Raw genomic sequence first — 115,343 nt, 5'->3', positions numbered from 1 at the left:
CCTGCATTTACAATCCATTGGGCTTTTGAGGCCAAAAAAGCAGAATGGAAGTGAGCGCGCCGATCAGTGCGAAGGCTGCTGCAAAACTTCCCATTACCCAATGCCCGCTTCTGAAAAGACCAAATGCGATAAAAGATGTTAAAATGGTGAAAATTGCGATGACGGCAGCAAGACAGCCGACACCGGCAGCTTTGGCGCTTTCGGGTGCAGTTTCGCCTTTTGTTGAAGATACGGTTTTGATCTTTTCAAGCCAGTCAGCCATGGGCATTGCTCCTTTTATCCCGAAAAAATCCGGTTGGATCAACTGACATTCAGTGGGGATGAAGTGAGCCCCCCTGAATGAGGTTTCTCTTTATAAAAATATCGTACCACGACAATCAGCTGAAAAAAATAGAAAGAGGGATGTCAATTGGCAAAGGATCCGAAACTGACAGAAATGGAACGGTTGCTGGAAGAAATGAAAGGCAAAGAAGGAACCGAGGAATCGGGGTTTTGGAAATCGATGAAAGTGATGATGGGCGTTTTCCGCAATTCATTTCTTTTATTGATCGCCGCAGGGTTGCTGTTGTTGATCGCCTTGCCGCTCGGAACCTGGTGGATGATCCAAGGGGGCAGCACAGCGACCGAGAGCAAAAGCGCTTTCCTTGAGAGGATGCAGGATCTCAACGAATTATCGACGGCAGAAGCCTATTCGAAAGTTATCATCAAACAGGAAGACAATAAAGTCTTCGGCAAGAGTATCGGATTGGATCTGCCGGGCACGAAGCGGGAACTGCTGGTCGTGATTCCCGGGTCCGTTCGGGCAGGGATCGACTTCTCGCAAATCACGGAAGATGATATTGAAGTGGATGATGAAGCGAAAACGGCGACTCTCACATTGCCGCACGCCGATTTCCTGGGCGGTCCTGAATTATTCATGGATAAAGTGGAGATTTATTCAAATGAAGGTCTGTTAAGCGGGGGAAGAGAATTTCCCGAAGCCTATGAATTGGCGGAGGAAGCGAAGCAGATGATGCTGGAGGAAACCCGCGGACAGGGCGTGCTTGACCTGGCGGAAAAAAACGCTGCACGTTCGGTTGAAGAAATGTTCCAATTGGTGGACTATGATGTAACGGTAAAGTTTAAAGACTGAGGAGTGAAGGCTGTGAACAAGAAGATTTTGCCCAACGATTGGCAGGAAGTGGTTGGTGAAGAATTCGACAAACCCTATTACTTGAAACTTCGTGAGTTTTTAAAGGAGCAATACGAAACGGCAACGGTCTATCCACCGAAAGACGAAATCTGGTCGGCTTTTGAACATACGGCTTACAAGGACGTTAAAGTCGTCATCCTGGGGCAGGATCCATATCATGGGCCGGGCCAGGCACACGGCTTGAGTTTTTCCGTCAAACCCGGCGTTAAAATTCCGCCGAGCCTGCGCAATATCTTCAAGGAGTTGAACGATGATATCGGCTGCGAACAACCTTCAGACGGCACTTTGACCAAATGGGCGGACCAGGGCGTCATGATGCTCAACACCGTATTGACCGTTCGGCAGGGTGAAGCCCATTCCCATCGCGGGAAAGGCTGGGAAACGTTTACCGACGAAGTGATCCGTACATTATCTGATCGGGAGGAACCGGTGATCTTCGTGTTATGGGGCAAACCGGCGCAAACCAAAAAAGGGTTGATTGATCTGGCGCGCCATGACGTCATTGAAGCGCCGCATCCGAGCCCGTTCAGTGCAAGGCGCGGTTTTTTCGGCAGCAGGCCTTTCTCAAAAGTGAACAGCCTGTTACAGCAGCGCGGAGAACCGCCGATAGATTTCTGTTTGGACTGACGACTGGATTGAAGGCGTGTTAATATAAAGGATGATATATAAAAAGGGGGGTTACTATGGCCGTCGGACATGAACGCGTAATTACAGAAATAGAAAAACATGCACGCCAGGCGCGTGGCGGAGATGCTGCGAAAATGCGGGAATCCCTTGCAGCAATCCGCGCACTTTGCGACCTGTTGCTTGAGGGCGAGGAGCAGCATGCTCCACCAGCGCCAGCGCCTCGCGCGACTCCGCTGTCAGCGCCCCCCGTGCAGCAGCCTGTCCTGTCCCAAAAGAAACTGGTGGAAGAAGGGGCAAATGGCGATTCGCTGTTCGAATTTTAATGGGAATGAGGAATAAAGAATGAAATTTTTCTTGATTGCCGGAGCTGTCAATGCTTTACTGAGCGTGGCATTCGGCGCATTCGGCGCGCACATGCTGGAAGGCCGCGTCGCTGATAAATATTTGGACACATGGCAAACTGCCGTTCAATACCAGATGTTCCATTCAATCGGGCTGATGGTCGTCGCGATATTGATGAGTTCGTCGCTTCTTGGCCCATTGGGGTCCTTGAGCTGGGCAGGTTATCTGATGCTTGCCGGCATCGTCATTTTCTCCGGCAGCCTGTATGTCTTGAGCCTGACCGGCATCAGCATATTAGGCGCAATTACGCCAATCGGCGGCCTGGCATTCATCGCCGGCTGGATCTTGCTGATCATCGCTGCAACCAAAGCGCTATAAAGAAGGAGGAAAAGCTGTCCGCGAGTGAGATGCGGGCAGTTTTTTTGATGTGCCGGGGAATGGCTCGTATTTCGTTCAGTTCAGATGGGAATATGCTGCGGATAGTAAATAGGAGATTCCGGACAGTATTTTTGATTTGCGGACAGTATTTCATCGGTTCCGGACAGTATTTCATTCTCTCCGGACAGTATATCCAGAAAAATGGAAATAGAGGGGATGTGAAAACGTCGGTTGAGTGAAAAATGGCTTCAAAAAGTATAAATTGAGGAGATAAATTAGCCAATAAAATCCAATATATTTTATTGCATAAATCGAGGTGCGGAAATATGCTCCTGAGGTGCGGAAATGGGGTGGAAGGTGCGGAAATCCATCGGCGAGGTGCGGTCACGAAATATCTGTTTAATTTCTCCAAAAAAGTCGCCTCTACCGTCCCCATAAATAAATCCCCATGAAAAAAAACCGCCCAAAAGGCGGCTTTCAATCAATCCATCAACTTAAACTTCCAAAAACTTCACGATTTTTTCTGCATCAAGGCGAGTGCCGACGTAGAACGAACCGAATTCAGCATAACGAGCGCTGACTTCGTCAAAACGCATTTCGTAGATCAGCTTTTTAAACTGGAGAACGTCATCTGCGAACAGCGTTACGCCCCATTCGTAATCGTCAAAGCCGACTGAGCCGGAAATGATTTGTTTCACTTTGCCCGCATAGCTGCGGCCGATTTTTCCGTGGGACAGCATCAAATCTTTGCGCTCGTCCATTGGCAGCATGTACCAGTTGTCGTCGCCGTCGCGGCGCTTGTCCATCGGGTAGAAGCAGATGTACTGCGAACGCTGAAGTTCCGGATACAGACGCGAACGGACATGCGGGTTCTGATATGGATCTTCTTCTGATTTCCCTGCAAGGTAGTTGGAAAGTTCGACTACGGACACGTACGAATACGTCGGAACCGTGTAAGCGACCAAAGTCAGCTTGTTGTATTCCGTTTCAAGTTCCTGTAATTCGTCCATCGTTTCGCGCAATAGCATCAGCATCAAATCTGCCTTTTGGCCAACGATTGAATACAGTGCGTGTGCGCCGGTTTTATTTTCATCGGCTATGTTTACCTTGTCCATAAATGCCTGGTATTCGTTGATCGCGAATTGGCGTTCTTCGTCCTCAAGCATTTTCCATGATACCCAGTCCATCGAACGGAAATCGTGGAGGACGTACCAGCCGTCTAATGTGATTGCTGCTTCATTCATCTGTTAAACACTCCTTATAATGAAAATCTCTCAAAAACAGTTTATCATACCCACGCATCGAGTTGCTTCGAAAGAAGTGCCTGTCACCAATTTGACATGACCATCGTTCCTTTTCACGGAACGCCCCGTAAGGTAAAATAAAACCAAGCGACAGCTTTGAAGAGGAGAAACAATAATGCCGTTATTTACTGAAGAAACTGAATGGCGTTTCTGGGATCAGTCCCTGAGCGCAAAAAATAGATCCGCGCTCGAATCTTTTGCAGCGGACGATTTGCTTTGCGAACTGGTCGGATCCGGCGTGAGCGCACCGACCATCCGGACATGGGTGCACGATGACACCGTGGTGCTCGGAATCCAGGACCACCGCCTGCCGCATATCGATGAGGGACTCAAAGTATTGAAGGAAAATGGCTTCACCCCGATTGTCCGCAATTCGGGCGGCCTGGCCGTCGTCCTGGACGCAGGCGTGCTGAACATTTCAATCGTGTTGTCCGAAGAGGAAAGTGCCATCGATATTCCGGAAGGCTACGACATGATGCTGGAACTGGTTCGCATGCTGTTTCCGGAAGCGGAGATCGAAGCCTATGAAATCGTCGGCTCGTATTGCCCCGGCTCCTACGACCTCAGCATCGGCGGCCGCAAATTTGCCGGTGTCTCGCAGCGCCGCATCCGCAAAGGGATTGCGGTACAGGTTTATCTGTGCATCGAGGGCAGCGGCGCCGAGCGCGCAGAATTGATCCGCGACTTTTATGAAGCGGGATTAAAGGGAGAAGAAACGAAATTCGCTTACCCTTCCATCCAACCTGAAACGATGGCTTCCTTGAGTGAATTGCTCGGCCGTGACATTACGGTGGCGGAAGTGGTGGTCGATTTGTACAATCTTCTCGAAGAGCCAGTGCTGAAACCATTGCAGCCGGAAGAAACCGAGCGCTACGGCTATTACCTGACTCGGGTAGTGGAGCGCAATGCGAAAATGCTGAGCTCATCTTGAACAGGTTGAATGCACTGGTGTAAACTGGTAGGAAACAGAAAAACCTGGAGGTGCGCGTGTGGATTATGCAAATCAGAAGTTAGCAGAAGAAAAAGTATTCAAAGATCCGGTTCACCGGTATATCCACGTACGCGACCAAGTCATCTGGGATTTGATCAATGCCCGCGAATTCCAGCGGCTGCGGCGCATCAAGCAGCTTGGCACGTCCTATCTCGTATTTCATGGTGCGGAGCACAGCCGTTTCAGCCATTCCCTTGGTGTTTATGAGATTGTCAGAAGAATAAACGATGATATCTTCCACGAGCGTCCGGAATGGGATGAAAGCGAACGCCTCGTCGTCCTGTGCGCCGCTCTTTTGCATGATTTGGGCCACGGCCCGTTTTCGCATTCATTTGAAAAAGTTTTCAATGTCGATCACGAGGATTTCACCCGTGAAATTCTGCAGGGCGATACGGAAGTGAACAGCATCCTGAAGAAAGTCTCAGCAGAATTCCCGAAGAAAGTAGCGGAAGTCATCGGCAAAACCTATGCCAATAAACAAGTGGTTTCGCTCATTTCAAGCCAGATTGATGCGGACCGCATGGATTACCTGCAGCGCGATGCCTATTACACCGGCGTTTCCTACGGCCATTTTGATATGGAGCGGATTCTCCGGGTCATGCGCCCGTTCGAGGACCAGGTCGTCATCAAATCCAGCGGGATGCACGCGGTGGAAGATTACATCATGAGCCGCTACCAGATGTATTGGCAGGTGTATTTCCATCCGGTGGCACGCAGTGCGGAAGTTATACTCCGCAAGATTCTTCAGCGCGCCAAATATTTGAGCGGGCACGGCTATAAATTCGAGCAGCCACCGACCCATTTCCTGGCCTTTTTCGATAATTCATTTACCTTAAAGGATTACCTGGCACTGGATGAAGGCGTCCTGATGACTTATTTTCAGTTGTGGCTCACCGAACGCGACCCGATACTTTCGGATCTTTGTGACCGGTTCGTCAACCGGCGCCTGTTCCAATATGTCGATTTCGATCCGGGCAAGGATTACAAAAAGCTTGGGGAACTGACTCAATTATTCGAGAGGGCCGGCATCGATCCGGAATATTACCTGATAGACGATTCAACTTCCGACCTGCCGTACGATTTTTACCGGCCGGGAGAGGAAGAAGAGCGGCTGCCGATCCATCTCCTGATGCCGAATGGCGATATCAAGGAGTTGTCGCGCCTGTCCCAGATTGTCGATGGCATTTCCGGCAAACGCCGGACGGACTATAAACTGTATTTCCCTGCGGAATTATTAATAGATGGACAGAAAAAGGAAATCAAACAGCAAATACTTGAACTGTTAAGAGAAGGAGGGGTTTGATTGCTTCAGGAACACGCAAAAATAGTGGACTTCATTTCCACAGCGGAAGGTGTAACCGGACGCAAAAAATTGCAGAAGATGATATACATACTGAAGAAAATCGGCATGCCGTTCCAGGAAAAATATGAATTTCATATTTACGGCCCGTATTCGGAGGAATTGACTGCCCGCGTGGAGGAACTGTGCGACATGGGCTTTATTCATGAACAGAAAGAGGACAAAAGTTCGTACGTCCAATACCGCTACACGGTAACGGATGAAGGGCTCGAATTCCGCAATGCACTGGGGAAACCGGAGCTTGCCGATGCTGCGCACGCGGTGAAATTGAACGGCAAAAGTGCCAGATTTTTGGAATTGACGGCCACCCTGCTGTTTTTCGATGACCTGGAACAGAGTGAGCAGATTGCAAAACTGCACAGCGTAAAAGGAAAGTTGAATTTTACGCAGGCAGAAATTGCGGAAGCCTTTGCTTTCATAGGAGAATTAAGGCAGTGATTTCAGCAAAATAAAACGGCTTCCGCAATGGAAGCCGCAAAATGTGCCTATGTTATTGTCCAGACTCCTGCGGCCAAGCTCTTGGGGTCATAAGTCAATCTGGCTGTGCGGCTGCTCCTGCATCGCTACGCTGCTTCGTCGCAAAGAGATGGACCCCAAAAAAGTTTGGGCCCATCTCTCGCAATCGCTTTTCTTTATTGATCTGAATAAAGTTTACCGTTAGTGCCGTAACTGTTTTTCTGGATGTCTTCGATGAAAACGACGACTTTCTCGGCTGAGGCACCGGTTGTTTCAGTAACAGCTTCAGTGACTTTTTCGATAAGCGCGCGTTTCTGTTCTTCCGTCCGTCCTTCGAGCATTTTAACCGTAACGTATGGCATAATGGACACAGCTCCTTTTCTTTGGGTTCAACCTTATCATAGCAGAATGGAGGGAATGTACACATGTCCAACAATGAAAAACCAAAACAAAAAGTAGGATTCACCATCATAAAAGATGATCCGACTGGCGGCCACAAAGGCTACGGCATTGGCTCGCTTTCCCTTGAAAATGTTTCGCCCCTGTTCATCGATGTCGAAGAACAGGAAGCCTTCATCGACGTTGGGGCGATGCATGCACGCAGCCAAGTGGAGAAAGGCATCAAATTCACCGTTAACCGCGAAGATTCGGCAGGCGGCAAGGATTATTGGCTGATCTGGATCACCATCGATTTTAATCCTGAAGGGCCTTACTATGCGGGAGTGACCGCCTGCGAAATGGTCGTTAACCGTGAAAAACGTAGGGGCTACAAGATTCTGGCTGACCACGTCAACCGCATGGATAAGTCGATGAAACGCAAAATCATGGTTGATAATATGGACGCACCGTCAAAACGTGTACTCGCCGAATACCTGCGAAGCCACAACCCTGAAATGTGGCAGCGCAGCGAGGAACAGCTCCACCAGGAATTGGACGTATAAGTTTATGGAAGGAAGAGCTTCGGCCGAAATGGCCGAGGTTCTTATTTTTGTCCACTTTTCCAGCTGAGTATAAGATATTTATTTGCTGTGTCCGATATTTTTCTGCCTTTTTTGACCGAAAAATGACATTTCAAAATGGGTATAAGAGGCAGTTGAAGTTACGGAGAAAACGAAGTACACTAGGGATACAGCTTTTTAAAATAGAAAGCTAGGACACCTGTCGGCAAGCAAGTGCCGTGAGCGATTGTGAGTAAACCCAAGCCCAATGCCTCATGTCACTTTCTTCGCTTAACAGGATTAAAAAGGCTTTCTGTGGAGGGAAAATATTCTCTGTACAGAAAGCCTTTTTAACTGGAGAATGAGCACAGCTTTATTAATGTGAAGGTTCTTATAAACCAGTATTGCGATGTCCAGACTTCAGCGCCCATCTACATGGCCGCTTCCGCTTTTCTTATTTTCCTGAATAATATTGCACCAGTCGGGTAAAGAGGACTGTATGAAAAATTGTATTGCACTTTCGCCCAAAACACTTATACTTTTTTAAGTGATTAATATAATGGAAAAAGGAGTTTGATTATAGATGGCAGGATTCTGGTACACAGAAAAGCAGACCGAGAATTTCGGAATTACGATGAAGATCAACAAGACGCTTCATACGGAGCAGACGGATTTTCAATATTTGGAGATGGCTGAAACGGCGGAATGGGGCAATATGCTGTTCCTTGACGGCATGGTCATGACGTCGGAAAAAGACGAGTTCGTCTACCATGAAATGGTTGCACACGTGCCCCTTTTCACTCATCCGAACCCGGAAAATGTGCTTGTTGTCGGCGGCGGTGACGGCGGCGTGATCCGCGAAATCCTGAAGCACCCTTCTGTGAAGAAAGCGACGCTGGTCGATATCGACGGCAAAGTGATCGAGTACTCGAAGAAATTTCTGCCATCGATTGCATCCGGCCTTGAAGATGCGCGCGTGGAAGTGATTGTGGGGGACGGCTTCATGCACATCGCGGAATCGGACAACGAATACGACGTCATCATGGTTGATTCGACTGAACCGGTCGGCCCGGCTGTGAATTTATTCTCCAAAGGATTTTATGCCGGCATTTCGAAAGCGTTGAAAGAAGACGGTATTTTCGTGGCGCAATCGGACAACCCTTGGTTCAAAGGTGATTTGATCAAGCAGGTCCAAAGTGACGTGCGGGAAATTTTCCCGATTACGAAATTGTACCTGGCCAACATTCCAACTTATCCAAGCGGGCTGTGGGCATTCACGATCGGTTCGAAAAAGTACGATCCGTTGAATGTGCCGGCTGAACGTTTCCATGATATCGAAACAAAATACTACACGAAGGAGCTGCACACCGCGGCGTTTGCGCTCCCTAAATTCGTGAAAGATATGGCAGGCGAATAAAATATGAGATTCGACGAAACTTACTCAGGCAAAGTATACATCAAAAGCCATCCGAATTACGATGAGTCAAAAGCGGTATTGTACGGCATGCCCATGGACTGGACAGTCAGCTACCGTCCCGGTTCCCGTTTCGGTCCGAACAAAATCCGTGAAGTGTCAATCGGACTGGAAGAATACAGTCCGTACCTGGACCGCGAACTCGAGGACGTTAAGTTCTTTGATGCGGGCGATATTCCGTTGCCATTCGGCAATCCGGAAAAATCATTGCTTGAAATCGAGACTTACGTTCATACCTTATTGAAAGACGACAAAATTCCGATGGGCATGGGCGGCGAACATTTGGTTTCTCTGCCGGTCATGCGGGCTGTCGCCAGCAAGTACGACGATTTGGCGATCATCCACTTCGACGCGCACACCGACCTGCGTGAAAACTACGAAGGCGAAGAATATTCACATTCGACGCCGATCCGCAAAATCGCGGACCATATCGGACCGCAAAATGTCTATTCATTCGGCATCCGCTCAGGGATGAAAGAAGAATTCGAATGGGCAAAAGAACAAGGCATGCACATCTCGAAGTTCGAAGTTCTTGAGCCGCTGAAAGAAATCCTGCCGACGCTCGACGGACGCAATGTCTACGTGACGATCGACATGGACGTCTTGGATCCGGCGCACGCACCGGGCACAGGAACCGTCGACGCAGGTGGCATCACATCCCGCGAACTGCTGGCATCCATCCACGCCATCGCTGCATCCGGCGTCAACGTTGTTGGATTCGACCTGGTGGAATTGGCACCCGTTTACGACCATTCCGACCAGACAGCGAATACCGCAAGCAAGCTGATGCGTGAAATGATATTGGGTTGGGTTAAATAAAATCGTATGAATGAAGCCGGCCAATAATTTGGTCGGCTTTTTGCGGATTTTATTGGGAATCGACGATAAACGACTTGAAATCGACGATAAACCGGAAAAAACCGACGATAAAAGGGTAGGAATCGACGATAAACCGGAAAAAATCGACGATAAACTGAAAAACCGCTGATAAACAACGGAAAATCGCTGATAAACCCGAAAAAACCGCTGATAAACCGCCGATAAACCGCCGAAAATCGCTGATAAACAATTAATTGATAAACGCGCTTCTCTCGCGCTATAATATAAAGGTTATCAACAAACGGGGAGGCGGCAGAAATGGAAAAATCAGTGGACATCAGACTGACAACGACCATCCGCCAGCCGGATATGGACGATCAAGTGATGACACTGCAGGCGCATGGGACGTTGACGGAAAAAAACAACCGCCAATACCTTCAATACCGTGAGCAGCAGGATGAGCTTGAAATCCGCACCATTGTGAAATTCACTGAAGAAGAAGCGGTGATCATGAGAAGCGGCGGCCTGCAGATGAGGCTACCGTTTTTATTGCATAAAGAGCAGACCGGAAACCTGACGAACGAGCAGGGTTCGTTCATGCTGACGACGACCGCACATGAATTATCGGTGGGCGACAGTCATTTTAAAGTCCGTTATGATCTGGCGCTCGGTGCAGATTTTGCCGGCGAGTATGAAATGGAAATTCAATTTATGGAGGCTACAAAATGAATGCAGTTGAAAAAGTTCAGCAGGCCATTAAATCGGCAATCGCGGAAGCCGTGCAAAAAGCGGAATTGACAACGGATCCGGTGGATGTCCATCTGGAATCGCCGAAAGACAAATCGAACGGGGATTATGCGACCAACATTGCGATGCAATTGACGCGCGTGGCAAGAAAAGCGCCAAAAGTCATTGCAGAAGCGATTGTGGCAAACATCGATAAAGAATCGGCGAACATCGAGAACATTGAAATTGCCGGTCCCGGTTTCATTAACATCACCATCAAAAAAGATTATCTGCTGGATGTTGTGAAAACCGTGCTGGAACAAAAGGAAAATTACGGCCGCTCAGATTCAGGTGCAGGCGAAAAGGTCCAGGTCGAGTTCGTCTCGGCCAACCCGACAGGCGATCTCCACCTTGGCCACGCGCGCGGCTCATCAGTCGGCGATTCGCTGTGCAACGTGCTGGATCTTGCGGGTTATAACGTATCCCGTGAATATTACATCAATGACGCGGGTAACCAGATCAACAACCTGGCGCTTTCCATTGAAGGGCGCTATTTCGAGGAGCTTGGGCGGACAGAAAGCATGCCGGAAGACGGCTACCGCGGACAAGACATTATCGACATCGCAAAAGCACTTGTCGCTGAACACGGTGATAAATTCCTGCACATGAGCCACGAAGAGCGCTATGCGGAATTCCGCAGGCACGGGCTTGAAGTGGAACTCGCGAAACTGCAGAAGGATCTGGCGGATTTCCGCGTCGAATTCGATGTCTGGTTTTCTGAAACCTCATTGTACGAAAAAGGCGAAATTGACGTGGCGTTGCAGAAATTGCGTGATAATGGCCATATCTATGAAGAAGGCGGTGCAACCTGGTTCCGCTCGACAACATTCGGCGATGACAAAGACCGCGTCCTGATTAAAAATGATGGAACTTATACGTACCTGATGCCTGATATCGCTTACCACGAAGACAAACTTGCACGTGGCTTCGATAAGTTGATCAATATTTGGGGAGCGGACCATCACGGCTATATCTCGCGCATGAAAGCTGCAATCGAGGCGCTCGGCTACGACCGCGACACACTCGAAGTGAGCATCATCCAAATGGTGCAATTGTACAAAGACGGCGAAAAGATGAAAATGAGCAAACGTACCGGCAAAGCCGTGACGATGCGCGAACTGGTCGAGCTGGTTGGCCTGGACGCTGTCCGTTATTTCTTCGCTATGCGCTCAGGCGATTCGCATATGGATTTCGATTTGGATCTTGCAGTGTCGCAATCCAATGAAAACCCGGTTTATTATTCGCAATATGCACACGCACGCATTTGTTCGATTTTGCGCCAGGCAGAAGAACAGGGCTTTACTGCTTCGACCGAACACCTGGATCTATTGACGGATGAAAAAGAAATCGATGTCCTGAAAAAAATCGGCGACTTCCCGCAGGTCATTGCGGATGCCGCGAAACAGCGCGCGCCGCATCGTGTGACGGCTTACATCCATGAACTGGCATCCCATTTCCACAGCTTCTATAATGCCAATAAGGTTCTGGATCCTTCGAATGGCGATATGACCCGTGCCCGTTTGGCATTGATCACGTCCGTCAAAACGACACTTGCCAATGCATTAAAAACGGTCGGAGTCGAAGCACCCGATAAAATGTAAGAGACATTCCTGAAAAATTCTGTATAATAAACTATATAAGTTGAACTAAAGATTTATCTTAGATACAACGCTTCGGCGCTCAGGACAAGGCTCCCGCAATAAGCCGAAAAAACCACTCGTCTTATTGCTTCGCCCAGTCCGGAAACGCGCCAGCGCTGAGAGCAGTCTCTAACGAAATGGAGCAAAACAGCGAAGACTCCATGGGGACCAGGCGAAGTGCTGAAATCCACTCGGGCGAATAGCCCGAGTTAGTTCAGCGCGAGCCCCCAGGAACGCGGAGCTGTTTTGCGGAATATCGGTTATTGTATCTGTTTATTTCATCTTAAATAATAAAAACTTCATACCAATCATAAAGGTGCTTATGTCTAAGAACATGAGTTAAAAGGGAAGCCGGTTCGATTCCGGCGCGGTCCCGCCACTGTAAGTGTGAGCTGTCTGCAAATGCCACTGGAACAAAGTTCCGGGAAGGTGCAGTGTGCGATGATCACAAGCCAGGAGACCTGCCTTTATGAATCACCCATTAGCTTGCGAGGACAGGCTGGATGCACATGTCTTTTTATGGCGTCCTTTCAATTCCTCGCATAGCTGCGGGGGATTTTATTTTGGTTCAGCCACGAATCAGCGGCCCCCCTCCGCTGATTCGGTGCTGAACCGCAAAAAAACACATAGGAGGAAACCAATATGAAGAAATTTTGGAAGTTTGGTATGAGCGCAGGATTGGCAGCAGTACTGCTGGCAGGATGCGGCGGAGAAGACGGAACAATTGAAGAACAGGAAATTGAAGAACAGGAAATTGATAGAGATGAGGAAATCGAAGAATCTGAAATCGAAACACCGGCAGAGCCGCCGGAAGAAGTTGCGGAAGTGGAATTTCCTGTGACCCTCGTTGATGCACTCGGTGACGAAGTCGTGATAGAAGAAGAACCGCAGGCAATTGTGTCGATGGTTCCTTCGACAACGGAAATTGCCTATGAATTGGGTCTTGCTGACAAAATGGTCGGCGTGTCCGACTATGATAACTACCCGGAAGAAACGGCAGATGTAGAAAAAATCGGCGGGCAGGAATTCAATGTCGAGAAAGTCATCAGCCTTGAGCCGGATCTAGTCATTTCACACGAATCCGGCATCAGCACATGGGAGACCGGCCTGCAGCAATTGCGCGATGCCGGAATCACGGTGTATGTCGTCAATAACGAAACAAGTTTCGAAGAAGTGTATGATTCCATCACTGTAATCGGACAGGCCACAGGTGCCACCGATGAAGCGAATGCGCTCGTCACGGAAATGCAGGTTCAGGTGGATAGTATTACCGAACAGGCGGAAGCGGTTGAAGATCCGAAAACAGTCTTTGTGGAAGTTGGAAGCGAGCCGGATATCTATACAACAGGCAGCGGAACGTTCATCGATGAAATGCTGTCGATGATCAACGCAGAAAATATGGCGGGCGACCAGGAAGGATGGGTGAGCATGGATCCGGAAGCGATTGTCAGCGGAAATCCGGATGTCATTGTTACCACGGAAGGCGGTTACAATCCGGAAGCAGTTGAACAAATCAAACAACGCGGCGGCTTCTCGGAAATCACTGCGGTGAAGGAAGATGCAGTGTATAATATCGACTCGGATGCGGTCACCCGTTCCGGCCCCCGCTTGACGGTAGGTTTGCTGGAATTGGCAGAGGCAGTCTACCCTGAGGTGTTCAGTGAGTAAAAGCTGGCTGGCCTATGCTGTTTCTTTCCTGTTACTGGGGGGAGCAATACTGCTGGGGCTGACAGTTGGCACGGTGTCTATATCACCGGCGGTTTTATGGAATCCTTCATTGGATGAAACAGCCGCCAATATCTTATGGAATATCCGTATGCCGCGAGTCGTACTTGCGGGTCTTGTGGGAGCGGCGCTGGCGATTGCCGGTGCCGCCTTTCAGGGTCTTTTGAGAAACCCATTGGCAGACCCTTATACACTGGGTGTTTCTTCCGGTGCTTCGGTGGGGGCGGTCATGACTTTGTTTTTCGGAATTTCCATCCCGTTTCTTGGGAGTTTCACGCTGCCGGTCATGAGCATGCTCGGTGCGCTTCTGACGATGCTTGCGGTCATTGGATTTGCAAAGATGGTGGACCGTTCGATGAAGATGGAAACAGTCATTCTGACGGGAATCATCTTCAGTTCGTTTTTGGGTTCAATCATCTCCCTGATGATCGCGTTGACTGGAGAAGAACTTCGCCAAATCATCGGCTGGCTGCTCGGCAGTGTGTCGATGCGCGGTTGGCCCTACGTGCAGATGGCCCTGCCATTTATTGTGATCGGTTCTTTCCTGCTATGGCTGAACCGCCGCGAACTGAACGCCATGCTGTTCGGTGAAGACCGGGCAAGGCATCTGGGTGTCGACGTGAGAAGACGCAAGATGGTCATCCTGATCGGCGGCTCTGTTTTGACTGGGGCCGCAGTGGCGGTATCCGGAACTATCGGCTTTGTCGGTTTGGTGGTCCCGCACATCACCCGGCTGCTGTGGGGATCAGACCACCGCCATCTTCTGCCGCTGTCATTCATTAACGGCGCTGCATTATTGATCGTCTGCGACTTGGTGTCACGGACGATCATTTCTCCGACGGAATTGCCGATCGGGGTCATCACCGCGTTTATCGGGGCCCCCGTATTTGCATTCGTCTTTTTCCGCCAGCGAAAAGGGGTGGCTTAATATGTTGAAAGTGGACCACCTGAGTGGCGGCTATGGTGAAAAGAATATTGTGAACAACGCCACATTCACGGTCAATAAAGGAAAAATGCTCGGAATTTTGGGTCCGAATGGCAGCGGCAAATCGACGCTGATGAAATTGATGAGCGGCATTCTGCAGCCGGCTTCCGGAACGGTGGAGATAGACGGCAAGGAATTATGGCAGTACGCAACAAAAGAGCTAGCAAAAAAAATGGCTGTGCTGCCGCAGCTTCACGCCCACGCTTTCTCCCATACCGTCCGGGAAACCGTCTCCCTCGGCAGGTATCCGCATCAGCGCGGCTGGTTTTCTTCCTGGTCAACAGAAGATGAAGCGGCCGTGGTGGAAGCGATGGAAATGATGGATATCAGCCGCTATGAACATACGGCGATTGACCATATGTCCGGCGGGGAACAGCAGCGCGTTTTCGTTGCCCAGGCACTTGCGCAGAATGCTTCGATCCTGTTGCTCGATGAACCGACGAATCATTTGGATATCAATCATCAAAAGGAACTGCTTGACACCATCAAACGGCAGGCAATCGAAAGGGATCTGACCATCGTATCGATTTTTCATGACATCAACCTGGCATCGATGTATTGCGATCACCTGCTGCTGCTCGACCAGGGCGGAATCGCCGCCATCGGTGAGCCGCATGAAGTGGTGAAGGAAAAAGAAATCAGAGAAGTTTACGGAACAAGAGTCGCGACCCATCCGCATCCGGAACTGCCCAAGCCGCAGATTACATTGATGCCGGGTGTCGACCGGCAGGCAGTCGAGCAGAAGATTACAAAAGAAGATTTTTCCGTTTCTTCGGAAATGGTGCTTTACCGAAGCGCCGCGCCACTGAAAACCGTTTCTTCGGCAGTCATAAATGCCGGATCGGGCTGGTTTACCACGTTCATGAACCGCCGTGTTGATGAAAACTACCGAGTCAGTGATACGGTGGAAGAATTGACTTTCTACATTGAAGGAAAAGGGTTTAAATCCACCGATACCGTTGCGATGATGACGGCTGTGGATGTCGGGCAAGTCGTCCTTGAAAACTGTGAATTCGAAGGCGGTTCAATTGTTGTCGCTGTAACAGCAGGCGCCGGCAATGGGACCGACGTTTCGATGACCCATTTAAAAGAGCGCAGGAAAAAGGTCGGCACCGTCAATACCTGGATATTCGTCAACGGAACACTGGCGGAAGAAGCCTTCCTTCAGGCTATGATGACGGCGACCGAAGCGAAGACGAAAGCTTTTCAGGAAGAGAAAGTGATCGACCCGTTCACCGGCACCATTGCGACCGGTACGCCGACGGACAGTCTGCTCGTTGCTGCAACCCAGCAGGGCGGCAATTTTCAATACGCCGGCCCCATCTCGGAACTCGGCCGCCATATCGGCAAAACCGTTTTCAAAGCAACCACTGAAGCGATTCGAAGATATCGGAACCCGGCACCGCATTGAGCGGTGCTTTTTTTTATGGAAAATAAACTCAGGGGATAACTCCCCCAAAAAAGGGCGATTTTATTCCATGTAAGATTTTTGATCCAAACGCTCGACCTTGGATACTCAATAAGCTGAACTTGCGAGGGAGAACAATCCGAAAACCGTCACAATATCCGAAATATATGTAAACCCTTTCAATAGAACTATTGACTGAATGCTCATTCATATTTTAATATAGAACTAAGCATCGACAATCGATGGGAGTTCACGTAAACTTTGTATAAGGATTTTATGGAATATATTTTAAGGGGGAGTCTCAATGGAGCCATTGCTCATCGCAAACTGGATCTTGTTCCTGGCTGTGACAATATACGCGGTTTATCTATTCGTTTACTTGTTGAAGTCGCGCTATGATTACATTCAGCTTGGCAAGAAAGTGGAATTCGAGGACAATTTCAACGAACGTGTCCGCAAAGTTATGGTCAACGTATTTGGACAGAAAAAATTATTGAAGGATAAGAAAAGTGGTGCAATCCACGTCATGTTCTTCTATGGTTTCCTGTTGGTGCAGGCCAGTGCAATCGATTTTATCATCAAAGGCTTGTCACCAGGATCGCATTTGCCACTGGGGCCGCTCTATCCGGCATTCACGTTTTTCCAGGAAATTGTGACGCTGACAATTCTGGTTGCCGTTGTTTGGGCATTCTATAGAAGATATATTGAAAAACTGGTCCGTTTGAAGCGAGGATGGAAAGCCGGTCTCGTGCTGATCTTTATCGGCGGATTGATGGTTACAGTTCTTGTCGGAAACGGAGCAGGAATGATTTGGCAGGACCACCCGACAGCTTGGACAGAGCCGGTTGCATCTGTATTTGCCATGCTCTTTGCAGGCTTGTCTGCAACTGCTGCTGCAACGATCTTCTATATTATGTGGTGGGCACATTTGTTGTTCCTGTTGACATTCCTTGTCTACGTACCGCAATCGAAGCACGCTCACTTGATCTTCGGACCGGTCAATACCTGGTTCCACCGTACCGATCACGTCGGCCGTTTGAAGCCGATCAATTTTGAAGACATGGAAGAGGACGACGAAGATCCGGACGCTATGCCTTCATTCGGCGTCGGAAAAATCACCGACTTTAACCAGGGGCAGATGATCGATTTCTACGCTTGTGTGGAATGTGGACGATGCACGAATATGTGTCCTGCGACCGGCACAGGCAAAATGCTGTCGCCAATGGACCTGATTACAAAACTTCGTGATAATTTGACGAACACGGGTGCAGTGATGACCCAGAAAAAACCATGGGTGCCGGCAATGGCATTCGGCAACACGCAAGGAAACCAGCTGGCAGTGGCTGCCGGCGCTGAAGGCATCTCAATCGATGACCTATACAGCCCGAGCCTGATCGGCGACGTTATTACTGAAGAAGAAATCTGGGCATGCACGACTTGCCGTAACTGTGAAGACCAATGTCCGGTAATGAACGAGCACGTTGATAAAATTATCGACCTTCGCCGTTACCTGGTTATGACTGAAGGGAAAATGGACAAAGATGCTCAGCGCGCGATGACTAACATCGAGAAGCAGGGTAACCCTTGGGGCCTTAACCGCAAAGATAAAGAAAATTGGAGAGATGCGCGTGAAGACGTTCATATCCCGACTGTCAAAGAAATGAACAAAGCCGGAGAAGAATTTGAATTCCTGTTCTGGGTCGGATCAATGGGCTCATTCGACAGCCGCTCTCAAAAAATTGCGTTGTCATTCGCTCGTCTGATGAACGAAGCGGGAGTGAAATTCGCGATTCTGGGCAATAAAGAAAAGAACTCCGGAGATACACCGCGTCGTCTTGGGAACGAATTCCTGTTCCAGGAGCTTGCGACAGCGAATATCAAAGAGTTCGAAAAAGCGGACATCAAGAAAATCGTTACGATTGATCCGCACGCATACAACATCTTCAAAAACGAATACCCGGATTTCGGCTTCCAGGCTGAAGTTTATCACCATACCGAAATGCTGTTTGAACTCCTGCAGCAAGGCAAGCTGAAACCGCAATACGCAGTCAATGAGATGATTACGTTCCATGATTCCTGTTACCTTGGCCGCTACAACGATGTCTATGACGCACCGCGTGAGATCCTGAAATCGATCGAAGGCGTCGAGCTGGTTGAAATGGTCCGGAACCGCCAGGACGGAATGTGCTGTGGAGCCGGTGGCGGATTGATGTGGATGGAAGAAGATGCCGGACACCGCGTCAATGTTGCGCGTACCGAGCAGGCACTCGAAGTCAGCCCGACAATGATCTCTTCCGGATGCCCGTACTGCCTGACAATGCTGTCAGACGGAACAAAAGCGAAGGAAGTGGAAGAAACGGTTGGCACTTACGATGTTGCCGAACTTCTTGAAATGTCGATCTTCGGCAACGAAACACCAATGCCGGAAGAAACCATCGTCCAATAAAGGGAAACTCCATTCACTGGGAGTCTTACTGACCTTTAAAACGGGATAAGTATTGCTAAAATCACGAAAATTCTATAAGATGAAAGATAAGAGAGGGAGTTTAAAAGCTCCCTTTTTTCATGACTACTTGTCGAGCGAGCGTTCGGTCAACGATATAGGCGAACGTCATTCGCCTATATCGTTTGCCTCGAAGCTAGTGAGGCGTAGCCGAACGATGCAGAGGCAACGTTTACAGTGGAACCATTTATAGAAGATTAGTGATTTATTTGCGACGAAGCTAGCGAGGCGAAGCTGAGCGATGCAACGCACTTTCATGTCTCGAAGCTAGCGCAGCGATGCAGAGACAGGAGCAAAGTTATAAACCGGCACTATTTAATGAAAGTCAATTGAAGTATAATTTAAATTTTTTTCATTCCACTTGAAAACGTTTACAAAACGGGAGGAGAATTTATTATGGCAAAAACAGTTATCATTGATGGTGCACGTACAGCATTCGGAAAATTCGGAGGCAGCCTGAGTTCATTGACAGCCAGTGACCTGGGCGCGGCAGCGATCAAAGAAGCGATGAACCGTGCAAAAGTCCAACCGGAAGATATACAGGAAGTTATCATGGGGAACGTTTTACAGGCGGGCCAGGGCCAGATTCCTTCAAGGCAGGCTGCCTACAAAGCCGGCATTCCATATAATGTTAAATCGGAAACTATCAATAAAGTCTGTGCATCCGGCCTGCGTGCTGTGACCATGGCTGATCAGATCATCCGACTGGGCGACGAAGATTTAATTGTTGCCGGCGGAATGGAGTCCATGTCGAATGCACCTTATTACCTGCCGAAAGCCCGTTGGGGACTTCGCATGGGCGATGCGCAGATGATCGACGGAATGGTCCATGACGGGTTGTCATGTTCGTTCCACCCGGACAAAGTCCATATGGGCACATACGGAAACTCAACAGCAGAAGAACACGGCCTGACACGTGAAAAGCAGGATGAATGGTCTGCCCGTTCCCATGAGCGCGCGATTGGAGCAAGAGGCCATTTTGCTGAAGAAATCACACCGATTGAAGTGAAACAGCGCAAAGGTGACCCGATTCAGGTTGATCAGGACGAAGCACCACGCGAAGGCACCAGGGCAGACGCCCTTGCAAAATTAAAACCGGCCTTCGGCAAAGACGGCACGATTACAGCAGGAAACGCACCCGGCATCAATGACGGTGCAGCTGCGCTTGTATTGATGAGCGAAGAGCGTGCGCAACGGGACGGAAAAACACCTTTGGCTTATGTCCTTTCTCATACGGAAGTAGCAGTGGAACCCCATCGCTTCCCGGAAACGCCGGGTCTCGTCATCAATGAATTGTTGAAAAAGACCGGCAAATCTTTGGATGAAATCGATTTATTCGAAATCAATGAGGCATTTGCAGCAGTCGCGCTCGCGAGCTCGAAAATTGCCGGTTTGGATGCGGAAAAAGTGAACGTCAACGGCGGATCCGTCGCACTCGGCCACCCGATCGGCGCAAGCGGAGCGCGTATCATCCTGACGCTGGCATATGAATTGAAACGCCGTGGCGGCGGAATCGGCATTGCCGCAATCTGCTCAGGCGGTGGACAGGGCGACGCTGTCATGATCGAAGTTCCTAAGGGGGAAAAATAAGAATGGCAATTCAAAACGTAATGGTGATCGGAGCCGGTCAAATGGGCTCCGGCATCGCGCAAGTTTGCGCACAGGCAGGATTTAATGTGAAATTGAACGACATGAAACAGGAAGCGTTTGAGCGTGGAATCGCCACTATAACCAAAAATTTTTCCCGCAACGTGGAAAAAGGCCGTATGACGGAAGAAGAAAAGTCAGCGGCTCTGGGGCGCATCACAGCTTCTTTGGATTTGAAAGATGCACACGACTCCGACCTCGTCATCGAAGCGGCTGTCGAAAATATGGAAATCAAACACACAATCTTTAAGACACTTGATGAAGTGGCGCCCAAACACGCCATTTTGGCGACGAACACGTCTTCACTGCCAATCACGGAAATTGCGGCTGCAACGAACCGTCCTGAGCAAGTGATCGGCATGCACTTCATGAACCCGGTGCCGGTCATGAAGCTCGTCGAAATCATCCGTGGCCTGGCGACAACGGACGAAGTGTATAAAGAAATAGAAGAAATGACGCTGGAATTATCGAAGACTCCGGTGGAATGCAATGACTTTCCCGGCTTCGTTTCCAACCGTATTCTTATGCCGATGATCAATGAAGCGGTATTTACGCTTCAGGACGGCGTCGCGACGAAAGAAGCGATCGACAGCATCATGAAGATGGGCATGAACCATCCGATGGGCCCGCTTGAGCTGGCTGATTTTATTGGACTGGATACCTGCCTGTATATAATGGAAGTTCTGCATGAAGGATTTGGCGACAGCAAATATCGCCCGAGCCCATTATTGCGCCAGTACGTGAAAGCCGGTTGGCTTGGCAAGAAAACAGGACGCGGATTCTACGAATACACTTAATCGAGGAGGAACCCGCTATGGATTTGCATTTTACAGATGAACAAAAAATGATGCGCAATATGGTGCGTGATTTTGCAAAAGAAGAAATTGCACCTTTCATTGATAAGATGGAAGCCGGTGAGTTTCCACACGAAATATTAAAGAAAATGGCCGGTTTGGGCCTGATGGGCATCACAGCGCCGGAGAAATACGGCGGCTCGGAAATGGATTTCACCTGCTATATCACAGCCATCCATGAGTTGTCGAAAGTGAGCGGCGTCATCGGTGTCATCCTTTCGGTCCACACTTCAGTCGGGACAAATCCGATTTTGAATTTTGGCACGGAAGAACAGATTACAAAATACGTCCCGAAACTTGCCAGCGGTGAATACCTGGGTGCGTTCTGCTTGACGGAACCCGCTGCCGGCTCAGACGCCGGAAGCTTGAAAACACGAGCAGTCCGTGACGGTGATGATTTTGTATTGAACGGTTCAAAAGTGTTTATCACAAACGGCGGTGAAGCAGACACGTATATCGTCTTTGCTTCGACCAAACCGGAATCCGGTTCACGCGGCATTTCGGCATTTATTGTCGAAAAGGATTATCCCGGCCTTATCATCGGCAAGGATGAGAAGAAAATGGGGATGCACGGTTCCCGCACGGTGCAGTTGACATTCGACAATATGCGCGTGCCGGCTGGCAATATGCTGGGCCAGGAAAACAAAGGCTTCAGTATCGCCATGGCAAACCTGAACGTCGGCCGTATCGGCATCGCGGCTCAGGCGCTCGGCATCGCCGAAGCTGCCTACGAGTATTCGGTGGCATACGCCAAAGAGCGCGAACAATTCGGCAAGCCGATTGCGCAGCAGCAGGGCATCGCCTTTAAGCTGGCGGATATGGCGACAAAGGTTGAAGCTGCCAAATTATTGGTTTATAACGCGGCCAATCTTTACTCCGAGGGCAAAGACTGCAACAAAGAAGCGTCGATGGCGAAACTTTTCGCTTCGAAAGCTGCGATGGACATCGCGATTGAAGCAATACAGGTTTATGGCGGCTACGGCTATACCGAAGATTATCCGGTGGAGCGATTATTCCGCGACGCGAAAGTGACGGAAATCTATGAAGGCACAAGCGAAATTCAACGAATCGTGATCAGCAAGCAATTACTAAAATAGCAGGGGGAAAATCAAAATGAATTTTAAATTAAGTGAAGAACATGAAATGATCCGTAAAATGGTGCGCGATTTTGCAAACAAAGAAGTGGCACCGACAGCAGAAGAACGCGATGAAGAAGAACGGTTTGACCGCGATATTTTCGATAAGATGGCGGAGCTTGGCCTGACAGGGATTCCTTGGCCGGAAGAATACGGCGGAATCGGTTCCGATTACCTGGCTTACTGCATCGCAGTCGAAGAATTGTCCCGCGTTTGTGCGTCTACAGGCGTAACGCTTTCAGCGCATACTTCACTTGCGGGATGGCCGGTATACACATTCGGAACAGAAGAACAGAAACAGAAATTCCTTCGTCCGATGGCGGAAGGTTCGAAAATCGGTGCTTATGGCCTGACTGAACCTGCTTCCGGTTCTGATGCTGGCGGCATGAAAACGAATGCCAAAGAAGACGGCGACCACTGGATCCTGAACGGTTCGAAAATCTTCATCACAAACGGCGGCATTGCAGACATCTACATCGTCTTTGCAGTCACTGATCCAACTTCTAAACACAAAGGAACAACAGCGTTTATCGTAGAAAGTGACTTCCCTGGCTTTTCTGTCGGCAAAAAAGAGAAGAAACTCGGCATCCGTTCAAGCCCGACTACGGAAATCATTTTCGACAACTGCCGCGTACCGAAAGAAAACATGCTGGGCGAACTTGGCCAGGGCTTTAAAATTGCGATGCAGACGCTTGACGGCGGCCGCAACGGAATCGCTGCACAGGCAGTCGGAATTGCACAAGGCGCAATGGACGCTGCGATTGGTTACGCGAAAGAACGCGAACAATTCGGCAAGCCGATTGCTGCAAACCAGGGCATTTCATTCAAATTGGCGGACATGGCGACTTCGATCGAAGCTTCACGTCTGTTGACTTATCAGGCTGCATGGCTCGAGTCGAATAAATACTCGTACAGCAAAGAATCCGCAATGGCGAAACTGATGGCCGGCGATACAGCGATGAACGTCACTGTTGAAGCGGTTCAGGTATTCGGCGGCTACGGCTATACAAAAGATTATCCGGTCGAACGCTTTATGCGCGATGCGAAAATCACGCAAATCTATGAAGGCACACAGGAAATCCAGCGTCTGGTCATTTCCCGTATGGTCACAAAATAATCGGAGGCAGGCCTATGAATGAAAAGCGTGCAATACAGTCTTCCGTTAAAGATGAAAGCCTGATCGAAAAGCGCCGAGCGCAAATGATCCGCGGCGCTGTCACGCTTTTTAAAGAAAAGGGCTTTCACCGGACTACGACAAGGGAAATCGCCAAAGCGGCCGGATTCAGCATCGGCACCTTGTATGAATACATCCGCACAAAAGAAGACGTCCTCTATTTGGTCTGTGATTCGATCTATGATGAAGTCCATTCCCGCCTTGCCACGATCGATATGGAAAACGGCTCATGGGAAGTGCTGGTGACGGCACTTGAACATTATTACGGCCTGATCGACGACATGCAGGATGAATTTGTGGTGATGTATCAGGAGTCGAAATCGTTGCCGAAGGACGCACTGGGATATGTACTGGAAAAGGAAACAGAAATGGTTGGGCTGTTCGCGCGCCTGTTGACTGAATGCGCGGAGCGGGGACAAGTGGATCTGACACCGAAGGAAATTGTACTGGCGTCCCATCATTTATTCGTCCAGGGCCAGATGTGGGCATTCCGCCGCTGGGCTCTGAACGATTTCACCATAGAAGAATTTATCAAAATGCAAACGAAATTCCTTTTGCAGGGGATGGCAGGGGAAAAAATCTCGATACCAGGGGGCTACTCATAAATGGCTACAATCCAGGAAACAAAAACGTATCAGCCGAAAAATCATATCCGCTTTGTTACGGCATCCGCGCTGTTTGACGGCCACGATGCATCCATCAACATCATGCGCCGCATTCTTCAGGCAAGCGGGGTGGAAGTCATCCATCTTGGACACAATCGCTCAGTTGAAGAAGTGGTCAATGCAGCTATCCAGGAAGATGTCCAGGGCATCGCAATCTCCTCTTACCAGGGCGGCCATGTGGAATACTTCAAGTATATGCATGATTTGCTGCAGGAAAGAGGCGCTCCCCATATCCGCATCTATGGCGGAGGCGGCGGAGTCATTTTGCCGCGCGAAATCAAGGAACTTCAAGAATACGGCATTGCCCGTATCTTTTCACCGGAAGACGGCCGCAAAAAAGGCCTGCAGGGAATGATTACGGAAATCGTGGAAGAATGTGATTTCTCCACGGTCAAAGACAATCTTTCACTGGAAAATCTGTCTCCAGAAAACCCAGTTACAGTGGCAAACCTGATCACTGCCGCAGAAGAAGCCCATACACGCGGCGGCGATACAGCCCAATTGATGGAAACGGTCAGAAAATCGTCAAAAAATACACCGGTCCTTGGTATTACAGGCACAGGCGGAGCGGGGAAAAGCTCCCTGACGGATGAATTGATCCGCCGCTTCCTCACTGAACTGCCCGGCAAGAATATTGCGGTTCTGTCAATTGACCCGACTAAACAAAAAACAGGCGGAGCGCTGCTTGGCGACCGGATCCGCATGAATGCCATTTTCAACAAACGTGTTTTCATGAGAAGTCTTGCAACCCGCGGCTCCCGCACTGAACTGTCCGCAGCTCTCGGTGATGTGACCGATGTAGTCAAAGCTGCCGGCTTCGACCTGATTGTCGTGGAAACAAGCGGAATCGGACAGGGCGATGCTGAAATCGCCAACTTCTCCGATGTCTCGATGTACGTGATGACAAGTGAGTTCGGCGCACCGTCGCAACTCGAAAAAATCGATATGATCGATTACGCGGATTTGATTGTCATCAATAAATTCGAGCGCAAAGGTTCAGAAGATGCACTGCGCCAGGTCCAAAAGCAATTCCAGCGCAGCCATATGCGTTTTGAAGACGATTTGGACAAAATGCCGGTTTATGGCACAATTGCCAGCCAGTTCAACGATAAAGGGACAAACTCATTGTTCGCGGCACTGGTTTCAACCGTCAATGAAAAATGTGGCACCGATTGGGAGACGGATTATGAAAAATTCGCAAAAACCCAAAAAGAGAACTTGATCATTCCGAATGACCGCCGCTATTATTTACGGGAACTCGCGGAATCGGTTCGCGGCCACCACGCAAAAACCAAAGAACAGTCTGCCTTCGCCCGCCGCCTCTTCCAATTGGAAGGCGCAATCGAAGCAGTCAAAGAAAAAGCGCCGGATGATGCATTGGTGAAATCCCTCGAATCGCTGGCTGACGGTGTACGGGAAGAGCTGACGGCTGAGTCGAAACGAATTCTGGATAATTGGGATGCGTTGAAAGAAGCTTATGCAGGAGACGAGTTCGTCACGACGATGCGCGACAAAGAAATTCGCACAATTTTGCGTACCGAAAGCCTGTCTGGCATTAAAGTGCCGCGTGTGGTCCTGCCGAAATTCGTTGATTACGGCGAAATTTTAAGCTGGGTTTATCTGGAAAACGTACCGGGTTCATTCCCTTATACTGCCGGCGTGTTTCCGTTCAAACGCGCAGGAGAAGATCCAAAACGGCAATTTGCGGGTGAAGGAACGCCGGAACGCACAAATCGCCGTTTCCATTACCTGTCCAAAGATGATGATGCGAAACGCTTGTCCACTGCATTCGATTCGGTAACTTTGTACGGAGAAGATCCGGATCACCGTCCGGATATCTACGGAAAAGTCGGAGAATCGGGCGTCTCAATCTGTACACTGGACGACATGAAAACCCTCTATTCCGGATTTGATCTATGCGCGCCATCGACTTCCGTTTCGATGACGATCAACGGACCGGCTCCGATCATCCTTGCGATGTTCATGAACACGGCGATCGATCAGCAAGTCAAAAAACGCGAAGAAGAGCTTGGCCGCACGCTGACAGTGGAGGAATTCACGGAAGTCCGTGAAGCGACGCTGCAAGTGGTACGCGGTACAGTTCAGGCGGATATCCTGAAAGAAGACCAGGGTCAGAATACGTGTATTTTCTCAACGGAATTTGCGCTTCGCATGATGGGCGATATCCAGCAATACTTTATCGACCACAAAGTGCGCAATTACTATTCGGTGTCGATTTCGGGCTACCACATTGCGGAAGCAGGAGCGAATCCGATTTCACAGCTGGCGTTCACGCTATCAAACGGCTTCACATACGTTGAGTATTATTTGAGCCGCGGCATGAACATCGACGACTTTGCACCGAACCTGTCGTTCTTCTTCTCGAACGGACTGGATCCGGAATATACGGTAATCGGCCGTGTGGCCAGACGCATATGGGCAGTTGCCATGCGCGACAAATACGGCGCCAATGAACGCAGCCAGAAACTGAAATATCACGTCCAGACTTCCGGGCGCAGCCTTCACGCGCAGGAAATCGACTTCAACGACATCCGTACTACGCTGCAGGCATTGATGGCGTTGCAGGACAACTGCAACTCGCTGCACACGAATGCGTATGATGAAGCGATCACAACGCCGACGGAAGAATCAGTCCGCCGCGCGATGGCGATCCAGATGATCATCACAAAAGAGCACGGTTTGTCGAAGAACGAAAACCCGCTGCAGGGCGCGTTCATCATCGAAGAAATGACACAGTTGGTGGAAGAAGCGGTTCTCTTGGAGTTTGATCGCATCGACGACCGCGGTGGCGTTCTGGGTGCAATGGAAACGCAGTATCAGCGCGGCAAGATTCAGGAAGAATCGATGTTCTACGAAATGAAGAAACACACAGGCGAATTGCCGATCATCGGAGTCAATACGTATTTGAACCCGAATCCGCAGTCGGACGACGACATCAACGCGATGGAAATTGCCCGTGCCACAAAAGAGGAAAAAGAAGCACAGATCGATAAACTGCGTGCCTTCCAGGGACGCAACAACTCGGACGAAGCGCTTGAGCGCCTGAAACAGGTCGCCAAAACAGGCGGCAACATCTTTGAAGAATTGATGGAAACTGTTAAAGTGGCAAGCCTCGGCCAGATCACGACTGCATTATACGAAGTCGGCGGCCAATATCGCCGCAATATGTAGGCTTTTATTGGGAAACCCGTTTGCAGAACGTGCAAGCGGGTTTTTCCTATGGGAATATGGTGCTTTGAGTGGATTTGAGCAACTTGCGTGCGATTATTTTGGTTTGCGAGCGTTTAAATAAAAATGCGGGCGATTAAAAAAATTTGCGGGCGACTAAAATAAAATACGGGCGATTAAAAAAAAATGCGGGCGATTAAAAAAATGCGGACGTTCCACAACTCGCCCTGATTAATTGAATAATTCTTCGCCTTACGTTTTATAGCCATTCGATATATTCAGCAAATTCGGTTATAATAGAAGGAAATTGCAAGCGGGCCCCAAAGGATGATTAATTATGCCGAAGTACGTCAATTACCTTATAATCATTGTCTGTATCATATTGATCGTTTTCCTGTACAATAGAGCTTTGGGTTCGATTCCGTTAATCATCCTGTCCTTATACCTGTTCTATTATGGGTGGAAGGAACTTGGGAAAAGAAAAAACAAGTCACGGTAGCGGACTGCAGACAGTTTGTATATAATGAATGGAGTTAAGAGAGAAGAAGGGACGTGGGCTAATTGAAATTACGTGAATTATCCAGAGAAGAACTGATTGAAGAGTCGTTTGTAGACTTAACATATGCATTATTGGCAGAAACCCATGAAACAAAAACGTATCCTGAAATCGTCGAGGAAATTGAAAAATTGCTCGATCTTTCAAAAGCTGACATGAAATCGCGCCTTGTGCAATTTTATACGGATATGAATATTGACGGACGCTTTTTGATCCTTGGGGAAAACCGTTGGGGTCTTCGTGAATGGTACCCGGTTGAACAAATCGAGGAAGAATCCGCGCCGACTGTCAAAGCCCGCAAAAAGAAAGCCAAAGTTGCGGACGATGAAGAATTCGAAGGTATGGATCTTGAAATGGAAGACGAACTTGACTTCGATGACTTCGATGAAGAAGATGACGAAGATGTTACACCGAAACTCGGCGAAGAAGTAGGCGTCATCGACTTTGATTCTGAAAAGGACGAAGATGAGGATGAAGAAGACGTGGACGTCCTGGTTGAAGACATTGATGGAAACATCATTGATGAAGAAGACGACGAAGATGAAGAAGACGACGAAGAGTCGAAGTAATCAGAACATTTTTTTACCTTGACTTTAATCGCTGTACTGGATAAGATTTTATTGGGCTCCTTAAAACAGGAGAAATGATTCGTACAGTTAATGCGCTCCCTCTGCACGCAGCAGGCGGGGCGCTTTTTATTTTTTCCCAGGCTATAAAAGTTCAACTAATAATCTATTGCAGCCGATATTCCGCAAAACAGCCCACAGGATGTGGGTCGTGCAGTCGGCGGGACAGGACGTCGCGACGCTGACTGCCGGAGGATTTAAAAACTATGCTCCTGCATCGCTGCGCTGCTTCGTCGCAAAGAGTTGCCCATGCAGGCTTCGGTCAACTCTTCGCTGTTTTGCTCCATATCTAGAAGTGGAGCCTAGCGAAGGAGCGCCGCCGGACGTAGCGGAGCAATAAGACGAGTGTTCTTCTCGGCTTATTGCGGGAGCAAAGGAGAGCCATACGAAGATGGCTCTCCTTTGCGACGAGCAGTGCGCAGGAGCATAATCTTTGCTCTGTCCAAAGCGACGAAGCGACTAACAAATTATTAGAACTTAGATAACTTAATTTAAAATTCGCTTCTAAAAATCAAGGAGGAAAACAGGCATGACAAAGTATATTTTTGTTACCGGCGGGGTAGTATCATCGCTCGGAAAAGGAATTGTAGCCGCTTCACTGGGGCGTTTATTGAAAAACAGAGGATTGAACGTCACAATCCAGAAATTCGATCCATACATCAATATCGATCCGGGCACGATGAGCCCTTATCAGCACGGAGAAGTATACGTAACCGATGACGGTGCGGAAGCGGATTTGGATCTTGGCCATTACGAGCGTTTCATCGACATCAACTTGAATAAATACTCGAATGTGACGACGGGGAAAGTCTATTCGACAGTTATCCAAAAAGAGCGCCGCGGCGATTACCTTGGCGGAACCGTTCAGGTAATCCCGCATATCACCAATGAAATCAAAGACCGCCTGCTGCGTGCCGCGAAAACGGCAAAAGCGGATGTGGTCATCACAGAAATCGGCGGAACTGTAGGGGATATCGAATCCCTGCCCTTCCTGGAAGCAATTCGCCAGATGAAATCAGATCTTGGCCGTGAGGAAGTCATGTACGTCCACTGTACACTGATCCCTTACCTCGGTGCCGCAAAGGAAATGAAGACAAAACCGACGCAACACAGTGTCAAAGAATTGCGCAGCCTCGGTATTCAGCCGAACCTGATTGTCGTGCGTACGGAACATCCGGTGCCGCAGGACATGAAAGATAAGATTGCTTTGTTCTGCGACATCAAAGCGGAAGAAGTCATCGAATCACGCGATGTCGATGTGATTTATGAAATCCCTCTTCGTTTGAAGGAGCAGAATATGGACCAGATCGTTTTGGACCACTTCGGCATCGAAGCGCCCGAAGCGGACATGACCGAATGGACAGCGCTAGTGGAAGGAGTGAAATCACTTAAGAAAACAGTCCGCATCGGACTCGTCGGTAAATATGTCGAGTTGCAGGATGCCTATATTTCCGTTGTTGAATCGATGAAACATGCCGGTTTCGCCTTCGATTCCGATATTGAAGTGGAATGGATCAATGCCGAACACATCAACGCAGAGAATGCAGAAGAGAAATTGAAGAATTGTGACGGCATCCTTGTACCAGGCGGATTCGGAGACCGTGGCGTGGAAGGCAAAATCGTCGCAACCCAATATGCCCGTGAAAACAATGTTCCGTTCTTCGGTATTTGTCTCGGCATGCAGCTGGCGTCCGTTGAATTCGCCCGCAGCCTGATGGGAATGGAAGATGCCCATTCTTCGGAATTGAATCCGAAGACGTCTTATCCGGTCATCGATTTATTGCCGGAACAAAAAGATATCGAAGACCTCGGCGGCACATTGCGCCTTGGCCTTTATCCTGCGAAGTTGCAGGAGGGATCGAAAGCGCATGAAGCATACGGCGAGTCGTTGGTCTACGAACGCCACCGCCACCGCTATGAGTTCAATAACGAATACCGGGAACAATTCGAAGCGGCCGGCTTTATCTTCTCGGGCACAAGCCCGGACGGCCGCCTGGTAGAAATCATTGAACTTGCAGACCATCCCTGGTTCGTGGCATGCCAATTCCATCCGGAATTCATATCACGTCCGAACCGGCCACAGCCGCTCTTCCGTGAATTCATTCGTGCTTCATTAGCAAATAAATAAGAAAAACGAAAGCCTTTCCGACAGAACTTGCCGGAAAGGCTTTCTCGTTTAATACGATTCTTCACGCAACATTGCATCCATCTTTGCCCTGATGCTGTGGTAGACATACAGTGCCGCCATTGCGTGCGGAACGACCGTGACGCCGCTTTGAGCGGGGAAGATGCCTTTATCAATGCCGAGTGACAGCATGACTTCCGGCAGGTCGCATTGCCAGGATTCCGCAGAGAGCATGGCGAAAGGAATGGCGGCATCGGATAATCTGCCCGCGAGTTCCTCTCCTTCGTCTTTTTTTGCTAAAATGAAGACACGGTCTGCGCTTGTCAGATGGCTTTCGGGTTTCCACTCGCGCGCAGATGGCAGCGGTTCGGTTCCTTCAAGTGCGGCTATGGCCACAGCTTTCATTTCACCGAAGGCGGCAATAAAGATTGTGCCTTCCCCAACGGCAGCCTGGGCCAGGAGGCGGGCGATATCTTCAATCGCTTCTTCCTGCTGCGCGATGCGCTGGAACAGACCGTTCAATTGCTCGGACAGTATTTTCAAATCTCTCACCTCAAAAAAAGTATAGCAGAAGCACATGAAACAGGATGGAAAATCAGGAGGGATACAACTTGAAGTCGATTTTGATTGTGGACGACCAGCCGGGAATCCGGATGCTGCTGGAGGAAGTTTTTTCAAAGGAAGGTTTTCAAACACTGACAGCCGGAAGCGGGCGTGAAGCTTTGAAGGTCTTTGATGTGGAGCGTCCGGATCTGGTCCTGTTGGATATGAAGATTCCGGGGATGGATGGCATCGAAATACTGAAGCGGATGAAACAGGAACGTGTTGAGATTCAGGTAGTGATGATGACCGCCTATGGTGAACTCAATCTAATTGAAGAGGCAAAAACCTGGGGAGCGGTCCGCCATTTCACCAAACCATTCGATGTATTCGAATTGCGCGAGACTGTAAAGAAATTGTTAGACGGCTGATACACTAGGAAGTGGCGGATGGAACACCTTTTTGTTATGATAGGGAAGGTATTTGCTTTATTTAGTCGCTGAGGAGGAAGTTTGGCATGGCATTGGTTTCAATGAAAGAAATGATGATAAAAGGTAAAGAAGAAGGATACGCGATCGGCCAGTTCAATCTGAACAACCTGGAGTTTACACAGGCAATCCTGCAGGCTGCACAAGAGGAAAATTCTCCTGTGATTTGTGGAGTGTCTGAAGGAGCAGCCCGTTATATGGGCGGTTTTACCACTGTTGTAAACATGGTGAAAGGCCTTATGCATGATTATAAAATTACGGTGCCCGTGGCAATCCATTTGGACCATGGCTCAAGTTTTGAAAAATGCAAAGAAGCGATCGATGCTGGATTCACCTCAGTAATGATTGACGCATCCCACCATCCATTTGAAGAGAATATTGAAATTACCAAGCAAGTAGTGGAATATGCACACAAACATAATGTTTCTGTGGAAGCGGAACTTGGCACTGTCGGCGGGCAGGAAGATGACATCATCGCTGACGGCGTTATTTATGCCGATCCCCAGGAATGCAAAAAATTGGTCGAAGGGACAGGAATTGATTGCCTGGCTCCGGCACTTGGTTCGGTTCACGGCCCTTATAAAGGCGAACCGAATCTTGGGTTCAAGGAAATGGAAGAAATTTCACAGCTGTGTGACGTGCCGCTTGTTCTTCACGGCGGTACAGGAATTCCGATCAAAGATATTCAGCGTTCGCTTGGACTTGGAACAGCGAAGATCAATGTGAATACGGAAAGCCAAATCGCTTCTGCAAAAGCGGTCCGCGAAGTCTTGGCCAACGACAAAATTGTCTACGACCCGCGTAAATATATGGGACCTGCACGTGAAGCGATCAAGAATACCGTAATCGGCAAAATGCGCGAGTTCGGAAGTTCGGGCAAAGCGTAATCAGGACAGTTTGAAAATAGATGGAAGAGAGAAGAAGCGGAAAAAAGCGCCTTCTCTTTTTTCCGTACTACAGGAGGAAAATATAAATGAAATTTTTTATCGATACAGCAAATTTTGACGAAATCAAAGAAGCACATTCGTGGGGCATCCTATCGGGCGTCACAACAAATCCATCATTGGTGGCAAAAGAGAAAAACGTCTCTTTCCATGACCGCCTGAAAGAAATCGCAGCATTGGTCGACGGTTCGATCAGCGGCGAAGTTATCGCATTGGACGCAGAAAACATGATCAAGGAAGGCCGTGAACTGGCTGACCTGGCACCGAACATCACCGTGAAGCTGCCAATGACGCCAGACGGCCTGAAAGCTTGTGCAGTTCTTGCCGGAGAAGGCAAAAAAGTCAACGTAACGTTGATCTTCAGCGCCAACCAGGCGTTGCTTGCAGCACGCGCTGGCGCGGCTTATGTATCACCGTTCCTTGGCCGTCTTGATGACATCGGCCATAACGGCATGGATCTGATCGCAACGATTGCAGAAATTTTCGCAATCCACGACATCGATTCGGAAATTATTGCAGCTTCGATCCGCCACCCGCAACACGTGACGGAAGCAGCTTTGAATGGCGCGCATATCGGCACAATGCCGATCAAGGTAATGGAGCAAATGTTTAAGCACCCGTTGACGGACAAGGGAATCGAAGCATTTTTGGCTGACTGGGAAAAACGGACAGAAAAATAATGGGAAACTTCATCCAGTTGGGCGAGTTCCCTGCTGAATGTCAGTTGATCCAATCAGGTTTTTAGGACAAGTTGATCTTCCGCTCGGCGAAGCGGGAGTCCTGCTGACCGTTAATACGGGATAAAATACAATGTGGAAACCGGGTCCGGAATGCATGAGTCAAACTGGACCAACCGGATTTCTCCGATTGGAGGGGAACGGCAACTGCCGTTTCCGCCGAACGGGGAAGTAGGATAAAGGAGAATTATGATGGACGTTTATAAAATTACAGGCGGTAAGCGCTTGTCTGGGACGATAAAAGTCAATGGAGCAAAAAATAGCGCGGTGGCATTGATTCCCGCATCGATTTTGGCGAATTCACCTGTTCAGATTGAAGGGTTACCAGGCATTTCGGATGTATGGACATTAAAAAATATTCTTGAAGAAATCGGTGGCGAAGTCAGTTTCGAAGACGGTACAATGAGCATCGATCCGACGAATATGATTGATATGCCTTTGCCGAATGGCAATGTTAAAAAACTGCGTGCTTCCTATTACATGATGGGCGCAATGCTCGGCCGCTTCAAACATGCGGCCATCGGCTTGCCGGGTGGCTGTTTCCTTGGACCTCGTCCAATCGATCAGCATATCAAAGGTTTTGAGGCCCTCGGAGCGAAAGTAACGAACGAACATGGCGCCATTTACCTGCGTGCGGATGAACTTCGCGGGGCAAAAATCTATTTGGACGTCGTTTCAGTGGGTGCCACCATCAATATTATGCTGGCGGCTGTGCTGGCAAAAGGCCAGACAACGATTGAGAATGCGGCAAAAGAGCCTGAAATTATTGATGTCGCGACTTTGTTGACCAATATGGGCGCGAAAATCAAAGGTGCGGGAACCAATATCATCCGGATCGATGGTGTTGAAGAATTGCATGGCACCAACCATACGATCATCCCTGACCGGATTGAAGCCGGAACATTCATGATTCTGGCTGCAGCAGCAGGCGACGGCATCACAATTGATAACGTCATTCCGTTCCACATGGAAGCCTTGACTGCCAAATTGCGGGAAATGGGTGTAGATGTACAGGAAAGCGACGAATCGATCCATATACCGAAACCTGAAAACCTGCAGGCGATAGATGTGAAAACATTGGTGTATCCAGGGTTTGCCACAGATCTCCAGCAACCATTTTCGGTGCTGATGACACAGGCAGAAGGTTCTTCAATGATTACGGACACCATTTACTCGGCACGATTCAAGCACATCGATGAATTGCGCCGGATGAATGCAAGCGGGCGTGTTGAAGGAAGAGCGGCAATCATTACCGGCCCTACGCCACTCACTTCAGCCACAGTCGTTGCATCCGATCTTCGGGCAGGAGCCGCATTGGTGATTGCCGGCCTGTTGGCTGACGGAGAAACAGAAATCCGTGAGATTTATCATATCGAACGCGGATATTCAGAGATCGTCGAAAAACTGCGCGGTTTGGGTGCGGAGATTCGCAGAGAGACAATCGACCCGGTGACCAGTACGAAATCAGACCTTAGTTCAGACGCCAATTAACGCGGATTTGGCTTAACAATATATGTTATAATGATGGGAACATATATATATATAGCTGAACAGGAGGAAAAAATAGTATGGAACGTAGTTTATCGATGGAACTAGTGCGTGTTACAGAAGCAGCGGCAATCGCGTCCGCCAGATGGATGGGCCGCGGCCTGAAAATTGAAGCGGATGATGCAGCGACGACTGCCATGAGAATAGTATTCGATACAATTCCGATGAAAGGTGTCGTCGTCATCGGTGAAGGCGAAATGGACGAAGCACCGATGCTTTATATCGGGGAAGAGCTTGGTACAGGCATTGGACCGGAAGTCGATGTAGCGGTGGATCCGCTCGAAGGAACGAATATTGTTGCAGCCGGGGGGTGGAACGCGCTTGCAGTATTGGCGATTGCCGACCGTGGGAATCTGCTGAATGCACCCGATATGTACATGGATAAAATTGCAGTCGGCCCGGAATCAGTGGGGAAAATTGATATCAATGCACCAGTCATCGACAATCTGCGCGCCGTGGCGAAAGCCAAAAACAAGGATATCGAAGATGTGGTGGCTACGCTTCTGAACCGTGAACGCCATGCAGGACTCATCCAGCAGATCCGTGATGCCGGTGCACGCATCAAACTCATCAACGATGGGGATGTTGCAGGCGCCATTAACACGGCATTTGATGAAACAGGCGTGGACATTCTTTTCGGTATTGGTGGAGCGCCTGAGGGAGTTATTGCGGCCGTGGGATTGAAATGTCTCGGCGGTGAGCTTCAAGGAAAGCTTATGCCACAGAATGAAGAAGAAAAGCAGCGCTGCATCGACATGGGCCTCGACGTCGATAAGGTCCTGAAGATGGATGATTTAGTAAAAGGTGACGATGCAATCTTCGCAGCAACCGGTGTCACAGACGGAGAATTGCTGCGCGGCGTCCAGCTCAAGGGCGGCTTTGCGGAAAGCCATACGCTGGTCATGCGTGCCAAATCAGGTACTGTCCGCTTTGTGGAAGGGCGCCACAGCTTGAAGAAAAAACCGAATCTCGTGATGAATGATTAATGAACGAACTTCAAATTGAGTCCGGCATAAAAGCCGGGCTCCTTCTTTACTATCTTCTGAATTTCTATCTATATAAGTTGAATAATAGAGTAGTATCTGTAATCGCTTCATCGCTTTGGACAGGGCAAAGATTATGCTCCTGCGCACTGCTCGTCGCAAAGGTGCGCCATCTTCGTTTGGCGACCTTCGCTCCCGCAATAAGCCGAGAAGAACACTCGTCTTTGCTCCGTCGGCATTCGCCTGCTCCTGAGCCGCTCCGGCGCTTGGGAGGTGGCTTTGACAGAGAAAGTTTCATAGATATGGAGCAAAAGAGCGAAGACGCCCAGGGGAGCAGAAACGCAGTTGGCTTTCCAACTGTGTTTCGAGCGAAGTGAAACGAGACCGAGTTAGCTCAGCGCGAGCCCCCAGGCAAGCAAGCTGTTTTGCGGAATATCGTCTTCTATGGATTCTTAATTCAACTTATATAACCCCGAATTTCATTTCCAAAAAATATAAATAAGAGTGGTGTCCTGAGATATGTCGACGATTACAATTTCCGCTTTGGAGAATATGACCCTGAAAGAACTTTACAATTTGGCAAAAGAATACAAACTGATAAATTACAGCAAGCTGACCAAAAAGGAACTTATTTTCGCGATTCTAAAAACCCGTGCCGAACAGGAAGGTTTCTTCTTTATGGAAGGTGTACTGGAGATCATCCAGTCCGAAGGCTTCGGTTTCCTGCGGCCGATCAATTATTCTCCGAGTTCACAGGACATCTACATTTCTGCTTCCCAGATCCGCCGTTTCGACTTGCGGAATGGCGATAAGGTATCCGGGAAAGTGCGTCCGCCCAAAGAGAACGAACGTTACTTCGGCTTGCTGCAAGTTGAAGCAGTAAACGGAGAAGATCCTGAAGTAGCCAAAGAGCGGGTCCATTTTCCGGGATTGACGCCTTTGTATCCGGATCGTCATATACGCCTGGAAACTTCGTCTGACCACTTATCCACCCGCATCATGGATTTGGTGTCGCCGGTCGGTTTCGGACAGCGTGGTTTAATCGTGGCACCGCCAAAAGCAGGAAAAACAATGTTATTGAAAGAAATTGCCAACTCCATTACCACCAACCATCCTGAAGCGGAATTGATTGTTCTGCTGATTGATGAGCGCCCGGAGGAAGTGACGGATATCGAACGTTCAGTGGATGCAGATGTAGTTTCCTCCACATTCGATGAAATTCCCGAAAACCATGTAAAAGTTGCGGAGCTGGTGTTGGAGCGCGCAATGCGCCTTGTAGAACATAAACGCGATGTCGTTATTCTGATGGATTCAATCACGCGGCTGGCCCGCGCATACAATCTAGTGATTCCGCCAAGCGGGCGCACGCTATCAGGAGGGATTGACCCTGCAGCGTTCCACCGGCCGAAAAGATTTTTCGGTGCTGCCCGCAACATTGAAGAAGGCGGCAGCCTGACCATTCTGGCCACTGCCCTCGTGGAAACGGGGTCACGCATGGACGAAGTGATCTACGAGGAATTCAAAGGAACCGGTAATATGGAGCTTCATCTCGACAGAAGCCTGGCCGAACGCCGCATTTTCCCGGCTTTGGACATTCGCCGTTCAGGGACGCGCAAAGAGGAATTGCTCATCGGCAAGCAGCAACTGGACAAGCTGTGGGCCATCCGCAAAACCTTCTCGGATTCGTATGACTTTTCGGAACGTTTCCTGAAAAAATTAAATCAGACTGAAACGAACGATGAATTTTTTGAGCAGCTGACTTCTGAAATGAAAGCCCATCGTTCATCGAAAAAGATGATTTAATTTCTTGCAATAAGGATCGAATCTTGTTAAGATAGTATCAGTGAGTCAAAGCAAAGCTATTGCATATACGGTCTCAAGAACCGTGTAAGGCAATAGTAAAATAGATTAAACTCTGTTCCGGATGGTTCAGGGCGAGAGGAGAAAAACACATGAAAACAGGAATTCACCCAGAATACAAACAAGCAACAGTAACTTGTTCTTGCGGGAACACTTTTACAACAGGTTCTGTAAAAGAAAACATCCAAGTAGAACTTTGCTCGGAGTGCCACCCGTTCTACACTGGCCGCCAGAAATTCGCAGCTGCTGATGGACGAGTTGACCGTTTCAACAAAAAATACGGTCTTAAAGAAGAAATCAACAACGAAGAAGAGTAAAGTAGAAAAGCGACAGTGCCCGTTAAGCTCTGACAGGCATAAGACGATTTGGCGAAGCGGCGTCTTTTCAGCCGCATAGCCAAAGTGGCTTATGACCCGAAGAGCTGGGTCACTGGAGTCTGGACACAAAAATACCTGCCTTGCGCGAAATCGCCGGGCAGGATTTTTTTTGCCATTTTATCGGCAAACCATGTACATAAATGAAATAAATGCAGTAATCGATGCCGAAATTAGGTATTATTAATACTATATATAAGACGGAATAATAATCTATAGTGACCGATATTCCGCAAAACAGCTTCGAAGACAATGGCCGAAGCGCTATATGAATGTTAATTCTTTTATTCAACTCACAATAGATAGTATTAGACCAAACCATGCGTTTGAAAGGGGTCCCTACAATGTACGTAATGAAACAGACAGGCTGGGTGGAATTGATTTGCGGCAGCATGTTTTCCGGTAAGTCGGAAGAACTGATCCGCCGCGTTCGCCGTTCGCAATTCGCCAAACAGAAAATCGCGGTTTTCAAACCGAAAATCGATAATCGTTTCAGTGAAGAAGCGGTTGTCTCGCATAACGGAACAACAGTCATCGCGCTTCCGATTTCACATTCCGAAGAAATGTGGGAATATATCACGGATGAATTTGATGTCATTGCCATCGATGAAGCTCAATTTTTCGATGATGGCCTTATTGAAAACGTCCAGAAACTGGCCAATCACGGCTTCCGGGTCATCGTGGCCGGTTTGGACCAGGATTTCAGAGGGTTGCCATTCGGTCCGATGCCGTCTCTGCTCGCAATCGCCGAGCAGGTAACGAAGCTTCAGGCTGTCTGCACAGTATGCGGATCTCCCGCAAGCCGCACCCAGCGCCTGATTGACGGAAAACCTGCCGGCTCGGACGACCCGACCATTCTGGTAGGCGCATCGGAAGCCTACGAGCCAAGATGCCGCCATCACCACGAAGTACCAACAGGCGTTACCGTTTCCGAATAAATACGGTAGAGTATATAATAGAAGAAAGTTAAAAAAAGAGTCTATAGAATCCGATATTCCGCAAAACAGCTTCGAAGACATTAGCCGACGCTTGCGAGGCTAAGTCTTTGCGACGAAGCAGCGTAGCGATGCAGGAGCACCTGAAGAATTCGCACTTCGTCGAAACGAAGTTGGAAAGCCAACTCCGTTTCTGTCTCTGCATCGCTTCGCTAGCTTCGAGACATGAAAGAGCGTTGCTCCCCATGGCGTCTTCGCTGTTTTGCTCCATATCTCTAGAGATTTCTCTAGCGCTGGCGCGGCTCCGGAGCAGGCGAATGCCGACGGAGCAATAAGACGAGTGCTCTTCTCGGCTTATTGCGGGAGGCAAGGTGCGCCAAACGAAGATGGCGCCTCCTTTGCGACGAGCAGGGCGCAGGAGCATAATCTTTGCACTGTCCAAAGCGCCGAAGCGGTGTAAACAAACTAATTATTTATTTTAGTTAAATATATATCTAGAAGAAACACAAAATAGTAAAAGGAAATTGAGGTGACGGCGATGTTTGATCGCTTGCAAGCTGTTGAAGATCGATACGACCGTTTGAATGAATTATTAAGTGATCCTGAAATTGTCCAGGACACCAACAAACTGCGTGACTATTCCAAAGAACAATCCGACCTTCAGGAAACGGTTGAAGCTTACCGCGAATACAAAGACCTGACAGCACAATTGGCTGAAGCAAAGGCAATGTTCGATGATAAAATGGACGCGGACATGCGCGAGATGGTCAAAGAGGAAGTCAACGAACTGGAAGGAAAAGTGGAAGCAATTGAAGAACGCCTCCATGTTTTATTGATCCCGAAAGATCCGAACGACGATAAGAACGTCATCATGGAAGTACGGGGGGCAGCAGGTGGAGACGAAGCGGCATTGTTTGCCGGAGATCTTTACCGCATGTATACCCGTTTCGCAGAATCGAAGGGCTGGAAAGTGACCGTTATGGATTCATCTGCTACGGGCCTTGGCGGCTTCAAGGAAATTGTTTTCATGATTTCCGGAAAAGGTGCATACTCCAAGATGAAATTCGAAAATGGCGCGCACCGCGTACAGCGTGTTCCGGAGACGGAATCCGGCGGACGCATCCATACTTCGACTGCAACAGTGGCTTGTTTGCCGGAAGTCGAAGAAGTGGAAGTTGAAATCCATGATAACGATATCCGTGTGGACACGTATGCTTCGTCCGGTGCAGGTGGACAGTCGGTCAATACGACGATGTCAGCTGTCCGGTTGACGCATATTCCGACAAATACTGTCGTGACCTGCCAGGACGAAAAGTCACAGATCAAGAACAAAGCGAGTGCCATGAAAGTTCTCCGTGCCCGCGTCTACGATAAATTCCAGCAGGAAGCCCAGGCGGAATACGATGCTGTCCGAAAATCGGCAGTTGGGACAGGGGACCGTTCAGAACGAATCCGGACGTATAATTATCCGCAGAACCGGGTTACAGATCACCGCATCGGTTTAACGATCCAGAAACTGGACCAGATTCTTCAAGGCAAGATGGATGAATTGATCGACGCGCTGACTGTGGAAGAACAATCAGCCAGAATGGAAAGCTTAAACAATGCGTAGTACAGAGAAAATTTTTGAGGCCCTTAACCGGGCTTCTTCTTATTTACGGGACAATGGCCGCGAGGAAGCAGCCGCTGGCATTCTGCTTCGGCATGTGCTGGGGCTCAGTCAGGCCAGCCTTCTGGCATCAATGCGCGATGAAATGGCGGAAAGTGACAAAGTTGAGTTTTGGAAGCTGATCGAACAGCACGCCAAAGGCACGCCTGTACAGCATCTGACGGGCTTTGAAGAATTTTACGGACGACGTTTCTCGGTAAACCCGGATGTGCTCATACCACGGCCGGAAACGGAAGAGCTGATTGAAGAGGCAGTGAATCTGATCCGCCAGCACATACCGAACGGGTCACCGAGCATCGCGGACATTGGGACTGGGAGCGGAATCATTGCTGTAACCTTGAAAAGTGAAATTCCTTCCGCTAAAATCACCGCGACCGACATTTCGCAGGCGGCACTGGCTACAGCGGAAAAGAATGCGCAAGAGCTCGGAGCTGAAATCGATTTTAAGCTTGGCGACCTGCTGGAGCCTTTGCAGGGGGAGAAATGGGATGTTATCCTGTCAAACCCGCCTTACATCGCCCATTCCGAAGCTGTATCCATGTGTGACAGTGTAAAAGATTTTGAACCGCATTCGGCTCTATTCGCCAATCAGGAGGGACTCGCTCTATATACTGAAATGATGGCAGACCTTCCCGGTTTGCTCAATAAACCCGGAATCGTCGGCTTTGAAATTGGCTATCGACAGGGAGAAGCTGTGGAAAAGATGCTGAAAAACACTTTTCCCCATGCCAAAACCTATGTTAAAAAAGATATCAACAAAAATGACCGGATGGTTTTCAGTATTATCACCTGACTTGTGCACAATATGGGTATAATAACTGTAATGTTATACACAAATGTGGACAATATTTCAGAAACCTGAGGAAATGGGAGTTGCTGATATGAATACCGAAGTAATATTTGTGGACAAAAATGTGAATAAAGAAGAAACTTATACACAGGCTGTGGATATCATTCGAAAAGGCGGCATAATCGCTTTTCCAACCGAAACGGTTTACGGGTTGGGCGCGGATGCCACAAATGCCGAAGCAGTTGAGAAGATATTCGAAGCAAAAGGCCGGCCGGCAGATAACCCTTTGATCGTGCATGTGGACTCAAAGGGAGCGGCGTTGGGCTGTGTGGAAGAGGTTTCGGAAAATGCCGAAAAGCTGATGGATGCGTTTTGGCCGGGCGCTTTGACCTTGATCATGAAGTCAAAGCCGCATCTTTTTGCGCAAAATGTGACAGCAAACCTTAAAACGGTCGGTATCCGTGTTCCGAATCATCCGGTCGCGCTCAATTTGCTGAAGCGCGTCAAAATGCCGATTGCAGCTCCGAGTGCCAATACGAGCGGCAAGCCGAGTCCAACTCTGGCGGAGCATGTTTATCATGATATGGAGGACAAGGTTCCGTTGATTCTGGACGGCGGGCCGACGAAAATCGGCATCGAATCCACAGTGCTCGACATGACAAGCGAACCGCCGGTGATTCTGCGGCCGGGTAATGTGACGAAAGAGCAGATTGAAAATGTAATCGGGACAGTCCGATTGTCGGCGGAGGTTTTGGGGAATGGACCGAAATCGCCCGGCATGAAATACACTCATTATGCGCCGGAGGCACCGGTTTATTTGATAGAGGATGACAGCAAGCTTATCAAAAAAGCAATTGAATACATTCAGGGGAAAGGCAAGAAGATTGCCGTATTGAGCAGTGCCGAATACCCGGAAGCGGATTATCATTTTCCGTTGAGTCCGGAAACCTTATATACCAGCCTGCGCAAATGCGACATGACAGATGCCGATCTTATATTGGCGGCCGTACCCGTCCATCGGGATGACAATGATTTCATGATGAACCGGTTGGAAAAAGCTGCTGACCATAAATGGTTCAGCTGACAAATTTGGAAAGCGGGTGAGGTGATGAGAATTGTTTTTGTGTGCACAGGAAATACCTGCCGGAGCCCAATGGCGGAAGCGATTCTGGCCTCGAAAAAGTTGCCGGGCATTGAAGTCCGGTCAGCCGGAGTTTTTGCCGGCAGTGCACCGATTTCTAAAAATGCCGGTGCCGTCCTGGAAGAGGAAGGAATCCCGTTCGATCATATTTCCAAGCAGCTTTTGCAGGAAGATCTTGAATGGGCAGATATCATTTTAACGATGACCGTCTCCCATAAGCAGCTTGTCCGCCAACAGCATCCGCATGTTTCGGAAAGACTGTTTACGTTGAAGGAATACGTAGCGGGCCATGCGGCCGACGTCAGCGATCCTTACGGCGGTCCCTATTCGGTCTATCAGGAGACTTTCCTGGAATTGCGTGAACTGATTGACAGGCTTGAAGAAAAATTGAACCAGCAAAAGTGAAACATTTGGCCATTCGTTGACAGACGGATGGTTTTTCATATGAAGAAAATCTTATATGAGAGCAAATGGAATTTATCCGAAAGACACACTTCTTTGTATAAAGAAGTAACTTGAACTAAAAATGCAAAATTCTGCTACTAACCTCGAAAAGACCCCAGTTTTTATTGCATTCTCGCCGTTTATAGGATTTTTCACATAAAGATGTTAAAATGGTACCAAAGTGAAAAAGCGGAAGACGGCTTTTTGCACTAACTGAAAAGAAAAGAGGGCTTTTAATGAAAATCGCTATTTCTTCAGATCACGGCGGCAACACTCTCCGCAAGGAAATCGTCAACCTTTTAAACGAAATGGGTATGGAATATAAAGATTACGGCCCGCATACAGACGACTCTGTGGATTATCCGGATTATGCGACTCCGGTAGCCGAAGCAGTGATAAAAGCGGAAGCGGATCGCGGAATATTGATTTGTGGAACAGGTATCGGCATGTCAATCGCAGCCAATAAGATAAAAGGGATCCGCTGTGCACTGGTGCATGACGTATTCAGTGCCAAAGCGACAAGAGGCCACAACGATTCCAATATCCTCGCGATGGGTGAACGTGTAGTGGGGCCGGGATTGGCGCGTGAAATCGCCAGAACCTGGCTGACTGAGGAATTTGAAGGCGGACGCCACGATAAACGGATTCAAAAAATCACAAACTTAGAAAAATAAGGAGTGGTCGGCATGCAAACTTTATGGCAACTGCAGCTTGAGGAAACTTTGGGTGAACTGGAACAGGCAATCGAGTTCAGGAAAGGCCAGGTTTTTGTGGTCGGCTGTTCCACTTCGGAAGTGGTCGGACAGCATATTGGCACAGGCGGCGGCTTGGATATTGCCGAAAGCTTGTATGAACCGTTGCAGAAATTTGCTGAACGCCATAAGATTTTTCTGGCCTTCCAGGGCTGTGAACATATCAACCGCGCTTTGACAGTCGAACGCCATGCAGCTGAAAAATATGGATGGGAGCCGGTGGCAGTCATCCCGGTCCCGAAAGCCGGTGGATCGATGAGCGCTTATGCTTTCAGCAATATGAACGATCCGGTGGTTGTTGAAGAGGTCCGGGCACATGCCGGGATCGATATCGGCCAGACAATGATCGGTATGCACTTAAAAAGAGTCGCCGTTCCGGTGCGGACATCTGTTAAACTAATAGGAGATGCGATTGTTTCTGCGGCTACAACCCGGCCCAAATTGATCGGCGGGTCCCGTGCAAGTTATGATCGTGACATTGTTCAATTACAGGAGGGAAATCAGGATGGAATTGATTAAAGCGCAGGACCAGGCAGTATACGAAGCGATGAACGCGGAAAAAGAACGCCAGGAAGCGAATATTGAACTGATTGCATCAGAAAACTTTGTCTCTCAGGCCGTTATGGACGCGCAGGGCTCTGTGTTGACGAATAAATACGCTGAAGGCTACCCGGGAAAACGCTATTACGGGGGTTGTGAATTCGTAGATGTGGTGGAAAATATTGCCAGAGATCGCCTGAAAGAGATTTTCGGCGCAGACCATGCCAATGTTCAGCCGCATTCCGGTTCACAGGCGAACATGGCGGTTTATACAGCTTTTCTTGAAAAAGGCGATACGGTTCTTGGGATGAACCTGAACCATGGCGGCCATTTGACACACGGCAGCAAAGTGAATTTCAGCGGAATGCAATATGATTTCCAGGAATATGGTGTGGATGAAGAAACCCAATTGGTCGATTACGATAAAGTGCGTGAAGCCGCTTTGGAACATAAACCGAAAATGATCGTAGCGGGTGCAAGCGCTTATTCACGTACGCTTGATTTTGCGAAATTCCGTGAAATCGCTGACGAAGTTGGAGCTTATCTGATGGTGGACATGGCGCATATCGCGGGCCTTGTCGCAACAGGCGCCCACCCGAGCCCAGTACCCCATGCGCATTTTGTGACTTCGACAACGCACAAGACGCTCCGTGGACCGCGCGGCGGACTGATTCTTTGCAAAGAAGAGTTTGCGAAAAAAATTGACAAGACGATTTTCCCGGGCATCCAGGGCGGTCCGCTTATGCATGTAATCGCTTCAAAAGCGGTGGCATTCGGTGAAGCACAGCAGCCGGCATACAAAGAATACATCGACCAGGTCGTCAAAAATGCAAAAGCATTGGCAGCTGCATTGATGGACGAAGGCGTCGACATCGTTTCAAAAGGCACGGACAATCACCTCATGCTGATTGATCTCCGCTCATTGAACCTGACGGGCAAAGTGGCTGAAAAAGTCCTTGATGAAGTCGGGATCACGACCAACAAAAACACTATACCTTTTGATCCGGAAAGCCCGTTTGTGACTTCAGGCATCCGCCTGGGAACTCCAGCGGTCACTTCGCGCGGTTTCAAAGAAGCGGAAATGAAGGAAATCGCTTCGATTATTGCGATGCTCCTGAAAGCTCCGGAAGATGAAACAGTGAAGAAAGAAGCGGCCCTTCGCACAGCGAAATTAACAGCCGGCTTCCCGTTATATAAATAATGGAATGCAGCTGCTGTCAAGAAAAGGCGGAGCTGCATTTTTCTCCCCATAGAATATAGAAAGAAGGGGTGCTGGATGCAGAACAGTAAAATGGAAAAAGAAAAATACATAATCATTGACTGGCTCAGCCGTCTTGGCATGGAATTCCAGACCGGCTTCGTCGTCATAAATTCTCAGTTGGATGACCAGCCGATTCTTTACGCCAATCAGGCATTTTTTGATATGACAGGTTTTTCCGAAAACGATGTTATTGGGAGGAATGGCCGATTTTTGCATGGAACAAAAACAAACTGGACAGTAAGTCAGAAAATCCGCGAATGCGCAAAATCGGATCAGGCCGAGACATTTGAAATCGTTAATTATCATAAGAATGCTAACCCTTTCTGGAATGAGATAACCGTCCAGCCGATCAGTGTAGATGACGGGAAACACAAATTTACGCTGATGCTGATGAAAAACATTACGGACCGTAAAAGGGAAGAAGCGCTGATTCAGCTTCAGCAGGAGGCATATACTGGAATCGAAAAAGGCTATATGCTCAGCTCGTTGCTGGAAAATGTCTGCCAGATCATCGAATCGTTTTTCAAGGATGGAACCACCTGTACGATACTGTTTATAGATCAACACAACAAGTTTCGTGATATAGCAGGCAAGTCCATGCCAAAAAATTTCAGGGAATTTATCGATGGCAAGGCCGCAGAGCCGGGAACAGGTTCATGCGGTGCAGCTTATCACAGCGGCCGGACTGTCATTGTGGAAGATATTCTGCAGGATGAATTGTGGAAGGATTATCGGGACATGGCTAAGGAATACGGATTCAGATCCAGCTGGTCCGTGCCTTTTCTTGATAAAGACGGCAATACGATCGGCACATTGGGAATATATTTTCCTTCGGTAAGTGTGCCGGAAGTCCAGGACTATAATTTCCTGGAAAGAATCGCGCCTACAATTTCATTGACAGTGAAATATTCGCGGCAGCAGGAAGAAATGCTGAAACTTGCTTATACGGACCGGACAACCGGCCTGCGCAACCGGAACTATTTCATGATTGAACTGGAATCGTTGCTTGAAGAGAACAAGGAAGGGCTGGTCGCTTTTTTCTCAGTTGACGAATATGTCAAAGTTGTTGATCAATACGGACATCGTGCCGGAGATCAGCTGATTCAGGAAATCGGGAAACGATTCAGCCTGGCCAATTCATCGGGGAAAGCACTTATTGCACGTTTTTCCGATTCAACTTTGGCCCTTGTCCGCCTAATGCCGTTGGATGGCATTCCGGAATATCTTGAAGAGCTGGCAAAATTGCTTGCTGAACCGATTACCGTCCGGGATCTGGAAATTTTCCTGTCACTGAAAACCGGTGTTTCCATTATTACGGCAATGCAGGAAGATGTGGAGGAGCTTATACGCTACGCCGACAGTGCATTGTCGAAAGCGAAGCTGCGGGCCGGCGAATCCATCTGCTATTATGAAAATGAGCATGACGAGATCATGATGCGGAATCTGCGTATAGCCAACGAATTGGCTGCGGCGCTGCGCCGTGAGGAGATTAAAATTCATCTGCAGCCGAAAGTGGACATGCGGTCCGGCAAAGTGCTGAGCTTTGAAGCGTTGGCCCGTTGGAATTCTCCGGAACTCGGCAATATTGCCCCGGATGTTTTTATACCTGCAGCGGAAAAGAACGGCAAAATCAGAGTCCTTGAACAGAATGTATTGAAGCAAGTGATGGAATGGCTGCAAATGCGCCAGGAACAGGGACTGGAGCTGTACCAGGTTGCCGTCAATGTTTCAGCGGATCATTTCTTCCATCATTCATTCGTGCCGAACCTGGCCGATATGACAGCGGAATACAAGCTCGACAGCAAACTGATTCAGCTCGAAATTACAGAACGCATCGGCTTTGTCGATATCGAAGCCGCCCGAAAAATTTTCAAACAGTTGACCAAATACGGCTTTACCAGTTCCGTCGACGATTTCGGTACCGGTTATTCCTCCTTGAGCTACCTGCAGAAGCTGCCGGTCAGTGAAATCAAAATCGACCGCTCGTTCATCTCCAAGATGCACGAACCGGATACGCTGGCGATTGTCCGCACAATTATCCAATTGGCGGAAAACCTGGACCTGCTTGCTGTGGCAGAAGGCGTGGAAACGGAAGAACAGAAACAGCAGCTGCTGGCTCTTGGGTGCCATGTCGGCCAGGGGTATTATTTTTACCGGCCTATGCCGCTTGAAGATGCGAATCTTTTGTGAACCGGAGCAGCTGCTCCGGTTTTTTATTTGGATGAATTTCGTTGGGAGTCCTTTATTGCTGGGCGAAGAGGTGCGGGAAAAAGAAGAAATCGATTCCGTCGCTTAACTTTCTGAAAAGTCGCAATGCTTATGGAGAAGCTCCGAGGCCTTTAATTTCTGTTATACTATTGAAGATAATGTGGAAAAAGGAGAGATACGCCGTGGGAAAAGTATATGTTTTTGATCACCCGCTTATTCAGCATAAACTGACGTACATTCGTGATAAATCGACCGGAACGAAAGAGTTCCGCGAATTGGTAGATGAAATAGCTACATTGATGGCTTTTGAAATAACACGGGACCTTCCTTTGCAGGAAATTGATGTGGAAACACCGGTCCAGGTTGCGAAAGCAAATGTGCTGGCCGGGAAAAAAATGGCTATTGTGCCGATTCTGCGCGCAGGAATTGGAATGGTCGATGGAATTTTGAAATTGATTCCGGCAGCGAAAGTCGGCCATATCGGCCTTTACCGTGATCCCGAAACGCTGATGCCGGTTGAGTATTATTTCAAAATGCCGTCTGATGTCCAGGAACGCGAATTGATTGTTGTCGATCCGATGCTTGCTACCGGCGGTTCAGCAATCGAAGCTGTAAATTCACTGAAGAAACGCGGAGCGGTGAAAATCCGTTTCATGTGTATCATCGCAGCACCGGAAGGCGTGGAAGCGTTGCAGGAAGCGCATCCGGACGTGGATATCTACATCGCGGCGCTTGATGAAAAACTAAACGACCACGGCTACATCGTTCCAGGTCTTGGAGACGCTGGCGACCGTTTGTTCGGAACAAAATAAAGAAAAGCGAAGGCAAGAGATGGCCCAGGGTTTATGGGCCCATCTCTTTGCGACGAAGCAGCGCAGCGATGCAACGGTTTTTCATGTCTCGAAGCTAGCACAGCGATGCAGAGACAGGAGCAGCCTTTAGCCCTGCAGCAGCTTATGACCCGAGGAGCTGGGCCGCTGGAGTCTGGACAATAGAAAAGCGAAGGCGCCCGTTAAGCTCCGAAAGGCATAAGATGAACTTCCGAAGCGGCGCCTTTTGCCGCACAGGAAGGGCAGCTTATGACCCGAGGAGCTGGGCCGCTGGAGTCTGGACACCGCAACACTTTTTATAAAAATTATATTTTCCTATCCATAAATAAAGCGAGGCTGATCCTGTTGACGAAGAAATTGAAAGTGATGACTATTTTCGGTACACGGCCTGAAGCGATTAAAATGGCGCCGCTCGTATTGGAGCTTCAAAAACATCCGGAAACGATTGAACCGCTTGTAACCGTGACAGCCCAGCATCGTGAAATGCTGGACCAGGTTCTTGAAACGTTCAAAATCACGCCGGATTTCGATCTGAATATCATGAAATCGCGTCAAACGCTTGAAGAAGTTACTACACGCGCTTTGGAAGGTCTCGGCAGAGTGATGAAAGAAGCGAAACCGGATATCGTGCTTGTACACGGCGATACGACAACGACTTTCGTCGCGAGTCTGGCCGCATTCTACAACCAGATTGCTGTCGGCCATGTGGAAGCCGGACTTCGCACACACAATAAATTCTCGCCATATCCGGAAGAGATGAACCGCCAATTGACAGGTGTCATTGCAGACCTTCATTTTGCGCCGACAGAAAAATCAGCGCAGAATCTGCTGGCCGAGAACAAAAAGGAAGAAACAGTCTATATCACAGGCAATACCGCGATAGACGCCTTGCAGACAACGGTGAAAGAGACGTATACACACCCGATTCTCGAAAAGATCGGCAGTGACCGCATGATCCTGTTGACTGCCCATCGCCGCGAAAATCTCGGCCAGCCGATGCGCAACATGTTCCGCGCCATCAAACGCCTGATCGAAGAGCACGACGACATCCAGGTGGTTTATCCGGTTCACATGAATCCGGCTGTACGGGAAGTCGCGGATGAAGTGCTTGGCCGCGACCCGCGCATCCACTTGATCGAACCGCTTGAAGTTTTGGATTTCCACAACTTTGCTGCACGTTCTTTCATTATATTGACGGATTCAGGAGGCATTCAGGAAGAAGCGCCGTCGCTCGGCAAACCCGTTCTCGTGCTTCGCGATACGACGGAACGTCCGGAAGGCATCGATGCCGGCACCTTGAAGCTTGCCGGAACTGATGAAGAAACAATTTATGGACTGGCGAAAGAGTTGTTGACAGACGAGACAGCTTACAAAGCGATGTCCCGTGCTTCGAACCCTTATGGTGACGGCAAGGCCTCGGCTCGTATTGTGGAAGCATTGCTTCATCATTACAGTACGAAATAAATTATATTAGTAGTACTAATAATCTGAAGTAACCGATATTCCGCAAAACAGCAAAGAGTTGCTCTCGCAAGCTTCGATCAACTCTTCGCTGTTTTGCTCCATATCTGGAAATGGACCCCAGCGAAGGAGCGCGGCCGGACGGAGCGGAGCAATAAGACGAGTGTTCTTCTCGGCTTATTGCGGGAGCCTAGTCCAAAGCGACGAAGCGGCATATTTATGTGGATTTTTTAAACTCGATTCATTTAGTTCTGAATTTTTGTCCACAATATGTCGGGCCAATTTTGCTTGTGATGTTTTTCACTTCTAGCAATTGACATGATTTTACCCCTATTGTATGCTTACAAAGGGTATGCATGAGAAGGTTTTTTTACATAATTTTTTATGGTAAAAGCCTGATGCGACTGCTCTTTTTTAGGGGTAAAATGTCAAATCAACGAATTTCGAGGGGATTATCATGCACCCGAAAAAAAGTCCCTTGCAAGCGATGGCAATTTACAGCGCCATCCTTTCACAACTTGTCGGGTCCGTACTCATCGGTGCGTTCACAGGTATGTGGCTCGACGAAGAGTTCGGAACCGCCCCGCTTTTTCTGATCATCTGCCTTTTCGCAGGCATCAGTGCTGGCGTCTGGGCAATGCTTCAGACCGTCCGAAAATTCGAATCAGGAGACAGATAAAAAATGGATGGACTCAGGGAGATTTTCACAAGACTGAAAAGGATAATCATTTTTATCCTCGCAATATTCGTGCTGGGCTGGGGTTTCACTCCGTACCAGGATATCTTTGCGGGTCTGATCATCGGAACTTTGTTCGGCATTTATAATATGTGGATACTGGTTCGGCGAATGGACAAATTTGACCGGGCGGTGGCTGAAGGCTCGAAATTTCGTTCCCTTGGAACGGCATTACGGTTTGCATCAGGTGTTGCAGCTGTAGCGTTAGCGATTTTATTCGCAGAGCACATTCACTTGGTCAGTACGGTAATAGGATTGATGATTCCGTATATCCTCCTTTTGACGGAACGGATCATCTATCACGTGAAACACCATTAAGAACATGGAAAGAGAGGTGAAACTATCGTGGATCATGGAGCTCCAATGTGGCAAGATCCGCTGTTCGGTCTATGGTTTAACTTATCCAACGTCATGATGCTTCTTGTAGCCGCTCTTGTCGTGTTCCTTATCGCATTCATTTCGACACGGAACCTGAATTTAAAACCGACCGGAATGCAAAACTTCATGGAATGGATCATGGACTTCGTGAAGGGTATCATTAAAAGCAATATGGACTGGAAAGATGGCGGTCGATTCCATGTTCTTGGAATTACGCTGATCATGTTCATTTTCGTTTCGAACATGCTGGGTCTTCCGTTTGCAATTGTTGTCCAGGGAGATCTTTGGTGGAAGTCACCAACGGCAGATGCAACAGTAACCATGACGCTAGCGGCAACGGTTATAATATTAAGCCATTATTACGGGCTGAAGCTTAAGGGAGTTAAAGGATATACACGTGGCTATTTGCAACCGATGCCATTTTTAGCCCCGCTTAAAGTGATTGAAGAATTCGCAAATACGTTGACACTCGGTCTGCGTCTTTACGGAAATATCTATGCGGGTGAAATCCTGATCGCACTCTTGGCAGGGGCCGCAACAGCCGGTTTCTTGGGATATGTCGCAGCATTCTTGCCATTTATGGCATGGCTCGGTTTCTCAATCTTCATCGGAACAATTCAAGCGTTTATCTTTGTTATGTTAACGATGGTTTATCTATCGCATAAAGTCAGCGACGACCATTGAGTATAAAAACGCCCATATCGGGCAAAGAAAATAAAAAAACAATCATCCTGAGGAGGACAATTTAAAATGGGTTTATTAGCAGCAGCAATAGCAGTAGGATTAGCAGCACTAGGTGCAGGTATCGGTAACGGACTTATCGTTTCAAAAACAGTTGAAGGTATCGCCCGCCAGCCAGAAGCACGCGGCGTTCTTCAAACAACAATGTTCATCGGTGTAGCTTTGGTCGAGGCAGTTCCGATCATCGCCGTAGTTATCGCGTTCATCGTTATGAACCAGTAGTATTTAGAAAAGCGAAGGCGCCCGCTAAGCTCTGAAAGGCATAAGACATACCAGCGAAGCGGCGAAAGCCGCGCAGCTGGGCTGGCTTATGACCCGAGGAGTTGGCCGTTGGAGTCTGGACAGCAACATAACTCAGACATTAAAGCTAAATGGCGAGAATGCTCCGGCATGTTTTTCGCCATTTACGCTTGTATGAATCATTTTTTGACGACTGAAAAATCATCTTAATGCAAGTAAAGATCTTACTATAGAAGAAATGTATTTTAGGCTCTTGAAGGGAGTGAAACAATCGTGTTTTTTGATCACCTCGCACTCGGCGCAACCGGGGAATTTTTAAATATAGGGGATATTTTAGTAACATTATCGACTTTCCTTGTACTTATGTTCTTGCTGAAGAAATTCGCATGGGGACCTTTGATGGGCGTAATGCAGCAGCGTGAAGACTTGATCGCAAGTGAAATCGAAACTGCAGAAAACAGCCGTCTGGAATCCAAAAAAATGCTTGATGAACAGCGCAGCCTTCTGAAAGACGCGCGTACACAGGCACAGGAAATCGTTGAAAATGCCAAAAAGCAAGGCGAAGTTTCTCGTGAGGAAATTATCACGACGGCACGCGCTGAATCTGGACGCATGAAAGAAGCGGCAGTTCTTGAAATTGCCAACGAAAGAGACAAAGCTATTTCGGCAGTTCGTCAAGAAGTTGTGGCATTGTCATTGCTTGCAGCTACGAAAGTGCTTGAAAAAGAAATCTCTGAGGAAGACAACCGCCAGTTGATTAACGAAACGATTGCGAAGGCAGGCGAAGTGCAATGAGTCAAGCTGCAGAACGCTATGCCTTAGCATTGTTCCAAACGGCGCAAAAACATCAGGTAACTGCTGAAGTCGAAGAGGATCTGCGCGAAGTGAAAAAAGTTTTCGCCATGACCCCTGAACTTTATCAGCTGATGATTTCTCCGAAACTATCATCTGAAAAACGAATCAATCTTATCAACGAATTGTTTAAACAAGGCAATCAATATGTAATCAACACGATTCAATTGATTGCTGAACGTAAACGTTTGGATGAAATAGGGGAATTGGTGGATGCTTACATCGCCCTTTCCAATGAGGCACAAGGAATCCAGGATGCGAAAGTTTACTCGACCCGTCCGTTGACGGAAGAGGAACGCGCTTCGATTTCAACTGTGTTTTCACAAAAAGTAGGAAAACAGGCATTGCGAATTGAAAACATCATCGATCCATCGTTACTCGGCGGATTGCGTCTTCAAATCGGAAACCGCATCTACGACAGCAGCGTCAGCACGAAACTGGCTCGCCTGCAGCGTCAATTGATCGGTTAATAAATGAAATTATGAGAGGGTGACATACATGAGCATCAAAGCTGAAGAAATCAGCGGTCTGATTAAAGCGCAGATTGAAAATTACCAATCAGAGATGAAAGTTGACGACGTCGGTACCGTAATCACAGTTGGTGATGGTATCGCTCGCGCTCATGGCCTCGACAACGTCATGGCTGGAGAACTTGTTGAGTTCTCTACTGGTGTATTGGGTATGGCACAAAACTTGGAAGCCAATAATGTTGGTATCATCATCCTTGGGCCATTCACTGACATCAAAGAAGGCGATGAAGTGCGTCGTACGGGCCGCATTATGGAAGTACCGGTAGGACATGAACTTATCGGACGTGTAGTAAATCCGCTTGGACAGCCTGTTGACGGCTTAGGCCCGATCAACACAACGAAATCCCGTCCAATCGAAAGCCCTGCACAAGGGGTTATGGCACGTAAATCAGTTCACGAACCTCTTCAAACTGGTATCAAAGCGATTGACGCCTTAGTGCCAATCGGCCGCGGACAGCGCGAATTGATCATCGGTGACCGCCAGACTGGTAAAACAGCTGTCGCGATCGATACAATTTTGAACCAGGCTGACCAGGATATGATCTGTATCTATGTTGCAATCGGACAAAAAGAATCGACTGTACGTAACGTAGTTGAAACTTTCCGTAAAAATGGCGCTTTGGACTACACAATCGTCGTGACGGCATCAGCTTCACAGCCATCACCATTATTGTACCTTGCTCCTTACGCTGGTATCACAATGGCCGAAGAATTCATGTTCGAAGGCAAACACGTTCTTATCGTCTATGATGATTTGACTAAACAGGCATCAGCATATCGCGAACTTTCACTATTGCTTCGTCGTCCACCAGGCCGTGAAGCTTATCCGGGTGACGTTTTCTACTTGCACTCACGCCTTCTTGAGCGTGCTGCGAAATTGAACGATTCACTTGGCGGAGGTTCAATCACAGCGTTGCCGTTCGTTGAAACGCAAGCTGGCGATATTTCTTCATATATTCCAACAAACGTAATCTCGATCACTGATGGACAGATTTTCCTTCAGTCAGATCTATTCTTCGCGGGTGTACGCCCAGCGATCAACGCCGGTCTTTCTGTATCACGTGTTGGTGGTTCAGCTCAGATCAAAGCGATGAAAAAAGTTGCGGGTACATTGCGCCTTGACTTGGCTGCGTTCCGTGAATTGGAGTCATTCTCTCAATTCGGTTCTGACCTTGACGCTGCGACAGCCGCTAAGCTTGAGCGCGGTAAGCGCACAGTCGAAGTTCTGAAACAGGACTTGAACAGCCCGATCAAAGTTGAGAAACAGGTTGTAATCTTCTACGCATTGACTAAAGGATTCCTTGATGACATTGCGCTTCAGGATATTTCCCGTTTCGAAGCTGAATTGACCAGCTGGTTGGATTCGAACCACACAGAAATTTTGGAAACTATCCGCACTACGAAAGGTTTGCCTTCTGACGAAGCATTTGGCGCGGCAATCAACGATTTCAAACGCACATTCGCAAAATCAGAGTAAACGTTTCAGCTGGATCAGAAGAAAAAATATTAAGGTGGTGAAATACCAGTGGCATCTTTACGCGATATAAAAAACCGAATTACGTCAACAAAGAAAACAAGCCAGATTACAAGAGCCATGCAGATGGTTTCCGCTTCCAAATTGAACCGTGCCGAGGTGAACGCGCGAGCGTTCGTACCGTACATGGAGAAAATTCAGGACGTTGTAGCTTCCATAGCTGCCGGATCGAATGACGCAACCCATCCGATGATGACAACTCGCCCTGTGAAGAAAACCGCATACCTTGTAATCACATCTGACCGTGGGTTGGTTGGCGGATACAACAGTAACATCTTGCGTACTGTGAGCAATAAAATCCGTGAACGCCATACATCAAATGATGAATTTGTTATCCTGAGCATTGGCCGTAAAGGTCGGGATTTCTTTGCCAAACAGGGAATGACCATTCTGGAGAGCACGATCGCTCTTCCGGATCATCCAACATTCGCTGATATCAAAGAAATTACGCGCAAAGCTGTTGGTATGTTCTCAGAAGGTGCATATGACGAAGTTTATATGTACTATAATCACTTTGTCTCAGCTATTCAGCAGGAAGTCACTGAAACGAAGGTTCTGCCATTGACGGATATCAAGCCGACCGGAGCGACTTCGTCTTACGAATTCGATCCATCTGCTGAAGCCATCCTGGAAGTTCTTCTTCCACAATACGCAGAAAGCCTGATTTTCGGTGCTGTTCTTGACGGCAAAGCAAGTGAACATGCGGCTTCAATGACAGCAATGAAGAGCGCGACCGACAATGCGTCTGATTTGATCGACGGATTGACACTTTCATACAACCGTGCCCGCCAGGCAGCAATCACTCAGGAAATCTCTGAAATCGTCGGCGGAGCAGCGGCTCAAGAATAGAAAAGCGACAGCGCCCGTTAAGCTCTGAAAGGCATAAGGCGAATCAGCGAAGTGGCGTTCTGTGCCACGCAGCTGAGTTGACTTATGACCCGAAGAGCTGGGCCGCTGGAGTCTGGACATCGAATAGAAAAGTTAATATATCGCTTCGGCGCTTTGGACAAGGCTCCCGCAATAAGCCGAGAAAACCACTCGTCTTATTGCTTCGCCCAGTCCGGAGGCGCGCCGGCGCTAAGAAATAGCTTAGATATGTAGCAAAACAGCGAAGACGCCCAGGGGAGCAGAAACGCAGTTGGCTTTCCAACTGTGTTTCGAGCGAAGTGTTGAGATCCACTCGGGCGAAGTGTAACGAGCACGAGTTAGCTCAGCACGAGGCCCCAGGCAAGCGAAGCTGTTTTGCGGAATATCGGATTATGAAGAAATTTTCTTAATTAGTATAGAAGATAAATCTTCAATAAAAGTAAGACAGGAGGGAATAGCATGAACACAGGACACGTTCTTCAAGTTATGGGTCCGGTTGTAGACATCAAGTTTTCCGATGGCAATCTTCCAGAAATCTACAACGCCCTAACTGTAAATATTGATCGTCCCGGTCAGGCACAAGTTACTTTGACTTTGGAAGTAGCATTGCACCTTGGCGACGATACTGTTCGTACGATCGCAATGGAATCCACTGATGGATTGCAGCGTGGATCGGTTGTAACCAATTTGGGCAGCGCTATTACTGTTCCAGTTGGAGAAGTAACACTGGGCCGCGTATTTAACGTGCTCGGTGAAGTAATCGACTTGGGTGAAGAAATTCCGGCTGCACAGGCCCGTAACCCGATTCACCGTGAAGCCCCTACATTTGAACATCTTTCAACAGAAGTTCAAATTCTTGAAACGGGTATCAAAGTTGTTGACCTGCTTGCCCCTTACATTAAAGGTGGTAAAATCGGTCTCTTCGGTGGTGCCGGTGTAGGTAAAACAGTTCTTATCCAGGAATTGATCAACAACATCGCTCAAGAGCACGGTGGTCTTTCTGTATTCGCCGGTGTTGGTGAGCGTACACGTGAAGGAAACGACTTATTCCACGAGATGAGCGAATCCGGTGTTATCAAGAAAACTGCAATGGTCTTCGGCCAGATGAACGAGCCGCCTGGTGCACGTATGCGTGTTGCTTTGTCCGCTTTGACAATGGCTGAATATTTCCGTGACGAACAAGGCGCGGATGTACTTCTGTTCATCGATAATATCTATCGTTACACGCAAGCAGGTTCTGAGGTATCAGCACTTCTGGGCCGCATGCCATCTGCCGTTGGTTACCAGCCGACACTTGCTACAGAAATGGGCCAATTGCAGGAACGTATTACGACGACAAGCACAGGTTCTGTTACTTCAATTCAAGCGATTTACGTTCCAGCCGATGACTATACGGATCCGGCTCCGGCAACAACTTTCGCCCACTTGGATGCAACAACCAACCTTGAGCGTAAGCTTTCTGAAATGGGTATCTACCCAGCGGTGGATCCGCTTGCTTCAACTTCACGCGCATTGTCACCTGAAATCGTGGGAGAAGAGCATTACGGAGTTTCCCGTCAGGTTCAGGAAACGCTTCAGCGCTACCGCGAACTTCAGGATATCATTGCAATCCTTGGTATGGATGAATTGAGTGACGAGGACAAGCTTACGGTTAACCGTGCGCGCCGCATTCAGAACTTCCTATCCCAGAACTTCCACGTGGCAGAGCAGTTCACAGGACAAAAAGGTTCTTACGTGCCGGTTCAAGAAACGATCAAAGGATTCCAGCAAATCCTTGCCGGTAAATATGATCACTTGCCTGAGGATGCTTTCCGTTTGGTTGGTCGCATTGAAGATGTAATCGCCAAAGCCAAAGGCATGGGCGTAGAAGTCTAAAATCAGGGACCAGGAGGGAAAAAAATGAAGACCATTACAGTCAATATTGTCACTCCCGACGGCCCGGTATACGATTCAGAAGTCTCTATGGTAATAGCGGTTACAGCATCCGGTGAAATGGGCGTCCTGCCCGGCCACATCCCGACAGTAGCACCTCTTGGAATCGGCGCAGTCCGATTAAAGACAGAAAACTCGACGGAATTGGTTGCTGTAAGCGGCGGATTCCTTGAAATTCGTCCTGAAAAAGTAACGATTCTTGCTCAATCTGCAGAACGTGCGACTGATATCGATGTCGCTCGTGCTCAAGAATCAGCTAAACGTGCAGAAGCGTTACTACAGGCGAAAAAAGATGAAGTCGACTTCAAGCGGGCTGAGCTTGCTTTGAAGCGTGCGATGAATCGTATCAACGTTTATGAGGGTAACGTATAAAAGCGACAGCACCCGTTAAGCTCTGACAGGCATAAGACGCTTTGGCGAAGCGGCATCTTTTCAGCCGCACAGCCGAAGTGGCTTGTGACCCGAAGAGCTGGGTCGCTGGAGTCTGGACATAGGTTAGCGACAGAACAGTGGAAAGCGGACAAAAGTTATCCTAACTTTTGTTCGCTTTTTCTTTAATTTATATATAATTCACTAGAAAGGAAGGTTTATATGGAAATGATGATCGGTCAACAGGCATTAATCTCCATCTTTAGCCACATATTTTTTACGGGTGTAGCTTTTTATGCGCTGCGGGCGATGACTTTTGAAAATTGGATCAGAAAAAACCATGTCCTGCAGGCACAAATTCTGTATATATTTCTCAGCATTGCTTTAGGGACGAGCGTTTCAACCTTTTTCCTGAACATATCTTCCTGGTCCCGCCAATTGCCCTATCTCTTTTGAGGTTTGGCAATTCACCGTGTTTCCACTGGGTGGAATCAGGGCGAATTGCCAAACCTTAGCTATTTCCCGGGAAATAAATTTCAAAACCATGTTTATTTTCCTATATACGGGGAAAATATTCACTGTAATCAAATTGTAATATTAAGTCTGAGTCGACGGACACAAAGCAGGAAGATATTACGAATAATATAAACGAACAATTTATTTTTTATAAAAATAAGCTTCCAGATGCTTGTTATTATAATAAATAACGGGTATTATAGGTAAGGTTTTGTTTCTAAACTATGACATTGGACTTTTATCGTTTTATATACAGTTTGCATTTATTTACATATCATTTTATACATGGAGGGCATATCAGTGGAACAGATCATTGTAAGAGGCGGTAACAAACTAAACGGAAAAGTAAGAGTGGAAGGTGCCAAGAACGCAGTACTTCCTGTCCTGGCCGGAGCATTGCTTGCTGGTTCAGGAAAAAGCATCATCAGGGAAGTTCCGCATTTGGCAGATGTTTATACAATTCAGGAGGTTCTTAAGAGCCTGAACGTAAACATTGAATACTTTCCCGAAAAGAACGAAATGCATATCGATTCATCGGCAACTTTGTCAAGCGAAGCTCAGTTTGAATACGTGAGAAAAATGAGAGCTTCCATTTTGGTTATGGGACCGCTTCTTGCACGCAATGGCTTTGCACGGGTGGCTCTTCCAGGCGGCTGCGCAATCGGTTCACGTCCAATCGAACTTCACCTCAAAGGATTCGAAGCGATGGGCGCAAAAATCACGTTCGGCAATGGATTTGTTGAAGCGAATGTTAACGGAAGATTGCGTGGAGCAAAAATTTACCTGGATTTCCCGAGTGTGGGAGCGACAGAAAACATCATGACAGCTGCTGCACTGGCAGATGGTGTGACAACCATCGAAAATGCTGCAAAAGAACCTGAAATCGTCGATTTGGCTACTTACATCAACGAAATGGGCGGCAAAGTGATCGGTGCCGGTACGGATACGATACGCATCGAGGGCGTCGAAGAAATGAATGGCGCTGTTCACTACATCATTCCGGATCGGGTTGAAGCCGGTACCTTTATGGTCGCCGCTGCTATTACGGAAGGTGACATCACGATTGAAAATGCTGTACCTGAACACATGGCAGCACTGATCTCCAAACTTGGAGAAATGGGCGTGAGAATCGAGGAGACGGCTGAAGGACTTCGCATTCAGGCAAGCCGGCCGCTTCGCTCAATTGATATCAAAACAATGCCGCACCCAGGGTTCCCTACAGATATGCAATCACAGATGATGTCATTGATGCTGACGGCTAAAGGCAATGGGATTTTGACTGAAACGGTTTTCGAAAATCGCTTTATGCACGTGGAAGAGTTCCGCCGCATGAATGCTTCAGTTAAAATCGAAGGGCGTTCCGTTATCATGGAAGGCTCATCCAAATTGCAGGGCGCAGAAGTAGCAGCTACGGATTTACGTGCTGCAGCTGCATTGATTCTTGCAGGACTGGCTGCTGAAGGAATTACCCGCGTTAATGAGCTGTATCACCTGGATCGTGGATACGTTGACTTTCATAAGAAATTGGCATCGCTTGGCGCAGATATCGAACGCGTCATGACAGAAGAATCACCGGTCATGGAAGAACAGACGGTCTAATTATATATTCATCTATTATTTAAGCCCGGAAGCAAATATGCTTCCGGGCTTTTTAAGTTAGCGGACTGTCCAATATTTCCCGGGAAATCAGAGTGCAGCGGTTGTAGGAATAGTTGCAGGTAATATAGTAATATCGAATATTTAAATTTTTTCAACATAACATATATTCTTTCTAAATATTTGTGTAGGAGTCCGAATCTTTGTGTTAAAATATTCAGTTAGGAGCGTCTTTACAGAATAATACATAATAGAGGGACCATTACCGGAAGGGGTAGCAGGAATGTTGTTTTCAAGAGATATAGGCATTGACCTAGGAACAGCAAATGTTCTTATATACGTAAAAGGCAAAGGGGTAATTTTGAATGAACCATCGGTCGTTGCAATGGACCGCAGAACGAGTCAGGTAATTGCTGTGGGGGAAGATGCGAGAAATATGATTGGACGTACGCCGGAAAATATTATTGCTGTAAGACCCTTGAAAGAAGGGGTCATTGCCGATTTTGATGTCACAGAAATTATGTTGAAGTATTTTATTGAAAGAATAAAAGTAAAAGGATTCATGAACAAACCGCGAATCCTTATATGCTGTCCGACAAATGTAACAAGTGTGGAACAGAAAGCGATCCGGGAAGCTGCTGAAAAATCAGGGGGCAAAAAGGTCTACCTTGAAGAAGAACCGAAAGTTGCCGCCATTGGAACCGGAATGGATATTTACCAGCCGACAGGCAATATGGTTATTGATATTGGTGGGGGAACTACTGACGTTGCGGTCCTTTCGATGGGCGATATCGTTACGAGTGAAACGATCAAAGTAGCCGGAGATGTATTTGACGATAATATTCTCCAGTATGTAAAAAAACATTATAAGATGCTGATTGGTGAACGGACGGCTGAAAACATAAAAATGGAAATCGGCACTGTCTACAAAGGCGGTCGTAAAGATGAAATGGATATCCGCGGCCGCGATATGGTATCCGGACTACCACGGGTCATTTCCATTCATTCGGATGAAATCGAATTGGCAATGCGGGAATCTGTCCATATGATTGTGACTTCGGCCAAGCGTGTGCTGGAGAAGACACCGCCGGAACTGTCGGCGGATATCATCGACAGAGGAATCATCCTGACAGGGGGAGGCGCTTTGCTGCATGGCATTGAAAAGTTGCTTGCAGAAGAGCTGAAGGTACCTGTGTTCATTGCAGAAGATCCAATGAACAGTGTGGCGAACGGCACTGGGATCATGTTGGAGAGCCTTTCAAGAAGAGCCCGGTAAAATCTCGGGCCAAATTCTATTTGTGTGTGCAGCATCCGCAGTTTTTTAGTATAATGGCAACATACGTGACTGCGTTGTTACGCAGCTGCGACAGAACTGTGGATGTGCAATGTTCTGCCAGCAATGGACAGAAGTATGCGGCATTGGAAAGGTTGACGACGTAAATGGCTGAGCCGACTAAAAAAGTTTCTAAACGAAAAGAACATAAAAACGAAGAAACGACCGGGGATAAGCAAGAGAAAAAAACCTGGTGGGTCCAGATCCGAATGTTTCCAATCTGGCTTCGAATCATCCTTGTCATCGCACTGATCGTCCTGGCAGCAGCCTTAGGAGCGATGGTGGGTTATGGGGTAATCGGTGACGGTGAACCGAAAGATGCGCTGAAATGGGAAACCTGGCAGCATATCATTGATATAATGAGCGGCAAGAAATAGAGATTGCCGCATGCTTTAACTTATTTGGAAAAAGGAGTTGGACTCATGTTGACGACTGAACAGATCAAAGCGATCTTACCACACCGCTATCCATTTTTAATGGTGGATCGGATTTTGGAAATAGAAGCCGGCAAAAGGGCTGTTGGCCTGAAAAATGTCTCTGCCAATGAAGAGTTTTTCAACGGCCATTTTCCGGAATATCCAGTAATGCCCGGAGTCCTCATCGTTGAAGCGTTGGCTCAGGTCGGAGCAACAGCAGTATTGCAGGTGGAAGGCAATGAAGGGCGGCTTGCATTCTTCGCAGGCATCGACAATTGCCGCTTTAAGCGCCAGGTCGTCCCGGGTGACCAACTGCGTCTCGAAGTGGAACTGACGAAGCTGAGAGGGGCCATGGGCAAAGGTCACGGCATCGCAACAGTCGACGGCGAAGTGGCATGCGAATGTGATATTCTTTTCGCCCTCGGACCAGTTGCATCACCTGAAACAGAATAATGAGTTTATTATTAAATTTATATAAAGTATATTCTAAAAAAATGAAGTGTAAAATTAATTTACTAGTATTCTTTCTGAATATGGAGGGATTTAATGTATAATACATTGCCAACGTCAGTCAAAAGTAATATTACCCGTTCGGTTACGAAAGTATTTGAAAGATATATGGCAGGAATCGAATGGAAAGAAGAATTATATAATATTGATGAATTCTTGAAAATATGGAGAAAATATATTACACAAGATTCAAAATGGTATAAAGAACTTTCAGATGAAGTGAAAACCAGCAATGAGTTTCATGAAGAATTGGCCCAAAAAATGAATCAGATAATCACCAAGATACTTCACGAACCCCCAACAAATGAACAAAAAGAAAGAATTATGGTATTGCAGAAAAGCAAAGATGTAAATATCGACTATTCTTGCAAGGCTGAGGCTGCATTTGTAGAAAGTAAATTGAAGCAGTTGAATTAAAAAAGACTTGATGAAGGAAATTACCCTCATCAAGTCTTTTTTTAATTTGCTGCTTCGTCGATTCGCAGTACAGGACGTGAGCGCATGTCACTCTCAAAGCGCTTCAGCAATTGTTCACCTTCCAGGCCGTCTTCAAGAAGTTCAGCCAGCAGTGTTTCGGCGTATTTGCGGCGGGCACGTTTCAAAGTGCCTTTCATCAGGATGGAAACATGGTCGCCAATCTTTTTGACCCCGTAAATGCCGACTTCAAAGGTCGCCGGTTCATTCTCCGGATAGGAGATGACCACTTTGACGTCATAGATATTTTTGGAATCCATCATCTCTTTGAATTTTTCCTCATGTGACAAATCCATCAGCATTTCAATTACCCAGGAACGGTGGCTGTTCTCCTGATTGATGATGATGCCGTCTTCGAGAGGGAAATTGATGATGTCATCCCCTTCAACAAGTCCCATCGAAAGCATTTTAAAAGTCTTCATGTATATCCCTCCAAAATCGATCTTTTTTCCAGTATAGCATAGACGTGAACTTTCAGGTCTATGATGAAAAGGACATGCAAAGCTGCAAAAATTCATTTTTGCCAAACACTTTGTGTATCCGAAAAAGCCAGTATCCATAAGGAGCAGGAAAGAGAAAAAAATTTTCCTGCTGATTGAAAAATGAAATATGACCTGCAGAAAAACCGCCAAATTCTGTTTTTCCCCTTTTGCATAAAATTCAGTTTATTTAGTAAGCTGATTTTAACGGAAGGAGGTGAAAGAATATGAATCAGGTCGGACTGGTCGGAAGGCTGACAAAAGATCCAACATCAAGAACGTTAAGCGAGGGACGTGTACATACAACGTTCGTCGTTGCCGTTTCCAGAAGTTATAAAAACCAGAGGGGGGAAATCGAAACTGATTTCGTGCTTTGTTCCACTTGGGGAAGGCCGGCAGTGAATGTCGCGAAATTCTGTGTCAAAGGCTCACTTGTAGCGGTATCGGGCAGGTTGCAGTCCCGGCATTACGACAAGGAAAATGGCGGCAGGGTGTATGTTACGGAAATTCTTGCGGACCAGATACGTTTCCTGGACAGAAGAAAAGCGCAAGAAGAAACCGCCCCGTCGCAAAAGGAACCAGAATCTGAAGCAGATTTTGATTTCCCCGTGCCGGAAGCGGAACCAATTAACACATAATAATACAGGAAGATGGGAGGCACTTAGCCATGCCGAAGGACGTACAACAGCAACTGGAAGTGCATATGGAGCAGCTGATCCGCCTGACAGCGCTGCTCCATACAAGATTGGCAGAGGCGGAACGGGAGCTAAGTGAACTGAAAGAGCATTTCCGTTCCGCAGCAAAGGTTTAACACTGTTTCACTCATCAGATCAGGGAGAGCATGGAGGGGTGGGGACCCGGCCATGCTCATTTTTGGATTTATAAGCTGTATAAGTTGAGTTAATGAATAAGCTTTTATAGCCCGCTTAGGCGCTATGGACAGTGCAAAGATTATGCTCCTGCGCAAGCTCGTCGCAAAGGAGGTGCCATCTTCGTATGGCACACCTTGGCTCCCACAATAAGCCGAGAAAACCACTCGTCTTATTGCTCCGTCGGCATTCGCCTGCTCCTAAGCCGCGCCGACGCTGGCGAAATCTCTCAAGATATGGAGCAAAACAGCGCAGACGCCCAGGGGAGCAGAAATGGAGTTGGCAAGCCAACTCCGTTTCGACGAAGTGCGTACTCTGCTAGTATTTAAATCCGTGCTCCTGCATCGCTTCGCTGCTTCGTCGCAAAGACTTAGCCTCGCAAGCGTCGGCTAATGTCTTCGAAGCTGTTTTGCGGAATATCGGCTACTATAGATTATTAGTTTAACTTATATGATAGTACTTATATAAAGAAAGTATTTTCAAATGAGTGTTCGCTTTTCTTATAACGAATAAGTGAATAGCTCCTTCAGATCATTATCGGACAGCTCGGTCATCCACTGGCTCGATTGGATAAACTGCTCGGACATTGCCTGTTTTTGTGTTAACAGGGAATCGATTTTCTCTTCAATGGTGCCAATGGTCACGAATTTGTGGACATGGACAAATTGCGTCTGCCCGATGCGGTAGGCACGGTCTGTCGCCTGATTTTCGACGGCCGGATTCCACCATCTGTCAGCGTGCAATACATGCGTGGCGGCAGTCAGGTTCAACCCTGTGCCTCCCGCTTTTAGAGAAAGGATGAAAATCGGGAATTTGCCCTGCTGGAATGCATTCACGAGTGAATCCCGCTGATTTTTTGGCATGCTGCCGGTCAAAAACGGCACTTCGTGGCCATAAAGTTCATTGATAGCCTGCTGCAGGAGATGCCCCATGCCGATGTACTGCGTGAAAATGAGGCATTGTTCACCGCGTTCGGCGATTTCACCGGCCAGTGTAACTATCCGCTCAAGTTTCTGCGATCTCGGCAAAATTTCTTCCGCTGTAGTATAAGGCTCTTTCAGATACAAAGCCGGATGGTTGCATAACTGCTTCAGTTTGCTGAGCATTTTCAGGACAAGCCCTTTTTTCTCGAAACCGGTCAACGTTTCCATCTTTTGGACGGTATCCTGTACGAGACCTTCGTAAAGAGCGGCCTGTTCAGGTGTCAGTGGACAATATTCAAGCTGCTCCTGTTTTTCCGGGAGATTCAGCTGAAGATCCGGATCTTTCTTGGTGCGTCGCAGCAGGAATGGCTGAATGCGCTGACGCAATTTTTCCTTCGCTTCTTCCGATTCATCGCGCTCGATCGGAATCATGAACGTTTCCTGGAATTGCTTGATGCGGTACAGATATCCTTTATTGATAAAATCAAATATCGACCATAGCTCGGACAGCCGGTTTTCAATCGGCGTACCCGTCAAGGCGATATGGTGCTGGCCTTTGAAACGGCGGATGGTGCGTGATTGCTTCGTATACATGTTCTTGATGTTCTGTGCCTCATCCAGGGTAATGCTGGTCCAGGGCAGCTCCTGCATTTCTTCGGCGTCGGATGATGCGATGCCGTAAGTGGAAAGGACGACGTCCGGCTGTTCTTCTTCAAGGAAGCGTGTGAAATCCTCGGCTTTGGGACGGACCGGGCCGTAATGCATATAGATTTTCAAATCAGGTGCAAACCGTTCCAGTTCCTTCTGCCAGTTGCCGAGAACGGAGGTCGGGCATATGATCAGCGAAGGGTGCGCCTGTTTTTCTTTATGGACATGGAGCAGGTAGGCGATCAGCTGCACCGTCTTGCCAAGGCCCATGTCATCTGCAAGACAAAGGCCGAAACCTTCTTCCCGCATAAATACGAGGTAGTCAAAGCCTGTCTTCTGATAGGGGCGAAGTTCTGTGTTCAGGTTTTCGGGAATCGCTGTTGGCGGAAGATCCCGTTTATCGAGCAACTTGTCCAACAGGACTTTCAACGATTTATTCAAATTGAATTCGACGAGCGGATCGTCTTCTTCAGCCGCTTCCTCGAGCATGATTTCCGGTACGTTCTGGAACAGCATGTCCTTGATCGTCCAGTCGGCATCATCTGCCTCTTCGATCATTTTCCGGAGCTGCATCAGCAGATTTGAGTCGACACGCACCCATTCGTTGCCGATGCGGATAAATTCCTTGTTGTCGGTCACGAGCCTTTCGAAATCCTGCATGCTGAGTTCGTGGCCGTTCAGCGAAAACTGCCAGTCAAAACGGATAATCTGATCAAGCCCCACGACCGATGCTTTTTTGGCCGGGGAATGGACATTGGCTTTTACGCGCACCTTCGATTCCTGTACGGCCTGCAGCCAGGAAGGGATGGAGACTTCGATGCCGAAAGCCTGCAGAATTTCCGTATCGTTGCGCAGAAATTCGAGGACTTGTGCATCTGTCCATTCCGCATGGTGGAGGCGGCTTTCATCAAAGCTTTCAATCGAAGGGCAAAGGCTCAGGACCAGTGCCTGCTTTTCGGCTATTTCCGCGTGGCGGCTGCGCCATTTCTCAGGCAACACCTTTTCCAGCGGCTCATCCATGCGGCGTTTGGACGGCGTCCAGTAAACACTGCCGCGCTTCGAACGCAGCACGACCTTGAAAGACCATTCCGGCGTTTCGTCCGGTTCGCTCAATTGCACAGCGATTACATAATCGTCCGCAGGTTCCAACCCGTCCCATCCGGCGTGCTGGATAAAGTGCCGGATATACGGCAGCTGGGCAGTTGTCAGCCCTTTTTGTCGAAGCTGCTGGCTGATGGTGTCTCTCAGAAACGCCTGGATATCCATATCGCCATATTTGCTGTCGATGACAATATCTTCGCCCTCAACACTGACGTGCTCCCAGAGGCGCGGATCGTTCAGCGAATCCGAGACTTTTCCGGCAAGTTCAAGCCATGCAATATCATCATCGGTCTGTCCTTTGAATGCGACATAATGATGGACTTCACCATTAAAAAGCCGGACAAAGTCAGCGGGCGACAATACGAGGTCCAGTCCGTCCATTTCCGACTTCAGCCCGAAAAAGCTGGCCTTGTCCATAAAGTACAAATAGGGCGTCCAGATTTCAGGAGGAATGCGGTTTCCGGTTTCATTGATTGCCTGAACACGGAAGCTGTCCCCTTTGGTGATTTTCAAATAATAGATGCGGCTTCCTTCTGTTTGGAATTGAGTCATACCAGATTTCCTTTCTCAATCTCTTCCTGCAATGCACGGAGTCGTTTATTCTGTGTCCGGATTTCTTTCATATATGAATTCCAAAATTCCACTTGGTCGCTCTTTTTGCAGGCGGCTTTCATCTTTTTCCAGATGCGCACGGCCTGTTTGTAACTGGCCCGGCTGCGTTCGTCCAAATGGGACATCGCATAGCGGTGGTAAAGCGGCAGCACAAAATCAGGCGCTGCTTCCTGGACTTCCTTCAATCCACATTCCTCGGCGAAATAGAGCGGGGAATTATGCAGGTGGTGAAGTTCCGCCCATTGCTTGAATAACCCTTTTTCGATCAGGTAAGTCGAATAGGCAGGCAATCCGTAGTGCCCAAATTGCCGGAAAAGGTCTTCCCAATCCGTTTCGCTCAGATCGATCAGGAAGAACAGGCGGCTCAGCGTCCGGACATATTGATGGCGGTATTGCGTATACAAACCTTCAAAAAGGAAAGTTTTCACATGCGGTTTGACAGCGATTAAAATCGTTTTGAGAGCTTCACTGTTATGTTCCTGTTCTGCCAGAATCGCCAGCTGGATCCAATCATGTGCATCATTAGGGGCAATTTTTTTCAGGTCCACTGTTTGATTCAGCAGAATCGCAAAAAACGCGAGAATGCGTTCATCGGGACGCGGGAATAATGTAAGTTCCTTTTTCCGCAAATTGTCGCCGGTAAAAAGGTGGGTCCAGAAAGTTTGGTAGACAGTAAAGCGCTGGGATGAAGAACCGTCCTTGGTTGCGGCAAAAGCTCGGACCATGTCGCGGAGGTGGTCGAAGAAAGCATCGGATTCGAATGTCCGGTGCTGGCCATGTAATTGGTCGAGCAGATCACGCAGTTCGTGAAGCTCATCTTCGAACCAGGTCTTGAAAAACGAATGATGGACATCATTCGTGCCGGATATATAGGTAGGCCAAACTTCGGCCAATGAAATGAAATGGGCATAGGCGCGGAACAGGACTTTCCATTCCCGTTCAAGCGGCACAAAGGACAGCGCATTTTTCAGGCGGCCTTCATACATCTGTTCAAAATAGAAATAATTTCTTGTCGTGTAATCGGGAATCGGATCCCGCCAGACGCTGCGTATCACTTTTGTCCACTGCTCAGGTGAGCGTTTATTGCCAACCGTTGAAAGCTGTTCAAGTTCACGTGCCCGCCAGTCAGCCACCCAGCCGGACAGTGAACCGACCTTCTGGTATAAAGCGAAGATCACAGCGAGCCGGTGCCTGCACATTTCTTCCTGCGGGCAGGCGCAGACCGTTGTCTGCTTATCGAAATTCATCACGACTTTCACCGAATGGGCGTCTTTGACAATCGCCTCGAGCAACAGCCGCTCTTCATTGAATGACTGGATCTGCACTCCGTCGTGGCGCACCAAAAAGACTGCTTTTCGAACCATTTCCTCATCCAACGCCCGACCGGGATGGAGGGATTCCTCGACAGCAGCCATATAATTGTGAATCGTCTCTTCGTATTGTTGTGCCAGGGATTGAACCGTAGCCATTTGCATCGCCCCAAAAATAAACTTTCCTTCTATTATACTTGTTTCCGGCAGCCCCGTAAATGGATAGGAGAATTCAGTGCTGCTGCAGCATGTGAAAAAATTTTTAAAGAACATGTTTTTTTAAGAATTAATACATTATACTGGATAAAGAGTGTGATTAAATACCTATAAAATTAGAATAGGAGCATGACCTTGGAAAATGTTTATGTATTGAGAATCCCTGACCTTCAGCAAGTATTGAAGCAGGAAGATATTGCAGTATGGGAACTTTTTTTATTGACTGATGAAAAGCGCTACGAGAAGATCCGGTTCCAGGTATCCAGGGAAGGCGGATGCTTCACATTCACGAACATTCAAGCCTGCAATGGAATGCTTGCGACCATCCAAATCGATTTTGACCACCAAACCATTGTGTTCAATTATGGCGGAAATGACACAAATGAATTCGTACATTTCCTGTTCTCCGCACTGTCGCAGCTCTTTGTAAAGGTTGATACGGAGCGGATTCAGTTCATGGCAACTGCACAGAAACCACGGATAAGACGACCCGGCACAAGAAGATAATTCTTGTGCTTTTTTAGTTACGAAACAGGAAAAGTGTGGTATTATTAACTAAACAGAATATTCTAAATTCAGAGAGGGGGGGAACCATCATGTTGCATGTCAAAATGATGAAACCATTCTATACGAAGAAAGAAGACCATCTTGTGAAGTTCGTCTTTGCCTACCAGTACCTCTCAATTATGAAAGATGATGAATTGTTTTATTTCATCCCGGTTGAAGGGAAAGAAATTGTAGTAAATACGAATACTTTCCAAGTAGAGAACTTATCCGAAGTATTCGTATTCCAAAAAGGAAATCGCTTTATCCGTCTGCCGCTGTACCAGCTGTTATTGGTCTCCGATATCCATATGCATCTCCAGTCGATCCTGCAGGGAGAAACCGGGGGCGTCATAGAGATCCCGGACCAGGCCAAATCCGAAGCGATGGAAGCGATCGAGTTTCTGGAACAGGAAAATTTTGAACGTATGATCGACTATGCACTTGAATCACGGGATGAAGTGATGTTCCATGAACTCATTGCACAACAACAGCAACAACAGCAGCTTAATGGAGGTTTGCCAAGTGAAGCTTGATACCCGTCACGTGAACCCTGCATCCGATTAATAAGCGCCTGCCCGGCTTGAAGGGGGAAGGCGTTTTTTGTTTGCTTAAAACCCTGCAGAACACAGCAAAAATCCCTTTTCCTTGGAATCCGGAAAAGGGATTTTACGGTTTGAAAGTATACATGAGTCACCTCTACATCATTGTGAAAAAGTTGACGAAAAGCATGACGGCTGTCGAGCCAACAATTCCCAGTGCAAGATCTTCCCATCCCAATTCAAGTGCTTTTTCGAAATTCATAACAATCCGCTCCCTTTGTCTTTTCTGGTTTGTTCAGAAGATCTTGCTTATAAGCGATAAATCCTTGGGTGATTTATAACCTGTTCCCATTCTATTGAAAAATCAAAATGTTGTCATGATACTATATAACTAAAAATTCTAAATAATTTAAAAATAACAAACTACAATGAAAATACTTAATATCATATATTTCGCCAGCTTGAAGAAAGACTGGCGCATTGCTATATTGGAAGGAAGCACAGCCGAGAGATTTTTTCGGAGCTGATCGATAGTTGCATATAAAAGGAGTGGATGATTTTGCGGACATTGCCAAAACGGTTGCAGCGCGGAGATACGGTTGGCGTAATTGCGCCTTCAAGCCCGCCGGACCTTGAGAATTTGAAAAGAGCATTGCCATTTTTGGAAGAACTGGGCCTGAAAGTGAAAATGGGTAACGCGGTGGAAGCGAAATACGGCTACCTCGCGGGCACGGAGGAAGAGCGACTGGCGGATCTGCATGCCATGTTCGAAGACCCTGAAGTTGCAGGGATTTTTTGTGCGGGCGGAGGATACGGAGCCGCACGGATGACGGATCGAATCGATTTCGCGATGATCAAGGAGAATCCGAAAGTATTTTGGGGCTATTCGGATATCACATTTTTGCATACGGCAATCGGCCAATACGCGGATCTGGTGACTTTCCACGGGCCGATGCTGGCTTCCGATGTCGGCAAAGATGAATTCCATGAACGGAGCGGCCGCATGTTCGGCCAATTATTCGCACCGTTCGAATTGCATTATGACGAAGGAATTTCCACATTGACGCCCGTCAGCAGAGGCGTGGCCCAAGGGGAATTGGTGGGCGGCAACCTGGGGCTTTTGCGGAGCAGCATTGGAACGAAGTTTGAAATCGATACCAAAGACCGGATTTTATTGATTGAAGATGTAGAAAAACAGCCACACGAAGTGGATGCCATGTTGAATCAGTTGCGGATGGCCCGAAAATTTGAGGATTTGGCCGGCGTGGTGATCGGGGATTTCAAAAATTCCGATCCGAAGAAACCCGAAGAGTCGTTGAGTCTTGACCAGGTATTCGATCATTACTTCAAAGATTTGGGCATACCAGTTGTCAAAGGCTTCAAAATTGGCCATTGCGAGCCGAACTTTTCTGTGCCCCTTGGTGTCGTGGCAAAACTCGATGCCACTGAAATGACGCTGACAATCCTGCCGGGCGTCGAGTGACAATCCGCTGCTTTTCCCGGCAAAACAGCAACCAGGAAACCGTAAAGCCGTTTTCCGGAGGAAATAAAGGAGTCATATGATGATAATTCCACGTTTTTATGATATAATAAACTGATATTGTTTCTAAAAGAAAGGCGTGGATAACAATGGCATTCCAACCACATGAAAAAGAAGTATCAGAATTTGTAGCGGCCCGCTTCATCGGAGAATGGATTTCCTTTACCCGCAATGATGTCGAGGTCAACGGAACCATTTTTAAAATCATGGATAACTCGGTAATTGTTGAAATTTCACCTGAAGATGCAAAAGAAATTGGTGCACCATCCAACATGACCGTGATTTCACATAAGAAATACACGATTGTAGAAACACAGGAAACTCAGGAAAAACAAGAGAAAAAATAATAATTACAACATTTAAAAATAGTTTGATTCCAACCTCCCGCCGTGTGCGGGAGGTTTTTTCTTTGGAATTGTTTGGGTGATTGTCGGGTGACAGTCACCCAAACAATTCAGACAATACATTTTTTGAAAATTGTACCAGTTACGGGATTCCAAAGTCCGCCGTTTTTTGGTAAAGTAAGAGAAGGTTAACATACGCTTTTCGCCAATCGCCAGGAAGGGAATAAGGCCATATGATATTTGATTTTAAGTTCTGGCATTATTTCGCCAGACAGGGACAACTCCTGCATAATCTGGAAAATTCGGAAATGCGGCATTTCAATAAGAGGCTCGGATGGTTGTTTGGGCTGGGTGTGCTTCTTTTTGCACTGCGGGAAATTTGGGGCATGAACAGCGCATCGCTGACACCGTATCTGGTGGCGGGCGATGAGGAAGCCTACACGCTGGCCCGCTGGACTTCGCTTGCCGGTAGCCTGATCTGGGCCGGAATCTACCTGGCATTTCATACATACGGTGCGGCTTTTCTTTTCAGCCGTTTCCTGAAAATTCCCTGGCGCGCTGCGCTCGTCATGCAGACATATGTAACGGCAATCCTGATCATCGAAAAAGCATTGCTGTTTTTCATATTTGCTCTACTCGGTTACACGACATACTTGTCCCTTTTTTCATTTGGCCCGTTGGCGGCAATGCTGTTCAACCACTCGTTCGTCATTCTGTTCTTTAACCAGCTGACAATTTTCACGTCGCTGATCATCGCCATCCAGTACCGGTTCCTGCGCAATTACGTGAAATTTTCACCGAAGCTGTTATTGTTCGGGCTGATTCTTCTGCATGTACTTGTCGCGCTGTTTATCGGCGCATTGAGCTTTGTGCCGTTGGCGGACATGCTCGAAGGCTTTACGGAAGGAGTGGTTCGGGGTGAATAAATACTTTGCGATCGGCTTATCCATCGCCATCACCGCTTTTTTGGCAGCCAATGCAATCCTGTTGTTCAGCGAAAGGAGCCAGGTGCCGAAAAAACTTTACATCAGTGAATACGAACGTACATATACGAGCAGCTACTCGGAGAAATTGCCGAAAGAGGCCATCACCGCCCCGCTGGGAGCCACGGAAATCTTTATACAGGATTCCGCTGCAATCGAACAATGGATCATCAATGAAGGAGATTATGTCGAAGCCGGCACAGAACTGGCCCTGTTGAACGAATCCGAAAGCGAAGAACAACGCGCCATCTGGGAAGCGGAAGAAGATGCGCTTGAAGATGAACTGCGTGAAGTGCGAAGTGCGCTGCAGGATCTTGAAACAGCCAGCTCCCGCCAGTCCCGGCCGACTACCGGCTCTTCAACAGACCGTGATACGGTGACAACCGCACAAGGCGACACCGTTGAACTCGACATCAATGTGTCGTTGGACGTCGAGGTTCCCCAGGACGGGTCCTATGCGGCCGGAATTGCGGAAGCGGAACAGCGCATTGCTTCAATTGAAACCCAGTTGGCAGTGGTGGAAGCCCAGCTGGATCAGAATACAGCCAAACCGGCTCTTGTCAGTCCGATTGAAGGCGTGGTCGGCAAAGTTGATGCCGGTTCCATGCCGATGAGCATCGAAATCTATTCGAGTGAAAAACTCTTCATGACCTACGTGGTCGAAGAAGAATGGCTGGACGTCTCCGTCGACGACCGTGTATTTTTGCATGTCGATGGCATCGGGCAGGCAATGCCCGGCAAAATTTTACGTAAGTCACAGCTGCCGGCAGGCGGTTCGAAATGGCTCGACGCCTACCGCGCACTTGATCCCGTAGACCAGAATAATCCGATTGCGATTTACGAAGTCCTGATCATAACAGAAGAGCCGATCACAGACGCCGTTCCTTACGGCAAAACGGCCAATGCCTCCATCGTTATCAACGAAGCGGCGGATGCAGTTGCCTTGAAAGATACCTGGATTTTTGACCGCTACAACGGCACAGGCAATGCATTCGTGTTGAATGAAGAAGGGCGCGCCGAAGCGGTGCCAGTCACCATTGCGTTCGATCTGGAAGGCAAAGCCATACTCAGCGATGGCATGGAAGCCGGCGCGACCGTGGTCGACAACGACTTGCTGCGCCGATTCGCATCAGCACCACAGGCATTCCTGCCTTTCCCGAGCATCCAGCCGGACATGGAACACGCGAAAAACACCTATTGGCGCAAGTACGTTGAATACCTGTTGGCGAGATGAATAAGTCTGGACCCGTGAGCGGATGCTCACGGGTTTTTTTGTGCTGCGGTTAAGTGTCATGCTTGGGGTGGGGGGATCTGTCGTATAGCTGCATTTAGCTATCGTATAAGCCGGTTGACCTCACGTATAACGGAGTTTACCTACCGTATAGCGAGATTTACCTCACGTGCCGACTTTTCCACCGGCTTTCACGGATTGAAAAGGGCATTCGAACGGAAAGCAGTCCGCTGCCGGCGGACTGCCCAGGGGGCGGCGGCTGCCGCCCGAACACTACCGGATAGTGGGTTGGCTCGCTGGGTGGAGGGTTAGCCGTCGTATAAACTGGTTTACCTGTCGTATAAACTGATTTCCCTCTCGTATAGATGCGTTTACCTCCCCTATAGCGAGATTTACCTCCCGTATAACCACTTTTACCTAACGTGCCGACTTTTCCACCGGCTTTCCCCCAGTGGGCGGTGGCAGCCGCCACCGCCCGACCACTACGCTGATCGGCTGATTATGCGGGATAGTCATTTACTTTCCCGGCAACTGGGCGTAAAATGAATATTTATTCCGAAAACCGAAAGAAGGCATGACTGGATTGAAGCAGTGGAAAATATACATGATTTTGACCGGTGTCATGATCGTTTGGGGATTTAATCTCGCAACAGTAAAATACATGGTCGAATTTGTCGGTCCGGTTACCCTGACGACATTCCGGATTCTCCTCGCGGGGATTTCGGTGTTCGTCATTCTCGGCTATTTCAAGCTGCTGCGATGGCCGAGCCGCATCGATTGGAAATACATCCTGCTCGGCGCGCTGCTGAACGTCGTGTCGCACCATTATTTCCTGTCGAATGCGCTGACACTCACCACGGGCACGAATGCCGGACTGATTCTCGGCACCGGTCCGATGCTGACGGCGGTCCTTGTGTCACTCATCATGCGCAATTACCCGTCACGCCTGCAATGGCTCGGTGTGGTCATCGGCCTTGCCGGAGTGATTATCACGGTGCGTGTCGGCAGCGGTCCCACGAGCGGCATGAATGTCGGGGACTTGTTTGTCTTCATCTCGATCCTGACGCAGGTGCTCAGTTACATCGTCATTGCCAATGCGGCAAAAAACCTGGATCCGCGGCTGATGACCGGCTATATGTTCATTACTGGTTCCATTGTGCTGTTTTTCATCTCGCTCATCCAGGAACCGGGCGGCATGGCGGCATTCGGGGACGTTCCGCCGGTGTTCTGGCTGGCATTCGTCTTTTCGGCCGTTCTCGGCACCTCAGTCGGCCATATGCTCTATAATTATTCGATCGGCCAGGCCGGCCCGACAAAAGCGGCGATTTTCATGAACTTAAACACCTTATTTTCGCTGGTTGCAGCGTCGATTATCCTGAATGAAACCATTCTGCCCGGCCACCTCGGCGGCTTTGTACTCATTGTCATCGGCGTCCTGTTCGGCTCGGGCGCCGCAGAAGACCTGCTCCGAAAAAGAAAAAAACGGTTCAGCACCCGCTGAGCCGTTTTCGTTTTAGGGAAGGGCGAACCCGTATAACCAGCAGGCTGGTCTGAATAAATCAACATGAAATGGGGAACCGTAAGATAAAAACGGCGAACCGTAAGATAAACACTTCAAACCGTAAGACAAAATATGAAAACCGTAAGATAAATTCCTCAAACCATCAGATACCATCGCTGTCCATCAAACAACCCCCTATTACCGCTCCGCCCACTGGGCAGTCCAAAGATCAGTTTTTCAAGGAGAAACCCACAGGGAAAGTGGAACCGTAAGATAAAAACGGCGAACCGTAAGATAAACACTTCAAACCGTAAGATAAAAATCACTAACCGTAAGATAAGTCCAAAAAACCATGCAACAGAATGCGAATAAAACCACCGCATATCAACCGTTTTTTCTTGTTCTTATGGACAAAATTAATTATGATGGGGACAATAGGAGAATTCGGTTGGGGCTGCCGGTATTGTTGTCGGTAAATAGACCTGCTCCTGCCGCTGCAATAGTGCGCTGAAGGGCCGAAATTCTTTTGCCCCACGTTTTTTATATGAGTATCCTCCCTGTTAATGTGCGGGATGAAAAGAATATAATAGAAGAAAATAACGAATGGATCGGAGATCTTTATGACATTATCCCTTAATCCCCGGGCGGAAGCGCTCGTTATTTCCGGCATACGCCAATTTTTCAACCAGCTGGTGGATTATCCGGACGCCATCAACCTGACAATCGGCCAGCCTGACTTCCCGACCCCGGAAGCGGTCAAAAAAGCGGGGATGGATGCCATCGCGGGCGACCGGACCAGCTATTCCCACAATGCCGGCCTGCTTGAGCTGCGCCAGGAGGTTGCGTCGTTTTTCAGCGACAGCTACGCGCTGTCCTATAATCCGCAGACGGAAATCATTATCACGAACGGTGCCAGCGAAGCGCTGGATTCCCTGCTGCGGACGATCCTCGAAGAAGGCGATGAAGTCGTTATTCCGGCGCCCTGCTACACGGGATACGTTCCGCTGGTTGAACTGAACGGCGGCAAAGCGGTTCTGCTGGATACCTCGGACACCGGTTTGGTGCCGGATCCGCAGCGCCTGGAAGCGGCCATTACGGATAAGACGAAAGCGGTCCTGTTCAATTTCCCGTCAAATCCGACGGGTGTCAGTTTGAATAAAGAAGAAACTGATGCGTTGGTTGAAGTGTTGAAAAAACATGAAATATTCATCATATCGGATGAAATCTATTCAGAGAATGTCTTCGAGGGACAGCATTTTTCATTCGCGTGCTGTAACGACATCAAAGACCGGACTTTCCTTGTGCACGGCTTGTCGAAATCGCATTCGATGACGGGCTGGCGGATGGGCTTTTTGCTCGGGCCGGAGACATACATGAAGCATGTTCTGAAAGTGCATATGTACAACACGGTTTGTGCGTCTCTGCCAAGTCAGCATGCGGCTATCGAGGCATTGCGCAATAACCGTTTTGTGCCGGACGAAATGAACGCTGCCTACAAGACGCGGCGTGATTATGTCTACGGCAAATTGCTGGAGATGGGTTTTGATGTCGTCAAACCGACAGGAGCTTTTTACATATTCCCATCCATCGAAAAATTTGGCCTTTCTTCCTTCGACTTCGCTACACGGCTGTTGAAAGAAGGAGGGGTGGCGGCAGTGCCGGGTTCGGCTTTTACGAACTACGGCGAAGGCTTTCTGCGCATTTCGTATGCGTATGCCATGCCGACATTGGAACAGGCGATGGAGCGGATGGCCGAATGGCTGAAAACTTTGCAAGTCACGGAAAGGGGATAAGGCATGGAATTATTATGGGGAACACCGGAGAAAATGCAGCAATTGCTTTGTGAAATGGTCGGTTGGAAAAGCATCACGCATTCGGAAGGGGAAGTGGAATTCGCTTATAAACTGAAAGATAAGTTGGAGCAGGTCCCTTATTTCCAGGAAAATCCGGAAAAGATTCATCTCGGTGAAGTTAATTGGGACCGCCAATACGTCACCGCCCTGTACAAACACCCGGAAGCCACCGATACCATCGTTATGATGAGTCATTTTGACACCGTCCAAACGGAGGAATACGGTGACCTCAAGCCGCTTGCATGCAGCCCGATTGAGCTGACGGAAGCGTTAAAAGGTTTCCGCGATGAGCTGGACGAATATGCGCTGGCAGATCTCGACTCGGGTGAATACTTGTTCGGCCGCGGCACGATGGATATGAAAGCGGGACTGGCGATGCATATGGCAATGCTTGAAAAGGCTGCCGCGAATGAATGGCGGATCAACCTGCTGCTGCTGTCGGTGCCGGATGAAGAAGTCAATTCAGCCGGTATGCGCTACGGTGTCAGCAAATTGCTCGATTTGGAACGGGAATACGACCTGGACTATATTTTATTCCTGAACGGAGAGCCTTCGTTTGCCCAGCATCCGGGCGACCAGGCCCATTATATTTATTCCGGTTCCATCGGCAAAATTATGCCGGCCGCCTTGTTCTACGGCAAAGAGACGCATGTCGGCGAACCGTTGTCCGGCATCACGTCCAGCTATATTTCGACGTACCTGACCCACCGGATGGAATGGAACCCGTCATTCAAGGAAACGGTCTACGGTGAGACGACGCCGTTGCCCGTAACACTGAAGCAACGAGATCTGAGGAATTCATATTCGGCGCAGACACCTTACCGCTCGTTTGCCATGTACAATGTCTTTATGATGGAACACAGCGCCAAAGAAACTTTTGATTTGTTTGAACAAGTGGCGAAAGATGCCGCAGCGCATTGCATGGAAGATTATATGGTGATGTGCCGCAATGAAAACATTGAACCTGTCGGAAATATTGAAGTTATTCGGTACGAAAAACTGCTGAATTATGCCATTGAGAAATTTGGGCGCGATTATTTTAACGCCCTGATCTATGATACGCTGATGCACCCGGAATGGGACGTGCGCGATAAATCGATGCACATTACCGACATCCTCTTGCTCAATTGCCAGGAATTGACCCCTGCGATCGTCATCCTGTTCGCGCCGCCTTATTACCCGGCGGTCAACTCGTCGGAAGACGAATTGGTCAAACGCTGTGTTGAGCAGATCAAAGAAAACGCCATGGCCAAATACGGCCACGAGCTCAATCAAATCCATTATTTCAACGGCATTTCCGATTTGAGCTACATCAATTACGGCGACCAGGAAGACGGCTGGGTGACATATGAAAACAACACCCCAATCTACGGCGATTCCTACAGCATCCCGTTCCAGGCAATGAAACAACTAAAGGCGCCGGTTCTCAACATCGGCCAATTCGGCAAAGATGCCCATAAACGGACCGAACGCCTCCACATCAAGAACGCATTCGAACAGATGCCAGCCCTGCTGGAAGAAATGATCCTGTCCATACCTGTGAAGAGCCGCCTTTAGGGGTGGCTTTTTCTTTTGTTGGAGATAATTGAAAGCTTTCTTTTAATGTTATGCATGGGGAAAGGCGGATTCGTTAGATAAAATTTTCAAACCGTAAGATAAAACTCAAAAAACATAAGATAGAAAACGCAAAACGTAAGATAGACGACCCAGATCATAAGATAGAATTACACCTTCGAGAGTCAACCCACTATTTGCCAGGATCGGGCGGCGAGCGCCGCCCACTGGGCAGTCCGCGGGGGCGGACTGCTTTCCAATCAGATGCTCGTTTCTTTTGAAGAAAGCCGGAGGAAAAGTGGATTCGTCAGATAAGAATCGCAAACCGTAAGATAAAACTCAAAAAACGTAAGATAGAAATGCAAAAACGTAAGATAGCCGGCCAAAATCATCAGATAGAACTCCAACCAAGCGAACCAACCCACAAACTGAATAGATCGGGCGGCAACTGCCGCCCACTGGGCAGTCCGCGGGGGCGGACTGCTTTCCAATCCAAATGCTCTTTTCTCTTGGAGAGAACTGGAGGAAAAGTGGATTCGTCAGATAAGAATCGCAAACCGTAAGATATAACTCAAAAACGTAAGATAGAAATGCAAAAACGTAAGATAGCCGGCCAAAATCATCAGATAGAACTCCAACCAAGCGAGCCAACCCACAATCTGAATAGATCGGGCGGCAACTGCCGCCCACTGGGCAGTCCGCCCCGGCGGACTGCTTTCCATTAATGAATGCCCTTTTCTTTTGATGAGAGCCGGAGGAAAAGTGGATTCGTCAGATAAGAACCGCAAACCGTAAGATAAAACACGCAAAACGTAAGATAGAAATGCAAAAACGTAAGATAGCCGGCCAAAATCATAAGATACACCCCCACCCAAGATGCCATAAAACCATTATAAATCGCATGATTCCAGGATCAAAAATCATTTTTGGCGCAATATGAGCACTCAAATATGATATTTGGTAAATTGTGGAGATCAGCTATCAACTGTGCTACTCTTTAGTCAAGGGTGGCTAAAATAATTATCAAACATCGAAAACGACCGGCTGTGATTGCTGGCTTCCAAGCCTTGGCAAAGCGCTTGCCGCTGAGTCATCTGAAACAGGAAGTTATTAAGGAACGTCTTAATTCCATCAATGCCGGCTTTGGCGGGGAAGAACGGCTGGACCATCTGATGAAATATTTTGACCCTGATTATCCACATTTAATTATTCAGGATTTGCCGATTTCGACTAATGTGGATTTTCAAGTCGATACGCTATTGTTAACACAGTCCTGCGCGATTTTATTGGAAGTGAAGAATCTTTCAGGCCGGCTGCGGTTTACAGTAAACCCCAGTGCTCTGCACCAAACGAAAGCGTCGGGTGAAGAAAAAGGGTATCAAAGTCCATTGGTTCAGGCCGAAGTGATCAAGTGGAAATTTGAAAATGTGCTTACAAGTTTGGGATTCGATCTTCCGGTCCAAGCTTATGTGGTTATTGCTTATCCAAATCAAATCGTAGTCGACTCGCCGCCTGGATCAGTAATATGGAGCGCGGACGAAGTAATGATCCGGCTGCATAATTTCAATATGCCACCAGAGAAGATTTCTGAAGTTGAAATGCAGCAATTGGGGCAGAGGTTGCTCAATCTTTCGTCAGAATTCAATCCATTTCCTTTGGCAGCAAAACATGGGATCAGCACAAGTGAAATCGGCACCGGGGTATACTGTCCGGATTGCAAAACCATTAAGATGGAACGATGCAAACGCTCCTGGCATTGCCCGGCATGCAAATTGAAAAGCTCCGATGCCCACCACGAAGCCATCAGCGAATGGTTTATGTTAATAAAGCCAAGTATTTCAGCTGCTGAATGCAAAAAATTTTTAGAGCTGGAACATCTTTCAAAAGCAAGAAATATATTAAAAAATCCTCTCTATAAAAGAGTAGGCAACAATAAAATGCGAAGATATTACAGAGAAATGCATGTGGGCATTCATAAAAAATGAATGCTTTTTTTCGTGGAATGATATACGTAAACAATATGGAACCATAAGATAGAAGTGGAAAACCGTAAGATACAACTCGCAAAACGTAAGATAGAAACACAAAATCATAAGATAGCCGGCCAAAATCATCAGATACAACCGCACCCAAGCGAGCCAACCCATTATTACCCAAAATCGGGCGGCATTTGCCGCCCACTGGGCAGTCCGCCGGCAGCGGACTGCTTTCCGTTCCAGTGCTCTTTCAATAGGAGAAAGCCGGATGAAAAGTGAAACCGTAAGATAAAATCCACAAACCGTAAGATAACCTTCACAAAACGTAAGATAGAAACACAAAATCATAAGATAGCCGGCCAAAATCATCAGATACAACCGCACCCAAGCGAGCCAACCCATTATTACCCAAAATCGGGCGGCATTTGCCGCCCACTGGGCAGTCCGCCGGCAGCGGACTGCTTTCCATTAAAAATGCCTTTTTCTCTTGAAGAGAGTTGGAAGAAAAGTGGATTCGTAAGATAAGAAGCGCAAACCGTAAGATACAACTCGGAAACCGTAAGATACAACCCGCAAAACGTAAGATAGAAACACAAAATCATAAGATAGCCGCCCAAAATCAGAAGATAGACCCCCCAGCCACTCAACCCACTACCACACACCCTAGATTCCCCCACCTCTTCAGGGTACAATCAATTAAAAGCACTACCCAAAGGAGAGCACCCATATGAAAATTATCAAAGCAGACATCTATTCAGTGAACTTTCCATTAAAAGAGCCGTTCATCATTTCCTATGCGAGTTATCCGAACATGGCGGCGATCATTCTCCGGCTGGAGACGGATACCGGGCTTGTCGGTTACGGCGAGGCGGTACCGGATGAGCATGTGACGGGGGAGCAGGTGGACGCGGCGTTCGAGATGCTGAAAAATGTGCTGGTTCCGCTGATCCTGAACCGCAGTCCTTTCGACATCGAAGGGATCCATCAGTCGATGAATGCTTCACTGGTCGGGAACCCGGCGGCAAAGGCTGCCGTTGATATTGCCTGCTATGATCTGATGGGCAAAGCGACGGGCCAGCCGGTTTATAATCTTATCGGCGGCATGGCGCATGACAACCTGCAGTATCCGAAGGTGCTCAGCATTGAAGCGCCTGCCGTCATGGCAGACAAAGCGGTGACAGCAGTGGCGCAGGGATTTTCCAGTTTGAAACTGAAGGTGGGCCTTGATGACGCGGCGCTCGACATCGAACGGATCTACGCTGTGCGCAAAGCGGTGGGGGACGACTTGCCCATTCGGATTGACGTCAATCAAGGCTGGAAAACGGTCGGCCTGGCGGTGCAGACGATCAACCGGCTGGAAGGGGCGAATCTGACCTGGGTTGAACAGCCCATCCGGATCGGGGATATCCGCGGCCTGGCAGAAATCCGGCGCAAAGTTTCGACGCCGATCATGGCCGACGAAAGTGTGCAGTCGATGGAAGACGTGCTCGAGATCATCCGCCTGGATGCGGCGGATTACATCAACATCAAATTGATGAAAGCGGGCGGCATCTTCCCGGCTGTGCAGATGGCAAAAGCGGCGGAAGCGGCTGGCATCATCGCACAAATCGGTTCGATGGTGGAATCGTCTGTGGGATCGGCGGCCGGTTACCACGCCGTCATGGCGCGGAAGAACATTCAAAGCGCTGAACTGACAGGGCCGTTGCTGTTTGCGGAAGAAATCGGCAATTTGCATTACGAACTGCCCTACGTGAAACTCAGCGGCAAGCCGGGTCTCGGAATCGATGTCGATCCGGCTCAACTGAAAAAATTGACCTCCAAATCGGTGATAGTGGAAGGAAAGGGTGATTCTGATGGAAATTAACCAGCAAATCCTGGCCTACTTCAATCATTTCCATGCCAACCCGGAAGTGAGCTGGAAAGAATTCAGGACGACAGAGAAACTGCGGGAGATCATGAATGAACTCGACGTGAAATACAATATTTTTGATGGCGTTACCGGTTTGATTGCCGAGATTGGGCAGGGAGAAGAAATCGTCGCTGTCCGTGCGGATATCGATGCGCTCTGGCAGGAAGTCGGCGGCACGATGCAGGCCAATCATTCCTGCGGGCATGATGCCAATATGGCGATGGTGCTCGGTGCGCTGTTGTATTTGCGGAATGAAACCCTGACGAAACGTGTGCGTTTTATCTTTCAGCCAGCCGAGGAACAGGGCAATGGGTCGCTGTCCATGATTGAGCGGGGCGCGGTCGAGGGAGTCAGCCACCTTTTCGGCGTCCATTTGCGTCCGGCAGAGGAACTGCCTTTTGGTAAAGTGTCGCCAGCCCTTCACCACGGATCGGGCATTTTCCTGCGAGGCAAAATTACGGGGGAAGACGCACACGGCGCCCGTCCGCATCAGGGGAAGAATGCAATGGACGTGCTTGCAGCCATTCATCAATTCGTGAAATCGGTTTATTTTTCACCTTTCGAATCCTATTCGGCGAAATTGACGAATGTTCAGATGGGCGGCGAAAGCCTGAACATCATTCCGGGGAGCGCGACGTTCGCGCTGGACGTCCGTTCGCAATCCAATGAATTGATGGACGAATTGCGGAAACGCATCGATGAAGGCTTCGGCACCATTGGCGAGCTCTACGGCGTGCAACTCGACTGGGAATGGACCGACTTTACACCTGCGGCGGAAGTTTCCGGTGAAGCGATGGAACTGGCGCGAACAGCCATCCGGCGTGTGGTGGGGGACGAACATACTTCCGAGCCGCTGCATACACCGGGTGCGGATGATTTTCATTTCTATACGATTCGGAAGCCGGAATTGAAAGCAGCCATGATCGGTGTCGGTGCAGACCTCACACCGGGTCTCCACCACCCGGATATGACATTCAATCCCGAAGCACTGGACATCGGTGCGCGTGTTTTGGCGGAAACATTGAAGAACGCTTAAGATATTTCCCGGGAAATACTTGCTGCAACTAATGCTTAGGACCCTAACGCCGCTATTTCCAATATGATAAAGTGGACAGAGCAAAAGGAAAGCCCTCTTATAAAAGAGGGTTTTATTAATTTACCCGGAAAAAGTCCGGTTTTTTAAGTTTTAAACCCGTTTAAAGAATCTGAACAACACAGCGGGAAAGAGTTTTTGGGGGGTTCCCTTTTGCCGGCAAATGAATGAAAGAGGTTTTTCCGCACAGCTTCAAGGGTATAGACAACGAGTTTAGTTTCAACTTAGAGGAGGACAAAGGAATGGATGCAATTTTGGATGCGTTGACGTGGCTCGTTGACGAAGGAAATAATTTATTGTGGACATACATATTGATCGGTTTACTGTTAGGCCTTGGCGTCTATTTCACAATCCGCACAAAATTTGTGCAGGTTCGCCTGTTTGGCGAGATGTTCCGCGTAATCAGTGAAAAGAAAGACGGGGAAAAAGGGGTTTCGGCTTTCCAGGCCTTTACCATCTCGACCGCATCGCGCGTCGGCACGGGCAATATCACCGGCGTAGCGCTGGCGATTGCCATCGGTGGACCGGGTGCGGTGTTCTGGATGTGGATGGTCGCATTAATCGGTATGGCGACCGCATTCATTGAAAGCACGCTGGCACAGGTTTACAAAGTGCGGGACGGGGACCAGTTCCGCGGTGGACCGGCTTACTATATGGAGAAAGCGCTGGGCAACCGGAAACTGGGTATCGTATTTGCGATCCTGTTGACGCTTGCTTTCGGATTCATCTTTAACTCGGTGCAATCGAATACGATTGCGCAGTCATTCGGTGATGTATTCAATATCCCGGATTGGGTTATCGGGCTCGGCTTGGTGATTCTTGCGGCAATTGTCATCTTTGGTGGCGTTCAGCGGATCGCGAAAGTGACGCAAGTGGTCGTGCCGGTTATGGCGACACTGTACCTGATTGTTGCAATCTTTATTGTCATCACAAACATTACGGAAATTCCGGCAGTCTTCACGCTGATCATCCAGAATGCATTCGGCCTTGAAGAAGCGGTCGGCGGCGGTATCGGTGCGGCGATCATGCAGGGCGTTCGGCGCGGCCTGTTCTCGAACGAAGCCGGTATGGGTTCCGTTCCGAACGCTGCAGCATCGGCAAACGTTTCGCACCCGGCAAAACAGGGGCTCGTGCAAAGCCTGGGTGTATTCTTCGATACGATCGTCATCTGTTCGGCGACGGCATTCATCATCATTCTTGCCGATCTCTACAGCACAAGTGAGGCGGAAGGAATCTTGCTCACGCAGGACTCGCTTGGCGTCCACGTGGGTGACTGGGCTCCTTACTTCCTGGCTGTTGCGATTCTGTTCTTCGCGTTCAGCTCGATCATCGGGAATTATTATTACGGGGAAACAAACATCGAATTCATCAATGCGCACAGCGGCTGGTTGACAGCTTACCGTTTCGGCGTGCTGGCAATGGTCATGTTCGGTGCGCTCGCGCAGGTCAGCCTTGTATGGAATATGGCCGATCTGTTCATGGGCATGATGGCGGTGCTCAACCTGGTTGTTATTGCACTATTGGGTGGCACGGCGTTCAAAGTCTTGGATAATTATACTGCACAAAGAAAAGCGGGCAAAAATCCCGAGTTTTATGCCAAAGACATTCCAGGTTTGAAGAATACGGAATGCTGGGGCGAGGACCGCGACTAAAACGTAAAAAACAGGAGAAAGCCCTTCAGACCAACGTCTGAAGGGCTTTTTTGCTGTCTACATTCAAAGGAATAAATCCTTGAATTAACCAGAAGAAGACCATTAGGAAACGAAAAGTACCCTTCTTTACCAATAATAAACATCAAATTGCTACTTGTTACACAACTGTAATATAACTGTAACTTATTTTTATGTTTATTCTGTTAGTATTTAAAATGTGAAACAAAGGTATTTCAGTAAAAGAAAATTTGATTCGGTGTCTGATCAACATCCAGAATCCACTAACTTATAGAGGTGACGATTTGAAGAAACGTATAATGCTAATGATGATTGCTGTTCTATTAATTTCCGCAGCACCAATAATGACTAGTGAAGCAGAAGCCAGTGGCGCAACACCAGACCAGATTGCAGAATATGCTCTTAAATTTAAAGGCGTTCCATACCAATGGGGCGGTACAACACCTTCAGGATTCGATTGTTCAGGCTACATCTTATATGTCTACAAACATTTCGGCATCAGCTTGCCAAGAACATCAGCAGAACAATTTAACGTAGGCACAGCAGTTTCCAAGAGCAACCTTAAAAATGGTGATTTAGTATTTTTCGCAAATACATATAAGCCGGGAATCTCACATACAGGAATCTACATCGGAAATGGCAATGTCATTTCAGCTGAAAGCCAGGGAATCTCAATCTCAAATATTAACACGAACCCATATTGGGCACCTAAATATGCAGGCGCTAAACGCTTGCCTGGCGTCAAAGAAGTGGTAACACAAACTTCAGCACCAGCACCAGCACCTGCTCCTGCACCGGCACCAAAACCTGATCTTCCAAAAGGTCAGTACTACGATGTTTCGAAAAGCTACTGGGCTTATAACCCGATCACGGACTTGAGCCTGAAAAACATCATCACAGGTTATGACCACAGCGAATTCAAGCCAACAAACTCTGTCACAAGAGCAGAAGCTGCAACAATGATCGCAAAATCATTGGGAATCGCACCAGTTGCCGGTACATCATTTAATGATGTTTCTTCCAAGCACTGGGCAGCAGGCTACATCAACGCAGTTCATAAACAAGGCATCATCGGTGGACGCAGCCCGGGTTACTATGCACCGGACGCGAAAATCACACGTGCTGAAATCAGCGCATTGCTGACAAGAGCTTACGCAATGAAAGCATCAAGTACATCAGCATCTTTCTCAGACATCAATGGCCACTGGGCTGAAGCTTCAATCATCAAAGTTGCTTCAAGCAACTTGGCTAAAGGCTACGATGACGGATCATTCAAACCGGATGCCAATGCAACAAGAGCTGAATTCGCGCAGTTCATCTACAACTCAATCAACCAATAAAATGTTGAACCGCCTGCCCCTTTCAGGGACAGGCGGTTTTTTTGGTTTTTTTGATGTGAGGGGTAAGTGAATAAATGAAGTTAATAGAAGAGGTATTTTCCCGGGGGAGTGGGGTGGTTCACTTGGGTGTAGGGTTAGCTGTCGTATAGCGGAGTTTACCTGTCGTATAAACTGATTTACCTCACGTATAGCTGCGGTTAGCTACCGTATAGCGGAGTTTACCTCACGTATAACCGATTTTACTTAACGTGCCGGCTCTTCCTCCGGCTCTCATCAAAAGAAACGTGCACCCGAACGGAAAGCAGTCCGCTGCCGGCGGACTGCCCAGGGGGCGGCGCCCGATCCAATCAAATAGTGGGTTGACTCTCCCGGGTGGAGTTGTATCTGATGATTTTGGGCGAGTATCTGATGATTTTGCATTTCTATCTTACGTTTTTTGAGTTGTACCTTACGGTTTGCGATTCTTATCTAACGAACGCAAATTCCCTCTGGCTCTCACCGGGAGAAACGTGCATCTGAAAGGAAAGCAGTCCGCTGCCTGCGGACTGCCCAGGGGGCGGCGCTGCAGGCACCGCCCGATCCAATCAAATAGTGGGTTGGCTCTCCCGGGTGAAGTTGTATCTGATGATTTTGGGCGAGTATCTTATGATTTTGCATTTCTATCTTACGTTTTTTGAGTTGTATCTTACGGTTTGCGATTCTTACCTAACGAACGCAAATTCCCTCCGGCTCTCATCAAAAGAAAAGGGCATTCGAACGGAAAGCAGTCCGCTGCCGGCGGACTGCCCAGTGGGCGGCGCTGCGGGCACCGCCCGATCCAATCAAATAGTGGGTTGACTCTCCTGGGTGGAGTTGTATCTGATGATTTTGGGCGAGTATCTTATGATTTTGCATTTCTATCTTACTTTTTTTGAGTTGTATCTTACGGTTTGCGGTTCTTATCTAACGAACGCAAATTCCCTCTGGCTCTCATTAAAAGAAAAGGGCATTCGAACGGAAAGCAGTCCGCTGCCGGCGGACTGCCCAGGGGGCGGTGGCCCTGCCACCGCCCGAACACTACCGGGTTGCGGGTTGGCTCGCTTGGATCGGGGGTTACCTACCGTATAGCGAAGTTTACCTCCCGTATAACCACTTTTACCTAACGTGCCGACTCCTCCTCACCCGTAGCGTGCTCCTGTCTACCCCCACAAAAAAGAGAGCCACGCTACTGCGCGGCTCTCTTTCAAATACTCTTATTTTATTGCAGCATCAGGGATTTGCTTAAGATTTCCGCATTTTCGGCCCGTGAAATGGAAGCTTCGGGGCGGAAGGTGTTGTCGATGTCGTAGCCTTGGACGATGCCGTTTTCATAAGCGGCCTGGATTGCTTCGGCGTAGTATTTCGTCGCGCTGACATCGGAAAACGTGTTGTCGCCCGATGACGTGAGTTCAAATATGCGTTTCATGATGACGGCCATGTCGCCGCGTTTAATCGGTGCCGCCGGCTGGAAGTTGCCGTTTGGCAAGCCTTTGATGTAGCCGAGCTCATATGCTTTGTTGATATAGCCTGCTGAATAGGAGCCAGTTTTGACGTCATTGAAATAATGGCTTGCGGCATCGGTTTTCAGGCCGAGCGCACGTCCGATCATGGTCATTGCATCGGCGCGTGTAATGGTGGCAGCCGGACGGTAAGTGCCGTCAGGGTAACCGGTAACGATGCCGCGGTCAAAAATGTATTGGATCGACTCGCTGTACCAGAAATTTGTGCGCAGATCAGGGAACAGGGCCACCTTTGCTTGAAGGGACTGAACCATGCCGTTTCCAAATGACTGGTCTCGGCCAACTGGACCGAGGTCAATGCCGGCGCGCTTGACTGTTTCGCGCAATTGGCTGTTCGTCAAATGCGGGAAAGCTTCCATATACTGCGCGAAAATCGCAGCGACGAATGGGGTGGAGACGGAGGTTCCTTCGCTTGTTTCGTAATCGTCGTGAGTGGCTGTTTTGGTTGTGGAGAAGGTGCTGTAGATTCCTTCGCCAGGCGCCACGAGCTCAACGGAAGGTCCGGTGTATGAGAAACCGGACCGCTTGTTGTTTGTATCGGTGGATCCTACAGCGATGACAGTGGGATAACGTGCCGGATAAAGGACATCGTCCCCATACTGGACAAAGTTCAGGTTGGAATCGACAGTCTCGATATTGCCGGCTGCCGCGACTACGACAATGCCAAGGTCATCCGCTTTTTTCAGCATAGCCTGCAGCTCAGGGACATGAATGCCGGTTGTCAGGCTGAGGTTTATTATGTCCATTTTCTGATCGATGGCCCATTGGACACCGTTCAACACGTCTTCCAATGTTCCGGCACCGTTGCTTGCCAGCACTTTTACGGAATACAGCTCGGCATCAGGGGCAGCCCCGACCACGCCGAACGTATTATTCAACGCTCCGATGACGCCCGCTACGTGAGTTCCGTGTCCGGCACCGTCGATAAATGGTGAAGAGTCGATAATCATCGAAGCCCCGCCGGCCACTTCCAAATCAGGGTGCTGTGAATTGATGCCGGAATCGATGACAGCGATTTTTACACCTTTTCCTGTATAGCCCGCCTTTAATGCACTTGGTGCTTTAATGTGCTGATAGCCCCATGACGGCAATTGGGCGGCAGCTTTGAAAATTTGTTCTTCAGAAATTGCTTTTACCGAAATGTCGGTGTCGGCTTTACTGACCGTGGTGGAAGGAATTGTGGCAATGACAGAGGATATGGCATCCAACTCACTATGAACGTCTGCGCCCATTTCTTCGAGTGCCCGGTAATCGATGCCATCTTCAAACGAGATGATCACCTTATCAAGATCATTTTTGGAAGCTGCTGCAAAGGATGTCGGAATGGTGGTGGATGTCACCAACACCAATAAGGCAAAAATGACCGCTGATTTCTTCAATGAATTCCCTCCTTGATTCTAATGTGTAAAACAAGTATATAATAATTCGAAAAAAAACGGACTGTCTAAAGTCCGTTTTTTGAAAAAATAATGTTTTTTTATCCTGTATTACTGTTAAGGAAGACAATCGCTGTATCAAATTACGCTTTATCTTTGTTTCCAGTCGTAATAGTCTTCGATTCCTTCAGCGATTGCCCAGGCAGCGCGCTCTTTGTATGTCCAGGTAGCCAATTTGGCTGCATCGGCATCGTTTGTCAGGAATCCAAGTTCCACAAGAGCGGCAGGGAGCGGGTTGGCGGCAATAACACGGTAATCGTATTCTTTTACGCCTCTGTTAGTATGCTCCATCGCTTTGTAGAGCCGGTTTTGGATGAATGTTGCCAGCTGTTTGCTGTCGTTGGCAACAGATGCGGAATAGAAAGTCTCGGAACCGCTGACTCCCGGTGAAGCGGCATTGGCATGGATGCTGACAAAAGCATCTCCGCCATTTTTAATGCCGTAAGCAGCGCGGTAATCAAGGCTGTAGAAGACATCCGTTCTGCGGACCATCAAGACTGTGATGCCTTTTTCTTTCAACATTCTTTCGACGCGTAGTGAGACGTCAAGGTTTACATCTTTTTCTCTCAAACCGTTTGCAACTGCACCCGGATCACTTCCGCCGTGGCCGGCATCGATGACCATGACTCTTGTAGGTTTGGTTGCAGCTTTGCTTAAGTAAGAAAGGCTGAAATAGCCAGTCAGGTGGCCGGACTTGCCGTACGCCCAGCCGCCGCTGTAGCCGTATACCTGAACTTCATCGTTCGTATCAATTTGGCCCATAATACTATAGCCGGTTGAAGGGCCAGAACGGACATTCAGATTGTCTGTAGTGGAATACAATTTGTCGATCGTTGCGTTTTGGAATGCCACTTTGAATCTTGGATCCAAAGCGCGGGCAAGGAAGATTGCAAATTCTTTTCTGATTAATTTTTTCTCCGGTGAATAGTTTCCGCCGCCGGTTCCATTGGAAATGCCGGCTGTCGCGATTTTATTGACTGCCGTATAAAGGCTGTCCTGATGAGTGTCGTGCTTAATGTCGCTAAAGAACACAGCGCTTGTACTCGACAAATTGAATGCGCGGCTTAACAGGTAAGCCATTTCACCGCGTGTCATTGTCTGTTTTGGCTTGAAAGTGCCATCGGGATAACCGGTTATAATCCCTTTGTCCACAGCCGACTGGATGTAACCAGAGCTGTAGCTTGACGAACTCACATCGGAAAATCTGGTTTTTCTCTCTGTTCCATTTAATCCGAGTGCGCGGCCGATCAATGTAGCCGCCTGTTCGCGTGTTACTGAATAGTCAGGTCCAAATTGGTCATGGGAAATTCCTTTAATGAGCCCTCTATTATAGAGGTAATCAATTTCCACATCGCTTGAAGATACATCCTTAAATGGTGTCTGGGCGGATGCCGGGCTCAAACCTATACTGGAAATCACTAAAACAGCAGCGACTAAGAACAACATGACCTTACTAAAAAAACTATTCATTTTTAACATTTTCCCCTTCCGGTTCTTTTTATTTTTGTATCTCTGATGATATTATCACGTATTTATGCTATTTTATGTATTTTTTTATAAAATAAGCATTAAGTCTAGTTTAAAAGTCAAATTTCAAAATTAGTATCTGGTACACAAGACTATTTAATCTATAAATCTCCGCTTTATATATATTCGCCTAAAGTTTGGAATTTACCTTCCTAGAATTTTATAAAAAATTGGGTTTTATTAAAAAATACGACATTTTATCAACTTTTAGTGACTTTTAGATGATATACTCTTTTTTAAGCATTGGTTATATCTGAATGAATAATTGGTTAAATTTAGATATATTGATGTATAGTTTGCCGCAGAGAAATGATATAAAGTTTTATCAGGCCATGTAAGTGCACCTTATATGGAAGAATTACTGATTTAAACAGAAAAAGGGGGATTCATCACAGAATGAAGAAAACAGCAATATTTTTAATGGTATTTTTATTAGTCCTTTCGTCGCTCGCTCCATCGCAAACAAGTGCAGCAGATGATTTAACAGGGTATTTATATGAAGAGGAAATGCGTGAGCTGATCGAACTTGGCGTATTGAACGGCTATCCCGATGGTACTTTTCGTCCGAAAAGCGAAGTAACACGTGCAGAGTTTGCGAAAATGGTTGTGAAATCATTTGAACTCGAATCGGAAGTCCAAAGCGCTGAATTCACAAGTGCTGCGGAAACTGAAATGACTTTTACAGATGTACCGGCAGATAAATGGTTCGCTGTTCCAATCCTGGATGCTGTTAAAGCCGGGATTGTAAACGGGTATCCGAACAACACGTTCAAACCGAATGACCTGATCACCCGTGAACAAATGGCGAGTATGGTATCACGTGCGATGAGTGCAAAAGGGATTATCACGGACATGAAAGATGTTCCGGAAATGTCTTTCACAGACACAGCGTCAATCCACAACGACCATAAAGAAGATGTCAGAATCCTGACGCATCTTGGAATCGTAAAAGGGAATGAAAACAACACGTTCGTCCCACAAGGAAAATCTGAACGCTGGATGGTGGCATTGCTTATGCTGAGAAGCCGAGAGATCGTATTCCCGCCAGTACCGAAAGAATTTCAAGCTTCATCTATAAAAGATGGTGTAACAACAGTTATGGAAGAATTTGATACTTTTGCTGATGCTCAAAAATATGTAGCCAACAGCACAGATGTTCAGGTTGTCGAACGCAGCAGCCAGATCCTATGGATGAAAGGCGATGGATTGGCAGTAGCCAATAAATTCGTCGAGGTATTCCCAACGGAAACTCTGAAAACAGACTGGAATACGAAATACCGTCCGTATGTAACTGCGAACGCGGAAATGAAATATCTTGGAGCAACCGCACACTACGTGAAAGTGGAGTTGGCCGGCAAAGTTGGCTATGTTCCAACAAGTACCGTTAACTTGTATCCGGAGCAATTGCTGACAGGCCAGTCTTATTATCAAAAGACGACTAATGGCGAATTGATCCATTATATTTATAACCACAATACAAAAGCATATGCGACTGCCGGAATCATCGGCACAGCGCCTGCAGAATTTGTGGCCGGCACGAAGTATTACAGCTGGGATGGGGCGAACTTCACGGATGCCACTGGCAAGAAAGTGACGGAATCCCATCAGTATTTCAACAAATTGCAGCTTGCCACAAAAACGAATTACACAGCTGAAGAGTTAGATCTTTACCTTGAAGAAGCCTTCCCTTACTACAACAAAAAAGTCCACGGCAAGGTATGGACTGAAAGCCCGCTTGTAGGGACAGGCGAATTCTTCAAAGCAGTCGAAGAAGAGTACAAAGTGAATGCTTTCTATCTGCTGGCTCATGCATTGCATGAAAGCCAATGGGGTACAAGCTTGATCGCACAGGATAAAAAGAATTTATTCGGATTGAATGCCGTTGATGGCGATGCTTATAACGGCGCGAAACTTTATGCCGACTATAAAGAGTCCATCATTCATGCTGCTCAGCACGTAAACGGCAGCTACCAGAAAGTGACTGGCACAAACTATAACGGTTCTTTCCTTGGCAACAAAGGCCTGGGCATGAACGTCCGTTACGCCTCTGACCACCTGTGGGGAGAAAAAATTGCCGGCCATATGTACAGAGCCGACAAATTCCTAGGGAAGAAAGATTTGTATGCGTACAATTTGGGAATCACGACGATTTCAGGATTGAACTTCCGCAACGCAGCAGGCGCGACTGCTGCTGATACGATTCTTTACAAAACGCCGCTTGCAGGAATTCCGGTTGTAATTCTTGGACAATCGACTGTTTCCGGAGCCACTTGGTACAATGTCATCTCGGAAAACAAAGACTATGACCAAGCATTTGTATACGGAGCAGGTTCACTCGGCACGTATGTCAAAACATTGCCAATCGCAAAATAATGAAACAGAATAATCAGGCTGGGTGCTGTGTTAAGGGTCGTTACTCCTTAACACAGCACCCTTTTTTTGTGTTATATTAAATGAGATATTTTGCCCCAAAATAAGGAGAATACATATGACCTCAAAATTCGTGAAAATACTGGGTGTGCCATTCATCAACACAACCAGGGCAGCATTCATACAGACTTTACAGAATAGAATAGAGAACAAAGAAAAAACGTTCGTTGTCACCGCCAATCCGGAAATCGTCATGCATACGCTGGATGACAGCGACTACAAAAAGACGCTTGAACGAGCGGACTTTATCACTGCGGACGGCATCGGCATCGTCAAGGCGGCCCAGTTGATCGGGCAGCCGCTGCCGGAGCGTGTCAGTGGCTACGATATGATGATGGATTTGCTCGAAGTTGCGGACGAAAAGCGTTACCGCGTCTTTTTCCTGGGAGCGGCGGACCATGTGCTGCAGGATACCCTTGCAAAAGTGAAATCCGATTATCCCGGAGTCCAGATTGCCGGCGCGCAGAACGGCTTTTTTGACTGGAACGATCCCGTATTGCCACAGATGATCAAAGACGCCAAGCCGGATCTCGTTTTTGTCGCACTCGGCTTCCCGAGACAGGAAAACTGGATCGGCAGCCACCTCGGCCATTTTAACCAGGGCGTCTTCATTGGAATCGGTGGAAGTTTCGATGTGTTATCCGGAAACGCCAAGCGGGCACCGGAAGTTTGGCAGAAACTCAACCTCGAATGGTTCTACCGGCTGGTCAAACAGCCTTCGCGCTGGAAACGCATGCTTGTGCTGCCGAAATTCGCTGTCACGGTTATCGGCAGGAAAGCCGCCAACAAGCGATGAAACATACATTGCTGAAAGGTACGATCATTCTGTCAGCGGCAGCCTTGCTGTCGAAAATCCTGGGCAGCCTGTTTCGGATTCCGCTCCAGAACATCGCCGGGGACGAAGTGCTCGGCATTTTCACGCTGGTATACCCGGTCTATATGGTGGCATTGATCCTGTCGGTTGCCGGCATTCCGATCGCCATTTCGAAACTGGTCGCTGAATCGAGGGCGCGCGGCGATGAGCAGGAAGTCAAAGACATCTTTATGACTTCCGGCATTTTGGCTGCCGTGTTCGGCATCGGCAGTTTTCTGCTCCTCTATCTTTTTTCGTACCAAATTGCCGAAGTCCTCGGTGGAAGCTCCACCCGGCCGGCGCTCATCATCGTGTCAGCCACTCTTTTAATCGCTCCATCTATGGCGGTTTACCGCGGTTATTTCCAGGGCCATGAAAATATGACCCCGACAGCCGTGTCGCAGGTGATTGAACAATTTGTCCGTGTCGGACTGATTCTTCTCATAGCGGCCTATCTTGTCCAGAACCTGTATTCGGACAGCGAAGTGGCAGGCGGAATCATGGTCGGCTCCTTCTTCGGGGCCCTGGCTTCATTTGTCTACCTCCGTTTTCTGTATGTACGCTCGGAAGTCCGCGTCAAAAAAAATCTTCCGTATAATTGGGGCCACTTCAAAAGGACGGCAAAACGCATCCTTTTTATATCAATACCGATTGCGTTCGGTGCCATTACGATGGCATTATTGAATCTCGTCGATTCGGTCACGATTCCGTCTGCACTGAAAGCCTATGAAAATACGTCGGACAACGTCAATTATTTATACGGTATCTATGGACGGGGACTCGCGCTTGTGCAGATTGTCACCGTTTTTGCCAGTTCTGTCATCCTGCCGCTCATCCCGAATATTTCGGCGAAGCTGGCGCAGAACGACACGCTCGGAACGCAGAAAGTCATTGAAAAGACCTTTTTCCTGACGTATCTGTTATCAGTTCCGGCAGCGGCAGGGCTCGTGGCATTGACCTACCCGATCAATCTGGGCCTGTTCACCGACCTGGCCGGCAGCAGCGTGCTTGCAATCATTTCCTTGAGCTCCCTGTTTACTTCGCTGACGATTCTTGGCACCGGCGTTTTGCAGGGGATCAACAAAGCGCGTCTCGCCGCCTGGCTCATCGTTGGGGGTGTGGCGGTGAAAATCGTGCTGAACCTTGTTCTCGTGAACCTCTTCGGATTGAACGGAGCGGCAATCTCCACAGTGGCTGTTTATTTCCTGCTGTTTCTTGCCAATCTTTATGTGATCCGCAAGCATGTGAAATTCGAGGCCTTCAATAAAAGAATTGCCGTCATCATTGTGGCGTCCTTAGTTATGGCGGCAGTCATCGGGCTGCCGACTCTGTTCATCGGCTTTGAAGAAGCCAGCCGCGGCTTTGCGCTGTTGTACCTGACAGCGGCAATTGCAGCAGGTGGCGTGATATATGCAGTACTGCTGTTCGCCGGCAAAGCGGTCGACAAGCAATTGTTGAGCAGCTTGCCGGTGCTGAATAAAATCTTTAAATAATACAGTTATGTTAATTTTACGTAAATCGGCGTTTTGCTTCGGCATTTGCCTATATAATAGAAGGAAGTCAGTAAGCATTAAGAAAAATATATTCATTTATGGGCCATCCCGGAACAAAGGTCACTGCGCCTTTGCTCCGGGATGTCTCTAACGATATGAGCAAAACAGTGTAGCCACGGAAACGAAGAATTCACAGTAATTGTAAGGGTGTGTAGGCAAGTGCAGAAAGTGTTAATCGGAATAATTCTGGCGGCGATCATTTTAACGATTCCTTCCATATATGAACGTGTGCAGGTGGAAGAATCCAATAAGACAGTTGAAACGATCGTGCCATATAAATATATTATGAATTGGATGATCAATGACCCGGAATTGGACCGGGAACAGATATTGGATCAATTGCAGCAGTACGGCATAAACTCGATCAGCATGGAACCGGATACTTTGGGGACCCTTCAGCAAAAAGGCGAACTGACAGTAATCAGCGTTCCCCGCATGAGTGAGTTGCTGATTTTCAATCAGCTCGAGCCACTTAGCCATCCTTTCGATAAGGAAGGGGTCTTCATCTATTCCAATCCGGGTTCATCTTTTGATGAGCTGACGGGAAGTGTTTATGAAGACACGCGCCAAATTACGGTGGAAGGCGTGGATTACACCTTTGTTCCCGGTGATCCTTCCGATATCAAGGATGTGCCTGTCGGTTTTGATCCGGAAGTGGTCGAGGCCGTTTTGGATTCCGGGATGGAACTGGTGCCAAGAATTGCGGATTCAAAAAATCAGGAACACACGGAAAGAATGGCACAGGAACTGCTTGATTTAAAGCAGCCGGGCATCGAAAAGGTCCTCTTCATGGGCAATGCAGCACCATTTGTTTCAGAACCCGCCATTCTGAAAGAATTCAGCAGCCGTCTGGCGGAAGCCGGATATTCCATATTCTACATTGAGTTTAGTGAGATGAAAGGCTTTAATACAGCGGCTTATTCGATGGACCTGGATGTTGTGCGTCTGCACAGCCAGGGATTGGTGGAAGACAATGCTGTTGAAATTGCTGATAAATTTGTGCGTGCCGCAAAAGAACGCAATATGCGGGCTTTCTTCGTCAATGTCAATATAGATAATTATGAGGAAGCACAAAAATCGTTGCAGGAACTTCACAACGAAATTGAAACAAATTTGCCATCGTCTTTCGAGCGTGGCTCTTCACAAACATTTGAGACCTTTGCAATTCCGCTTTGGCAGATTGTCATCGGCCTGATCGGCTCGATTGCGTTTCTTGCATTGGCAGCCCAAACGGTCTTCAACAACCGCAAATTGACGATTGCCGCCATCATTGGACTGTCGTTACTGGCACTGGCTTATCTTGTCACTGATATGTCGCTGATTCTGAAAATCTTTGCACTAGGCCTGGCCGTTACAACACCGGTCTTTGCTGTGTTGCTCAACAAGAATACAGAATCGAAATATTATCTGATCGCCTCTTATTTCAAAGCGGTGGGCATTACGCTGATCGGCATCTGGCTGATTGTTGTTCTGCTCAACGGCAGCGCGTTCATCCTCGGAATGGATGCTTTCAGGGGAGTGAAACTGGTTTACATCCTTCCAATCACGTTCCTTGTGCTGTATGCTTTATGGGGGAACCTCGAAAATTTATTAAAATCAAATGTGATATATTGGCATTTATTGGTGATAGGGTTAATTGCAGCGGTTGCTATGTTCTATGTCGACAGAAGTGGCAATACCGGCTTCGTCATCCCGTATGAACTGCAATTCCGCATGTTACTCGAAGAAATCCTCTATGTCCGACCGCGGACGAAGGAATTTCTGATTGGCTTGCCGCTGTTCGTCCTTGCAATCTATATCGCGAAAAAGAACAAAGCTGCCAGCTATTTCCTGTTAATCCCGGCTGTAATCGGATTTTTATCAATGGTCAATACGTTCACGCATTTCCATATCCCGCTGTCGATTTCGTTATTGCGCACAGGATACGGAGTGATTTTTGGTTTGTTAATCGGTCTGATTCTGGTATTCTTGTACAGATGGGCAGGTCAAAAACTTATCAAAGAAGCAAATAGGAGGTGGCAGAAATGAGAATCGTGTTATCCGGATATTATGGCTTTGACAATGTGGGAGACGAGGCAATCCTTTTTGCCATCATCCAGTCGTTAAAAGAATATCATCCAGGCGTGAAACTCACCGTCCTGTCAAATAATCCTGAAAAAACGGCATCTTCCTACCAGGTGGATGCGGTCAACCGCTGGAGTTTCAATGAAGTCAGAAAAGCATTAAAAGAATCGGACGGCCTGATCAGCGGCGGAGGCAGCCTGCTGCAGGATGAAACCGGCATGAAAAGCATCACCTATTATTCCGGTGTCATGAAAATTGCGCAGGTGCTGAAAAAGCCGGTCTTTATCTATGCACAGGGCATGGGACCGGTCAAAAGCCAAATCAACCGGAAAATCATGAAACACGTATTGCAGGCGTCCGAACTGATCACGGTCCGGGACAAGCATTCCAAAAATCTCCTCGAAAGGATCGGCGTCACCAAGCCGATCCAGTTGGTGCCGGATCCGGTGATGGGAATTGACGCGGGCGATTTTGTCAGCGGTTTGGAAAGCCTGGCCGATTCGGACAAACGGGTCGTTTCGGTATCCATCCGGAATTGGACGGAAGATCTGTCCTACCTGAAGAAAGTTGCAGAAGGCCTCGATGGCTTGGCAGACAATGGCCATGACATTCTGATGGTGCCGATGCACGGCAAATATGACCACGAAACCTCTGCACGCGTTGTGGGGATGATGAAGCATGAGGCGGAAATCTTCCCGTATGACAGTTCGATAGAAGAAAAAATGGCGGCCGTGAAAGATTCGGATGTTCTGCTCGGCATGCGGCTTCACGCCCTGATATTCGCAAGCGTGGGCAACACGCCGTTTGTCGCATTATCCTATGATCCGAAGATTGACTCGTTCGCGGAAATCGTCGACCAGAAAGTGCTGGGCAATGTTGCTTCGGACGACTGGAGCAGTGGGGATATTGTTTCCTCAATCGAAGAAATCTTTGCGAATTATTCGAAATATACGAAACAGCTCGATGAGAAAGTGGAACCGTTGCAGATCAAAGCGAATGATACGGCCAAGCAGGTAGTGGACTTTATCCTGACTGGCGCAACGTCCGAAAAACAGCGCGAGTATTTTGTAGCTTCACCCAAAACGAAAAACAGATAAATAAAAAACCGGCTGCGATTTTATAATCGCGGCCGGTTTTTTACTTTGTAAAAACATAAACTCTATCCCAAACCCACTCAAGCCTTCACCTGGCCAAAGAGTTTATTGCCTTTGCCGAAGACGACCCAGCTGTGCGGGACGAAGTCGAAGAACACGCGGACAATGAACCAGCTGGCGAAGAAAGTGATGAGCATTGTAGCGAGCTGCCACGCATGGAAAATCAGTGCGTCTCCGCTTGGCAGCATCTGCCTGAGAATGAGCAGGAACAGCGGGTGGATCAGATAGAACCCGAAAGATACGGTTCCAATTTCGGTCAGGAAACTTTTGATTCGCGGCATTTTCCACAGCCGCATAAGGTGAACAAAGATGAACAATGAGGCTGCGGCCGTAAAGGCGTGCGTGCTCCAGGCAAATTCATGGAGCTTTGTTGAAAATTCCGCTTGTCCGGTCAGTGTCAGGTAATTGATGCGGACATAGAAGAAAATCATGAAAAGGTAGGCGGTGAAAATGGCTGCCAGTCCCGGCAGGCTTCTGCGCCAATCGAGAATCCATTCGGAAATCCGTTCATAATAAACGCCCAGGAATGCCCCGAAGAAATAGAACATGAAATAGGACAGTGACACCGAGCCTTTTTGGGCTACCTGGAAAATTTCAGAGTTGGCGAAAACCCATGCCCATTGAATTCCTATGCCGAGTGGGATGGCGTATCTCCGGACGAAAGCGAATCGCTGGAATAAATACAGGATCAACGGAAACATCAGGTACAGCTGGACGCTGACAAAGACGAAATAGAGATGGAAATAGGCGTCGCCGCTAAAGAAGTCTGCCAGGAAAGCCGGCAGCGCTTCGGACAGCACAAATGGCACGCCGACCGTTGTGTTCATATAGCTGCTGATGCCGAAGTAAAAAATGGAAAAGACGAGATAGGGCACCAGGATATAAAGCATGCGTTTTTTATAGAATTTCTTGAACAGCTCCATGGTCAGGGTGCGGTGGTAATAGGTGTAGAAAAGGATGAAACTGCTTAGAAAGATAAAAGTCGGTGTGCCGAGTTTCCCGGCGTAATTGAAAAAGGTATAAATGCTGAATGCGGCGGATGAATGATCCGATCCTCCAACGCCGGTTGATGAGGCGTGGACGGCAAGCACGGCGAAAATGGCGATGGCACGTGCAAATTGGATTTCATCCAAATGCTTTCTGTTGACAGTCAATGAGATTCACCTGGCTTTCTTCTACTATCATATATACTAATGCACCCGCTTATAAACCTTTAGGACGCAATATTTACAAAACACGAACATTAACGCAGTTTGTTTTATTGGAATAAGGAATTGAGAACCACGGGGGGATAGGTAGAATGGATTGTTCAAGGAATTATAATGTAAAGGATTTGTTAATTTGTTAATTTTCCGAATAATATATTGTTGAAATATTCCATACATGCTAAACTAAAAACGTATGATTGCGTTTTCATTAAGGGGAACAGAAAATCACAAGACAGCATAAGATTACATAATTTATTCCCAAATATTGAAAAAGTGGTCAAACCAAAAAACAAAAGGATGGTGCCGAATGAAGGGAAACAGAATGTTTAAAGCCTCTATTGCCGCTGCAATGACAGTGAGTCTGGTGGGCTTGCAAGCGCCGCTGTCTGCAGAAGCAACTGAGCACGGAGAATTCGATCTTACGATCATGCACACGAACGATACGCATGCCAACTTGGACGATGCGCCAAAACGTGCGACGCTCGTGAAACAGATCCGTGCACAGAATGCCAATAGCCTGTTGTTGGACGCTGGAGATGTTTTTTCAGGAAGTCTTTACTTTAACATATTTGAAGGTGCAGCTGACTTGGTGATGATGAACTTCATGGGCTACGACGCCATGACTTTCGGAAACCATGAGTTTGACCTTGGCAACAGCGTGGATGAAAATGGAGAGACAGTAGGACATCAGGCTTTGCAGGAATTTGTGCAGGGTGCAGACTTCCCATTCGTAGCAACAAACGTTGACTTCTCAGGCGATGCGAAGTTCGATGGCCTGCAAAAGAATGTCTACACTGCTGATTATGGAAACGGCGAAATCTATGACGGTATCATTAAAGAAGTCAACGGCGAACAAGTCGGGATTTTTGGTTTGACCACAGAAGAGACAAGCGAGATTTCAAGCCCTGATACAGTCGCATTCACGAATTACCTGGAAGCTGCAGAAGAAGCGGTTGCAGCATTTGAAGCTGCCGGCGTAAACAAAGTCATTGCGCTGACGCACATCGGCTACAACGATTCAGAGCAATTTGACAACGACCTGCTGTTGGCGCAAAATGTTGCCGGCATTGATGTAATTGTTGGCGGACACACGCACACAGCTTTGGATGAAGGCGTAGTCATTGATGATAATGGCGCTCCTGTCGTTATCGTTCAAACCGGCCAATATGGTTCAAACCTTGGACAGATCGATGTCACGTTCGACGCTGACGGCGTTATCACATCGACTGAAGGCGCAACACATCCTGTAACACTGCACGACGTTTCTGAGGCAGAAGCAGATGCTGAAGCAGTAGAATTGCTTGCTCCATTCAAAGAAACAGTTGAAGAGACGAAATTCGAATCGACCGGCGCATACACAGAAGTATTCCTTAACGGTGGACGCAACGAAGGCGGAGTCCGTACTTCTGAGACGAACCTTGGGAACGTCATCACTGACGGTATGCTTTATGCTGCACAACAAATCGATCAAGATACAGTAATCGCTTTGACAAACGGCGGCGGTATCCGCGCATCAATCGATGTAGGGGATATCACAATCGGTGAAGTATTGACAACTATGCCTTTCGGCAACTCGTTGGCAATCATGAACATTAGTGGTGCTGAACTGAAAACAGCATTGGAGCACAGCGTCAAAGAATTCCCGGCAGAAAGCGGCGGATTCCTTCATGTAGCTGGCATGGAATTCTCATTTGATCCATCACAGCCAGTCGGCAGCCGTGTAACTTCAATGAACGTTCGTTCTGAAGGCGGCGTGCTTACGAAAATCGAAAACGATGAATTCTACAAAGTAGCAACGAACACGTTCACTGCCGGTGGCGGCGATGGCTACGAAGTATTTGCCAATGCCTATGCTGACGGACGCGTAAGTGAGCCGGGCAACATCGACTACGAAATGTTCATCGATTACATTACTGAATTTGAAGCAATCGCACCGATGCTTGAAAACCGCATCAACCCGACCATTCCATTCAAAGACCTTACGATGGACGATTGGGAATATCCATTCGTTAAAGATTTGTACTACCGCGGCATCATGAACGGTACGGAGTTGGATACGTTCTCTCCAGACCAGAACCTGACCCGCTGGCAGGCTGTTACAATCATGACGCGCGTTCCGGGATTGATTGAAGAAACTGAAGAACCAGTCCAAGATTCACCATTCACTGATATCTCGAACTTGCCGCAAGAGCGCCAGGATGAAATCCATGCAGCTTATGCAGCTGGCTTGATCCAGGGAACTGATGCAGCAGGAACGACTTTCGATCCGAATGCCAACATTTCACGCAAGCATTTCGCATTGCTGATGAACCGCATTTACGAAAGAGTGAACGGCGATACCGAGTATGATGGTAATGCACCTTACAACGACACAGCCAACTTGACGGCTGAAGAGCAGGAAGCTGTTACAATGCTTTACTACAACAGCATTGCAACGGGCTACAATGATAACTTCATGCCGAACAGAAACGCTACACGCGCTGAAGCGGCTAAAATGTTCTCATTGTTGATGCCTTACACAGCTCAATAAGGTGACAGTCACCCACACAATTTAGAAACAATTCAAGTAATTGCAGCCTCTTCTGATGAAGAGGCTGCCTTTTACTGAGTAGTTTACAATTTTTTACTTTAATAATATTTTTTGGTTAATTGTAAGTATCTATCCAAACATTGAGGAGTGGAATCTTTTGACGAAAAGCTCTATTGGTAAATTATTTTTAAGTTTTCTTTTAGTTATCTCGGCCGTTCTTCCGTATGCAGCGACGCAGGCGGATGCAGCTGAAGCAATTACGGTAGCGGAAGCGATTGCGAATAACAATGGTACTGCAACAGTTAAAGGTTATATTGTAGGCACTGTTATCAGCGGTGGAAATTATGATCAGGAAGCTCCGTTCACAACCGCAGCGAATTTGGCGATGGCAGATTCACCGGATGAAACAGATCCGGCGAAGATTTTAACAGTCCAATTGCCTTCCGGTTCTGATACTCGAGCTGCGTTAAATCTTCTGGATAATGCCCACATGTTTAAAGGGGAAGTTACGATTACAGGGAGTTTGACTGCCTATTACGGCGTACCAGGCCTTAAATCTCCCACAGCTTTCACTATCCTTTCTGAAGGCGAAGCTCCACCTGAACCAACAGTCGTCGCTTCAGTAGCGGAAGCCCGCGCTGCAGTCGGTGAATTGATCCAGGTGGAAGCGACGGTAACGACTGGAACAGGAAATTGGGGCGGAAATGCATTTTACGTTCAGGACGACACTGCTGGAATCTACGTTTACACAAGCAGTGCGGATGCAGCTCCTGGCGACATCGTTCTTTTGACAGGTACGGTTTCTGAGTATGGCGGCGAATTGCAATTGCAGCCGAATACGATTGAAGTCGTTTCATCAGGAAACGAATTGCCGGCTGTTCAAACGGTCAACCCGACTGGTGTCAATGAAAGCACACAAGGTGAATTGATCGAGATGAAGAATGTAATAATCACAGGCTTGAAATCAGTCAATGACTATGGAACTTTCGAGTTCACGGCGACTGACGCAGACGGCAACACTGTCGTTGTCCGCAACGACAACCGCAATGGTCTGGCGTTTGACCGCTTCACACAGCAATACAAAGAAGGCGACCTGATCAATGTTACGGGAATCGCTTCAAAATACTATGAAAATTTTCAGGTAAAAACTCTGGGTCTGGAAAGTTTTGACCTGGTGAACAAACCTGCAGTGTACGCCGACATTTTCCCTGGTGTTGTTTCTGAAGGCACTGAAATAGTTCTTCAGTCCGGCTGGGAATCTGCAGCAATCCATTACACGGTTGACGGCAGCACGCCGACAGCATCAAGCACGGAATACACTGCACCAATCACGCTTTCAGCAGATACAACGATTAAAGCGATCGCTGTAGGTGTTGAAACATCAACCGTATTCACGTTTGACTATACGGTATTGAAAACGGCTGACCTGAAAATCCGCGATATCCAGGGCGATGGCCATTACTCGGATTACGAAGGTGTAGTCGTGAACGAAATTCAGGGTGTGGTAACGCATCTTTACAACTCGGCAAACTTCGTCATCCAGGACATTAACCCGGACAATGATTTGACAACATCTGAAGCTTTGATGGTCAACATGTCTTCAAACGGTGTGAGTGTTGGTGACCTTGTCACTGTTGCTGGAACAGTTGAAGAAAATTTCCAGGAAGGTTATTCGGATATGAGCGACAACGATCTTCCGATTACGCGCATCCGCGCTACTGCAGTTGCCAAAGATGGCACTGCTGCACTTCCGGCGCCAATCGTCATTGGTGTAGACGTGTTCCCGCCATCTGAGATCATCGACAACGATGGTTTAACATCATTTGACCCTGCAGAAGACGGCATCGATTTCTGGGAATCTCTTGAATTGATGTATCTTGCAGTGCCGAACGCAAAAATTGTGGGACCTCAGAAATACGGCGAAGTGGTCGTAGTCGCTGAAAATTCACCGAACACGGACTTCCATAATCAAGACGGAATACTGATTTCGGAAAATGATTACAACCCGGAGCGCATCACCGTCGATTTTAACGATGAAAACTTTGTGGCAAAAGCCGGAGACTCATTCAACGGCACAATCACAGGCGTTATGGGCTACGGCTTCGGCAACTATAAACTGTGGACAACGAAAGCTGGCGTCCCAGCACTGGTGGAAGGCGACACAACCCCTGAAACCACCTGGATCACTGCAGACGAGGAAAAACTGACAGTTGCCACTTATAACATGGAGAACTTTTCAGCTGATCCGAATCATACATCAAACGAAAAAGCTGCGCGCATCGGCGAGTCATTCGTTAAAAACTTGAACTCTCCTGATGTTGTGGCATTGGTGGAAGTTCAGGACAACGACGGCCCGGTCGCTTCAAACAACAGCGACGCATCCGAAAGCTATGGCCGCTTAATTGAAGCAATCAAAGCTGCCGGCGGACCGACTTACGCTTGGACGGACATCGCGCCGGAATACAATAAGGACGGTGGCCAGCCAGGCGGCAACATCCGCGTCGGCTTCCTTTATAACCCGGAGCGTGTAACACTCGCTGAAGGAGTAAAAGGCGCATTTGATGAAGACAACTCTTGGATCGACGGCGAATTGGCGCTGAATCCGGGACGCATCAAACCGACAGAACAACCGAACACACGCAAGCCGCTTGCCGCTCAATTTGATTTCCAGGGCGAGAAAGTCATTGTTGTCGCAGCTCACCTTAACTCAAAAGGCGGCGACCAGCCCCTATTCGGACAGAATCAGCCTCCATTCCTTGGTTCTGAAGAGGAACGAATCGGATTGGCAACGATGATCAACGACTTTATTGTCGAAGGCCAAAAGCAGGATCCGGACCTGAATGTTGTCGTAACCGGCGACATGAACGATTTCGAATTTACACCGGCTCTTGCTGCATTGAAAGGCGATATTCTGGCCAATAAAGTCGAAGACGTGCCGCTTGAAGACCGTTACTCTTATTATTATCAGGGCAATTCACAGGTTCTTGACCATGCATTGGTGACAAACAATATCGCAGCTCAGACTGAAATCGATATGGTCCACATCAATTCGATGTTCATGGTAGAGCACGGACGCGCATCTGACCATGATCCGGTCCTGATCCAAATCGATTTCACACCCGAAGAACCGGCTAAGGAAATGCCATTCACTGACGTTAAAGTGGAAGACTGGTCTTACGTTTATATCAAGGATCTGTTCGACAGAGGGATTGTCAACGGCACAACAGAAACAACATTCTCACCGGAAAACAGCCTGACCCGCTTCCAGGCAGTTACGATTCTGACACGCATTCTTGAAATGGACACGGCGAACGCACCAAAATCACCGTTCAAAGACATTTCAAGACTTCACCAGGACCGCCAGGACGAGATCAATGCCGCATACGCTGCCGGATTGACCAACGGGAAAACAGCAACCGAATTCAAGCCGAACGAGTTTATCTCGCGTGCCCACTTCGCGTTGCTGCTGGACCGTGTCTACACGATGAAAAACGGCGATTACAAAATCGGCGAAATGGCACCTTACAGCGACTTGACTAAACAGACAACTGCAGAAAAAGAAGCTATCACATTGCTTCACGACCTGAAAATTGTCCAGGGCTATAACGGCAAATTCAATCCGTTCCGCTCAACATCTCGCGAAGAAGCAGCAAAAATGTTCTCCCTATTCCTGCCGTATTCGGCTGAGTGAGGGTGACAGTCACCCACACAATTTAGGCACAATTCAAAGCGAGGCTCCCGGAATATCCGGGAGCCTCGCTTTTTTTCATGCCGAAACAGCGGCAACAGCACAAACCAGAAACTATCACCAAACGTCAGCCATGAAAAAACCCGCTCTCCGCCTGGTACGGCGGGGAGCGGGTTTTTACCTTATCGTTTCGGCAAAGTCTTCATATAAGCGTCCGACAGATACTCGAGTTTCAGCACGCGGTCGTAGTCTTCGCGGTACTGCTCAAAGTCGGCGATCACTTCTTCTGTCTGCAGGTCGTACGCTGTGCCGTCCTCAAATCCTTTTTCGGGGATGAACAGGATCTCATCATTCCAGAAAGAGCCGATCGGCAGATAGTATCTGGCGCCCAGCAGACTTTCTTTGTGGTTCAGCACATCCTGGCCGAAAATCACCATGTCATCGAGCGGCAGGCCGAGCAGGTTGGCGATTGTCGGCATCATGTCGAGCTGGCCGATCTGCTGCTCGAACGTTTCGCCTTCATCGGTGATGCCCGGAGCGTGAAGGATGAATGGAATCTTCAGGCGGTCGATCGTCTGGTACTCGTGGCCGAGCAGCTCGGTCACCAACTCGACATCGCGAGGATTGATGGCGCTTTGCTGCAGGCCGAAATGGTCGCCGTAGATGGCGATGACCGAGTTCTCGTAAATGCCTTCTGCTTTTAATTGTTCAATAAAATCATGGATGATACGGTCCATATAATTGATGGACACGAGGTATTCGCCGGTCAATGAATCCTTAAACTGTTCCGGCAAGTCGAATTGCTGCTGTTCCACCGGCAGATGGAAGGGATGATGGCTCGTCAGGCCGATCAGCTGCGTATAGAACGGTGTGTTCTTCATGTGCGACTCGCGAAGAACCGGCATGGCTTTTTTGAACATCACTTCATCGGATGGCCCGATGCCGATGACGTCTTCATTGCCAAAAAACGCGCCGTAATAGTAATTCTCGATGCCGAGCGCCGGATACAATTCGTCCCGGTTCCAGAAACTGATATCATCCGCATGGAATGTCGAAGTCGTGTAGCCTTCGCCTTTCAATAAGCGGGGCAGACTCGGGAATGCGCGGTCGGCGAAAGTCTGGGAAGTCGGATTGAATGCTGTCGGGTAAAGAGACGTATTGATGATGAACTCAGCATCAGCGGTATTGCCCGGTCCGGTCTGCTGCGCGGTATTCGGGAAATAGAAGCTGTCATCGATCAATTTGTTCAGGTTCGGCGTAACTTCTTTGCCTTCGAGTTCAAGGCCGACCGGGAAGCTCTGCATCGATTCCACCTGGATGACGATCAGGTTCCGGCCTTCAGCAGCTCCGAAATACTCGCGCTGTTCCGGTGGAATGTATTCCAATCCCTTCAGCTCGCGCACTTCTTCGATCAATGCTTCGGAGTTTTCCACCGCCACGTCCACTTGGATCGTTGCCTGCCCCTCGGGACCAAGATACATCTCCAAAGCCTCATAATTCAAAATTCCTTTTTCCTCTGCTGCCAGCACATTATTCGAAATTGTTTCGTCTTTATGCGCCTGGAAATTAGCGAAAGATACCAGGATCGCCAGCACAAGAATCGGGAGGACCAAAAACTTCTTATTCAATGAATAACTGCGGATCGGGTATTTGCGTGACAGCAGCAAAATGATCAGTACAATGATCTCCGCGAAAAACAGGAAATAAATCGGGCGGATCAGCGCACTCACACTTTCATTGATCGTGCCGAGCTGTCCCAGCTGGAACAGCGCAAAATATGTAACGATGCGGCCGAAAAACGCATGGTACATGACCACCGCGAGAAACAGCGTCGAAAAAATGAGGTTAAGCAGCAGGAAAGCGCCAGGCTTCCATTTGCCGGCAATCAGTTCAATCAGCGCAGTGAACACGAGGATATAACTCAGTTCAAGCACCAGCGCCTGTGTAATATCCGCTTTGCCGAACAGCAGATAGCGCAGAAAAATGATCTTCAAAACCAGTATCGCCGTGACAACAAACAAATGGCTCGTTAAAAATTTCTTCATATGCTCTTTTTTCATCATGTCCCACCCATAAACCTATATATTTTTAGCTACTTACATTCTTCTGTAAATTTTTTGTAAAGTCAAGGCTATTTTGAATTGTGTGGAAGTTGCGTGGGTGACTGTCACCCAAAAAAATTTTTTGACCCCAATTTCGATGCTTTTATGCCCCGTTTCAGCCGCAAATCTGAAATTTGGCCCTATAGGGCCTTCAAATCTCCGTTATCGAATTGTAGGTGCATTTGACACTATTTCCCGGGAAATATATGGTCAGAAAAAAGGCAGGGGCTGATGAGAATGTCGAGAAAAAGGCGCGTTTGGAATCCGATTTTGTTTGAGCATGCAACAACGAGGGGCAATAACAGGAGGACCATATTTCACGATCCGTCCGATTACCGGGCTTTTTTCCGTGTGCTCAACTATGCCCATGAACAGTACCCGTTTACCATCATCGCGTATTGCCTGATGACAAACCATTACCATCTGCTGATCCGCTCACCGGAAGTGCCCCTAGGCAAAGTCATGGCCATTATCAATAGAAGGTACGGCGATTATTACCGGGCAAAATACGGCGTCACCGGCTATTTGTATGAGGGGCGATATTACGCGGAGAAAGTCGACGGCCCTGCCGGCATCCTGACGGTAAGCCGCTACATTCACCGCAATCCGATTGCTGCGGCAAAGCCGCTGGCCGCCAAAATGGAAGATTACCCATACAGTTCCTTCTATTACTATGCAAACGCTGTATCATCACCCTATCCGTATTTGGAATTGGGGCATATCGTTCCGTTGTTGACGCAGCCCTATGAACCGACGCATGAATCCTATCGCATATATTGTGAAGAACCGCTTCCAGATTGAATTGTGTGGGAATTGTGTGGGTGATTGTCACCCACACAATTCCCCAACCCCCACAAACCCACTCCCCCCGCACATTCACACCCCACCGCGAAACGCCACTAAACATAAAAACCCACATTAATCATAAAAAATATTAAGAATACGTTTGCAATACTGAAAATTTATGGTAAATTTATAGTGTTATGCAATTAGGAATAATTGCACAATTCTAAGCCAATAAAAGGGGGAAAAACATTGAATAAGTTTAGAAAAGCGTTAGTTACGATGTTAGTCGTAATGATGACGCTCAGCTCTGCTGTCTTCGGTTTGACGGGCGTATCCGCTGCGACGAATAAGTCGTTATCGGATCTACCAACTTTGAATGAGGAAAAACCTGCTGTCAAAGTACCGGAAAAATTCGTAAATCCGGAAGACCCATCTAAAACAGTCCGTGTGATTGTGGAACTTGAGAAAGCGCCAACAATCGAAACGGCAACTCAGCAAGGAGTTCTTTACAAAGATCTTCCTGCTTCAGAAAAAGCGAATCTGGAAGCAGCTGTAGAATCTGATCAGGCGACAATCCAGTCGGCTGTGACAAAAGCTGCACCAAGCGTTACATATCTCGAAAACTTCACAACTGTTTTCAACGGATTCTCCGCTGAAGTCGCTGTTGGACAAGTTGAAAAGATCGCTGACCTTGCAGGCGTCAAAAAAGTATACGAAGCGACAGAATACACGCGTCCTTCTGTACAGCCTGAGATGAAATACTCAAAAGAATTGGTTCAGGCGCAACAAGCCTGGGGCGAATATGGCTACAAAGGTGAAGGAATGGTTGTCGGCGTCATCGACACGGGGATCGATCCTTCGCACAAAGATATGGTCTTGACTGATGACTCCACTGGAGAAGTCACAAAAGAAGAATTGGCTGCTTTGCTTGCTGATGGCTCCATCGAAAACGGTGAATATTTCACAGCAAAAGTGCCATTCGGCTGGAACTACATGGATGATAACAACCAGATCCTTGATCTTGGACCGGAAGCTTCCATGCACGGTATGCACGTAGCTGGTACTGTCGGAGCAAACGGGGACGAAGAAGCTGCAAACCCGGGCCTTAAAGGTGTGGCTCCTGAAGCGCAACTATTGGCTTTGAAAGTTTTCGGCAACGACCCGCAATTTGCTTCAACTTACGGCGATATCTACGTAAAAGCGATTGATGATTCGATCAAGCTTGGCGCAGATGTCATCAATATGTCTCTTGGATCCGTTTCAGGTTTCGTTGATTCAACAAACCCTGAGCAAATGGCAGTTGAACGTTCAACTGAAAACGGAATTCTTGTAGCAATCTCTGCCGGTAACTCGGATATGTTCGGATCGGGCACGTGGTATCCGTACGCTGAGAACCAGGATTACGGTCTTACTGGCTCACCAAGTGTTTCTGAAGATTCATTCGGTGTAGCTTCATTTGAAAACAATATCGTTACTGGCCTTAGCTTCAACTACCATGTAAATGGCGTAGAAGCAGGACAAGCGATGTACCTTCTTGCAAATGATGCAGATCCGCGTGACTTGCCGAACGCAACATATGATGTTGAGTTCGCAGGATTCGGTAACGCAGCTGATTTTGAAGGAAAAGATTTCACAGGCAAATTCGCACTTGTTTCACGCGGCGAAATTGCATTCACTTCAAAAGGATTGAATGCACAGGCAGCAGGTGCTGCTGGTGTCATCATTTACAACAACACAACAGGCACGATCAACATGCAATCTGATGCTGCCATCAAAATTCCGTATATGTCTGCACTGCAGGAAGACGGAGTGGCGATGAAAGAGCAACTCGATTTGGGCAATAAAGTCTCTGTTTCTTTCGAAGGGGACTACATCGAAACAAAAAATCCGGCCGCTGGTGAAATGAGTGATTTCACTTCATGGGGTCCAACACCGAACCTTGATTTCAAACCTGAAATCACTGCTCCGGGCGGTAACATCTTCTCTACATTGAACGACGATCAGTACGGCCTGATGAGCGGAACGTCTATGGCGGCTCCACACGTAGCAGGTGGTACGGCGTTAGTATTCCAGCGCGTTGACGCTGACTTCGGATTGACGGGCGCTGAGCGCGTTCAATTCGCGAAAAACCTGATGATGAACACAGCTAAAACAGTTGAACTTGCTGAAGGTGAATTTGTATCTCCACGCCGCCAGGGTGCTGGTCTTATGCAATTGCACGATGCCCTTTCAACTGATGTTATGGTCACAAACAATGCAACTGGCGAAGCGAAAGTCGCTTTGAAAGAAATCGAGAACGACCAATATTCATTCACTTTGACAGCTCAGAACTTCTCTGATGAAGATGCTGAATTTGCTGTTGACGTAAATGTACAAGTGGATACACCAGTTAACGGTGGACCTAACTTTGTAACAGTTCCAAATCTTTACGGTTCACAAGTAATTACGGAAGACGTTTCAATTGCAGCTCCTTCTACTGTAACGGTTCCGGCTAACGGCACTGTTGAAATTCCAGTAGCGGTTGACATCTCTGCTGTCAGCGTTGACCTTGAAACTGTTTACGTAAACGGATTCTTCGTTGACGGATTTGTCACGTTGACTGACGTAAACGAAGAAATCACTGGCAACACTTCCCTGGTTGTTCCTTACTTCGGCTTTAACGGCGGATGGGACGATGCAAGCATCTTTGATTACTTTGCATGGGAAGAGTTATCTTTTTACGAAGATACGCTTCTTACTGATGGCGAAGGCTATGTCCTAAACGGCGGAACGCATCTGGAAGAAGGTGTCTTTGACACTGAGAAATTCGCATTCTCACCAAACGGTGACGGATCGGTTGACTCTGTAATCCCTGTTTATTCATTGATCCGTAACGCGAAGGAATTCGAAGTGAATATCCTGAACGAAGCGGGCACAGTAATCCGTACAATCCGTACGGCTGAAAACCTGACGAAACATTACTCGGGAACATCGTCATTCACGTACAACCCTGATCTTGCCTGGGACGGTAAAGCACTTGGCAAAACGGTTGCTGATGGAGACTACCAGATTCAGCTTAGCGCTGTGATCGACTACCCGAATGCTGAATGGCAGTCAATCGAATTCCCTATTACAGTGGATACGGTTGCACCTGAAGGAACTGCAACATTCAACGCTGCAACGAAAACTGTAGAAGTTACAGAATTCGCTGACAACACAGGCGTTGATCGCTGGGAAGTTTACTTGAACGGCGAAGAACTTACTGAAAACGCAGAAACTGATGCTGATGAGTCATTGGCTCCAACAACAACTGAATTTGCAGTAACTGCTGACATTACCAAAACTGACGAATTGGTTGCTGTGTTCTATGACGTAGCAGGCAACTCGACAGAAGTGGAATTGCGCGTTACGGCTGAAGAGTCAACGCACCCGGTAATCTTCATCGAAACTCCGGAAGTTACAGAAACTTTTGATACGAATGAAGTAACTGTAGCTGGTACTGTTGAAGATGATTCAAACGTTGTTTCTGTAACAGTTAACGGCGAAGAAGCTGATTCGTTTGACGGCGTTAACTTCGAACACACATTGACGTTCGAAGACGGCGTTCATGACGTTAAAGTAAAAGCGGTTGACGAATTCGATAACGAAATGGAAATCCGTCGCCAGATATTCGTTGATACAACTGCTGCTGCAGTAGAAGTTGTGGAAGCTCCTGAATCTGTGGACCTTGATACAACTGAAGCTGAAGTAACAGTAAATGTACAAGATAACTTTGACGAAATCGCAGTTTATGTAAATGACTCAGAAGTTTACCGCAAGGGAATCACTGAGCCATATGCTATGGTCGCTTTCGACAAAGACATCACTTTCACTGTTCCAGTTCTTGAAGATGGCCAAAACGACTACGTGGTATTGGTAGTTGACGCAGCCGGACACGAAACGGAACTTGAATTCTCAATCTTCAAAGAAGCGGCGGAAGTCGTAACATTCTCTGATATCCAAGGACACTGGGCTCAACAATACATTGAAGACCTTGCGACTTTCGGTATCATCAAAGGGAAAACACCTGAATTGTTCGCTCCTGAAGCTGACTTGACTCGCGCTGAGTACGCGGTACTTCTAGTTCGCACACTTAACCTTGACTTGACAGAAAAAGAAGGAACATTCAAAGATGCCAATAACCACTGGGCAGTGAAATACATTGAAGCGGCTGCACGCGCTGGAATCGTTCTGGGCAATCCAGACGGAACATTCAACCCGGACGCAGCAATCTCACGCCAGGACACTGCTGTAATGGCAATCCGCGCTGTTGAGTATCAAGACGCTTCACTTCTTGAAGGCCTTGAAGGGACACATGAATACGTGGATCAGGCTAAAGTTTCAACTTATGCTGAAGAAGCGGTTGCTCAAGCTTATGCACTTGGCTTGATGATCGGCGATCAGAAAAACGTCTTCGCACCAAAAGAAGAAATCACACGCGCAGAAACAGCGGTTGTAATCCACCGTGCCCTGACGTTGATGGATCTTTGGTACTAAGATAAACCAGAAGGAAAGCCGGGAGCTGATGCTCTCGGCTTTTTTTTGATATATATAAATTCACTAGTGTTGCATAAAAACTGACGAAATATTCAGTCACAACTTTTCAATTATTTTTGCCAAAAAGGGAAGCACCCGAATAAAGGTAGCACTGTCCAATTGGTATATTTATACAGTTTGACGAAGGCAACAGAGATGGACGGTCTTCTTTACGGAACTGCTTTGTTTTCGATCCGGGACAACCAATGCCGAGACGCCGTCCAAAGTTTCGCCTTGAGCAGACGTGTAATGGT

At 48.0% G+C, this 115,343-nt stretch carries 96 protein-coding genes and 1 riboswitch; of the genes, 85 read left to right on the top strand and 11 right to left on the bottom strand.

Going from position 1 to position 115,343, the window contains the following annotated elements:
• Positions 1-7: 7 nt before the first annotated feature.
• Positions 8-262, bottom strand: a complete 255-nt coding sequence (locus DIJ65_RS01585) for a hypothetical protein (RefSeq protein WP_071151765.1) — start codon at positions 260-262, stop codon at positions 8-10.
• Between the two features lie 147 nt (positions 263-409).
• Between DIJ65_RS01585 and DIJ65_RS01580 the strand changes: the two genes are divergently transcribed.
• From DIJ65_RS01580 to DIJ65_RS01565, 4 genes are read left to right on the top strand one after another with little or no spacing between them, the layout of a single operon-like run.
• Positions 410-1,132 (top strand): DUF4230 domain-containing protein, encoded by a 723-nt coding sequence (locus tag DIJ65_RS01580; RefSeq protein WP_071151758.1) that lies wholly within the window; start codon positions 410-412, stop codon positions 1,130-1,132.
• A 12-nt stretch (positions 1,133-1,144) separates the two neighbouring features.
• A complete protein-coding gene (locus DIJ65_RS01575) occupies positions 1,145-1,819 on the top strand; it encodes a uracil-DNA glycosylase (protein ID WP_117300230.1) in 675 nt (224 codons plus the stop codon).
• Positions 1,820-1,875: 56 nt separating this feature from the next.
• Complete coding sequence (locus tag DIJ65_RS01570) at positions 1,876-2,142, top strand: YwdI family protein (protein WP_117300227.1); 267 nt, start codon at positions 1,876-1,878, stop codon at positions 2,140-2,142.
• A 19-nt stretch (positions 2,143-2,161) separates the two neighbouring features.
• Positions 2,162-2,539, top strand: coding sequence for a DUF423 domain-containing protein (locus DIJ65_RS01565; protein WP_071151759.1), 378 nt, complete (start codon positions 2,162-2,164; stop codon positions 2,537-2,539).
• Between the two features lie 494 nt (positions 2,540-3,033).
• Here DIJ65_RS01565 and hemQ read toward each other — a convergent pair whose 3' ends face one another.
• Entirely contained in the window at positions 3,034-3,783 is a 750-nt protein-coding gene (gene hemQ / locus DIJ65_RS01560) for a hydrogen peroxide-dependent heme synthase (protein ID WP_117300225.1), read from the bottom strand.
• Between the two features lie 175 nt (positions 3,784-3,958).
• Here hemQ and DIJ65_RS01555 point away from each other — a divergent pair, with 175 nt between their 5' ends.
• The 3 genes from DIJ65_RS01555 to DIJ65_RS01545 are packed head-to-tail and all read left to right on the top strand — an operon-like array spanning position 3,959 to position 6,632.
• Positions 3,959-4,774 (top strand): octanoyl-[GcvH]:protein N-octanoyltransferase, encoded by an 816-nt coding sequence (locus DIJ65_RS01555; protein WP_071151762.1) that lies wholly within the window; start codon positions 3,959-3,961, stop codon positions 4,772-4,774.
• A gap of 58 nt (positions 4,775-4,832) precedes the next feature.
• The gene (locus DIJ65_RS01550) at positions 4,833-6,137 is read left to right on the top strand and encodes an HD domain-containing protein (protein ID WP_117300223.1); all 1,305 of its coding nucleotides are present in this window, start codon (positions 4,833-4,835) and stop codon (positions 6,135-6,137) included.
• Positions 6,138-6,632 carry a YwgA family protein gene (locus tag DIJ65_RS01545; protein WP_117300221.1) on the top strand — a complete coding sequence of 165 codons (495 nt, stop codon included), beginning with the start codon at positions 6,138-6,140 and terminating at the stop codon, positions 6,630-6,632.
• A gap of 194 nt (positions 6,633-6,826) precedes the next feature.
• On the opposite strand, the gene DIJ65_RS01540 is transcribed toward DIJ65_RS01545, so the two are convergent.
• On the bottom strand, positions 6,827-7,012 hold the full coding sequence (locus DIJ65_RS01540) for a 2-hydroxymuconate tautomerase (protein ID WP_117300219.1): 186 nt from the start codon (positions 7,010-7,012) through the stop codon (positions 6,827-6,829).
• A 63-nt stretch (positions 7,013-7,075) separates the two neighbouring features.
• Between DIJ65_RS01540 and DIJ65_RS01535 the strand changes: the two genes are divergently transcribed.
• The 19 genes from DIJ65_RS01535 (at position 7,076) to DIJ65_RS01455 (ending at position 30,903) form a co-directional block, all read left to right on the top strand.
• A complete protein-coding gene (locus tag DIJ65_RS01535) occupies positions 7,076-7,591 on the top strand; it encodes a YwhD family protein (RefSeq protein ID WP_117300217.1) in 516 nt (171 codons plus the stop codon).
• A 580-nt stretch (positions 7,592-8,171) separates the two neighbouring features.
• Positions 8,172-9,005 carry a spermidine synthase gene (speE, locus tag DIJ65_RS01530; protein ID WP_117300215.1) on the top strand — a complete coding sequence of 278 codons (834 nt, stop codon included), beginning with the start codon at positions 8,172-8,174 and terminating at the stop codon, positions 9,003-9,005.
• Between the two features lie 3 nt (positions 9,006-9,008).
• Positions 9,009-9,881 carry an agmatinase gene (gene speB / locus DIJ65_RS01525; protein ID WP_117300213.1) on the top strand — a complete coding sequence of 291 codons (873 nt, stop codon included), beginning with the start codon at positions 9,009-9,011 and terminating at the stop codon, positions 9,879-9,881.
• A gap of 28 nt (positions 9,882-9,909) precedes the next feature.
• Positions 9,910-10,050, top strand: coding sequence for a hypothetical protein (locus tag DIJ65_RS16200; RefSeq protein ID WP_154718714.1), 141 nt, complete (start codon positions 9,910-9,912; stop codon positions 10,048-10,050).
• 149 nt (positions 10,051-10,199) lie between these two features.
• Positions 10,200-10,610 (top strand): YwiB family protein, encoded by a 411-nt coding sequence (locus tag DIJ65_RS01520; RefSeq protein WP_071152089.1) that lies wholly within the window; start codon positions 10,200-10,202, stop codon positions 10,608-10,610.
• Positions 10,607-12,268, top strand: a complete 1,662-nt coding sequence (gene argS / locus DIJ65_RS01515) for an arginine--tRNA ligase (RefSeq protein ID WP_117300211.1) — start codon at positions 10,607-10,609, stop codon at positions 12,266-12,268. The genes DIJ65_RS01520 and argS overlap by 4 nt, the downstream gene beginning before the upstream one ends.
• A 336-nt stretch (positions 12,269-12,604) precedes the next feature.
• Positions 12,605-12,790: riboswitch (cobalamin riboswitch) on the top strand.
• A 159-nt stretch (positions 12,791-12,949) separates the two neighbouring features.
• Positions 12,950-13,975 (top strand): ABC transporter substrate-binding protein, encoded by a 1,026-nt coding sequence (locus DIJ65_RS01510; protein ID WP_117300209.1) that lies wholly within the window; start codon positions 12,950-12,952, stop codon positions 13,973-13,975.
• Positions 13,968-14,960, top strand: coding sequence for a FecCD family ABC transporter permease (locus tag DIJ65_RS01505; protein ID WP_117300207.1), 993 nt, complete (start codon positions 13,968-13,970; stop codon positions 14,958-14,960). Before DIJ65_RS01510 ends, DIJ65_RS01505 begins: the two co-directional genes overlap by 8 nt.
• A 1-nt stretch (position 14,961) precedes the next feature.
• Positions 14,962-16,428: an adenosylcobinamide amidohydrolase gene (locus tag DIJ65_RS01500; protein WP_071152090.1), complete on the top strand. Its 1,467-nt coding sequence runs from the start codon at positions 14,962-14,964 to the stop codon at positions 16,426-16,428.
• Positions 16,429-16,729: 301 nt separating this feature from the next.
• Positions 16,730-18,871: a (Fe-S)-binding protein gene (locus DIJ65_RS01495; RefSeq protein ID WP_071152091.1), complete on the top strand. Its 2,142-nt coding sequence runs from the start codon at positions 16,730-16,732 to the stop codon at positions 18,869-18,871.
• Between the two features lie 453 nt (positions 18,872-19,324).
• Complete coding sequence (locus DIJ65_RS01490) at positions 19,325-20,518, top strand: acetyl-CoA C-acetyltransferase (RefSeq protein ID WP_071152092.1); 1,194 nt, start codon at positions 19,325-19,327, stop codon at positions 20,516-20,518.
• A gap of 2 nt (positions 20,519-20,520) precedes the next feature.
• On the top strand, positions 20,521-21,372 hold the full coding sequence (locus tag DIJ65_RS01485; protein ID WP_071152093.1) for a 3-hydroxybutyryl-CoA dehydrogenase: 852 nt from the start codon (positions 20,521-20,523) through the stop codon (positions 21,370-21,372).
• Positions 21,373-21,389: 17 nt separating this feature from the next.
• Positions 21,390-22,526 carry an acyl-CoA dehydrogenase gene (locus tag DIJ65_RS01480; protein ID WP_117300205.1) on the top strand — a complete coding sequence of 379 codons (1,137 nt, stop codon included), beginning with the start codon at positions 21,390-21,392 and terminating at the stop codon, positions 22,524-22,526.
• Between the two features lie 16 nt (positions 22,527-22,542).
• Entirely contained in the window at positions 22,543-23,682 is a 1,140-nt protein-coding gene (locus DIJ65_RS01475) for an acyl-CoA dehydrogenase (RefSeq protein WP_117300203.1), read from the top strand.
• A gap of 14 nt (positions 23,683-23,696) precedes the next feature.
• Entirely contained in the window at positions 23,697-24,344 is a 648-nt protein-coding gene (locus tag DIJ65_RS01470) for a TetR/AcrR family transcriptional regulator (RefSeq protein WP_117300201.1), read from the top strand.
• Entirely contained in the window at positions 24,345-27,596 is a 3,252-nt protein-coding gene (gene icmF / locus DIJ65_RS01465) for a fused isobutyryl-CoA mutase/GTPase IcmF (RefSeq protein ID WP_117300199.1), read from the top strand.
• 334 nt (positions 27,597-27,930) lie between these two features.
• Positions 27,931-28,092 (top strand): hypothetical protein, encoded by a 162-nt coding sequence (locus tag DIJ65_RS16195; RefSeq protein WP_169816763.1) that lies wholly within the window; start codon positions 27,931-27,933, stop codon positions 28,090-28,092.
• Positions 28,093-28,154: 62 nt separating this feature from the next.
• On the top strand, positions 28,155-28,718 hold the full coding sequence (gene rpoE / locus DIJ65_RS01460; protein WP_071151908.1) for a DNA-directed RNA polymerase subunit delta: 564 nt from the start codon (positions 28,155-28,157) through the stop codon (positions 28,716-28,718).
• A 586-nt stretch (positions 28,719-29,304) separates the two neighbouring features.
• Positions 29,305-30,903, top strand: coding sequence for a CTP synthase (locus DIJ65_RS01455; protein ID WP_117300197.1), 1,599 nt, complete (start codon positions 29,305-29,307; stop codon positions 30,901-30,903).
• A gap of 48 nt (positions 30,904-30,951) precedes the next feature.
• On the opposite strand, the gene DIJ65_RS01450 is transcribed toward DIJ65_RS01455, so the two are convergent.
• Positions 30,952-31,443: a DUF2529 family protein gene (locus DIJ65_RS01450; RefSeq protein ID WP_117300195.1), complete on the bottom strand. Its 492-nt coding sequence runs from the start codon at positions 31,441-31,443 to the stop codon at positions 30,952-30,954.
• Between the two features lie 68 nt (positions 31,444-31,511).
• On the opposite strand from DIJ65_RS01450, the gene DIJ65_RS01445 reads away from it, so the two are divergent.
• The 34 genes from DIJ65_RS01445 to DIJ65_RS01280 all read left to right on the top strand — a co-directional run bounded on the left by DIJ65_RS01445 (position 31,512) and on the right by DIJ65_RS01280 (position 63,372).
• Positions 31,512-31,871 carry a response regulator gene (locus DIJ65_RS01445; RefSeq protein WP_260678679.1) on the top strand — a complete coding sequence of 120 codons (360 nt, stop codon included), beginning with the start codon at positions 31,512-31,514 and terminating at the stop codon, positions 31,869-31,871.
• Positions 31,872-31,957: 86 nt separating this feature from the next.
• Positions 31,958-32,815, top strand: coding sequence for a class II fructose-bisphosphate aldolase (locus DIJ65_RS01440; RefSeq protein ID WP_117300193.1), 858 nt, complete (start codon positions 31,958-31,960; stop codon positions 32,813-32,815).
• Between the two features lie 86 nt (positions 32,816-32,901).
• The gene (fsa, locus tag DIJ65_RS01435) at positions 32,902-33,552 is read left to right on the top strand and encodes a fructose-6-phosphate aldolase (protein ID WP_071151906.1); all 651 of its coding nucleotides are present in this window, start codon (positions 32,902-32,904) and stop codon (positions 33,550-33,552) included.
• A gap of 249 nt (positions 33,553-33,801) precedes the next feature.
• Positions 33,802-35,100, top strand: coding sequence for a UDP-N-acetylglucosamine 1-carboxyvinyltransferase (locus DIJ65_RS01430; RefSeq protein WP_071151905.1), 1,299 nt, complete (start codon positions 33,802-33,804; stop codon positions 35,098-35,100).
• A gap of 77 nt (positions 35,101-35,177) precedes the next feature.
• Positions 35,178-36,143: a class II fructose-bisphosphatase gene (glpX, locus tag DIJ65_RS01425; RefSeq protein ID WP_071151904.1), complete on the top strand. Its 966-nt coding sequence runs from the start codon at positions 35,178-35,180 to the stop codon at positions 36,141-36,143.
• 516 nt (positions 36,144-36,659) lie between these two features.
• Positions 36,660-37,943, top strand: coding sequence for a transcription termination factor Rho (gene rho / locus DIJ65_RS01420; RefSeq protein WP_071151902.1), 1,284 nt, complete (start codon positions 36,660-36,662; stop codon positions 37,941-37,943).
• Between the two features lie 149 nt (positions 37,944-38,092).
• Entirely contained in the window at positions 38,093-38,317 is a 225-nt protein-coding gene (rpmE, locus tag DIJ65_RS01415) for a 50S ribosomal protein L31 (protein WP_071151901.1), read from the top strand.
• A 401-nt stretch (positions 38,318-38,718) separates the two neighbouring features.
• Positions 38,719-39,312: a thymidine kinase gene (locus DIJ65_RS01410; protein ID WP_117300191.1), complete on the top strand. Its 594-nt coding sequence runs from the start codon at positions 38,719-38,721 to the stop codon at positions 39,310-39,312.
• Positions 39,313-39,847: 535 nt separating this feature from the next.
• Complete coding sequence (prfA, locus tag DIJ65_RS01405; protein ID WP_117300189.1) at positions 39,848-40,921, top strand: peptide chain release factor 1; 1,074 nt, start codon at positions 39,848-39,850, stop codon at positions 40,919-40,921.
• Positions 40,914-41,771: a peptide chain release factor N(5)-glutamine methyltransferase gene (gene prmC, locus DIJ65_RS01400; RefSeq protein ID WP_117300187.1), complete on the top strand. Its 858-nt coding sequence runs from the start codon at positions 40,914-40,916 to the stop codon at positions 41,769-41,771. Before prfA ends, prmC begins: the two co-directional genes overlap by 8 nt.
• A gap of 88 nt (positions 41,772-41,859) precedes the next feature.
• Positions 41,860-42,852 (top strand): L-threonylcarbamoyladenylate synthase, encoded by a 993-nt coding sequence (locus tag DIJ65_RS01395; protein ID WP_117300185.1) that lies wholly within the window; start codon positions 41,860-41,862, stop codon positions 42,850-42,852.
• A 24-nt stretch (positions 42,853-42,876) separates the two neighbouring features.
• Positions 42,877-43,314, top strand: coding sequence for a low molecular weight protein arginine phosphatase (locus DIJ65_RS01390; RefSeq protein ID WP_117300183.1), 438 nt, complete (start codon positions 42,877-42,879; stop codon positions 43,312-43,314).
• A gap of 275 nt (positions 43,315-43,589) precedes the next feature.
• Complete coding sequence (rpiB, locus tag DIJ65_RS01385) at positions 43,590-44,027, top strand: ribose 5-phosphate isomerase B (RefSeq protein WP_117300181.1); 438 nt, start codon at positions 43,590-43,592, stop codon at positions 44,025-44,027.
• Between the two features lie 12 nt (positions 44,028-44,039).
• The gene (locus DIJ65_RS01380) at positions 44,040-44,624 is read left to right on the top strand and encodes a TIGR01440 family protein (RefSeq protein WP_117300179.1); all 585 of its coding nucleotides are present in this window, start codon (positions 44,040-44,042) and stop codon (positions 44,622-44,624) included.
• Positions 44,611-45,846 (top strand): serine hydroxymethyltransferase, encoded by a 1,236-nt coding sequence (locus tag DIJ65_RS01375; RefSeq protein WP_117300177.1) that lies wholly within the window; start codon positions 44,611-44,613, stop codon positions 45,844-45,846. Before DIJ65_RS01380 ends, DIJ65_RS01375 begins: the two co-directional genes overlap by 14 nt.
• 75 nt (positions 45,847-45,921) lie before the next feature.
• On the top strand, positions 45,922-48,096 hold the full coding sequence (locus DIJ65_RS01370; protein WP_117300175.1) for a bifunctional diguanylate cyclase/phosphodiesterase: 2,175 nt from the start codon (positions 45,922-45,924) through the stop codon (positions 48,094-48,096).
• A gap of 200 nt (positions 48,097-48,296) precedes the next feature.
• Positions 48,297-48,926, top strand: coding sequence for a uracil phosphoribosyltransferase (gene upp, locus DIJ65_RS01365; RefSeq protein WP_117300173.1), 630 nt, complete (start codon positions 48,297-48,299; stop codon positions 48,924-48,926).
• 363 nt (positions 48,927-49,289) lie between these two features.
• Complete coding sequence (gene wecB, locus DIJ65_RS01360; protein ID WP_117300240.1) at positions 49,290-50,408, top strand: non-hydrolyzing UDP-N-acetylglucosamine 2-epimerase; 1,119 nt, start codon at positions 49,290-49,292, stop codon at positions 50,406-50,408.
• A 454-nt stretch (positions 50,409-50,862) separates the two neighbouring features.
• Positions 50,863-51,084 carry an AtpZ/AtpI family protein gene (locus DIJ65_RS01355; RefSeq protein WP_117300171.1) on the top strand — a complete coding sequence of 74 codons (222 nt, stop codon included), beginning with the start codon at positions 50,863-50,865 and terminating at the stop codon, positions 51,082-51,084.
• A 3-nt stretch (positions 51,085-51,087) separates the two neighbouring features.
• Entirely contained in the window at positions 51,088-51,459 is a 372-nt protein-coding gene (locus DIJ65_RS01350; protein ID WP_117300169.1) for an ATP synthase subunit I, read from the top strand.
• A 27-nt stretch (positions 51,460-51,486) separates the two neighbouring features.
• The gene (gene atpB, locus DIJ65_RS01345; RefSeq protein ID WP_117300167.1) at positions 51,487-52,203 is read left to right on the top strand and encodes a F0F1 ATP synthase subunit A; all 717 of its coding nucleotides are present in this window, start codon (positions 51,487-51,489) and stop codon (positions 52,201-52,203) included.
• Between the two features lie 66 nt (positions 52,204-52,269).
• Positions 52,270-52,482: a F0F1 ATP synthase subunit C gene (gene atpE / locus DIJ65_RS01340; protein WP_117300165.1), complete on the top strand. Its 213-nt coding sequence runs from the start codon at positions 52,270-52,272 to the stop codon at positions 52,480-52,482.
• 291 nt (positions 52,483-52,773) lie between these two features.
• Positions 52,774-53,295, top strand: a complete 522-nt coding sequence (atpF, locus tag DIJ65_RS01335; protein ID WP_117300163.1) for a F0F1 ATP synthase subunit B — start codon at positions 52,774-52,776, stop codon at positions 53,293-53,295.
• Positions 53,292-53,822, top strand: coding sequence for a F0F1 ATP synthase subunit delta (locus DIJ65_RS01330; RefSeq protein WP_117300161.1), 531 nt, complete (start codon positions 53,292-53,294; stop codon positions 53,820-53,822). The genes atpF and DIJ65_RS01330 overlap by 4 nt, the downstream gene beginning before the upstream one ends.
• A 28-nt stretch (positions 53,823-53,850) precedes the next feature.
• Complete coding sequence (gene atpA, locus DIJ65_RS01325) at positions 53,851-55,359, top strand: F0F1 ATP synthase subunit alpha (RefSeq protein ID WP_117300159.1); 1,509 nt, start codon at positions 53,851-53,853, stop codon at positions 55,357-55,359.
• Between the two features lie 48 nt (positions 55,360-55,407).
• Positions 55,408-56,265 carry an ATP synthase F1 subunit gamma gene (atpG, locus tag DIJ65_RS01320; RefSeq protein ID WP_117300157.1) on the top strand — a complete coding sequence of 286 codons (858 nt, stop codon included), beginning with the start codon at positions 55,408-55,410 and terminating at the stop codon, positions 56,263-56,265.
• Between the two features lie 477 nt (positions 56,266-56,742).
• On the top strand, positions 56,743-58,158 hold the full coding sequence (gene atpD / locus DIJ65_RS01315) for a F0F1 ATP synthase subunit beta (RefSeq protein WP_117300155.1): 1,416 nt from the start codon (positions 56,743-56,745) through the stop codon (positions 58,156-58,158).
• 24 nt (positions 58,159-58,182) lie between these two features.
• Positions 58,183-58,587 (top strand): F0F1 ATP synthase subunit epsilon, encoded by a 405-nt coding sequence (locus DIJ65_RS01310; RefSeq protein WP_117300153.1) that lies wholly within the window; start codon positions 58,183-58,185, stop codon positions 58,585-58,587.
• A gap of 219 nt (positions 58,588-58,806) precedes the next feature.
• The gene (locus DIJ65_RS01305; protein WP_117300151.1) at positions 58,807-59,040 is read left to right on the top strand and encodes a DUF1146 family protein; all 234 of its coding nucleotides are present in this window, start codon (positions 58,807-58,809) and stop codon (positions 59,038-59,040) included.
• 360 nt (positions 59,041-59,400) lie between these two features.
• Complete coding sequence (gene murA / locus DIJ65_RS01300) at positions 59,401-60,699, top strand: UDP-N-acetylglucosamine 1-carboxyvinyltransferase (protein WP_117300149.1); 1,299 nt, start codon at positions 59,401-59,403, stop codon at positions 60,697-60,699.
• Positions 60,700-60,982: 283 nt separating this feature from the next.
• On the top strand, positions 60,983-61,972 hold the full coding sequence (gene mreB, locus DIJ65_RS01295; RefSeq protein WP_117300238.1) for a rod shape-determining protein MreB: 990 nt from the start codon (positions 60,983-60,985) through the stop codon (positions 61,970-61,972).
• Between the two features lie 164 nt (positions 61,973-62,136).
• Positions 62,137-62,406 carry a DNA-directed RNA polymerase subunit beta gene (locus DIJ65_RS01290; protein ID WP_117300147.1) on the top strand — a complete coding sequence of 90 codons (270 nt, stop codon included), beginning with the start codon at positions 62,137-62,139 and terminating at the stop codon, positions 62,404-62,406.
• Between the two features lie 45 nt (positions 62,407-62,451).
• Positions 62,452-62,898: a 3-hydroxyacyl-ACP dehydratase FabZ gene (gene fabZ, locus DIJ65_RS01285; protein WP_117300145.1), complete on the top strand. Its 447-nt coding sequence runs from the start codon at positions 62,452-62,454 to the stop codon at positions 62,896-62,898.
• Between the two features lie 93 nt (positions 62,899-62,991).
• A complete protein-coding gene (locus DIJ65_RS01280; protein WP_117300143.1) occupies positions 62,992-63,372 on the top strand; it encodes a hypothetical protein in 381 nt (126 codons plus the stop codon).
• 41 nt (positions 63,373-63,413) lie between these two features.
• Here DIJ65_RS01280 and DIJ65_RS01275 read toward each other — a convergent pair whose 3' ends face one another.
• Positions 63,414-63,851, bottom strand: coding sequence for a YwpF family protein (locus tag DIJ65_RS01275; protein WP_117300141.1), 438 nt, complete (start codon positions 63,849-63,851; stop codon positions 63,414-63,416).
• Positions 63,852-64,135: 284 nt separating this feature from the next.
• On the opposite strand from DIJ65_RS01275, the gene DIJ65_RS01270 reads away from it, so the two are divergent.
• Both DIJ65_RS01270 and DIJ65_RS16190 read left to right on the top strand, forming a co-directional pair.
• Positions 64,136-64,546: a single-stranded DNA-binding protein gene (locus tag DIJ65_RS01270; protein ID WP_117300139.1), complete on the top strand. Its 411-nt coding sequence runs from the start codon at positions 64,136-64,138 to the stop codon at positions 64,544-64,546.
• Positions 64,547-64,575: 29 nt separating this feature from the next.
• On the top strand, positions 64,576-64,719 hold the full coding sequence (locus DIJ65_RS16190; protein ID WP_185959470.1) for a hypothetical protein: 144 nt from the start codon (positions 64,576-64,578) through the stop codon (positions 64,717-64,719).
• A gap of 558 nt (positions 64,720-65,277) precedes the next feature.
• On the opposite strand, the gene DIJ65_RS01265 is transcribed toward DIJ65_RS16190, so the two are convergent.
• A complete protein-coding gene (locus DIJ65_RS01265; protein WP_117300137.1) occupies positions 65,278-68,001 on the bottom strand; it encodes a DEAD/DEAH box helicase in 2,724 nt (907 codons plus the stop codon).
• Positions 67,998-69,530: a hypothetical protein gene (locus DIJ65_RS01260; RefSeq protein WP_117300135.1), complete on the bottom strand. Its 1,533-nt coding sequence runs from the start codon at positions 69,528-69,530 to the stop codon at positions 67,998-68,000. The genes DIJ65_RS01265 and DIJ65_RS01260 overlap by 4 nt, the downstream gene beginning before the upstream one ends.
• 192 nt (positions 69,531-69,722) lie before the next feature.
• Here DIJ65_RS01260 and DIJ65_RS01255 point away from each other — a divergent pair, with 192 nt between their 5' ends.
• The 14 genes from DIJ65_RS01255 to DIJ65_RS01190 all read left to right on the top strand — a co-directional run bounded on the left by DIJ65_RS01255 (position 69,723) and on the right by DIJ65_RS01190 (position 87,666).
• Complete coding sequence (locus DIJ65_RS01255) at positions 69,723-70,094, top strand: hypothetical protein (RefSeq protein ID WP_071152326.1); 372 nt, start codon at positions 69,723-69,725, stop codon at positions 70,092-70,094.
• Between the two features lie 89 nt (positions 70,095-70,183).
• The gene (locus DIJ65_RS01250; protein ID WP_071152327.1) at positions 70,184-70,666 is read left to right on the top strand and encodes a transcriptional regulator; all 483 of its coding nucleotides are present in this window, start codon (positions 70,184-70,186) and stop codon (positions 70,664-70,666) included.
• 565 nt (positions 70,667-71,231) lie between these two features.
• A complete protein-coding gene (locus DIJ65_RS01245) occupies positions 71,232-72,155 on the top strand; it encodes a S66 peptidase family protein (protein ID WP_117300133.1) in 924 nt (307 codons plus the stop codon).
• Between the two features lie 146 nt (positions 72,156-72,301).
• Positions 72,302-72,559 carry a DUF2187 family protein gene (locus DIJ65_RS01240; protein ID WP_071152328.1) on the top strand — a complete coding sequence of 86 codons (258 nt, stop codon included), beginning with the start codon at positions 72,302-72,304 and terminating at the stop codon, positions 72,557-72,559.
• 230 nt (positions 72,560-72,789) lie between these two features.
• Positions 72,790-73,482: a hypothetical protein gene (locus tag DIJ65_RS01235; RefSeq protein WP_071152329.1), complete on the top strand. Its 693-nt coding sequence runs from the start codon at positions 72,790-72,792 to the stop codon at positions 73,480-73,482.
• Complete coding sequence (locus DIJ65_RS01230) at positions 73,475-74,773, top strand: efflux RND transporter periplasmic adaptor subunit (RefSeq protein ID WP_117300131.1); 1,299 nt, start codon at positions 73,475-73,477, stop codon at positions 74,771-74,773. The genes DIJ65_RS01235 and DIJ65_RS01230 overlap by 8 nt, the downstream gene beginning before the upstream one ends.
• 580 nt (positions 74,774-75,353) lie before the next feature.
• Positions 75,354-76,271, top strand: a complete 918-nt coding sequence (locus DIJ65_RS01225) for a DMT family transporter (RefSeq protein ID WP_117300129.1) — start codon at positions 75,354-75,356, stop codon at positions 76,269-76,271.
• 620 nt (positions 76,272-76,891) lie between these two features.
• Positions 76,892-78,064, top strand: a complete 1,173-nt coding sequence (locus DIJ65_RS01220; RefSeq protein WP_117300127.1) for an aminotransferase class I/II-fold pyridoxal phosphate-dependent enzyme — start codon at positions 76,892-76,894, stop codon at positions 78,062-78,064.
• Positions 78,065-78,067: 3 nt separating this feature from the next.
• Positions 78,068-79,681, top strand: coding sequence for a M20/M25/M40 family metallo-hydrolase (locus DIJ65_RS01215; protein WP_117300125.1), 1,614 nt, complete (start codon positions 78,068-78,070; stop codon positions 79,679-79,681).
• 1,004 nt (positions 79,682-80,685) lie between these two features.
• A complete protein-coding gene (locus tag DIJ65_RS01210) occupies positions 80,686-81,663 on the top strand; it encodes a nuclease-related domain-containing protein (protein WP_117300121.1) in 978 nt (325 codons plus the stop codon).
• A gap of 718 nt (positions 81,664-82,381) precedes the next feature.
• Positions 82,382-83,518 carry a mandelate racemase/muconate lactonizing enzyme family protein gene (locus DIJ65_RS01205; protein WP_117300119.1) on the top strand — a complete coding sequence of 379 codons (1,137 nt, stop codon included), beginning with the start codon at positions 82,382-82,384 and terminating at the stop codon, positions 83,516-83,518.
• Positions 83,508-84,599: an amidohydrolase gene (locus DIJ65_RS01200; RefSeq protein WP_117300117.1), complete on the top strand. Its 1,092-nt coding sequence runs from the start codon at positions 83,508-83,510 to the stop codon at positions 84,597-84,599. Before DIJ65_RS01205 ends, DIJ65_RS01200 begins: the two co-directional genes overlap by 11 nt.
• Before the next feature lie 299 nt (positions 84,600-84,898).
• A complete protein-coding gene (locus DIJ65_RS01195) occupies positions 84,899-86,308 on the top strand; it encodes an alanine/glycine:cation symporter family protein (RefSeq protein WP_185959469.1) in 1,410 nt (469 codons plus the stop codon).
• A 302-nt stretch (positions 86,309-86,610) separates the two neighbouring features.
• Positions 86,611-87,666: a C40 family peptidase gene (locus DIJ65_RS01190; RefSeq protein ID WP_230321291.1), complete on the top strand. Its 1,056-nt coding sequence runs from the start codon at positions 86,611-86,613 to the stop codon at positions 87,664-87,666.
• Between the two features lie 1,237 nt (positions 87,667-88,903).
• On the opposite strand, the gene DIJ65_RS01185 is transcribed toward DIJ65_RS01190, so the two are convergent.
• A complete protein-coding gene (locus tag DIJ65_RS01185) occupies positions 88,904-90,583 on the bottom strand; it encodes a S8 family peptidase (RefSeq protein WP_117300109.1) in 1,680 nt (559 codons plus the stop codon).
• Positions 90,584-90,730: 147 nt separating this feature from the next.
• Entirely contained in the window at positions 90,731-92,110 is a 1,380-nt protein-coding gene (locus tag DIJ65_RS01180) for an N-acetylmuramoyl-L-alanine amidase (RefSeq protein ID WP_117300107.1), read from the bottom strand.
• Positions 92,111-92,563: 453 nt separating this feature from the next.
• On the opposite strand from DIJ65_RS01180, the gene DIJ65_RS01175 reads away from it, so the two are divergent.
• From DIJ65_RS01175 to csaB, 5 genes are all read left to right on the top strand, one after another.
• On the top strand, positions 92,564-94,540 hold the full coding sequence (locus DIJ65_RS01175; protein WP_117300105.1) for an S-layer homology domain-containing protein: 1,977 nt from the start codon (positions 92,564-92,566) through the stop codon (positions 94,538-94,540).
• Positions 94,541-94,655: 115 nt separating this feature from the next.
• Positions 94,656-95,393 (top strand): WecB/TagA/CpsF family glycosyltransferase, encoded by a 738-nt coding sequence (locus DIJ65_RS01170; protein ID WP_117300103.1) that lies wholly within the window; start codon positions 94,656-94,658, stop codon positions 95,391-95,393.
• A complete protein-coding gene (locus DIJ65_RS01165; RefSeq protein ID WP_117300101.1) occupies positions 95,390-96,943 on the top strand; it encodes a putative polysaccharide biosynthesis protein in 1,554 nt (517 codons plus the stop codon). The genes DIJ65_RS01170 and DIJ65_RS01165 overlap by 4 nt, the downstream gene beginning before the upstream one ends.
• 219 nt (positions 96,944-97,162) lie before the next feature.
• On the top strand, positions 97,163-99,031 hold the full coding sequence (locus DIJ65_RS01160; RefSeq protein ID WP_117300099.1) for a DUF5693 family protein: 1,869 nt from the start codon (positions 97,163-97,165) through the stop codon (positions 99,029-99,031).
• On the top strand, positions 99,028-100,164 hold the full coding sequence (gene csaB / locus DIJ65_RS01155; protein WP_117300097.1) for a polysaccharide pyruvyl transferase CsaB: 1,137 nt from the start codon (positions 99,028-99,030) through the stop codon (positions 100,162-100,164). Before DIJ65_RS01160 ends, csaB begins: the two co-directional genes overlap by 4 nt.
• A 77-nt stretch (positions 100,165-100,241) precedes the next feature.
• Here csaB and DIJ65_RS01150 read toward each other — a convergent pair whose 3' ends face one another.
• The gene (locus DIJ65_RS01150) at positions 100,242-101,375 is read right to left on the bottom strand and encodes an acyltransferase (protein ID WP_117300095.1); all 1,134 of its coding nucleotides are present in this window, start codon (positions 101,373-101,375) and stop codon (positions 100,242-100,244) included.
• 361 nt (positions 101,376-101,736) lie between these two features.
• On the opposite strand from DIJ65_RS01150, the gene DIJ65_RS01145 reads away from it, so the two are divergent.
• Positions 101,737-103,959, top strand: a complete 2,223-nt coding sequence (locus DIJ65_RS01145; RefSeq protein WP_117300094.1) for a 5'-nucleotidase C-terminal domain-containing protein — start codon at positions 101,737-101,739, stop codon at positions 103,957-103,959.
• Positions 103,960-104,116: 157 nt separating this feature from the next.
• The gene (locus DIJ65_RS01140) at positions 104,117-107,650 is read left to right on the top strand and encodes a DUF6359 domain-containing protein (RefSeq protein ID WP_117300092.1); all 3,534 of its coding nucleotides are present in this window, start codon (positions 104,117-104,119) and stop codon (positions 107,648-107,650) included.
• 179 nt (positions 107,651-107,829) lie between these two features.
• Here DIJ65_RS01140 and DIJ65_RS01135 read toward each other — a convergent pair whose 3' ends face one another.
• Positions 107,830-109,707 carry an LTA synthase family protein gene (locus DIJ65_RS01135; protein ID WP_185959468.1) on the bottom strand — a complete coding sequence of 626 codons (1,878 nt, stop codon included), beginning with the start codon at positions 109,705-109,707 and terminating at the stop codon, positions 107,830-107,832.
• Between the two features lie 279 nt (positions 109,708-109,986).
• Between DIJ65_RS01135 and DIJ65_RS01130 the strand changes: the two genes are divergently transcribed.
• Together DIJ65_RS01130 and DIJ65_RS16625 are read left to right on the top strand one after the other, a co-directional pair.
• The gene (locus DIJ65_RS01130; protein WP_185959467.1) at positions 109,987-110,550 is read left to right on the top strand and encodes a transposase; all 564 of its coding nucleotides are present in this window, start codon (positions 109,987-109,989) and stop codon (positions 110,548-110,550) included.
• Positions 110,551-110,784: 234 nt separating this feature from the next.
• Positions 110,785-115,050 carry a S8 family serine peptidase gene (locus DIJ65_RS16625; RefSeq protein ID WP_313902999.1) on the top strand — a complete coding sequence of 1,422 codons (4,266 nt, stop codon included), beginning with the start codon at positions 110,785-110,787 and terminating at the stop codon, positions 115,048-115,050.
• Positions 115,051-115,343: the final 293 nt, after the last annotated feature.

Source organism: Planococcus salinarum, from assembly GCF_007004625.1.
Taxonomy (GTDB): domain Bacteria; phylum Bacillota; class Bacilli; order Bacillales_A; family Planococcaceae; genus Planococcus; species Planococcus salinarum.
Note: the sequence above shows the minus strand (reverse complement) of the source record. Positions and strands in the feature narration are given on the sequence as shown.

What these genes read in the sequence shown, in the direction of transcription:
- DIJ65_RS01130 (WP_185959467.1), top strand. Translation starts at nt 109,987, where the DNA reads ATGTCGAGAAAAAGGCGCGTTTGGAATCCGATTTTGTTTGAGCATGCA.
- DIJ65_RS01440 (WP_117300193.1), top strand. Translation starts at nt 31,958, where the DNA reads ATGGCATTGGTTTCAATGAAAGAAATGATGATAAAAGGTAAAGAAGAA.
- DIJ65_RS01455 (WP_117300197.1), top strand. Translation starts at nt 29,305, where the DNA reads ATGACAAAGTATATTTTTGTTACCGGCGGGGTAGTATCATCGCTCGGA.
- DIJ65_RS01350 (WP_117300169.1), top strand. Translation starts at nt 51,088, where the DNA reads ATGGATGGACTCAGGGAGATTTTCACAAGACTGAAAAGGATAATCATT.
- DIJ65_RS01135 (WP_185959468.1), bottom strand. Translation starts at nt 109,707, where the DNA reads ATGAAAAAAGAGCATATGAAGAAATTTTTAACGAGCCATTTGTTTGTT.
- DIJ65_RS01570 (WP_117300227.1), top strand. Translation starts at nt 1,876, where the DNA reads ATGGCCGTCGGACATGAACGCGTAATTACAGAAATAGAAAAACATGCA.
- DIJ65_RS01370 (WP_117300175.1), top strand. Translation starts at nt 45,922, where the DNA reads ATGCAGAACAGTAAAATGGAAAAAGAAAAATACATAATCATTGACTGG.
- icmF (WP_117300199.1), top strand. Translation starts at nt 24,345, where the DNA reads ATGGCTACAATCCAGGAAACAAAAACGTATCAGCCGAAAAATCATATC.
- DIJ65_RS01175 (WP_117300105.1), top strand. Translation starts at nt 92,564, where the DNA reads ATGAAGAAAACAGCAATATTTTTAATGGTATTTTTATTAGTCCTTTCG.
- DIJ65_RS01480 (WP_117300205.1), top strand. Translation starts at nt 21,390, where the DNA reads ATGGATTTGCATTTTACAGATGAACAAAAAATGATGCGCAATATGGTG.
- fsa (WP_071151906.1), top strand. Translation starts at nt 32,902, where the DNA reads ATGAAATTTTTTATCGATACAGCAAATTTTGACGAAATCAAAGAAGCA.
- DIJ65_RS01395 (WP_117300185.1), top strand. Translation starts at nt 41,860, where the DNA reads ATGAATACCGAAGTAATATTTGTGGACAAAAATGTGAATAAAGAAGAA.
- DIJ65_RS01585 (WP_071151765.1), bottom strand. Translation starts at nt 262, where the DNA reads ATGGCTGACTGGCTTGAAAAGATCAAAACCGTATCTTCAACAAAAGGC.
- DIJ65_RS01475 (WP_117300203.1), top strand. Translation starts at nt 22,543, where the DNA reads ATGAATTTTAAATTAAGTGAAGAACATGAAATGATCCGTAAAATGGTG.
- DIJ65_RS01310 (WP_117300153.1), top strand. Translation starts at nt 58,183, where the DNA reads ATGAAGACCATTACAGTCAATATTGTCACTCCCGACGGCCCGGTATAC.
- glpX (WP_071151904.1), top strand. Translation starts at nt 35,178, where the DNA reads ATGGAACGTAGTTTATCGATGGAACTAGTGCGTGTTACAGAAGCAGCG.
- DIJ65_RS01485 (WP_071152093.1), top strand. Translation starts at nt 20,521, where the DNA reads ATGGCAATTCAAAACGTAATGGTGATCGGAGCCGGTCAAATGGGCTCC.
- DIJ65_RS01275 (WP_117300141.1), bottom strand. Translation starts at nt 63,851, where the DNA reads ATGAAGACTTTTAAAATGCTTTCGATGGGACTTGTTGAAGGGGATGAC.
- DIJ65_RS01250 (WP_071152327.1), top strand. Translation starts at nt 70,184, where the DNA reads ATGTTGCATGTCAAAATGATGAAACCATTCTATACGAAGAAAGAAGAC.
- DIJ65_RS01240 (WP_071152328.1), top strand. Translation starts at nt 72,302, where the DNA reads ATGGCATTCCAACCACATGAAAAAGAAGTATCAGAATTTGTAGCGGCC.
- DIJ65_RS01490 (WP_071152092.1), top strand. Translation starts at nt 19,325, where the DNA reads ATGGCAAAAACAGTTATCATTGATGGTGCACGTACAGCATTCGGAAAA.
- rpmE (WP_071151901.1), top strand. Translation starts at nt 38,093, where the DNA reads ATGAAAACAGGAATTCACCCAGAATACAAACAAGCAACAGTAACTTGT.
- DIJ65_RS01280 (WP_117300143.1), top strand. Translation starts at nt 62,992, where the DNA reads ATGTATAATACATTGCCAACGTCAGTCAAAAGTAATATTACCCGTTCG.
- DIJ65_RS01390 (WP_117300183.1), top strand. Translation starts at nt 42,877, where the DNA reads ATGAGAATTGTTTTTGTGTGCACAGGAAATACCTGCCGGAGCCCAATG.
- prmC (WP_117300187.1), top strand. Translation starts at nt 40,914, where the DNA reads ATGCGTAGTACAGAGAAAATTTTTGAGGCCCTTAACCGGGCTTCTTCT.
- DIJ65_RS01260 (WP_117300135.1), bottom strand. Translation starts at nt 69,530, where the DNA reads ATGGCTACGGTTCAATCCCTGGCACAACAATACGAAGAGACGATTCAC.
- DIJ65_RS16195 (WP_169816763.1), top strand. Translation starts at nt 27,931, where the DNA reads ATGCCGAAGTACGTCAATTACCTTATAATCATTGTCTGTATCATATTG.
- DIJ65_RS01195 (WP_185959469.1), top strand. Translation starts at nt 84,899, where the DNA reads ATGGATGCAATTTTGGATGCGTTGACGTGGCTCGTTGACGAAGGAAAT.
- speB (WP_117300213.1), top strand. Translation starts at nt 9,009, where the DNA reads ATGAGATTCGACGAAACTTACTCAGGCAAAGTATACATCAAAAGCCAT.
- argS (WP_117300211.1), top strand. Translation starts at nt 10,607, where the DNA reads ATGAATGCAGTTGAAAAAGTTCAGCAGGCCATTAAATCGGCAATCGCG.
- DIJ65_RS01500 (WP_071152090.1), top strand. Translation starts at nt 14,962, where the DNA reads ATGTTGAAAGTGGACCACCTGAGTGGCGGCTATGGTGAAAAGAATATT.
- DIJ65_RS01200 (WP_117300117.1), top strand. Translation starts at nt 83,508, where the DNA reads ATGGAAATTAACCAGCAAATCCTGGCCTACTTCAATCATTTCCATGCC.
- rpiB (WP_117300181.1), top strand. Translation starts at nt 43,590, where the DNA reads ATGAAAATCGCTATTTCTTCAGATCACGGCGGCAACACTCTCCGCAAG.
- DIJ65_RS01535 (WP_117300217.1), top strand. Translation starts at nt 7,076, where the DNA reads ATGTCCAACAATGAAAAACCAAAACAAAAAGTAGGATTCACCATCATA.
- DIJ65_RS01305 (WP_117300151.1), top strand. Translation starts at nt 58,807, where the DNA reads ATGGAAATGATGATCGGTCAACAGGCATTAATCTCCATCTTTAGCCAC.
- atpE (WP_117300165.1), top strand. Translation starts at nt 52,270, where the DNA reads ATGGGTTTATTAGCAGCAGCAATAGCAGTAGGATTAGCAGCACTAGGT.
- speE (WP_117300215.1), top strand. Translation starts at nt 8,172, where the DNA reads ATGGCAGGATTCTGGTACACAGAAAAGCAGACCGAGAATTTCGGAATT.
- DIJ65_RS01520 (WP_071152089.1), top strand. Translation starts at nt 10,200, where the DNA reads ATGGAAAAATCAGTGGACATCAGACTGACAACGACCATCCGCCAGCCG.
- DIJ65_RS01565 (WP_071151759.1), top strand. Translation starts at nt 2,162, where the DNA reads ATGAAATTTTTCTTGATTGCCGGAGCTGTCAATGCTTTACTGAGCGTG.
- DIJ65_RS01555 (WP_071151762.1), top strand. Translation starts at nt 3,959, where the DNA reads ATGCCGTTATTTACTGAAGAAACTGAATGGCGTTTCTGGGATCAGTCC.
- DIJ65_RS01380 (WP_117300179.1), top strand. Translation starts at nt 44,040, where the DNA reads ATGCAAACTTTATGGCAACTGCAGCTTGAGGAAACTTTGGGTGAACTG.
- DIJ65_RS01355 (WP_117300171.1), top strand. Translation starts at nt 50,863, where the DNA reads ATGCACCCGAAAAAAAGTCCCTTGCAAGCGATGGCAATTTACAGCGCC.
- DIJ65_RS01180 (WP_117300107.1), bottom strand. Translation starts at nt 92,110, where the DNA reads ATGAATAGTTTTTTTAGTAAGGTCATGTTGTTCTTAGTCGCTGCTGTT.
- DIJ65_RS01410 (WP_117300191.1), top strand. Translation starts at nt 38,719, where the DNA reads ATGTACGTAATGAAACAGACAGGCTGGGTGGAATTGATTTGCGGCAGC.
- DIJ65_RS01540 (WP_117300219.1), bottom strand. Translation starts at nt 7,012, where the DNA reads ATGCCATACGTTACGGTTAAAATGCTCGAAGGACGGACGGAAGAACAG.
- DIJ65_RS16190 (WP_185959470.1), top strand. Translation starts at nt 64,576, where the DNA reads ATGCCGAAGGACGTACAACAGCAACTGGAAGTGCATATGGAGCAGCTG.
- DIJ65_RS01170 (WP_117300103.1), top strand. Translation starts at nt 94,656, where the DNA reads ATGACCTCAAAATTCGTGAAAATACTGGGTGTGCCATTCATCAACACA.
- DIJ65_RS01375 (WP_117300177.1), top strand. Translation starts at nt 44,611, where the DNA reads ATGGAATTGATTAAAGCGCAGGACCAGGCAGTATACGAAGCGATGAAC.
- hemQ (WP_117300225.1), bottom strand. Translation starts at nt 3,783, where the DNA reads ATGAATGAAGCAGCAATCACATTAGACGGCTGGTACGTCCTCCACGAT.
- DIJ65_RS01470 (WP_117300201.1), top strand. Translation starts at nt 23,697, where the DNA reads ATGAATGAAAAGCGTGCAATACAGTCTTCCGTTAAAGATGAAAGCCTG.
- DIJ65_RS01330 (WP_117300161.1), top strand. Translation starts at nt 53,292, where the DNA reads ATGAGTCAAGCTGCAGAACGCTATGCCTTAGCATTGTTCCAAACGGCG.
- DIJ65_RS01290 (WP_117300147.1), top strand. Translation starts at nt 62,137, where the DNA reads ATGGCTGAGCCGACTAAAAAAGTTTCTAAACGAAAAGAACATAAAAAC.
- DIJ65_RS01510 (WP_117300209.1), top strand. Translation starts at nt 12,950, where the DNA reads ATGAAGAAATTTTGGAAGTTTGGTATGAGCGCAGGATTGGCAGCAGTA.
- DIJ65_RS01235 (WP_071152329.1), top strand. Translation starts at nt 72,790, where the DNA reads ATGATATTTGATTTTAAGTTCTGGCATTATTTCGCCAGACAGGGACAA.
- DIJ65_RS01270 (WP_117300139.1), top strand. Translation starts at nt 64,136, where the DNA reads ATGAATCAGGTCGGACTGGTCGGAAGGCTGACAAAAGATCCAACATCA.
- atpA (WP_117300159.1), top strand. Translation starts at nt 53,851, where the DNA reads ATGAGCATCAAAGCTGAAGAAATCAGCGGTCTGATTAAAGCGCAGATT.
- DIJ65_RS01495 (WP_071152091.1), top strand. Translation starts at nt 16,730, where the DNA reads ATGGAGCCATTGCTCATCGCAAACTGGATCTTGTTCCTGGCTGTGACA.
- DIJ65_RS01430 (WP_071151905.1), top strand. Translation starts at nt 33,802, where the DNA reads ATGGACGTTTATAAAATTACAGGCGGTAAGCGCTTGTCTGGGACGATA.
- DIJ65_RS01165 (WP_117300101.1), top strand. Translation starts at nt 95,390, where the DNA reads ATGAAACATACATTGCTGAAAGGTACGATCATTCTGTCAGCGGCAGCC.
- DIJ65_RS01215 (WP_117300125.1), top strand. Translation starts at nt 78,068, where the DNA reads ATGGAATTATTATGGGGAACACCGGAGAAAATGCAGCAATTGCTTTGT.
- fabZ (WP_117300145.1), top strand. Translation starts at nt 62,452, where the DNA reads ATGTTGACGACTGAACAGATCAAAGCGATCTTACCACACCGCTATCCA.
- csaB (WP_117300097.1), top strand. Translation starts at nt 99,028, where the DNA reads ATGAGAATCGTGTTATCCGGATATTATGGCTTTGACAATGTGGGAGAC.
- DIJ65_RS01145 (WP_117300094.1), top strand. Translation starts at nt 101,737, where the DNA reads ATGAAGGGAAACAGAATGTTTAAAGCCTCTATTGCCGCTGCAATGACA.
- DIJ65_RS01220 (WP_117300127.1), top strand. Translation starts at nt 76,892, where the DNA reads ATGACATTATCCCTTAATCCCCGGGCGGAAGCGCTCGTTATTTCCGGC.
- prfA (WP_117300189.1), top strand. Translation starts at nt 39,848, where the DNA reads ATGTTTGATCGCTTGCAAGCTGTTGAAGATCGATACGACCGTTTGAAT.
- atpD (WP_117300155.1), top strand. Translation starts at nt 56,743, where the DNA reads ATGAACACAGGACACGTTCTTCAAGTTATGGGTCCGGTTGTAGACATC.
- DIJ65_RS01205 (WP_117300119.1), top strand. Translation starts at nt 82,382, where the DNA reads ATGAAAATTATCAAAGCAGACATCTATTCAGTGAACTTTCCATTAAAA.
- rho (WP_071151902.1), top strand. Translation starts at nt 36,660, where the DNA reads ATGTCGACGATTACAATTTCCGCTTTGGAGAATATGACCCTGAAAGAA.
- DIJ65_RS01265 (WP_117300137.1), bottom strand. Translation starts at nt 68,001, where the DNA reads ATGACTCAATTCCAAACAGAAGGAAGCCGCATCTATTATTTGAAAATC.